This is a genomic window from Pseudogemmobacter hezensis (genome assembly GCF_013155295.1).
GTDB lineage: Bacteria > Pseudomonadota > Alphaproteobacteria > Rhodobacterales > Rhodobacteraceae > Pseudogemmobacter > Pseudogemmobacter hezensis.
Genome location: NZ_JABJXT010000016.1, coordinates 1 through 81,731, shown reverse-complemented (window position 1 = coordinate 81,731; position 81,731 = coordinate 1). Strand labels below are relative to the sequence as shown.

At 63.1% G+C, this 81,731-nt stretch carries 62 protein-coding genes; 18 read left to right on the top strand and 44 right to left on the bottom strand.

From position 1 onward, the window contains the following. The first annotated feature begins 317 nt into the window (after positions 1 to 317). Entirely contained in the window at positions 318 to 1,268 is a 951-nt protein-coding gene (locus tag HOY34_RS16440) for a sugar-binding transcriptional regulator (protein WP_172364793.1), read from the top strand. A gap of 97 nt (positions 1,269 to 1,365) precedes the next feature. Here HOY34_RS16440 and dhaL read toward each other — a convergent pair whose 3' ends face one another. The 4 genes from dhaL to HOY34_RS16420 all read right to left on the bottom strand — a co-directional run bounded on the left by dhaL (position 1,366) and on the right by HOY34_RS16420 (position 6,737). Continuing rightward, complete coding sequence (gene dhaL, locus HOY34_RS16435; protein ID WP_172364791.1) at positions 1,366 to 3,123, bottom strand: dihydroxyacetone kinase subunit DhaL; 1,758 nt, start codon at positions 3,121 to 3,123, stop codon at positions 1,366 to 1,368. A 31-nt stretch (positions 3,124 to 3,154) separates the two neighbouring features. Further along, positions 3,155 to 4,147 carry an ABC transporter permease gene (locus HOY34_RS16430; RefSeq protein WP_172364789.1) on the bottom strand — a complete coding sequence of 331 codons (993 nt, stop codon included), beginning with the start codon at positions 4,145 to 4,147 and terminating at the stop codon, positions 3,155 to 3,157. Beyond that, positions 4,137 to 5,681: a sugar ABC transporter ATP-binding protein gene (locus HOY34_RS16425; protein ID WP_172364787.1), complete on the bottom strand. Its 1,545-nt coding sequence runs from the start codon at positions 5,679 to 5,681 to the stop codon at positions 4,137 to 4,139. The genes HOY34_RS16430 and HOY34_RS16425 overlap by 11 nt, the downstream gene beginning before the upstream one ends. A gap of 111 nt (positions 5,682 to 5,792) precedes the next feature. Beyond that, a complete protein-coding gene (locus tag HOY34_RS16420) occupies positions 5,793 to 6,737 on the bottom strand; it encodes a substrate-binding domain-containing protein (protein ID WP_172364785.1) in 945 nt (314 codons plus the stop codon). 376 nt (positions 6,738 to 7,113) lie between these two features. On the opposite strand from HOY34_RS16420, the gene HOY34_RS16415 reads away from it, so the two are divergent. Further along, complete coding sequence (locus HOY34_RS16415) at positions 7,114 to 9,111, top strand: TonB-dependent receptor (RefSeq protein WP_172364783.1); 1,998 nt, start codon at positions 7,114 to 7,116, stop codon at positions 9,109 to 9,111. Between the two features lie 71 nt (positions 9,112 to 9,182). Here the strand turns inward: HOY34_RS16415 and HOY34_RS16410 are convergent, their stop codons facing one another. The 3 genes from HOY34_RS16410 to HOY34_RS16400 all read right to left on the bottom strand — a co-directional run bounded on the left by HOY34_RS16410 (position 9,183) and on the right by HOY34_RS16400 (position 18,617). Beyond that, complete coding sequence (locus tag HOY34_RS16410) at positions 9,183 to 10,607, bottom strand: YncE family protein (protein ID WP_172364781.1); 1,425 nt, start codon at positions 10,605 to 10,607, stop codon at positions 9,183 to 9,185. 310 nt (positions 10,608 to 10,917) lie between these two features. Continuing rightward, positions 10,918 to 17,202, bottom strand: a complete 6,285-nt coding sequence (locus HOY34_RS16405) for a putative Ig domain-containing protein (RefSeq protein WP_172364779.1) — start codon at positions 17,200 to 17,202, stop codon at positions 10,918 to 10,920. A 404-nt stretch (positions 17,203 to 17,606) separates the two neighbouring features. Continuing rightward, positions 17,607 to 18,617, bottom strand: coding sequence for a helix-turn-helix domain-containing protein (locus HOY34_RS16400; RefSeq protein WP_172364777.1), 1,011 nt, complete (start codon positions 18,615 to 18,617; stop codon positions 17,607 to 17,609). 500 nt (positions 18,618 to 19,117) lie between these two features. Between HOY34_RS16400 and HOY34_RS16395 the strand changes: the two genes are divergently transcribed. Continuing rightward, entirely contained in the window at positions 19,118 to 19,438 is a 321-nt protein-coding gene (locus tag HOY34_RS16395; protein WP_172364776.1) for a hypothetical protein, read from the top strand. A 579-nt stretch (positions 19,439 to 20,017) separates the two neighbouring features. Here the strand turns inward: HOY34_RS16395 and HOY34_RS16390 are convergent. Further along, positions 20,018 to 20,503, bottom strand: coding sequence for an Lrp/AsnC family transcriptional regulator (locus HOY34_RS16390; protein WP_216654806.1), 486 nt, complete (start codon positions 20,501 to 20,503; stop codon positions 20,018 to 20,020). A gap of 233 nt (positions 20,504 to 20,736) precedes the next feature. Between HOY34_RS16390 and HOY34_RS16385 the strand changes: the two genes are divergently transcribed. The 3 genes from HOY34_RS16385 to HOY34_RS16375 all read left to right on the top strand — a co-directional run bounded on the left by HOY34_RS16385 (position 20,737) and on the right by HOY34_RS16375 (position 24,509). Further along, complete coding sequence (locus HOY34_RS16385) at positions 20,737 to 22,176, top strand: NAD-dependent succinate-semialdehyde dehydrogenase (RefSeq protein WP_172364772.1); 1,440 nt, start codon at positions 20,737 to 20,739, stop codon at positions 22,174 to 22,176. A gap of 47 nt (positions 22,177 to 22,223) precedes the next feature. Then, a complete protein-coding gene (gene gabT, locus HOY34_RS16380; RefSeq protein WP_172364770.1) occupies positions 22,224 to 23,504 on the top strand; it encodes a 4-aminobutyrate--2-oxoglutarate transaminase in 1,281 nt (426 codons plus the stop codon). Between the two features lie 102 nt (positions 23,505 to 23,606). Further along, the gene (locus HOY34_RS16375) at positions 23,607 to 24,509 is read left to right on the top strand and encodes an NAD(P)-dependent oxidoreductase (RefSeq protein ID WP_172364768.1); all 903 of its coding nucleotides are present in this window, start codon (positions 23,607 to 23,609) and stop codon (positions 24,507 to 24,509) included. A gap of 87 nt (positions 24,510 to 24,596) precedes the next feature. Here the strand turns inward: HOY34_RS16375 and HOY34_RS16370 are convergent, their stop codons facing one another. The 11 genes from HOY34_RS16370 to HOY34_RS16320 form a co-directional block, all read right to left on the bottom strand. After that, on the bottom strand, positions 24,597 to 26,012 hold the full coding sequence (locus HOY34_RS16370) for an FAD-binding oxidoreductase (protein ID WP_172364766.1): 1,416 nt from the start codon (positions 26,010 to 26,012) through the stop codon (positions 24,597 to 24,599). A 69-nt stretch (positions 26,013 to 26,081) separates the two neighbouring features. Further along, entirely contained in the window at positions 26,082 to 27,113 is a 1,032-nt protein-coding gene (locus HOY34_RS16365) for a histone deacetylase family protein (protein WP_172364764.1), read from the bottom strand. A 20-nt stretch (positions 27,114 to 27,133) separates the two neighbouring features. Beyond that, entirely contained in the window at positions 27,134 to 28,756 is a 1,623-nt protein-coding gene (locus tag HOY34_RS16360; RefSeq protein WP_172364762.1) for an ABC transporter ATP-binding protein, read from the bottom strand. Then, on the bottom strand, positions 28,753 to 29,592 hold the full coding sequence (locus tag HOY34_RS16355) for an ABC transporter permease (RefSeq protein ID WP_172364760.1): 840 nt from the start codon (positions 29,590 to 29,592) through the stop codon (positions 28,753 to 28,755). The genes HOY34_RS16360 and HOY34_RS16355 overlap by 4 nt, the downstream gene beginning before the upstream one ends. Continuing rightward, on the bottom strand, positions 29,589 to 30,566 hold the full coding sequence (locus HOY34_RS16350; protein WP_172364758.1) for an ABC transporter permease: 978 nt from the start codon (positions 30,564 to 30,566) through the stop codon (positions 29,589 to 29,591). The genes HOY34_RS16355 and HOY34_RS16350 overlap by 4 nt, the downstream gene beginning before the upstream one ends. A gap of 29 nt (positions 30,567 to 30,595) precedes the next feature. Then, a complete protein-coding gene (locus tag HOY34_RS16345; RefSeq protein WP_172364756.1) occupies positions 30,596 to 32,143 on the bottom strand; it encodes an ABC transporter substrate-binding protein in 1,548 nt (515 codons plus the stop codon). 281 nt (positions 32,144 to 32,424) lie between these two features. Further along, entirely contained in the window at positions 32,425 to 33,678 is a 1,254-nt protein-coding gene (locus HOY34_RS16340) for an acyl-CoA dehydrogenase family protein (RefSeq protein WP_172364754.1), read from the bottom strand. A 27-nt stretch (positions 33,679 to 33,705) separates the two neighbouring features. Further along, complete coding sequence (locus HOY34_RS16335; RefSeq protein ID WP_172364752.1) at positions 33,706 to 34,689, bottom strand: ABC transporter permease; 984 nt, start codon at positions 34,687 to 34,689, stop codon at positions 33,706 to 33,708. After that, positions 34,686 to 35,699, bottom strand: a complete 1,014-nt coding sequence (locus tag HOY34_RS16330; protein ID WP_172364750.1) for an ABC transporter permease — start codon at positions 35,697 to 35,699, stop codon at positions 34,686 to 34,688. Before HOY34_RS16330 ends, HOY34_RS16335 begins: the two co-directional genes overlap by 4 nt. Next, positions 35,692 to 37,266 (bottom strand): sugar ABC transporter ATP-binding protein, encoded by a 1,575-nt coding sequence (locus HOY34_RS16325; protein WP_216654805.1) that lies wholly within the window; start codon positions 37,264 to 37,266, stop codon positions 35,692 to 35,694. The genes HOY34_RS16330 and HOY34_RS16325 overlap by 8 nt, the downstream gene beginning before the upstream one ends. Before the next feature lie 103 nt (positions 37,267 to 37,369). Next, complete coding sequence (locus tag HOY34_RS16320) at positions 37,370 to 38,392, bottom strand: sugar ABC transporter substrate-binding protein (protein WP_216654804.1); 1,023 nt, start codon at positions 38,390 to 38,392, stop codon at positions 37,370 to 37,372. A 181-nt stretch (positions 38,393 to 38,573) separates the two neighbouring features. On the opposite strand from HOY34_RS16320, the gene HOY34_RS16315 reads away from it, so the two are divergent. Continuing rightward, the gene (locus tag HOY34_RS16315; protein WP_216654803.1) at positions 38,574 to 39,956 is read left to right on the top strand and encodes an LLM class flavin-dependent oxidoreductase; all 1,383 of its coding nucleotides are present in this window, start codon (positions 38,574 to 38,576) and stop codon (positions 39,954 to 39,956) included. A gap of 122 nt (positions 39,957 to 40,078) precedes the next feature. Here the strand turns inward: HOY34_RS16315 and HOY34_RS16310 are convergent, their stop codons facing one another. The 4 genes from HOY34_RS16310 to HOY34_RS16295 form a co-directional block, all read right to left on the bottom strand. Beyond that, entirely contained in the window at positions 40,079 to 41,758 is a 1,680-nt protein-coding gene (locus HOY34_RS16310) for an ABC transporter permease subunit (RefSeq protein ID WP_172364744.1), read from the bottom strand. Continuing rightward, the gene (locus tag HOY34_RS16305; protein ID WP_172364742.1) at positions 41,755 to 42,765 is read right to left on the bottom strand and encodes an ABC transporter ATP-binding protein; all 1,011 of its coding nucleotides are present in this window, start codon (positions 42,763 to 42,765) and stop codon (positions 41,755 to 41,757) included. The genes HOY34_RS16310 and HOY34_RS16305 overlap by 4 nt, the downstream gene beginning before the upstream one ends. An 83-nt stretch (positions 42,766 to 42,848) precedes the next feature. Next, positions 42,849 to 43,877 carry an ABC transporter substrate-binding protein gene (locus tag HOY34_RS16300; protein ID WP_172364740.1) on the bottom strand — a complete coding sequence of 343 codons (1,029 nt, stop codon included), beginning with the start codon at positions 43,875 to 43,877 and terminating at the stop codon, positions 42,849 to 42,851. Continuing rightward, on the bottom strand, positions 43,874 to 44,011 hold the full coding sequence (locus HOY34_RS16295; RefSeq protein WP_172364738.1) for a hypothetical protein: 138 nt from the start codon (positions 44,009 to 44,011) through the stop codon (positions 43,874 to 43,876). The genes HOY34_RS16300 and HOY34_RS16295 overlap by 4 nt, the downstream gene beginning before the upstream one ends. Here HOY34_RS16295 and hisN point away from each other — a divergent pair. After that, positions 44,010 to 44,822, top strand: a complete 813-nt coding sequence (hisN, locus tag HOY34_RS16290) for a histidinol-phosphatase (RefSeq protein ID WP_172364736.1) — start codon at positions 44,010 to 44,012, stop codon at positions 44,820 to 44,822. The genes HOY34_RS16295 and hisN overlap by 2 nt on opposite strands. A gap of 15 nt (positions 44,823 to 44,837) precedes the next feature. Then, complete coding sequence (locus tag HOY34_RS16285) at positions 44,838 to 45,614, top strand: DeoR/GlpR family DNA-binding transcription regulator (RefSeq protein ID WP_172364734.1); 777 nt, start codon at positions 44,838 to 44,840, stop codon at positions 45,612 to 45,614. A gap of 122 nt (positions 45,615 to 45,736) precedes the next feature. Here the strand turns inward: HOY34_RS16285 and HOY34_RS16280 are convergent, their stop codons facing one another. The 8 genes from HOY34_RS16280 to HOY34_RS16245 all read right to left on the bottom strand — a co-directional run bounded on the left by HOY34_RS16280 (position 45,737) and on the right by HOY34_RS16245 (position 57,548). Beyond that, positions 45,737 to 46,915: a M20 metallopeptidase family protein gene (locus HOY34_RS16280; protein WP_172364732.1), complete on the bottom strand. Its 1,179-nt coding sequence runs from the start codon at positions 46,913 to 46,915 to the stop codon at positions 45,737 to 45,739. 42 nt (positions 46,916 to 46,957) lie between these two features. Then, positions 46,958 to 47,755 (bottom strand): ABC transporter permease, encoded by a 798-nt coding sequence (locus tag HOY34_RS16275; RefSeq protein WP_172364730.1) that lies wholly within the window; start codon positions 47,753 to 47,755, stop codon positions 46,958 to 46,960. Beyond that, a complete protein-coding gene (locus HOY34_RS16270; RefSeq protein WP_172364728.1) occupies positions 47,752 to 48,612 on the bottom strand; it encodes an ABC transporter permease in 861 nt (286 codons plus the stop codon). The genes HOY34_RS16275 and HOY34_RS16270 overlap by 4 nt, the downstream gene beginning before the upstream one ends. Positions 48,613 to 48,734: 122 nt before the next feature. Next, positions 48,735 to 49,898 carry an ABC transporter substrate-binding protein gene (locus HOY34_RS16265; RefSeq protein WP_172364726.1) on the bottom strand — a complete coding sequence of 388 codons (1,164 nt, stop codon included), beginning with the start codon at positions 49,896 to 49,898 and terminating at the stop codon, positions 48,735 to 48,737. A gap of 36 nt (positions 49,899 to 49,934) precedes the next feature. Continuing rightward, positions 49,935 to 51,014 (bottom strand): ABC transporter ATP-binding protein, encoded by a 1,080-nt coding sequence (locus HOY34_RS16260; RefSeq protein WP_172364724.1) that lies wholly within the window; start codon positions 51,012 to 51,014, stop codon positions 49,935 to 49,937. After that, on the bottom strand, positions 51,014 to 53,071 hold the full coding sequence (locus tag HOY34_RS16255) for a hydantoinase/oxoprolinase family protein (protein ID WP_172364722.1): 2,058 nt from the start codon (positions 53,069 to 53,071) through the stop codon (positions 51,014 to 51,016). Before HOY34_RS16255 ends, HOY34_RS16260 begins: the two co-directional genes overlap by 1 nt. Positions 53,072 to 53,073: 2 nt before the next feature. Further along, positions 53,074 to 54,762, bottom strand: coding sequence for a hydantoinase B/oxoprolinase family protein (locus tag HOY34_RS16250; protein ID WP_216654802.1), 1,689 nt, complete (start codon positions 54,760 to 54,762; stop codon positions 53,074 to 53,076). Positions 54,763 to 54,911: 149 nt separating this feature from the next. After that, entirely contained in the window at positions 54,912 to 57,548 is a 2,637-nt protein-coding gene (locus tag HOY34_RS16245; RefSeq protein WP_172364720.1) for a LuxR C-terminal-related transcriptional regulator, read from the bottom strand. A gap of 455 nt (positions 57,549 to 58,003) precedes the next feature. Between HOY34_RS16245 and HOY34_RS16240 the strand changes: the two genes are divergently transcribed. After that, positions 58,004 to 59,221, top strand: a complete 1,218-nt coding sequence (locus HOY34_RS16240) for a hypothetical protein (protein WP_172364718.1) — start codon at positions 58,004 to 58,006, stop codon at positions 59,219 to 59,221. A gap of 249 nt (positions 59,222 to 59,470) precedes the next feature. On the opposite strand, the gene HOY34_RS16235 is transcribed toward HOY34_RS16240, so the two are convergent. The 9 genes from HOY34_RS16235 to HOY34_RS16195 all read right to left on the bottom strand — a co-directional run bounded on the left by HOY34_RS16235 (position 59,471) and on the right by HOY34_RS16195 (position 68,557). Continuing rightward, positions 59,471 to 60,766: a DUF2254 domain-containing protein gene (locus HOY34_RS16235; RefSeq protein ID WP_172364716.1), complete on the bottom strand. Its 1,296-nt coding sequence runs from the start codon at positions 60,764 to 60,766 to the stop codon at positions 59,471 to 59,473. 95 nt (positions 60,767 to 60,861) lie between these two features. After that, entirely contained in the window at positions 60,862 to 61,932 is a 1,071-nt protein-coding gene (locus HOY34_RS16230; RefSeq protein WP_172364714.1) for a calcium:cation antiporter, read from the bottom strand. Positions 61,933 to 62,056: 124 nt separating this feature from the next. After that, entirely contained in the window at positions 62,057 to 62,623 is a 567-nt protein-coding gene (locus HOY34_RS16225; protein WP_172364712.1) for a HupE/UreJ family protein, read from the bottom strand. A 4-nt stretch (positions 62,624 to 62,627) separates the two neighbouring features. Beyond that, positions 62,628 to 63,047 (bottom strand): hypothetical protein, encoded by a 420-nt coding sequence (locus tag HOY34_RS16220; RefSeq protein WP_216654801.1) that lies wholly within the window; start codon positions 63,045 to 63,047, stop codon positions 62,628 to 62,630. A 110-nt stretch (positions 63,048 to 63,157) separates the two neighbouring features. Then, the gene (locus HOY34_RS16215; protein WP_172364708.1) at positions 63,158 to 64,363 is read right to left on the bottom strand and encodes an agmatinase family protein; all 1,206 of its coding nucleotides are present in this window, start codon (positions 64,361 to 64,363) and stop codon (positions 63,158 to 63,160) included. A 75-nt stretch (positions 64,364 to 64,438) separates the two neighbouring features. Beyond that, positions 64,439 to 65,560, bottom strand: coding sequence for a baeRF11 domain-containing protein (locus tag HOY34_RS16210; RefSeq protein ID WP_172364706.1), 1,122 nt, complete (start codon positions 65,558 to 65,560; stop codon positions 64,439 to 64,441). 280 nt (positions 65,561 to 65,840) lie between these two features. Then, positions 65,841 to 67,484: a COG3904 family protein gene (locus HOY34_RS16205; protein WP_172364704.1), complete on the bottom strand. Its 1,644-nt coding sequence runs from the start codon at positions 67,482 to 67,484 to the stop codon at positions 65,841 to 65,843. Positions 67,485 to 67,590: 106 nt separating this feature from the next. Beyond that, a complete protein-coding gene (locus HOY34_RS16200; RefSeq protein ID WP_172364702.1) occupies positions 67,591 to 68,187 on the bottom strand; it encodes a hypothetical protein in 597 nt (198 codons plus the stop codon). Further along, entirely contained in the window at positions 68,180 to 68,557 is a 378-nt protein-coding gene (locus HOY34_RS16195; protein ID WP_172364700.1) for a hypothetical protein, read from the bottom strand. Before HOY34_RS16195 ends, HOY34_RS16200 begins: the two co-directional genes overlap by 8 nt. A gap of 278 nt (positions 68,558 to 68,835) precedes the next feature. On the opposite strand from HOY34_RS16195, the gene HOY34_RS16190 reads away from it, so the two are divergent. Together HOY34_RS16190 and HOY34_RS16185 are read left to right on the top strand one after the other, a co-directional pair. Further along, entirely contained in the window at positions 68,836 to 70,071 is a 1,236-nt protein-coding gene (locus HOY34_RS16190; protein ID WP_172364698.1) for a flavin-containing monooxygenase, read from the top strand. A 198-nt stretch (positions 70,072 to 70,269) separates the two neighbouring features. After that, positions 70,270 to 71,226, top strand: coding sequence for a LysR family transcriptional regulator (locus HOY34_RS16185; protein WP_172364696.1), 957 nt, complete (start codon positions 70,270 to 70,272; stop codon positions 71,224 to 71,226). 32 nt (positions 71,227 to 71,258) lie between these two features. Here HOY34_RS16185 and HOY34_RS16180 read toward each other — a convergent pair whose 3' ends face one another. The 4 genes from HOY34_RS16180 to HOY34_RS16165 are packed head-to-tail and all read right to left on the bottom strand — an operon-like array spanning position 71,259 to position 74,839. After that, complete coding sequence (locus HOY34_RS16180; RefSeq protein ID WP_172364694.1) at positions 71,259 to 71,957, bottom strand: ABC transporter ATP-binding protein; 699 nt, start codon at positions 71,955 to 71,957, stop codon at positions 71,259 to 71,261. Further along, on the bottom strand, positions 71,950 to 72,744 hold the full coding sequence (locus HOY34_RS16175) for an ABC transporter ATP-binding protein (protein WP_172364692.1): 795 nt from the start codon (positions 72,742 to 72,744) through the stop codon (positions 71,950 to 71,952). The genes HOY34_RS16180 and HOY34_RS16175 overlap by 8 nt, the downstream gene beginning before the upstream one ends. Beyond that, entirely contained in the window at positions 72,744 to 73,919 is a 1,176-nt protein-coding gene (locus HOY34_RS16170) for a branched-chain amino acid ABC transporter permease (protein ID WP_172364690.1), read from the bottom strand. The genes HOY34_RS16175 and HOY34_RS16170 overlap by 1 nt, the downstream gene beginning before the upstream one ends. Positions 73,920 to 73,921: 2 nt before the next feature. Continuing rightward, positions 73,922 to 74,839, bottom strand: coding sequence for a branched-chain amino acid ABC transporter permease (locus HOY34_RS16165; RefSeq protein ID WP_172364688.1), 918 nt, complete (start codon positions 74,837 to 74,839; stop codon positions 73,922 to 73,924). 238 nt (positions 74,840 to 75,077) lie between these two features. Here HOY34_RS16165 and HOY34_RS16160 point away from each other — a divergent pair, with 238 nt between their 5' ends. The 6 genes from HOY34_RS16160 to HOY34_RS16135 all read left to right on the top strand — a co-directional run bounded on the left by HOY34_RS16160 (position 75,078) and on the right by HOY34_RS16135 (position 81,377). Continuing rightward, positions 75,078 to 76,223 carry a branched-chain amino acid ABC transporter substrate-binding protein gene (locus HOY34_RS16160; protein ID WP_172364686.1) on the top strand — a complete coding sequence of 382 codons (1,146 nt, stop codon included), beginning with the start codon at positions 75,078 to 75,080 and terminating at the stop codon, positions 76,221 to 76,223. Between the two features lie 63 nt (positions 76,224 to 76,286). Next, on the top strand, positions 76,287 to 76,709 hold the full coding sequence (locus tag HOY34_RS16155; RefSeq protein WP_172364684.1) for a RidA family protein: 423 nt from the start codon (positions 76,287 to 76,289) through the stop codon (positions 76,707 to 76,709). Positions 76,710 to 76,713: 4 nt separating this feature from the next. Continuing rightward, complete coding sequence (locus HOY34_RS16150; RefSeq protein WP_172364682.1) at positions 76,714 to 77,388, top strand: DUF1028 domain-containing protein; 675 nt, start codon at positions 76,714 to 76,716, stop codon at positions 77,386 to 77,388. Between the two features lie 19 nt (positions 77,389 to 77,407). Then, positions 77,408 to 78,583: an acetylornithine deacetylase gene (gene argE, locus HOY34_RS16145; protein WP_172364681.1), complete on the top strand. Its 1,176-nt coding sequence runs from the start codon at positions 77,408 to 77,410 to the stop codon at positions 78,581 to 78,583. Between the two features lie 55 nt (positions 78,584 to 78,638). Further along, on the top strand, positions 78,639 to 79,547 hold the full coding sequence (locus tag HOY34_RS16140) for a LysR family transcriptional regulator (RefSeq protein WP_172364795.1): 909 nt from the start codon (positions 78,639 to 78,641) through the stop codon (positions 79,545 to 79,547). Between the two features lie 138 nt (positions 79,548 to 79,685). Next, complete coding sequence (locus HOY34_RS16135; RefSeq protein ID WP_172364679.1) at positions 79,686 to 81,377, top strand: FMN-binding glutamate synthase family protein; 1,692 nt, start codon at positions 79,686 to 79,688, stop codon at positions 81,375 to 81,377. Positions 81,378 to 81,731: the final 354 nt, after the last annotated feature.

Genomic DNA, 81,731 nt, shown 5'->3' with positions numbered 1-81,731 from the left:
GTTCAGATCCGCATCGCACTCATGAACCGCTTCACATCACTCGGAACGCCCGAGACCGTCCGCATGCGCTGAAGATAACCGGGAAAGGGGTATCTGCGCCCCCAAGCCGAATAGCGCAACAAAGCCCAGGGGACATAGAAACGAGGCTGCGCGTCGCAGCGTCAACTGCCGGCGGCCAGTTTTCCAACCGCCGTGGCTCGGCAGGCCAATTCCCGAAAAACTCATCCCGTATTCAATGGTTCCGGTTGCACGAAGACTGAACGGTTGTTGCCCGGCCAGCCGCGTCGTATGTCTTTGCGGGGCAAGGGATCTGACACATGGATGCTGATGAGATCTGGGATGAACTGGAGCGCACCCGCGTCGCCTGGTTCTATTTTGTCGGCGGGTTGACCCAGCAGGATATCGCCTCGCGCATGGATATGACGCGGCTGCGGGTCAATAAAATCATCGGTCAGATCCGGGACCAGGGGGCGGTGCAGGTTGAACTGGATCTGCCGCTGACCGATTGCATCGCGCTTGGTGAGGATCTGGCGCGGCGCTATGGGCTGAAGGATGTGCAGGTGGTGCCCGATCTGCCTGACTACCTCGAGCAAAAGCGGGTAATCGGTGAGGCGGCGGGTATGATGGCCAGTGCGCTGATCGACGGGCGTGATCTGGGGATCGGCGTCTCAACCGGGCGCACGCTGAGTTTTGCAGTGCGTAAGCTTTCAACCCGGCCGCATCCTGACAGCTGGGTGGTGGGGCTGACGGGGGGCGTCACGCGCTCTTCCGGGACCAATTCCTTTGAGGTGGCGACCTCTTTCGCGCGGCGTCTGGGGGTCGAGTGTCACTACCTGACCGCGCCGTTGTTTTGTGCCTCGCGTGAGGGGCGCGAGATGCTTTTGCTGCTGGACGAGCTGACCGATGTTCTGGCCCGCACCGAGATTGCCGATATTGGCATCACCTCTTGCGGGGCGCTGAATGAGAACACCACGCTGATGCAGATCCGGCTGGTCAAGGATCAGCTGGAAGAGATCCAGAAGCTTGGCGCTGTGGGCGAGTTTCTGGGCTGTTTCCTGGATGCGCGGGGGCGGCCGATTGACCATTTTCTGAACGACTCGCTGATCGCGTTGTCGCCGGAAAAGCTGAAACTGAAGCCGGTTTCGATCCTGGCCTCGGGGGGGATCGACAAGGTGCCGGTGATCCGTGCCATTTTGCGGGCGGGCTATGTGAACCGGCTGGCAACCAATGAAGCGGTGGCCCGGGCATTGCTGGCCGGGCCACGCTAAGGCAGATCGTGGGGCATCGGGTGGTGCAGGGGTCTTTGGCCGGGGTTCCGGCCAAAGTCTCAGAGCAAAATCTCAGGCCAAAGCCCTGGGCCAGAACTCAGACCCCGGCGCGTTCCAGCGCCGCCGTCATTGCCCGCAGGATCACGAAGGTCGAGGCCGCGCCCGGGTCGATATGGCCAACCGACCGCGCCCCGAGTTTCGCCGAACGGCCCCGACGCGATTCCAGCGCGGCGGTGGCGTTCATGCCAGCTTCGGCCCCGTCACGGGCGGCCTGCATCACCGCAAGCTCTGACGCGTCTGCGGGCAGGCCCTGGGCTGCGGCAACGGCGGGAACCCAGGCGTCGATCATCGTCTTGTCGCCCGGCTCTGCCCGGCCACGATCACGGATGCCCTGCAGCGCGGCGGCAAGCCAGGTGGCAAGCGCTGCACCGTCAAGGTTCTGCCGCTGGCCCACTGCCGCGCCTGCACGCAGGAAGGCGGTGGCGTAAAGCGGCCCGGAAGAGGCCCCGACCGCGTCAAGGAAGGCCTTGGCCATGCGTTTGCAGCTGCCCTCAATCGTCTCATCGGCGGGGGCATTGGCAAGGGCCGCCTGCACGGCTTTCCAGCCGATCTCCATGGTGATGCCGTGATCGCCGTCGCCGATGACCCCGTCGAGTTCCGACAGCCAGTCGCGGGCGGCGATGATCTGGGTTCCGGCCTCGGCCATCATGTCGCGGAAGATCTGCGGCGTCAGCTTGCCTTCGGTGATCAGCGCGGCGGAAGGGGTGGCGGCACTCTCGCCGATCTCTTCCTGCGCGGTGTTACGCCGGGCAGAGCGGGCCGCCCGGGTCGAGCCGGTCACGGCAGCCCCGACCGTCAGCGCGACGCTGCGGCAGGGGTGATCAAGCAGGCCCGTCAGCTCATCATCCAGCTTCAGCAGCGTGACCGAGGCGCCCGCCATCTCCAGCGAGGTGGCATATTCGCCAACCCAGCTGCGATGGATCACGATGCCCTTTTCATCTAGGATCTGCTTCACCCGGTTGAAGATCAGGTAAAGCTCGACATAGGTCGTTGCGCCAAGGCCATTGACCAGCACGGCGACCCGGTCGCCCGCTTTGGGCTGCATTTCCGCAAGGATGGTTGCGACCAGCTCATCGGTGACTGCATCGGCGGTGCCCAGTTTGGCACGGCGCATGCCGGGCTCGCCATGCAGACCCATGCCGATTTCCATCTCGTCATCGCCGATCTCGAAATTCGGCTTGCCGGTCTGGGGCAGCGAGCAGGGTGAAAGCGCCACGCCCATCGAAAGCGTATGGGCATTGGCCTTTTGCGCCAGCGCCTCGACGCGGGCCAGCGGCTCGCCCTGATCGGCGGCGGCGCCTGCGATTTTGAAAACGAAGAAGTCGCCTGCGATGCCGCGACGCTCACCCTTGCGGGCCTCGGGGGCCGAGGCGACATCATCGGCCACCGCGACCTGACGGGTGGGGATGCCTGCGGCCTCAAGTTCCTCAAGCGCCATGGTGAAATTCAGCACGTCGCCCGTGTAATTGCCGTAAAGCAGCACGACGCCCGCGCCGCCATCGGCCTGACGCGCCGCATCGGTGATATGGTCGGGCGAGGGCGAGGCGAAGACATTGCCCACCGCCGCCGCATCGGCAAGGCCGCGCCCGACATAGCCCGCGAAGGCAGGCTCATGCCCGGAACCGCCGCCGATCACGATGCCGACTTTGCCGTCACGCGGGCCCTCGACTGCGACGACGGCGCGGCCGGTGCGGCCCTCGACGCAAAGGATATCGGGATGGGCGCCAACCATGCCCTGGATCATCTCGGGGATGATGTTTTCGGGCGCGTTGATCAGTTTTTTGCTTTTGGTCATGGCATTGGTCTTTCAGATCAGAGGGCGCAGATCAGTGGCTGTCGCGGCGGATGTAACGGCGGGAGAGGGCATCGAAAGAGATCGCCAGAACCACGATCACCCCCGAAACCACGCCCTGCCAATAGGGCGAGACGCCGAAAAGCACGATGATATTCTCGATGATGGCGATGATCGCGGCCCCGAAGATGCCGCCCAGCGGCGAGCCGACGCCCCCGGTGGTGGCGACGCCCCCGATGACAGCGGCGGCAATCGGGGCCAGCACCCAGGCCTGCCCGATCGAGGGCTGCGCGGTGCCAAGGCGGGCAACCATCAAAACGCCAGCCAGCGCCGAAAGCATCCCCGCCAGCGCGAAGATCATCAGGCGGATGCGGTTCACGCGGATCCCCAGCATGCGGGCCGCCGCGGCATTGTTGCCGATGGCATACATATAGCGGCCCATCGGCGTTTTCAGGGTCAGAAACAGCGCGATCAGCAGCACCACGACCATCACGATAAAGGGCACGGGCACGCCAAAGGCATCGCCGCGACCAAGGAAGTGGATGCTGGCCGGAATGCCGGTGATCGCCACGCCCTTGGTCAGAACCAGGATCGCACCGCCATAGACCCCGGCCATGCCGATGGTCAGAACCAGCGAATGCAGCCCCAGGGCGGTGACCAGAAAGCCGTTCAAGAGCCCCAGCAAAAGCCCCAGAACCAGCGCCAGCACGATGGAAATCCAGGGATCGACCCCCGCCTGCACCATCAGCATGCCAGAGATCACCCCGCTAAGCCCGCCAATGGTGCCAAGCGAAAGGTCCAGCTCGCCCAGGATCATCAGCGCCGATTGCGCGATGGTCATGATGCCGACAAAGGCCAGCCCCCGCGCGATGACCGACATATTGTAAGAGGTCAGGAAATAGGGCGAGATCAGGCAGGAAATTACGAAAATCGCCAGCAGCGCGATGAACACGCCCGCCAGCGGATTGCGCAGGATTGCGGAAAGGAAAGAGGGGCGCGCCGTTTGGGCGCTGGCTTCAGTGGACATGAGGGGTCTCCGCGTCAGAGCTGGTCCCGGCAGCGGCATTTACCGCCGCCGCAGGCATGTCAGAGCCGAAAATCGCCCCGACCAGGGTTTCGCTATTGGTGGTTGCGGCGTCATAATCGCCGGTGATGGTGCCGCTGTGCATGGTGATGATGCGGCTGGCGCAGCGGCGCAGCTCGGTCATCTCGGATGAGATCAGGATGATGCCCACGCCTTCCTCGGCCAGGGTTTTCATGATGCGGTAGATCTCGGCCTTGGTGCGGATGTCGATGCCCTTGGTCGGCTCGTCAAAGACCAGGATGCGCGGCGTGGTGGCCATGGCGCGGCCGATGATCGCCTTTTGCTGGTTGCCGCCTGAAAGGGTGGCGATTTTCTGGCCCTGGCCTGCGGCGCGGATGCCGTAATCCTCGATCACTTTGGCGACGATGCCGCGCTCGCGCCCGGCGTTGATGCCCGCCTTGCCAGAGGTCAGCGACAGGACCGAAAGGCCGATATTCTCGCGCAGCGACAAAAGCGGGAAGATGCCGTGATGCTTGCGCTCTTCCGAAAGGTAAAGCATCCCCGCCTGGACCGAGGCCGCAGGGTCGTTCAGTTTCCAGGCCTTGCCCTCAACCGTAACCTGGCCCGATTTCGCGCGGCGGAAACCGAAGATGGTCTGCATCAGTTCAGAGCGCCCCGCGCCCACCAGGCCCGCAAAGCCGAGGATCTCGCCCCGGCGCAGGGTGAAGCTGGCATCGGCAAAGCCCTGGCCTGTCAGCCCATCGACCTGCATGATCACGTCGCTCACCGCCGAGGCGGGGCGGAAATGCTCATCAATGCGCACATCGCGGCCTGACATGGCGCGGATCAGCGCGGGCTCGTCAATATCCGCGATCCGGCCCGCATCGACCTTTTCGCCATTGCGCAACACGGTGTAATCGTCGCCGATGCCGAAGACCTCTTCCATCTTATGCGAGATGAAGACGATGGCATGGCCGCTGGCCAGAAAGTCGCGGATCACCCGGAACACGCGGTCCACCTCGGAGGCGGTCAGGGCCGAGGTCGGCTCGTCCAGGATCAGCACCTTCATCTCTTTGTTGGTCGAGGCGCGGGCGATCTGCAAAAGCTGCTGGTCGGGCACCGGGATGTGGCGCACGAGGTCTGAGGGGCGGGCGCGGATGCCGAAACGGTCCAGATAGATCTGGGCCTCGGCCTCCATCTTCTTGCGGTTCACAAGGCCCGCGTGGCCGCTGCGGGCGAAGGGCATGAAGAGGTTTTCGGCCACCGTCACATCGGGAAAAAGCGACAGCTCCTGCGGCACATAGGCGATGGTGCGAAAGAGCGCGGGGTCTGTCAGCGGGTCTTTGCCGTCGATCAGCAGATCCCCCCGCGAGGCGCGGTCGGTTCCGGTCAGGATCCTGACCAGGGTGGATTTACCCGCGCCATTCTCGCCCGCCAGGATATGGGTGCGCCCCAGTTCAACGGACAGATCAACGCCGTTCAGCGCCGTCACGCCCGGAAAATCGCGGCCCAGACCGCGTGCCTCCAGATAGGCCATTTTGTAACTCCGAAGGAAGGGCATCCGTCCCGGCTGCGCCATCTGGCGGGCGGGACCGATGCGCGATTGCGGGCCGGGATCCCGCTGGAACCCCGACCCGCTGTCGCCGGCTTATTCGCCGACGTTTTCTTTGGTCAGGAAGGCATTGCCGGTGTCCAGGAATTGCGGCACCGGGGCGCCGGTGGCCTGTTGCCACAAGAGCATGACCGACCAGTAGCCCTGCAGTTCCGGCTGCGAGGCGGAAGAGCTGTCAGCGACGCCCGAGCGGATCATTTCCAGCATTTCCGGCAGGTTATCCAGGCCAACCAGCGTCACCTGATCCTGTTTGCCGGCCTCGATGATGGCCTGGCCGATACCGATGGGGCCTGCCGCATCGGATGCGACCCAGCCTTTCAGGTTCGGATTGGCCTGCATGATTGCGGCGGCCTGCTGCTGGGCGATCTCGATCGAGTCGTTGTCGATCCCCTCAGCCACAACCTTGATGCCGGGATGTTCGGCGAAAACCTCACGGTGGCATTCGGCGCGGATCGAGTGGTTCGGCGCGGTCGGCACCCCCATCATGATCGCAACTTCGCCTTCGCCGCCCAAAACCTCAACCAGACGACGCGAGGCGATTTTGGCCTGTTCGCAGAAATCCGAGCCGATGAAGGGGATCGCCATGCCTTCGGGTGGCACGGAATCGAACAGAACCAGCGGGATATCCTGCGACTGCGCGGCCTCCAGCGAGGCGCGGTTGCCCTCGGGATCAAGCAGGTCGATGGCGATACCGTCGGGACGGGTCGAAATGGCGCTTTCGACGATCTGCACCTGCTGGACCACATCGGCGGTTTGCGGGGCGGAATAGACGATCTCGATCTTTGCGCCGGTCTGGGCCTCAAGGGCGACGGCAGCCATCTGCGCGCCGTCATTCACCTTGTCGAACCAGGGATGCACGACTTTCGGCACGATCAGAAAGCGGTAGCTGTCTTTCTTTGCGGTGCCGGGCGCGTCCTGCGCGCCTGCGGCCAATGGCAGCGCGAGTGCCGCCCCTGCGAGCAGCATTGCAAGTCTCTTCATGAAATCCTCCCAAATTTCCCCGCATTTCCGGCGCGGCGTTCCGGTCGGATGGCGTGAAAGCGGGCCCGACGTGAATCGGATACATCTGTTAATTCATTTTTACAACTATATTCTCCAGCGGCACGGCCCGCCCTCTGGATTGCGGCTGGCGGGCCCGGTGCGGGCCAGGGTTGCGCGGTGCTTTCGGCGGGGGTTTTTGGGGGCATGCTTTCGCAGGGCGGGGGCAGGGTATGGCGGTTGCGCCACGGTTCCTGACCCTGGCCGGAAATCCTGTCTGCAAGATGTTGACAATAACTGTAGTCTTTCTGACTAAGCCCCAAAGCACGCCCGCCGTTGCCAGCCACGCTTCCAATCTGACAGTTTCCGGTAGGATGGCATGGCGAAAACAAAACTTCTGGTCGCTGCGACGCTTGCGTTCAGCACCTCACCTCTGGCGCTTTTGGCGCAGAACACCCTGAGTGACAACGACGCCCGGGCCGCAGACGGCACCCCGCTTGGTGTTATCGTGCTGGATGCCGATGCCCCCGCGCAAGTGGTTGGAACAGGGCCGAACTTCAGCCTTGATGCTGCGGGTATTGCGCGCTCGCAGGCCAGCACCCTGACCGATGTTCTGCGCGATGCGCCCTCGGTCACCACCACCCGCCGTGGCAATCTGCTGACTGCCGGGATCTCGATCCGCGGCTTTGGCGGCAACCACCATTATCAGGGCGATCCGGCGACCAAGATCGTGGTTGACGGTGTGGCCGACAATCCGGGCCGCCATTATCAGGGCGCGTCTGGCGCAATCTCTGACCCGGCTTTGCTGCGTTCGGTTGATGTGACCACCGGGCCGCTGGCCTCGCTGGAATATGGCTCGGGGATCACCGGCGGCGCGGTGACGGCGCGCACGATCAACGGCTCGGATCTGACCGGGGGCGAGGACGGGTTCCGGTTCCGCCAGATGCTGGGCGCCAATAGCAACGGCGATGGCTGGGTGACCTCTTCGACCTTGGCCTGGCAGGCGAACAGCACGGTTGATTTCCTGTTCAACTACACCCGTCGCGGCCAGGATGCCCAGGAAGACCCCGATGGCAATGAGACCGCGCGCGGCTTCAACGTGCCGTCGATGCTGTTCAAATCGCGCTTCCGGCTGGATGATGCCAATAGCCTGACCTTCAGCTATACCCGCTATGAAAGCTCGGAAAGCAACGTCAACCTGTCGAGCATGCTGAACGATTACGCGGGCCTTGGCCTTGCCAATATCGACCGCAAGGGCAATGTGGCGGCGCTGACCTGGAACCACAATCCGGCCGGAAATGACCTGGTTGACCTGGAGCTGAGCGTCTCGCGCTCGGATCAGGATCACAATATCGATGGGTTTGGCTCGGCCTTTGCGATCTCGCAATCGGGTCTGTTCAATACCAAAACCGACCGCGTGACCCTGACCAATACCGCGCGTTTTGACACCGGCGTCATCAATCACCGCCTGCGTGCGGGGCTGGCCTGGTCCAGCGAGGATCGCACCCGTCTGGATACCTCGCCGGCAAGCGGCAAGGATCGCCGGCTCAGCCTTTTCGCCATCGACACGATGGATTTCGGCAATGAGCTGCTGGCGACCATCGGCCTGCGTCTGGAAGACCAGAAAATCAGCGCCACGACCGCACCGCAGAGCTATGACAACCTGGCCCGCACCCTGGGCTTCGGGCTGGAAAAAGGCTTCGGCAATGGCGTGAAGGTCTTCGGCTCGTTCACCTATACCGAGGCGCTGCCGACCTATGACGTGCTGACCACCTATGACGACAAGCTGCAGCAGTCGCGCAACTGGGAAGGCGGCCTGCGCTATGAGGGCGGCGATCTGCTGGCGGCGGGCGACACGCTGCGCGGCTCGGTCACGCTGTATCACAGCGATATCTGGAACACGATGTTCGCGCTGTCGGTTCCTGGCCGCCAGCTGAAGCGTCAGGGCGTTGAGATCGCGGCCCATTACACCATGGCGGGCGGCACCTATCTGAACGGCACCGTGAACCTGACCGACAACGAGCGTCTGTTGGCGGGTGGCGTCTGGGATCTGGACACCTATAGCCCCAGCGACACGCTGACACTGACGGTTGGCCATAAATTCGCCAATGGCATCGATCTGTCCTGGCGGATGGAGGCGCAGAAAAGCATCACCGTCGGCACCACACGCCATGCAGGCTTTGCCGCGCATGACCTGAAAGTCAGCTACATCGTGCCGCAGGGCAGCTTTGAGGGCCTGGCGATCGACTTCGGCGTCGAGAACGTCTTTGACCGCAGCTATCACTACGCCATGACCCCGATCAGTGCTGCGACGGGCAAGCCCTGGGTTACCGAGACCGGGCGGAACTTCCGTCTGAACCTCTCGAAAACCTTCTGAGCCTGGCTCAGGTCAATAAAAAAGCCCCGGATGCAAGCGCATCCGGGGCTTTTTATCTGGCAGGGCAGGGGTCAGTCGGCGCGGGTGATCCGGCGCAGGAAGTCTGCCTTTTCATCCTCGGCCCCCAGCGATTTATTGACCGCAAAGACCGCGCCCTTGCCATCAATGGCGACGTGATTGGCATAGCTGCCGCCCTCAAGATGCGCGACGATCTCACCATCATTGTTCACCGCCGTCAGGCTGCCCGCCTCACGCGATGACACCCAGGCCAGACCGCTGGTTGCATCATAGACCACGTTCAGCGCGCCTGCGCCGACGGTGACATCATGCAGGATCTCTCCGCTGTCGCGGTCCAGGATCAGCAGGGTGTTGCTGTCCTGGGCGGCGACAAACAGGCGGCCGGTTGCCGGATCGACATCCAGCCCGGTTGCGTTTTTCGCCCCGGGAAGCGCGAGGATCTTCTTCACCTCCAGGCTGGCGGCGTCGATGATCGCCAGCTCATTGCTGATGCGGCTGACCACATAGACCTCGGCCCTGGCGGGATCGATGGCCAGGCTCATGACATAGAACTCGCCGCCCCGCTGGGCCGAGCGGATGTCGATCACGCCCAGAGGCTCATAGCTTTCGCTGTCAAAGACATAGACATTGCTGGTCGCCGAGGAAGAGACGAAGGCCCGCTTGCGCAGCGGATCAATCAGCACATCGCGCGAGTGATAGACCGCGCCGGGGGCGAATTGATGGATCAGCGACAGATCATCCTGGGCATAGACCGCAATCGTATTGTCAGGCGTATTGGTGACCCAGATCCGGCCCTCGGCCTCATCAAGGCCCAGCCCGAACACGCCCGCAGGGGCCAGCTTATAGGGGCCCTTTGGCGCGCCCTCTTTCGCCGGGGGCTTCTGGTCTTCGGGGAAATCGGCGGGGGTTATGCGGGCCTGAACCTCCAGCGTCTCAGGATCAAGGCGCAGCAGTTCAGAGGTGCCGCCGCTGAAATCGGCAGCGGTCACGAAAAGCGCATTGCTGCGGGCGCTATAGGCCGATTGATAAAGGCCCTTTGCCGGATGCACGGCGGCGACCGACCAGTCTTTTTCGTTCAGATAGTCCAGCGGCTTTGAGATTTTCAGGTCGATGGTAGTGGTCATCGAGGGCTCTTCCAGCAGCACCACCAGCGGGTGCAGCCCGGGTGCCGCGTCAGCGGGCAGCGTAAAGGTCAGGCTGGCGCTGCCCTTCTCATCGGCCTGCAGTGCGGCGTCTGACAAAACATCGGGGCCGCGCTGCAAAACCAGCTTTTGCCCCGGCGCCAGACCCGTGGCCGAGATGCGCACCTCGCCCCCTGCATGAACCGGAACGCCCGGAACGGCGCTTTCGGCCCTGATGCGGCCTTTGAATTCGACGGGCGCCGGGAAGGCGGCTTCTGCCAGGCTCAGCGAGGGAATGGAAAGAGCGGCGATGCAAAGTGTGGTGAGAAGGCTGCGTTTGAGGCCGGTGCTTTTCACGTCATAATCCTTTCAGCGAGACAGCCCCTTGGATGGTGTAAAAGTAAAAAAGTCAACTATTGATGCGTCTGCCATCCGCGCCTGGGCCGGGCCCATCTCTGCCGCACCAGAACGGCAAAGCGAAACGGGCGATCCCTGCCGCCTTTGCCCAGGCCCGCCGTTCCGGCCCCGGCCTTTGATGCCTGATGCCCTGGCTATGTCACCTGCGCTGCAATCGTCCGCCGCGACACTGGTGCCCGCAAATATGAAAGGGCGGCCCCATGTCTGAGGCCGCCTGCAGTTTACCGCATTGCTTTTCGCGGGGGCTGGCTCAGAACTCCAGCAGCCAGCGCAGTTTCACATCGCCGCCCGAGAAGCCGTCTTTGTCAAATCGCGCCCCAAGATCGGCACCGAGGCGCCAGCCATCGAAACGCTCCAGGTCAAAGGCGGCACCCAGACGCAGCCCGGTGCGGTTCTCTTCTGCGGCCTTGCGCTCAAAGCGGGCCCCCGAGGTCGCATAGCTGACCGCGATCATCCCCTCATCGGCGAACTCATGGTTCAGCTCGCCGCTGAAACGTGAGGTCAGGATACCGTCGGGCAGCTTTACCGAGGTGCTGGTCGAGGCGCCAATCGCCGCAACCAGGCTGCGCACGGTCTGCTCTTCGTAATGCAGCGCCCCGGCAGCCCCGGTTTCGGTAAAGGCATCCAGCCGCGAGCGCGAGCCGCTGACCCGCAGATAGCCGTCGGTCTCGCGGGTGCCACTGGTAAAGACACGCCCGGCCGCCAGCGAGAACATCGCCTGCTCGCCCTCTCGCTGGCCGTTGGCAAACAGCGCCTCATTCGCGATCCAGCGTTTCGTGTCAAAGTCCAGGCGCGCCAGCCCGATCAGCCCGTCGACATAGTAATCCTGGCCCAGATCCCAGGTCGCATAGACCGTCACCCCATAAGAGAGGTTGCGGCTTTTGCTGCCCAGATCGCCGATCTCGGTCACATCACGCCCATAGCTGAGCGCAAGGCCCCCGGTGGCATTCTCGCTGAGACGGAAATCCATGCCGATGGTCAGGTTGCGGGTCGTATGTGACAGCTCTTCGGCAAAGCTGGAATTGTCCCATTTGCCAAAAGAGATGCCACCGTCAAGCCAGAGGCCAACCGCCCGATCACCGCAGACTGCGCGCGACAGGCTGGCACTTTGAGCGGACTGATAGTCCGAGCCGGGCCCGGTCAGCGACAGGTTCAGCGCGTTTTCAAGGCAGCCGTTCTGGCGCATGCGACGCATATGACCGTGGATCTGGTCCATATTCCGGTTGGCCAGACGCCGGGCCGAGGCATTATGCGATGACGCCAGTGCATAGGCATCGCCGCTTTCCAGCGGATCGACCGCCCGTGCCACGCTGAAGGTGATCGTGGCGGGGGAAGACTCGCCGTCCGCCCCGGTCAGCACGAAAGTCACGTGCCCGGTGCCCTCAAAACTGTCGGCAATTGTCAGTCGCAGCAGAACAGGTGCCGGAGCTGCCGGGCCCGCAGTTGCGCTGCGGGCAAAGCCCATCTGGCGCGAGATCAGCTCTGCCTTCGCCGCCGAGGCAGGTTCGACTGCCAGAATACGCGCCCCGGTGACAGGGCCAAGCGCGCCCTGGCTCAGATCGATCAGAGTGCTGCCTCCGGCCTCGATGGTGACCTGCTGGTCCAGCGCGGAAACCGTCCCGCCAAGGATCTCAAGGCTCAGGCTCAGGCCGCCGGTTGCGCCATGGGCATCTGTTGCGATGATGCTGAAGGCAAAGGTGCCCGCCTCGGTCGGTGTGCCGCTGAGGCTGCCATCAGCGGCAAGGCTCAGCCCATCGGGCAGCTCCCCCGCGTCCTGCGCAAACCGGTAAGGGCCCGCGCCGCCATCAGCGGTGAACCGTGCCAGATAGGCATCGCCAACCACGCCCGATGCAAGGCTTGCCGGGGTAAGGCTCAGCAGGGGCTTTTCGACGGTGACCGAGACCAGGGCAGCTGACGAAGTGCCGCCGTCATTCGTTGCACTATAGGTGAAGCTGTCCGGGCCGGAATAGCCGGGGTTTGGCAGATAGGTGATGGTGGTTCCATTGACCGCCGCGGTGCCATTCGTCGCCTGGGCCGCAATGGCCAGCGTTGCAACCGCCCCGCCCGACAGGTTCAGCGTCACCGGGGTTGCGCCGCTGTTTGCGGGCAGGCTGAGCGTGCTGGCCGCGGCAATCGGTGCGTCGATCAGGATGTCGAGCACCAGCGGCTGGCTTCCTGTTGCGCCATGGGCATCGGTCGCCTCGATGGTAAAGCTGGCCTCGCCCGCAGCGGTGGGGGTGCCCCAAAGTCTGCCGTCGCTGTCAAGCTGTATCCCGTCTGGCAGGGTGCCTGCGGCAACCTGATAGGTGTAGGGTGCCGCACCAAGGCTGGCGCTGATTTGCACCGAATAGGCTGCCCCGACCTGGCCCTGGTTCAGCTGGGTCGGCGACAGGGTCAACTGCGGCGGATCGACGGTGACCGAGACCACCGCATTGGCCGAGGTGCCGCCGTCATTCGTTGCGTTATATGTAAAGCTGTCCGGGCCGGAATAGCCGGGGTTGGGCTGGTAGGTGATGGTGGTTCCATTGACCGTCGCGGTGCCATTCGTCGCCTGGGCCGCAATGGCCAGCGTCGCAGGCACCCCGCCCGACAGGTTCAGCGGCACAGCGGTTGCGCCGCTGTTTGCGGGCAGGCTGAACGTGCTGGCCGCGGCAATCGGCGCGTCGATCAGGATGTCGAGCACCAGCGGCTGGCTTCCTGTTGCGCCATGGGCGTCGGTCGCCTCGATGGTAAAGCTGGCCTCGCCCGCAGCGGTGGGGGTGCCCCAAAGTCTGCCGTCGCTGTCAAGCTGTATCCCGTCTGGCAGGGTGCCTGCGCTGACCTGATAGGTGTAGGGTGCCGCACCAAGGCTGGCGCTGATTTGCACCGAATAGGCTGCCCCGATCTGGCCCTGGTTCAGCTGGGTCGGTGACAGGGTCAACTGCGGCGGATCGACGGTGACCGAGACCACCGCATCGGCCGAGGTGCCGCCGTCATTCGTTGCGTTATAGGTAAAGCTGTCCGCGCCGGAATAGCCGGGGTTGGGCAGATAGGTGATGGTGGTTCCATTGACCGTCGCGGTGCCATTCGTCGCCTGGGCCGCAATGGCCAGCGTCGCAGGCACCCCGCCCGACAGGTTCAGCGTCACCGGGGTTGCGCCGCTGTTTGCGGGCAGCGTGAACGTGCTGGCCGCGGCAATCGGCGCGTCGATCAGGATGTCGAGCACCAGCGGCTGGCTTCCTGTTGCGCCATGGGCGTCGGTCGCCTCGATGGTAAAGCTGGCCTCGCCCGCAGCGGTGGGGGTGCCCCACAGCCTGCCGTCGCTGTCAAGCTGTATCCCGTCTGGCAAGGTGCCTGCGGTAACCAGATAGGTGTAGGGTGCCGCACCAAGGCTGGCGCTGATTTGCACCGAATAGGCTGCCCCGATCTGGCCCTGGTTCAGCTGGGCCGGTGACAGGGTCAACTGCGGCGGATCGACGGTGACCGAGACCACCGCATCGGCCGAGGTGCCGCCGTCATTCGTTGCGTTATAGGTAAAGCTGTCCGGGCCGGAATAGCCGGGGTTGGGCTGGTAGGTGATGGTGGTTCCATTGACCGTCGCGGTGCCATTCGTCGCCTGGGCCGCAATGGCCAGCGTCGCAGGCACCCCGCCCGACAGGTTCAGCGTCACCGGGGTTGCGCCGCTGTTTGCGGGCAGCCTGAGCGTGCTGTTGCTTGCAGCCGGTGCGAGAACCGTGACGCTCAGATCGTAATGTTTGATCCCGCTTGCGCCATATTTGTCGACTGCTGTGACGATGAAGCTGTACATGTCTGGAACCATGCCGGTACCCGAAAGCACGCCTGTGGAGCTCAGGCTCATCCCGGCCGGAAGCGCGCCTGCGGTGACAGCGTAGGTGTAGGGCGCGGTGCCGTGCCGGGAGCTAAGCTGCTGGGAGTAGGCTATGCCTACATGAGCTGTGGTCAGTGCAGGCGGTGATACCTCCAAAGTGGGGCGCTCAACCTCGATCGAGATACGCGCCACCCCTGATGGCCCCGCGTCGTTTGAGGCCTGGTAGGCAAAGCTGTCCGGTCCGGAATAGCCAGGTTCCGGCTGATAGGTGATCCGGGTGCCATCAATATTGGCGGTGCCATTCTCAGGCGGCGCAACCAGCGTCAGCGCTGTGGCTGTGCCACCCGTCAGAGCCAGTGGAACAGCGGTTGCGCCGCTGTTTGCCGGTATTGTCCATGTATCATCCGCCGCAATGGGTGCAGGTTCGGTGATATCAAGGTCGAGTGTCTGCTGTCCGGTTGCGTTATATTGATCCGTTGCCTGAACGGTGAATGTGAATTTTCCTGCCTGGGTCGCGGTGCCCGACAGAAGTCCCGAAGAGGAGAGTGTCACGCCAGCAGGCAGCTGACCGGAGGCAACCACAAAATCATAGGGCGCCGTGCCAAGATCTGCGCTGAATTGCGCGCTGACCGCTGCGCCCAGTGATACAGGTGCCAGCGTGTCAGGGCCGACCTTCAGAATGGGCTTTTCGACCGTTACCATAACCCTGAAGATGTCGCCCAGCCCGCCGTCGTTGATGGGGGTGAGAAGAAATTCATCCGTCCCTGAAAAGCCCGGTTCAGGGGTATAGAACGCTGCACCACCGGTGATAACGGCATGGCCATGCGCCGGAATCTGGTTGAATGAAAACCCTGTGATCAGGCCACCAGTATTGGTCACTGTCACGGGGTTATGCCGACTGTTTGCCGCTACGGTAAGCGGCGTATCACCGACGACCGGCTTCGGGGGGACGGCATTAATAGAGTAGTCATTAGTGGCAGTGGCATTTGCCGCATCCGTGACACGAAGCTTGAATCCAGTCAGCCCTGCGGCCGGCGGCGTTCCGCGAAGCTCGCCCGCCGGGGTAACCGTAAGCCATGCGGGCCCATCCACCAGGCTGAAGCTGTAAGGTTGCGTGCCTCCGCTTGCAGTTAGCACCATATCTAACACGAAATCCTGCCCCTGACGGGCGTAGAATGGCATGGCGGATTGCAGGGAAAGCGGGAGAGGCCCGATGGTGCCCGAATATAGTTTCGACGCTTTATAGCCATTATTGTCCTTGACTGAGATGTTGATCGCATAGGGGCCAGAGACTGTAGGTGTTCCTGAAAGTGTACCGTTCGGGTTCAGGCTCAGCCCTGATGGCAACGCGTTCCCATCAACACTGTAGGTATAGGGTGCAATGCCGCCGCGCGCTGCAAGCGCGTGGCTCGTTGCGGTGCCCACAGTCATAGCTGGAAGGGAAACAGGTGTTATCTCAATCATCGGAGGCAATATTACCCCCGCAAATCTGGCGATTGCCGTTTGGCTGGCACTGTCGGTTGCTGTAATCGTGAAATCGTAATTCCCGACGAAATTAACCTGTCCCTGCAGTTGCCCCGTCGCGGCATTCAGGGAAAGCCCATTGGGCATGCCGGTGGCTGAATAGGTATACGGGGCTATCCCGCCACTGGCCTGAAACGTGCTGGAATAACTTTGGCCATAGTCTGGCAGCGGGCCGCCGCCTGAGATGGTAAGCGGGTCAGTGATGTCAAACTGCAGCGGGCCGACAGGCCCACTGACGCGGCCATCTGACGACTGGGCATAGCCAGCTGGCAAATTAACGGTGATCCTCTTTTCCGTGCCATGTGCGAAGGTGACAGCGCTGCTGTTTGCATCATTGGTGGTCGAGGTGATCGTCAGCGGCCCGTTCGCATCGCTGATGTTGACCGAAGGGGAAAAAGTATATGTCGCACTGCCGGGGTTGGTGACCCGGACGGTTATAACCGAGCTGCCCGGGGTTGCGCCGCTTTTCATCGAAGCATCGAGCTGGATCGGGTCAAGGCGCGAGGTATAGCTTGTCGCACTGGTGTTTGCGGCACATCCCATTCCGCCCGCGTAGCTGGCGTTGATGTAGTGGGTGCCAGGAGCTTCGGCCATAACATTTACCGTAGCCGTGCCTTGCCCGGTTCTGACGTTCCCGATCATCACCGGTTGGATGACCGCATGAAAAGTCGTGCCTGCGTGCTCGATCCTTATCGTTCCGTCCGGGACCAAACCAGAATTGCACCCCATACTGCTGAGGGTCGCAGTAAGGGTGACCGTGTCGCCAGGCTTCGGCGTCGCAGGGCTTGCGCTCAGCGAAAGGACTGTCGGCCCGCCGCCGACCTTTGACATGCGGATCTGGGGGGACTGTGCGGTCAGATCCGAACCACCGAGACGTGGTGCCTGAAACGAGGCCATCTCTAACGCCGTGCCAGTCATCATGTCCATGCTGCTGATCGTATAGGTGCTGGTGCACTGAACGACGTTCATCCCGTTGTGCGGGCCGCAAGTGATCGGTTCCCCGCCGAACAGGGATGTCGCAGTCACCGGCCCGCTGAGGCTGTAATTGCCAGGATTAAAGCTATAGGTGATCGAAATCCGTTCACCTTCGGTGCTGAAGGTCGCAGGCGAGGCCGATGTGGTAACCGACTGCGCCACTGCCGCCGAAGCCGAAAGCAGCAGCCCCAGGGTCAGCGCAACCAGCATCACAAGAGCGCCGCTCATCATGCGCCGCGCGGCGCGGATCGCCCGATTGCCAGGGGCCCGATTGCCAGAGGCCCGACTGCAAGCGGGCCTCGCTGCGTCAGGGCAGGCCAGTGAGGGCAGAGTATCTTGAACAGGCATCATTGTCGGCATTCCTGGCTGGCCCCCAAATCAGGGACGGTCTTTGCACCCGCGCCTTCCCTTCTGGCGACAGCCCAGCAGCCTGCGACCTCTGCTGGCAGAGATCACGATATGCAAATGGCCGGACAATAAGGGAAAGATGAAAATGCAATTCTTTCGAGGATTGCATTTTTGCCATTTGGTCAAGATTGAACCTGCACGGCGCGCACAACTTTGCGGTGCATTCTCTGAAATAGGCTGAAACTTTACTCAGCGTCTCAGCCGGGGCGCGGCAGGGGGGTGTTTCAGCCTTGGCGGGCGGAAAGCGCCGAGAGCCATCTGCTCCAGTTCGCGGCGTCACCCGGCAGGATCTTTCCGCCATAAACAGCCTGGGAAAAGCTGCGCCATTCGCGGGGCGACATGCCAAAGGCGCGGCGGAACTGGCTGCTGAAGGAGGCGGCGCTCAGAAATCCCCATTTGCCGGCGATCTCACTGATCTGGGTGCCTGCATTGCTGGCGATCTCATCGCGGCACCGATGCAGGCGGCGCCGCCAGACATAGGTCTGAAAGCCCCCCACCGGCGCCATCACCCGGTAAAGCGTCGCGCGCGAGATGCCGAAAGACTGTGCCAGCGCCTCGGGTGAAAGGCGGGCATCGGCCAGCTGAGTCTCGATCTGATGTCGCAGGGCGAAAAGCGTCGCGCGGCGCAGGCCCTCGGTCACATCATCATCGATGCGCCCGTTCAGAACGGCGGCCACCAGCGCGACCGTGCCATCCTGCTGGCTGGCGCAATCCTCAGGCGTCATCTGCGGCGCGCCCCGATAAAGCGCCAGAACATGGCGGCGCAACAGCGCGACAAGCGGGCCCTGCGCGGCATAGGCCCTGCCGCCATGCGCCTCTGCATCGCGCAGCAAGGGGGCCAAAAGCCTGCGGGGTACCCCCAGATCAAGGCTGCGATAGCGGGTCGATGCGGTCTCCAGCGGCTGGGTCATGTCGACGCTGAGCAGGCCGCCATCGCAAATCACCGCCTCGCGCCCGCCCGAGCGGACCTGACGGCGCCCGCCCATATAGAATTGCAGCGCATAATAGTCCAAACCGTCGTCAAGGATCCGTCCCAGATCACGGCGTGTCGCCTGGGCAGAGCTTGCGACAGAGCCGAAAATCAGATCGCCCCCGTGCCACAGATCGACATTGGCATAGAACCCATCGGGCTCTGCCTCAGAGATTTCCCATACGGCAGTTGCAAGCTCCCGCCAGGTTCTCAGCCTGTCGGGTTCCGGCAAAGAGGTGGTGTCGAACAAAGAGCGCTGAAGCATTGAACTCAGAGGTCAGGCCGGGTCTGGCGGTGGTTCGATCTTTCAGCATTAACACCTGTCTGAGGAAAGCGGTATCCGCAATGTCTGGTTGTGTCAGGTGAAAATGAATATTTGGCAAATGCCGGTCGGCCGCCAGAGAACAGGGCCGCGGCTGAAGCGGAGCCGCCCGTCGCCAGCCCAGCAGCCCTTCGCGCAACAGGCGGGAAGGCGGGTTCATGCAATCCGCCTCATCTGATGAGTTCTTATTGTTTTGCCTTTGAGATGAATTTTCACCACAAAGCATGATCATATTAACAGGTTATACAGGGGTGCGCTGAATGATGGTGCCTCATACTTTAATGGTGGCGACCCTGACATGGCAGTCTGATGGGAATATTATTTAACAGGTTTTTGCACAGAATATACGCTTTCATCACTGAAAGCCGGGGCAATGTATCCGCTGAATTCGTCATCATCGCCCCCTTATCATACTGCTTATCGCTCTTGTGGCATTTGTCAGCATGTATATATCCATTGCCAGCGATGTTCAGCAGATTGCACATGATCTCGCCCGATATTCGGCAAGATATCCACCCTCAGCTTCGAATGCCGATATTTGTGCCAGCATGTCTTCTGGTATATTGCCGGTTCTTGTTGACGCAAGTTTTCTGCTTCACTCTGAAAATTTCACCATTCTGGAATGCTCTGCCGAACATGGTGCGGATGCCGTATTTTCGGTTACGGTGGAATATGATATGTCTCTGAGCTATGTTAAGGAAATAGCCAGACTGTTTGATCTGGATGTCGGAAGCATTCGCAGGGTTTCCCTGTATGTAATATGATGCTCGCTTTCCAAAGGCAGAGCTCTGGTTCATGCTGGAAAATGGCGGATAAAGACAGCGGGATAAAGACATCGGTGTGTTGGCCAAAGGGATTCCGTTGGCCCGCGCCATGTGATGCAGGCCCATCGTCATGTGGCTGACGAAAAGAGGGGCTGCTGACCAAAGACTTCCGGGTGTTCAGCGGTGGGGTCTCGACCTGGAGTCATCTTCCTTGGTCAAGGCTGCTGGTTTCCAGATATGAAGCGGGATCGCACCAGAGCAGGATTTCGATGATACTGGCTGTGATCTGGTGATGGCCAACCAGCTGTCTCGGCCCGCCACACTGATCGCGGACGGGGGCTTTGATAAATTCGGTAGGATATCGGGAGCCGAAACGCTTTGCCCATGCGCAAGACCCGCAGGCTTTGTAAGGCTGTCGACTGGACCATTTACATTCTGTGCAACATGGTCGGGCATTTTTTAAAAAGTTCAGGACCAGCCTTCGCCAGGCGGCCGGTTCCGAAAGAACGGAAGACAATGTCCCTGGTTTCTCAGACGTCGCCTGCAGCAGGTTCTGGCTCCGCCATTTGTTAACATGGTCTAGCCAAAAATACGCTCGATCGGCATATTGTGACGGATCAGAGGGGATTTGATGACGACATAGCTGAAATATTTATCAATGCCGACATCACGCTCGATCAGCGACTCCATAATGCGTTGATAATCCGCAATCCCGGCAGTGACAAATTTCAGCAAATAGTCATGCCCGCCAGAAATCAGGTGGCATTCGAGGCAGCATTCCTCTTTTGAAAGAGCCGTCTGAAAGCGGGCAAAATCAACCTGGCGGTGGTTTTTCAGTGTGACCTCGGTGAAAACAGTCAGAACCTCGCCCAGCTGCGCTAGGTTGATCACTGCCGTATAGCCCGAGATATAGCCCAGTGACTGCAGGCGCTTGACCCTGGCAAGGCAGGGGGACGGCGACAGATGCACCCGCCCGGCCAGCTCGACATTGCTGATGCGGCCATTCAGCTGCAGCTCGGCCAATATCCGCAGATCAATCCGGTCCAGTCTGAAGGATGCATTCAATCCGGTCGTCTCCCATGGGTTCTGGCCTCGCATCCGGGCCGGGATGCGGCGGGCGCTGGCGGCCTGGCGCGATGATCTGCCGTGGCTGCGAAAGCGACAGCATTTTATGCCGCCAGCAACCGGATATAGAACGGCTTCGCGTCGTGCAAGCCAGTTATGGTTGCGAAACCGGGCGGCATAAAATTTTGTCTGCCGGCTCCTGTCAGAACCAGTCGCAACCTTAAGAGGAAATCATGCACCTGAAGGACGCCCTATTGTTTCGAAATGCCGCTTTGATTGGCGGCGACTGGCTGGAGCGGGGCGATCTGGCAGTTCTGAACCCGGCAACCGGCCAGGCGATTGGCCATGTGCCCGATTGTACCGCCGCTGAGACCACGGCTGCGATTGCGGCGGCAGAGACGGCGATGATCTCCTGGCGCAAGCGCAGCCATGCCGAGCGGGCAGATCTGCTGCTGGCCTGGTATCACCTGATGCTGGCGCATGAAGAGGATCTGGCGCAGATCCTGACCGCCGAACAGGGCAAGCCGCTGGCCGAGGCCTTGGGCGAGATCCGTTATGGGGCATCCTTTATCCGCTGGTTTGCCGAAGAGGCCCGGCGGATCAACGGCAAGATCATCCCTTCGCCCACCGGCGACAAGCGCATCCTTGTCACCAAAGAACCCGTCGGCGTCTGCGCCATCATCACGCCCTGGAACTTTCCAACCGCGATGATCACCCGCAAATCGGCGCCGGCCCTGGCGGCTGGCTGCACGGTTGTCATCAAACCCTCGGATTTCACGCCCTATTCGGCGCTGGCCATGGCGGAACTGGCGGCACGGGCCGGGATTCCGGCGGGGGTGATCAATGTTGTCACCGGCCGCCCCGAGGTGATCGGTGCGACGCTGACGGGGTCCCCGACGGTGCGCAAACTGTCCTTTACCGGCTCGACCCGGGTGGGCGCGCTGCTGGCCGAACAATGTGCGCCCACCATCAAGAAGATGTCGCTGGAACTGGGCGGAAACGCGCCTTTCATCGTTTTTGACGATGCCGATGTCGACGCGGCGGTTGAGGGCGCGATGCTCTCGAAATTCCGCAATGGCGGCCAGACCTGTGTCTGCGCCAACCGGATCCTGGTGCAGTCGGGCATCCATGATGCCTTTGTGGCGCGGCTGGCGGCAAAGGTCGATGCGCTGAAGGTGGGCCCTGGCACCGCGCCCGGCGTCACCATCGGGCCTATGATCAATCAGGCGGCGATTGCCAAGATCGAACGCCATGTCGCTGACGCGCTGGCCCATGGCGCGAGCCGGGCGACTGCGGTGCGCGATCTGGCCCCCGGCTATGCCGATCCGGTGGTGCTGACCGGCGCAACAACCGCGATGCAACTGGCCCAGGAGGAAACCTTTGGCCCGGTGGCGCCGATCTTCCGCTTTGAGACCGAGGAAGAAGCCATCGCCATCGCCAATGGCACGCCCTTCGGCCTTGCCGCCTATTTTTTCACCCGCGATCTGGCCCGCGCTTTCCGCGTCGGCGAGGCGCTGGAATTTGGCCTGATCGGGCTGAACACCGGCGTTGTCAGCCATGACGTCGCCCCCTTCGGCGGCGTGAAAGCCTCGGGCCTTGGGCGCGAGGGCGGCCAGGAAGGGATCGAGGAATATCTCGAATCCAAGACCCTGCATCTCGGCGGGCTTAACTGAACCAGTCTTAACCAGGGGCCGCTGGCCCGCAGATGAAAGAACAGACCATGCTTGATAAAGCCTCTGTCACCGCTGACCGCCTTGCCGAACGCAGCAAAAATGTGCCGCAAGGGGTGCTGACCGCGCATCCTTTGGTGATCGACCGCGCCGAGGGGGCCCATGTCTGGGATATCGAGGGCCGCGATTACCTTGATTTCGTGGGCGGAATCGGTGTCCATAATATCGGCCACAACCATCCGCGTGTGGTCGCGGCGGTCACCGCCCAGCTGGGCAAGATCAGCCATGCCGCCTTCCAGGTGGCCGCCTATGAGCCCTATCTTGACCTCGCCGCCCGGCTGAACACCCTGGTCGGCAAGGGCGAGGACTACAAGAGCGTATTCTTCACCACCGGGGCAGAGGCCGTTGAAAACGCGGTAAAAATCGCCCGTGCCCATACCAACCGCCCCGGCATCGTGGCCTTCCGCGGGGCGTTTCATGGCCGCACGCTTCTGGCCTCGACCCTGACCGGATTCGCCGCCCCCTATAAGCAGAATTTCGGCCCCTTCGCGGGCGAGATCTATCACAGCGCCTATCCAAATGAGCTGCACGGGATCACCGTCGAAAAGGCGCTTGCGGCGCTGCAGACCCTTTTTGACACCGAGGTGACGCCAGACCGCGTTGCCGCCATCATCATCGAGCCGGTTCAGGGTGACGGCGGTTTCCTTCCCGCCCCGGCGGCCTTTATGCAGGCGCTGCGCGAGATCACCCAAAAGCATGGCATCGTGCTGATCTGTGATGAGATCCAGACCGGCTTTGGCCGCACCGGCAAGATGTTCGGCTTCGAGCATTCCGGCATCCAGCCCGATCTGATCACCACCGCGAAAAGCCTGGCCGGTGGCCTGCCGCTTTCGGGCGTGGTCGGGCGGGCGGCGATCATGGATGCGCCCAAACCGGGCGGTCTTGGCGGCACCTATGGCGGCAATGCGCTGGCCTGTGCGGCGGCGCTGGCGGTGCTGGATGCCTTTGAGCATGACGGGCTGCTGGAACGCGCGGTCGCTCTGGGCGAGCGGATGGCGGCGGGCCTTTCGGCGCTGGTTGCGAAATATGACTTTGTCGCCGAGGCACGCGGCCAGGGCTTTATGCAGGCGATTGAGATCACGGGCGCGAATAACAGCCCCGATCCTGACCGCGCGCAGCGTGTGATTGATGCGGCCCGTGCGGGGGGGCTTTTGATCATCAAATGTGGCATCCATCGCAATGTGGTGCGTTTCCTGGCGCCGATTGTGGTCTCGGACGCGGATCTCGACCGCGCCCTTTCGATCCTGGATGCGGCGCTGGCTGCGGCCTGAGGTATCGGCTGACTGGCGGCCTGACACAGGCGTCAGACCAATCGCCCGGGCCATAACAGGCCCGGGCATTCCATATGCGGGACGCAAACAGAAGGTGACGAAATGAGCGATGCGGTTTTTGTCGATTGCACGCCAGAGCTGCGCGCGGTCATGGCAGCAAGGGGGCTTTCGGTGCCCGCAGGCGTAACCATCCATGAGGCCAGCCCGGGCCCAGCCGAGATGATCGCCATGTGCCGCAACGCCAGGGTGATGTTTGTCGAGCACAGCCCGGTTCCCGCCGAGGTGCTGGACGGCTGCCCGAACCTGCGGGCGATTGTCTTTATGGGCACCGGGGCGGGCAGCTATATCGACCTTGAGGATGCGCAAAGGCGCGGTATCGAGGTGCGCACCACCCCCGGCTATGGCGATCGGGCGGTTGCGGAACATGCGCTGGCGCTGCTTTTTGCAGCAGCCCGCAATATAGCAGCCGGTGATCGTGAGATCCGCCAGGGCCTTTGGCAACCGCGTGGCGGTTTGCAGCTGCAGGGGCTGAAGCTGACGGTGATCGGCATGGGCGGGATCGGCACCTGCCTGGCCGATATGGCGGGTGCGCTTGGCATGCGGGTGGCCGGATGGAACCGCAGCCCGCGTCAGCATCCGGCCTATGTCGCGGATCTTTCACAGGCGCTGTCAGGGGCCGATGCGGTCTCATTGCATCTGGGGCTGAACGCGCAGACGCAGGGGATTTTGGGCGAAACGCAGCTTTCGCTGCCGCGCCGGGGCTTTGTGCTGATCAATACCGCCCGCGCGGGCCTGGTCGATGAAGGCGCGTTTTTCGCCGCGCTGGATGCGGGCCAGATCGGCCATGCAGCCCTGGATGTCTTCCCGCAAGAGCCGCTGCCACCCGGCAACCCCTATACCACGCGCGAGAATGTCACCCTGACGCCGCATGCCGCCTATATGACCGATGCTGCCTATGAAGAGCTGTGGCAGCGCACCCTGCTGGCCTATCAGGCGCTGAGCTGAACGCCGATCTTTGTAAGGCGCGTCTGTGCAACATGGGCCTTGCAGAAAAGACGCGGGCCAGATCCGGCCCGCGTCTTTCCGTTCATCTCAGCGCAGCGGCACGACCTTTCCGGGGTTCATCAGCCCGGCGGGGTCAATGGCGGTTTTGATGCGCCGCATCAGCTCTATCCGGGCGGGGTTGCCGAACTGATGCATCAGATCCAGCTTGATCCGCCCGATGCCATATTCGGCGCTGAAGGTGCCGCCCATCATCGCGGCCAGCTCATGGATCAGTGGCGAGACCTCGGCGGTGATGCGGGCTTTCCAGGGGGAAATTTCTTCGCCCGACGGGCACACCAGGTTGAAATGCACATTGCCGTCGCCGACATGGCCATAGACCGACAAAAGCGCCTGCGGTGCCTTGCGCTGCACGATATCTGAGGCGGCCGCGATGAACTCGGCGATCTGTGAGCAGCGCACCGCCACATCATGCTTGACCGAGCCGCCATGACGCACCTCGCCCTCGGGGATATGTTCGCGCAGGTGCCAAAGCGCTGCACGCTGCGCCTCGCTGGTGGCGATGATGCCATCCAGCACCGCACCTTCGCCGATCATCTCTGCCAGAAGCGCGGTCATCGCATCATCCAGCGCCAGCGCGGGCGAGGCCGTCGCCGCCTCAAGCAGCACATAATGACGGGCGTCGCCGGGCAGGGGGTGGCGCAGCTCGCTGTGCGAGGCCAGCAAGAGATCAAGCGACTGGCGCGAGATATATTCGAAAGAGCTGATCTGCTCGCCGCTTTGCATCTGGGCGCGTGACAGCAGATCGGGCAGCGTCTGGGTGCCTTTGATCGCCAAAAGCGCCGTGACACGCTGGCGCGGGCGGCGCATCAGCGACAGCGTCACCCCGGTGACAAGGCCCAGGGTGCCCTCGGCGCCGATGAAAAGCTGTTTCACATCATAGCCGGAATTGTCTTTTCGCAGGGGCGACAGGTCGCTTAGCAGGCTGGCATCGGGCAGCACCACCTCAAGCCCCAGCACGATCTGCCGCGCCATCCCATAGCGCAGCACCGCGATCCCGCCGGCATTGGTCGAGATATTGCCCCCGATCTGGCATGAGGCCTGCGAACCAAGCGCCAGCGGCAGCAAGAGATCGGCCTCTTCCGCTGCGGCCTGCAGATTGGCAAGGATCGCGCCCGCATCGGCGGTCAGCGACAGGTTGGCGGGATCGACCTCACGCACCGCAGACATCCGCTCGAGGCTGATCAGCAATTCGCCGCCCGCCGCATCGGGCGTGGCTGAGGCGCAATAGCCGGTATTGCCGCCCTGGGGCACCAGCGGCACCCCCTCTTCATGGCAGATGCTGACGATCTGCCGGGTTTCTGCCACCGAGGCGGGGCGCAAAAGGGCCCGCGTCTGCCCGGTGTAAAGCCCGCGAAAATCGCGCAGGCGGGGGGCGATGATATCGGCATCCGTCACCACCGAGCCAGCCGGCATCCGCGCCAGGGCGGCGTCAATAGCATCCATATCAGGGCCTTTCAGATCTGTGCAGGCGGCCGCGTCAGGGCACGGCCGCCGATTGCGCTATGGGGCGGTTCAGCGCCGGGCTTCGTCGAAACCGGCAAGGAAGGCCACAAGATTTTCGCCGAGGATCTCGCTCAGATAGCCACCTTCCTGGATGATCGCGGTCGGAAGGCCCGCGCCCGCCAGCATCTGCCCGGCCTTGCGGAACCCCTGGGTGGTGACGCCAAGCGCCCCGTTCGGATCATGTTCCGAGGCATCCAGCCCAAGCGCAACCACCAGCGAGCTGACACCGTGATCGGCGCAAAAGCGCATCGTGCGCTCGATTGCCTTATGCCAGACGGCATCATCCGACCCATGCGTCAGCGGCAGGTTGAGATTGCAGCCCTCTGCCGCCTGGCCCCCGGTTTCATCGCCGTAGCCCAGGTAATAGGGCATGAAGGTGGCGGGATCTGCATGGACAGAGGCCGTAATCACCTCGGGGTTGTCATAGAAGATGATCTGGGTGCCATTGCCGTGATGCACGTCGATATCAATGATGGCGACCTTGCCGCCCAGCTTTGCCTGCAGATGCGCCGCAGCCACCGCCGCGTTGTTCACAAAGCAAAAGCCGCCGGTGCTTTCGGTTGAGGCATGGTGCCCGGGCGGGCGGCACAGCCCATAGGCATGGCCGCGATCTGCGGCGACCGCCTCAGCCGTGCTGAGCGCGACATTGGCGCTGGCCCGCACCGCATCAAAGCTGTGCTGGTAAAGCGGCGTCGACAGATCGGCCATGTGGAACCCGACGCGCCCGATCATCCCATCGGGATAGCGGTGCATCTCGGCGCGGGCGAAATGCGAGGGCAGGACATAGTCCAGCCCCGGCTCGATCTCATCGCGGCGTGCCCAGGCGGTGGCGAGAAACTCGATATGGCGCTTGCTGTGAACGCGCTGCAGCGGCGCGGTGCCAAAATCTGCGGGGGCCAGCATCTCATGCCCGGCGGTCTTTGCGGCGCGGTGCAGCACCTCATAACGCTCGGCGCGTTCGAGGTGCTCGATGCGGCGGCCACGGCGGAAGTAGAAATCCGGCGCATGCAGCAGGCTGTCTTCTGAGTGGAATACTTTCATCTTCGTCCCTGTGTGACGGCTTAAGCGCGCGGGCTGGCCGTTTCAAATGCAGCGCCGCCGGGCACCGCGCCCAGCAGCTGTCTGGTGTAATCATGGCGCGGATTGGCGAATACGGCGGCGGTCTCGCCCTCTTCGACAATGCGTCCGCGGCTCATCACCACGATGCGGTCGCAGATCTGGGCTGCCACCCGCAGGTCATGGGTGACGAACAGGATCGCCAGCCCCAGCCTTTGCTGGATGTCCTGGATCAGCCGCAGGATCTGGGCCTGAACCGAAACATCCAGCGCCGAGACTGCCTCATCGGCGACCAGGACATCGGGTTCCAGCGCCAGCGCCCGCGCGATGCCGACCCGCTGGCGCTGCCCGCCCGAAAACTCATGCGGATAGCGGTCGATGGCATTGGCGGAGAGGCCGACCAGCTCCAGCAATTCCCGGGCGCGGACCATGGCCTCCGACCGGGGCACGCCGTAAGCGACCGGCCCGTCGGTGATGATGCGGCCAATGGTCTGGCGTGGGTTCAGGCAGGCAAAGGGGTCCTGGAACACCATCTGGATGCGCTTGCGATGCGGGCGCAGCGCCGCCTTGCCGAGGCCGCTGATCTCGGTTTCACCGAGGATGATGCTGCCGGCCTCTGGCTCGATCAGGCGCATGCAGCAGCGGCCCACGGTGGATTTGCCGGACCCGGATTCGCCAACAATACCAATGGTTTCGCCACGGCGCAGCGAGAAGGTGATGCCATCTGCCGCCACCACCTCACGCGTGGGGCCAAAGAGGCTGCGCTTGCGGTAGGTCTTGTTCAGGTCAGAGACCGAGAACACCACCGGCGCCGCGGCCAGATTCTTTGGCGCAGGCGGCGTCAGCGAGGGCACCGCCGCCAGCAGCTTTTGCGTATAGGGGTGCTTTGGCGCGCCAAGCACCTCGGATGCGAGGCCTTCCTCGACCAGCACCCCCTTTTCCAGCACCGCGATCCGGTCAGCGATCTCGGCCACCACGCCCATATCATGGGTGATGAACAGAACGGCGGTGCCGTGACGGCGGCGCAGATTTTCAATCAGCCGCAGGATCTGCGCCTGGGTCGTCACATCCAGCGCGGTGGTCGGCTCATCTGCGATCAGCAGTTTCGGCTCCAGCGCCAGGGCCATGGCGATCATCACCCGCTGCCGCTGCCCGCCCGACAATTCATGCGGATAGGCGCGGGCCAGGCGTTCGGGATCGGGCAGGCCGGCCTCGGTCAGCAGCGCAAGGGCGCGGCGTTTGCGCTCTTCGCGGCTGTGCAGGTTATGGGCGGCGAAGGTCTCGACGATCTGGTCTGAAACCCGCATCACCGGGTTCAGCGAGGTCATCGGCTCCTGGAAGATCATGCCCGCCTCGCGGCCACGCAGATCCTGCAGGCCTGCCTGGTCAAGGCGCAGCACATCGCGCCCGTTCAGCATGATCTGCCCGGCTGCAGGCGTCACCGCCTGGGGCAAAAGCCCCATGACCGAATGCGCGATCATCGACTTGCCAGAGCCCGATTCCCCGACCACGCAGAGCGTTTCGCCCGGCGCGATCTTCAGGGTGATGTTCTCAACCGCATGCGGGCGGTCCGACAGCGGCGGCAGTGCAAGGGTCAGCCCCTCGATTGAAAGGACAGGTCCGGTCATTTGCGCCCCCTGGAAAGCCGCGGATTAAGCGCATCATTCAGCCCCTCACCGGCAAGGTTCAGCGCCAGCACGGTCAGGAAAATCGCAATCCCGGGGAAAAAGCTGATCCACCAGCTGTCCAGCAGCCGCGTGCGCCCGGCCCCCACCATATAGCCCCAGCTCATCAGGTTGGGATCGCCCAGCCCCAGAAAGGACAGCGAGGATTCCAGGAGGATCGCCGTCCCCACCATCAGCGAGCCGATGACGATGATTGGCGCAATCGTATTGGGCAGGATCTGGCTGAAGATGATCCTTGGCGTCGACTGGCCGATGGTGATCGCCGCCTGGACATATTCACGCGAGCGCAGCGAAAGCACCTCGCCGCGCACCAGCCTTGCCACAGGCGGCCAGCTGACCACCCCGATCGCAAGGATGATAGAGCCCAGCTGCGGCTGCAGGATCGCCACCATCACAATCGCCAGCGCGAAGGAGGGGATGGTCTGGAAGAACTCGGTGAAGCGCATCAGCAGATCATCCACCCAGCCCCCGGAATAACCGGCAATCGCCCCCAGGGGCACGCCGATCAGCAGGGCGACAATGGTCGAGACCACGCCGATCTGCAGCGAAACCCTGGCGCCATGTACCAGCCCCGCCGCCACATCGCGGCCCAGCGTGTCGGTGCCCATCGGGAAACCGGCCTGGGCAAAGGGCGCAAGGAAGGGCCGCTGAACGGGCTTCCAGGGTGAATTGGGGTAAAGCAGGGGGGCAAGAATGGCGAAGGCCACCACCAGCACCAGGATCACCAGCCCGACCACTGCCGCCGGATTGCGCGAGAAACGTTTGAGAAAAGCGATCATCCTTGCGCTCCTATCCGTGGGTCAACGATGCGATAGACAAGCTCGGTCAGGATGTTGAAGCCGATCACCAGCGCCGAAGAGATAAAGAAAACGCCCAGCAAAATGGGGTAATCGCGCTGTGTCAGGGCATCAAACATCAGCCGGCCGATGCCGGGCCAGGCGAAGACGGTCTCGGTCAGAACCGCGCCGCCCACCAGCTGCCCGGCCTGCAGCCCGGCCAGCGTCACCACCGGCAGGATCGCATTGCGCGCGATGTGATGGCGCAGGATCACGCCCTCGCTAAGGCCCTTGGCGCGGGCGGTTTTGACGAAATCCGACCCCGCGACCTGCAGCATCGAGGCCCGCATCATCCGCACATAGACGGCGGTGAAAAACAGCCCCAGCGTCATCGCGGGCAGGATCAGGTGGCGGCCGATATCCAGCATGCGGGCAAAGCCGCTGAGGTTGGCACCGATGGTTTCATAGCCGACATTGGGCAGCCAGCCCAGCTTCAGCGAGAAGATGATCTGGCTCATCAGTGCGATCCAGAACAGGGGTGTGGCATAGAACATCAGCGAGACCGTGGTGATCGCGCCATCGCTCCAGTGGCCCTGGCGGCGTGCGGCCAGCATGCCCATCAGCGTGCCGACCAGCAGCGAAATCACAAAGGCGCTGCCCGTCAGCAAAAGCGTGGCGGGCAGGCGGTCCATGATCAGGGAAAGCACCGATTGTTGCTGGCGATAGCTGAAGCCCAGGTCGAACTGCAGATAGCTGCCGGCATAGATCCCCAGCTGGGTCAGGAAGGGTTTGTCGAGGCCATATTGCACGCGCAGCTGCTGCAGCAGCTCTTCATCGGCTGCGCCGCCCTGGCCTGCCATGACCTGCGCCGGATCCCCCGGCGCAGCATGGATCAGCAGGAAGTTCAGGATCGCAATCGCCATAAGGACGACCACACCCTTCGCCACCCTGCCAAGCAGGAACATAATAAGGTTCATCGGGATTTCCCTGATTGTCAGCGGTCAGATCATTCGCGCCATGCGTCGCGGAACCCGTCGTTCACACCGATGGCGGTGGTCACGAGGTCTTTGATATCGCAGCGATAAATCGTCGGCTGTTCCATCTCCAGCAGCCACAGGACCGGCAGCTCATCGGTCAGGATCTTCTGCACTTCGCTGTATTTGGCCTGACGCACGGCCTCATCCGCCTCGGCCGAGGCTGCGGCGAAAAGCGCGTCAACCGCCGGGTTGGAATAGCCGCCGACATTGCCGAAGGGGTTTCCTTTGGCGATATTGCTGGAGACATAAGAGCGCGACACCCCGATCGCCGGATCCCCCAGCTGATAGAGGAAGTTGAAGGTCATGTCGAAATCCCAGTCCGAGGTTTTCTGGGTCCAGCCTGCGGTGTCAGAGCTGACCAGCTCGACATTGACGCCGACATCCAGCAGGTTCTGGCGCACGGCCTCGGCCCAGCGGTCCCAGATCTCGCCATAGGGCAGTTTCAGCAGGCGGATCGTCTCGCCTTTATAGCCCGATTGCGCGATCAGCTCGCGGGCCTTATCGGGATCGAAGTCATAGATATTGACCGCCGGATCGTAAAAGCGCGTGGTCGAGGCAATCGGCCCGGTCGGCACGCGGCCCAGCCCGTTCCAGACCACTTCCTGGCCGAAATTGCGGTCAATCGCATGCATCAGCCCCTGGCGGAAGGTTTTGTCGGACAGCGGCCCCTCGCGCAGGTTCACCGCGATCCAGGCGATGGGCGAGGCCATCTCCCAGCCGCCGGTCGTCATACAGGCGCCCTCCAGCGCTGAAAGCCGCGCCACGTCATAAACATCGACCGAGCCTGCAGGCAGCACGTCAATCGTTCCGGTCTCAAAGGCAACCGCGCGGGCTGCGGCATCGGGGATCACCTGCCAATAGATCTCATCGATCTTCGGATGGCCTGCCAGCCAGTAATCGGTATTGCGGACCAGATGGATGTAAGAGCCTTTTTTCCATTCCTGCAGCTTATAGGGGCCGGTGCCGATTGGCGTGTTATTGGCCGGATTGGTGCGGAAATCGGTGCCTTCATAGATATGTTTGGGGATCATCGGGGCCGAGGCCACCTCAAGCGCGGTCATCAGCGGGCCGAAGGGCTGTTTCAGCACGATGCGCACCGTCAGCGGGTCAACCGCCTCGACCGAGGCGATCTGGTTGTCGGTAATCGGACGCCAGCGCGGATGCACCTCACGCAGGAAGACATCCAGCGAGAAAACCACGTCATCTGCGGTGAAGGGCTGGCCGTCGTGCCATTTCACGCCCTCTTGCAGGTGGAACACATAGGTCAGACCGTCGTCCGAGATTTCCCAGCTTTTGGCCAGCGAGGGCTGCGGTTCCAGCTTTTGGTTATAGCGCAGCAGGCCCTCATAGATGTTTCCGGCAATGGTATTGGTGGGCGCGTTCTGGGCCAGGCCCTGCATCAGCAGCGGTGGCTCTGGCTCGATCACGACATGAACCACCGATTCTGCCTTTGCGGCAGTAAACCCCATAGCGGCTGCGCAAAGCGCTGCGGCAAAGGCATAGCGACTGAGTTTCATGGCTTTCTCCCTGATTTATGCTGGGTTCATCCGGGGACGGTCCCAGCATCATTATGATTGGAAGCCGCGCCCCCGGGGGCGGACCCGGGGGCGCGGTTCTGAAAGCCTAGTAAAGAATGCGCAGCAGATTATGCGGAGAACGGGCGTTCACGCGGCACCATGCACCAATTGCGCGGCCAAAATGGCAGGGACTGATCCGCGTGCCTGCTGTATCTGTCTGCCGCGCGCCGGTTTGCGGATCGGCCTGCGGATCGGTCTTTTGCCCGTGGCGAACTGTCGTTTCAGGCAGGCGTGCCGATACGCCACTGATCAGGCGGCGGCGTGCCGTTCACAGCATAATCGCCCACGATCCGGTCTTTGTAGATACGTGGATTATGCGAGGCCAGCGTGCGGGCATTGCGCCAGTGGCGGTCAAGCTGCAGCGATTTTCGCGTCGATGACGCGCCAAGCGCATCGAAAAGCACCGTCGCCGCGTCAAGGATCAGCGATGAGACCACCGGCAGGGCCTGGCTGGTCTCAAGCTCGGCGATTTCAACCGCGCTGAGTGTGGCAGATCCGGGGGCCGGGGCAGCGGGCTGCCCCGAAAGCCGGGCGGCGAAGGCCCGGTCCAGTGCGCGCGCCACCTGCAGCACAATCGCCGAAGCCGCATAGGCTGCGCCGCGCACCTTGCCCACCACCTGCAGCACCTGCGGATCCAGCCGCGATTGCGGCCCCGCGCCATTGCTGTAGATGCGGGTGCGGGCATGAACCAGGGCTGCCAGCTCCTGGCTGATCGCGCGGCCAATCCCCGCAAGCGTCGCCAGATGCACCAGCTGATAAAAGGCAGGCGCATAGCCGAAGCGGCCCTCTTCGATCACGAAATCATCTGCCGCAAGCGCGACCCCGGTAAAGATCGCGGTGCCGCTGGCGGTGCCGGTCTGGCCAAAGCCGTCCCAGTCATCAATCACCTCGACGCCCGGTGCCTCACGCCGGACGGATACGGCGACGGCTGTCGGCCCGTCCGCGGTCTCAAACGTGGCACCGACATCGATCCAGTCGGCGAAAAGCGAGCCTGTGGTGTAGAACTTGCGCCCGTCAAGCCGGTAGCCCTGACCAGAGGCGGTAAGGCGGGTGGCAAAGCCTTCTATCGGGGCGGTGCCGGTCTCGCTCCAGGCGCTGCCGATGGTTTCACCCGCAGCGATCCGCGCAGCCCAGGTCTGGCGGCGCGGGCCGTCGGGCAGGCCGACAATATCCTCGACCAATCCCAGATGCGCCCGCAGCGCCTGGGTGACATTGGAATCGGCCGCCGACAATTCGATCAGCAGCGCGAAAAGATCTGAGGTGCTGGCGCCAAAGCCGCCCTCTGCAACGGGCAGGCGGGCACGGGTAAAGCCCGCCTCTTTCAGCCAGCGGATCGGCTCGGCGGGCAAAAGGCGGCCTGCCTCGCGCCCGATGGCCCCTTCGCGGATCCGTTCAAAAACCGGGCGAAACCGGGCGGCCAGCGCCGGATAGCCGGGGCCTGGGCCCTCGCCCCAGGCGATTTCAGGCTGTGTCATGGGCAGATTCCTTTATGCAGGCGGCTTTTATTGCGGATGGCGGGCCTTGCCGCTGCTGATCAGAAGGCAAAGGATGATGGCGATGCCAGCCCCCAGCTTTTGCCAGTAGAAATCCCAGCCGATCAGCAAAAGCCCGTTCGAGATAATCGCCAGGAACAGCACACCGACCAGGGTGCCCGTCACATTCGGGGCGCGCGACGCGCTCATGGTGGTGCCGATGAAGGTGGCGCCGATGGCATTCATCAGGAAGACATTGCCCGAAAACGGCATATAGGCGCTGACATTGGCGGACAGGAAAATCCCGGTGATCCCGGCGATCAGCGCGACCAGGATATAGACCAGCGCCAGCACCCGGCCAGTTGCGATGCCGGAATAAAGCGCCAGCAGCGGCTGCAGCCCAAGGGTCAGGCTTTGGCGGCCAAAGCGGCTTTTGCTCAGCAAAACCGCGATCAGCGCCGCCAGGACCAGCACCGCCAGCACCGGAACCGGCAGGCCCAGCAGATCACCCCGTGCAAGGAAAGGCAGCGCGGGCGGCACCTGCTGAAAGGGCACGAACAGCGGGTTGCCGCCGCCCGTGGTCAGCTGTTGCACCGAATGGCCGATGAAAAGCGTGCCAAGCGTGGCCAGAAACGGCGTGATCCCCAGCACAGCAATCAGGAAGGCATTGACAATCCCCGCAGCCCCGGCTGCCGCGAGCCCGGCGATGATTGCGGGTGCAACCCCATACCCGGCGGCCAGCGCCGCGACAAAGGCAAGGCTGGCAAGATCGATGGCGGTGGCCACCGACAGATCGATGCCGCCGCTGTGAACCGCCAGCGTCATTGCCAGCGCGACAATCGCCAGCAGGGCGAAATTGTTCACCAGCAGGGCGCGAAGATTGTTCCATTGCGCGAAACCATCGGCAAAGACCGCAAAGAAGGCGAAGGCCAGCGCGACGGCCAGCGGCAATGCGGCCCTGGTCAGCGGGATGCGGCTTTGACGCGGGGGGCGGGCGAAAGAGATGTCAGTCATAATGGGCGCCTCAGCGAGGTTGTGGCAACGACGGCCAGCATCAGCACCCCCTGGATCCCCGCGACCCAATAGCTGGAAATGTTCAGCAGCTGGAAGCCATTGGCCAGGACGCCCAGGAAAAGCGCTGCCAGAAGCGTGCCGCCAATCGTCGGGCTGAGGCGGCGCGAGAAAACCGTGCCGAGGAAGGTCGCGGCGATTACCGGCAGCAGGTATTCAGCCGATCCGGTTGAGCTTGCCCCCAGAAAGCCGACCGAGAAAAGCGCTCCCAGCCCGCCACAAAACCCCGACACGAGATAGGATCCCGCCGTCCAGGCGCGGGTGTTCAGCCCGGCGGCGCGTGCCGCTGCGGGATTGCCGCCGACCGCCTGCAGGTTCAGCCCAAAGCGGCTGTAATGCACGATCAGCGCAAAGATCAGGCTGGTCAGCAAAAGCGCCCAGGCCAGTATCGGCAGGCCAAAAAGCGGATCATGGCCGCCAAGAAAACGGCGCAGCGGTGTCGCCACCAGGATCGTCGTATTGCGCGAGACCACCTGCTCGATCCCGACCGCCAGCGTCATCGAGCCCAGCGTGGCCAAAAGCGGCAGCATCCCCAGCACCACAATTGCAAAAGCGTTGAAGGCTCCAAGCGCCAGGCCAGCCAGGATTGCGGCTGGGATTGCCAGCAGGTCGGGCTGTCCGGCCTGGGCCAGCACCGCATAGATCGCAGCGCCCATCCCCAGATTGGCCGCCAGAGACAGGTCGATCCCGCCCGAAAGCGTGTTCTCGCCCCCCCCGATCACCACCACGGTCAGCCCAAGCGCCAGCACCGCCAGGATCGAGCTTTGCGCGATCACCTGGAACAGATTGCCGGGCCGCAGAAACTGCGCCGAACTCAGCGCGAACACCAGAAGGATCAGCCCAAAGGCCAAAAGCGCCGCCAGCGGCAGCAAAGCCGCAAACCCGCTTTGCCCGGCGTGGCGGGTTGGTTTTGCAGCGATGTGATCCGCCCCCTCTGCCGTAAGATCAGCCATTTGCGGCCTGCCTTTCCGATTGTCCTTTGTCAGGGGCCTGATGGGGTGAACCGGCGATGGCCGCGGCCAGCAGCTGCCCGGAGCTGGTGTCAGCGGTGCTGGCATCCAGCGCGATCCGGCCGCGGTGGAAAACCAGAACCCGGTCTGCAAGCCCCTGAATCTCATCCAGATCGGAGGAGAAGACGATCACCGCATTGCCCTCGGCCGCAAGGCTGCGCAGCAGGCGGTAGATCTCTGCCTTGCCCGCCACGTCGATGCCGATGCTGGGCTCATCCAGCAGATAAAGCCCGGCCCCCCGGCACAGCCATTTCGCTATGGCGACCTTTTGCTGATTGCCACCGCTAAGGCCCGAGACATGGATTTCCTCATGCGGGGCTTTGATTGCCAGGCGCTCGATAAAGGCCCGCGCGCTTTGGCGCTCGGCCCCCCGGCGCATCAGGCCGCGCGGGCTGAAGCGGCGAAGGCTGGCCAGCGTCACATTCTCGCGCAGGGAAAGCGCAAGGCCGACGCCTGCGCTGCGGCGATCTTCCGGGACAAGGGCCACCCGTGCCGCCAGCGCCTCGCGCGGCGAGCGGGGGGAATAGCCGCGCCCCGCCAGCGCCATCGTGCCGGATGTGGCGCGGTCCAGGCCGAAAATCACCCGGGCCAGCTCTTTGAAGCCAGAGCCGATCAGCCCGGTCACGCCAAGGATCTCGCCCTCGCGCAAGTCAAAACTGACATCCGCGAAGGCGGCGCGATGGCCCAGCCCCTGAGCGGCAAAGCGGATCGGGCGGTCGCCAGAAAGGGTGTCGGCGGAATTATGGGGCGGAAACAGGCTGCCGATTTCAGCCCCGGTCATCAGGCTGGTCAGCCTGGTGGTGGTGGTCTGATCTGCCTGAACCGTCGCCACATGGCGGCCATTGCGCAAGACGGTGACGCGGTCGCAGATCTCTGTAATCTCGCGCAGGTAATGCGAAATATAGACGACTGTAATGCCATCGGCCCGCATCTCGCGGATGGCGCGGAACAGGTTCTCAACCTCGCGGCTGGCCAGCGCCACGGTCGGCTCGTCCAGCACGATGACCGAGGGGCCGGTCAGCAGGGTGCGGGTGATATGGACGATTTGCTGCTCGGCGGTGCTGAGGTCGCGGATCAGGGCTTTGGGGGGCAGGCTGGTGTCGAAGTAGCGCCGGATCACCCTTTCGGCCTCTTGCCGCAGTTTTGCGCGGCGCAGCAGCGGGCCGTGACGCCGGATCGCAGGGGTCGCGTAGAACAGTGCCTCTTCGACGGTGAAATTGCCGACCAGCATCCGGTCCTGGAAGATCACCCCAAGGCCGCGCTGGATCATCGCCGCCGGGCTTTCCGCGCGGATCGGCTGGCCGTCCAGCAGGATCTCGCCCTGGTCCGCCTGCTCGATCCCCGCGAGGATCTTCATCAGCGTCGATTTCCCGGCCCCGTTCTGGCCGATCAGCCCATGCACCTCGCCACGCCGGACCGAAAGCGCGGCATGATCCAGCGCCCTGACCGGGCCATAGGTGCGGACGATCCCCCGCAGATCCAGCGCGGGCGTGTCGGTAGAGGCGGGCATCAACAGATCCATTGGTCGGAAAATGGCGGTGGCGGCAAAGAGGGCGCCGCCACTGCGTTCGCAGATGAGGCCAGAGGTTCAGTCGCCTGACGTCAGGGGCGGATCAGATCTGGCCGACCTGCTTTTGCACCTCGGTTGCGTTTTGCCGGTTGGCCAGGATCGCGGGCACAAAGCTGGTCGAGGGCAGGGTCTCGCCTGCAAAGTAACGCGCCAGATTGCGCACCGCCGTGCGGCCGATCAGATCGGGCTGCTGCACCGCGACCGCACCGGCCGGCGCGTTCGGGTCGGCGACCAGCGCCACATATTCCGGGGTGCCGTCGACGCCGTAAGTCAGCACATCCTTGCGCCCCGCCGCCAGCAGCGCCTGGGTCGCGCCCAGCACCGGAATATCCCAGGAGGCCCAGATCGCATCCAGCTTGCCCTCTGGATACTGGCTCAGAAGTGCGGTCACCTTCTGGAAGCTGTCCTGGATCGTATTGGGGATGATCTCACGCAGATCGGGTTGGATGATGTTGATTTCAGGGTAATATTTCAGAACCGCGCGCAGCTGCTCCAGCCGGATTTCGCAAGGCACCACGCCCTCGATCGCGGTAAACAGCGCGATATTTCCCTTACCACCCAGATCCGAGACCAACTGCAGCGCCAGCTGCGCCCCCAGCGAGAAATTGTCCGAGGTCGAATTGTTGATAGCATTCTCGCTGACCACATCGACGGTGAAAACCGGGATATCGGCCTCGCGCAGCGCTTTCAGGCCTGGATCGACGATCGGCAGCGCCCCCAGCGTCTGGATCACCGCGTCGGGCTTTTGCCCGACCAGGGTCTGCAGCTGCGAGACCAGTTTCTGATCATTGCGCTGCGCATCCAGCCCGATGGCCGTGCCGCCCAGGCGCTCGACCTCGTCAATCTGCGCCTGATAGGCCTTGATGTCGAAGAAATGCTCGGTGCCGACGGCACTGATCGCGATGGTCTTGCCTGCCAGCGACAGGCCTGCGCGGGCCGCCTCTGCCGCCGCCTCTGCATCCGCTGCGCCCTGGGCACGCGCAAGGCCAGGCAAGACTGCCGGGGCAGCGAGGCCAAGGCCTGCGCCAGCCAAAAGCGAGCTGCGGAAGAAGGTTCTGCGATCCATCGCGGTGATCTCCTGGACGGGGGGTTGCGGTCTGCCCTCTGGCATCCGTTTCAGCTTAGAGGTAAGTCTTGAAATCACTAAATGTCGATAGAATAACTGTAGTATAATCGCGCGAGACGAGAGAAGATTCCCCCTCATTCCAACGGCTTCGCGTCAGAAAACCGCAAAAGTGAGTCGCCCCATGACCGAGATGACCGCGCTTGTCTTCAATGCCTTCCTGATGAACAGCCCCGGCCACCTTTCGCCAGGCCTCTGGCGTCATCCCCGTGATATCTCAGCCGGGTTCAATCGGCTGGGCCATTGGGTCGATTTGGCCCGGCTGCTGGAGGATGGGCTGTTTGACGCGATGTTCATCGCCGATGCTTACGGCCATTATGACACCTATGGCGGCACCCCCGATCAGGCACTGCGCCTTGGCGTTCAGGTGCCGCGCAATGATCCGGCGCTGCTGGTTTCAGCCATGGCGCATGCGACGCGGCATCTGGGTTTCGGCATCACCATGTCAACGACCTATGAGCCTCCCTTCGCGCTGGCGCGGCGCTTCTCGACGCTGGATCATCTGACAGAGGGGCGTATCGGCTGGAATATCGTCACCTCGGCCCAGGACAGCGCGGCGCGGAATTTCGGGCGCACCGCCCAGGCGGGCCATGCCGAGCGTTACGCCATGGCCGAAGAGTATCTCGAAGTCTGCTACCGCCTGTGGGAGGACAGCTGGCAAGAGGGCGCCGTTCTTGCCGACCGCCAGCGCGGCATCTATGCCGATCCGGCAAAGGTGCATGCAATCCATCATCGCGGAAAATACTTCCAGGTCGAGGGGCCGCATCTGTCAGAGCCCTCACCACAGCGCACGCCCTTTCTGTTCCAGGCCGGGGCCTCTTCTTTTGGTCAGGCCTTCTCGGCCCGCCATGCCGAGGCGGTCTTTGTGGGTGCGCCCTCAAAACAGGTGCTGGCCCGCAGCGTGCGCAATCTGCGTGAGGCCTTTGCCCGCGCGGGCCGCGACCCGGCCGAGGTGAGGATCATCGCCGAACACACCGTTATCACCGCGCCAACCAGCGCCGAGGCGCATGAGAAACATGCTGAGTATCAGCGCTACAGCTCTGAGATCGGGGGGCTGGTGCTGATGTCGGGCTGGACGGGCGTCGATTTCGCCCGCTTTGCCGCCGATGAGGTATTCGAACATGTCGAGAGCAATGCGATCCGCACCGCGGTCGAGGCCATGAGCTCTGCCGATCCCGACCGCCGCTGGAGTGCCGGCGAGATCGCCCGCTGGTGTGGTATCGGCGGGCTAAGCCCGGTCTCGGTCGGCGATCCGGTCGAGGTGGCCGACAGCCTGGCAGCATGGGCCCGCGACACCGGGATTGATGGCTTCAACCTGTCTTATGCCGTGCTGGACGAAGGGTTTCGTGATTTCATCACCCTCGTGGTGCCCGAATTGCAAAGCCGGGGCCTTTACAAGACCAGCTATGCCCAGGGCACGCTGCGCGAGAAACTGCGTGGGCCTGGGGCCAGATCACGCTGGGCCTCGGGTGCGATTTCACGGGCGGATGTCAGCGCAGACGCCTGATGCCCGGCAAACGCCGCAGGGCGCGGGTCCGGGGTGCCAGGAGGGCCTGACCTGGGGCCGGGCCTGGGGCTGGGGGTGGGCCGGGCGGGGGCGGCTGAGCAGGGGGGGCGGGCCCAACCCGCCTAACCCGCCGCGCGCGCCCGTGACCGGCGCGATTGCCAGATCAGCAACAGGCGCATCAGCCCCATCGCCGCCAGCACCGTGATCATGATCAGCACCGCAAACGCTGCCGCCTGGGTCGAGGATCCGGCCTGATCCAGCCGCATGACGGAAACCGCGCCCACGCTCAGCTTTGGGGTGATCAGGAAGATCACCGCCGACAGCGTGACCATCCCGCGCATGAACAGGAAGAAGAACACCGAGATCAGCGTCGGCACCATGATCGGGATCACCGCATCGCGCAGATTGGCCCACAGGCCGCCGCCAATGGTGGTGACGGTCTCTTCCAGCGGCTGGGGCACATTGCGGATGCCCGTCACCATCGTCAGGAACCCCTGCGAGTGATAGTGGTAAAAATTGCAAAACGCGATCAGCAGCGCCGAGCCGTAAAGGATGCCCGGAAAGACCGGCCGCACATTGAACGAAAGCACATAAGACAGGCCCAGCACCAGCCCCGGCACGCCCACGGGCACAATCGCCAGCAGATAGACCAGCCGCGCCGACCACCCTGGCATTTTCCGCTGCGCCAGAACCAGGGCAAACAGCATCGCCGTTCCGAACACCGCCGTGATCAGCGAGGCATAAAGCGAGGTCCAAAGCGGATCATAGCCGCCCTGGGTGGTGATATTGTAGTTTTTCAGCGTCAGGCTCATCCGATAGGGCCAGAGCTGCACGAAGCTTGCAAAGATCACCACCGCCACAATTGCAATCACGAAAAGCGCCGTCAGATGGGTCAGGATCCACAGCGGAATATCGCGCGGGGCCCAGCGGTCAGGCTCGACCGGGATCGCGCCTTCAGAACTGCCGCCGCGCAGGCCCGCCACTTTTTCCAGATAGAAGGCCAGCAGCGTTGGGATCAAAAGCAGGATCCCCACCACGGCACCCATGTTGAAATTCATCTGGCCCACCACCTGGGCATAGATCTCTGAGGCCAGCACCCGATAATTGCCGCCAATCACCGCCGCATTGCCGAAATCGGTGATCGTCACCGTGAAGCAGACAAAGCCCGCGCTTAAAAGGCCAAAGCGCAGGCCCGGCAGCGTGATGTCAACAAAGCGCCGCCAGGGTGAGGCCCCCAGCACCAGCGCCGCATCATATTGCCGCCGGTCGGCATGGCGCAAGGCCACCGCCAGGATCATCACCGCCTGGGGCAGGGCATAGAGCGAATTGGCGATCACCAGGCCCGGTAGCCCGTAGATCTGCACCTGCACCCCCAGCAAAGAAGTCAGCAAGCCATTGCGGCCAAACATGAAAATCAGTCCAAGCGCCTGCACAAGCGAGGGGGCCAGCAAAGGCAGGATCAGCGCCAGCGTGACCAGCCAGCGCAGGGGTATCCGCGTGCGGCTGAGGGCATAGGCGATCACAAGGCCCAGCCCGACGCAGATCACCGCCGTCAGTCCGCTCATCACCAGCGAGTTGCTGACCACCCGCCAGAGATGGTCAAGACCCAGGATCTCGCGGTAATTCCCCAGCCCGGTTGTGCCGTCACCTTGCTGAAAGCTGCGCCAGACCACGATGGAAAGCGGGTAGAGGAAAAACAGCGCCAGCCCCGCCAGCGGCACCAGCAAAAGCACGCGCTGAAACAGACGTTCTTCGAAAGGGGTATCCAGCCCGCGCGAGACGCGCTTTTCGCCCGCGCTCATGCGCGGACCCAGGCGCCGGCACCCGGCTGCAACGACAGGGACACCGTTGCACCTTCGGCAAATTCGGGCAGGCGGTGGGTCTCGGCAAGGATGATCTCGCCCTGCCAGTCGACCTCGATCCGGCTGACATTGCCGAGAAAGGTGATCGAGCGCACAAGGCCCGGGGCGCTGGCATCCGGGCGGATCAGCACATCCTCGGGGCGCAGGGCAAACAGCCTGTCGTCGCCCTGGCTGCCTGCGGGGGCATCGGCCGGGGGTGCAGCCCCGAAAGCCCTGGCGCGGGCGGGGCTGAGCAGGGTTGAGCTGCCGACGAAATCGGCCACGAAACGGGTCGCGGGCCTGGTATATATCTCAGACGGAGAGCCGATCTGCTCGATCCGCCCGGCGCTCATGCAGACGACTTTATCGGCCATGGTCAGCGCCTCTTCCTGGTCATGGGTGACCATGATCGTCGGAATGCCCAGACGTTTTTGCATCTGGCGGATCTCGCTGCGCAGGCCCGCCCGCACCCGCGCGTCCAGCGCCGAAAGCGGCTCGTCAAGCAGCAAAAGCGCGGGCTCTGCGGCAAGGGCGCGGGCAATCGCCACCCGCTGCTGCTGACCGCCCGAAAGCTGCCAGGGCAGGCGGTCGGCGAAATCCTCCAGCCTGACCAGGGCCAGCATTTCCGCCACGCGCGCCGAGATCTGGGTCGGGGATTTCCGGCGCAGCTTCAGCCCATAACCGATATTCTGCGCCACCGTCATATGCGGGAAAAGCGAGTAGGACTGGAACACGATGCCAAAGCCGCGATCCCTGGCCCCGATCGTGGCCAGGTCGCGCCCGCCCAGCATCATCTGGCCGCCCTCGAAGCTTTCAAGTCCGGCAATCGCCCGCAAAAGCGTGGTCTTGCCACAGCCCGAGGGGCCCAGCAGGCAGACAAACTCATTTTCGCCAACGGAGAGATCAATGTCCTTCAGCGCCTGATAGGTGCCGTAGAATTTGGAAAGACCGCGGATGTCCAGGGTCATTTTGCCTCGCTTTGATCGGGGGGACAGGGGCGGGATGGCAGACCGGGATACGGGGGGCCATGCCCCCGCATTCCATTTTCAGATCAGCGCCCGACCGCCTCGCGCCATTTGGTGATGATTGCATCGCGGGTCTCGCCCGAGGCTGCGAAATTCATCGGGAACAGCACCGCCGTCAGATCCTCGGGCAGCCCGGCCTTCTCTGCCTGAGGCGAGCGCGGCACGCCGGGAATCGTGACCAGATCCTTGCGGGCGGCATAGGCCTCGGCCGCGCCTGCACCCAGCGTCCAGTCAAGGAAGCGTTTCGCATCATCGGGATTTTTCGCCGCAGCCATCAGGCCATTGGCCTCCAGCTCGAACCCGGCATAATCGGCGGGGATCACCATTTGGATCGGATACCCCTCTTCGATGCCCTGCATCGCCACATAGGAAAGTGAGGCCCCGATAGCAAATTCGCCCGCCTGCGCCATACGGCAGGGCCGCGAGCCAGAGGTGGTATATTGCGCCATATTCGGGTCGATGTCTTTGATCAGCTGCCAGCCCGCCTCTTCGCCCGCGCCTTGCAGGATCGCGGCGATCTGCAGATAGCCGGTGCCCGAAGAGCCCGGATCAGGCATTACCACCTCGCCCTTATAGGCGGGGTTTTTCAGATCCGCCCAGGAGGTCGGCACCGGGGCGCCAATTTGCGCAAGCCGCTCTGTATTGACGCAAAACGCGCCGACATAGCCGGTTGGCGCGAACCAGCGGCCCTCTTTGTCACGAAACTGCTCTCCAAGCGCATCCTCGCCCGCGGCCTTATAGGCGGCCAGCTGATCATAGATCGCCGGGTTCAGCATATTGGTAACGGCAAAGCCCCAGATCACATCGGCCTGCGGATTGCCCGCCTCGGCGATGATACGCGCCCCCAGATCCCCGGTCGACAGGCGCAAGAGATTGACGGTGACATCGGGCATATCGGCGGCGGCGCGTTCCAGATAGGCGGCGATCTCATCCTCTTCCAGGGCGGAATAGACCGTGATTTCGCCAGCAAAAGCTGGGGCAAAAGCGGGGGAAAGAGCGGGAAGGCAGGCCATGCCAAGCGCCAGCCAGGCCACGCGGGAAAGCGTATTCCTCATTTCACATCTCCTGTTGGTTGTTTTCTTTTTGGGAAACGGTAGCGCAGGCTTGACGATGTGGCAATCTGTGGATTTGTGTTGTATTGAGGTTTTTCACCAAAGCCGCCTTTCGCAGCAGGAGTTGCCCTGAACATGCCTATATCCGATGCAAAAATCGGCCAATCGCTTGCTGAAATGGCAGAATTTGCCCGGGGCATCGCCCAAGAGGCCGGAGAGAAAGGCCTTGAATGGTTCCGCAAGCCGGTCGCCATTGATCTGAAAGAGGATCAAAGCCCGGTGACCGAGGCCGATCGCGCCGTCGAGGCATTGCTGCGCAAGCGGCTTGGCGCGGCCTTCCCCGATCATGCGATTCTGGGCGAGGAATTTGGCCGCGAAGGGGGGGCAGATGCGCCGACCTGGGTGGTCGATCCAATTGACGGCACCCGCAGCTTTATTACCGGCTGGCCGATCTGGGGCACGCTGCTGGCCCTGACCAGCGGCGGGCAGGCGCAACTGGGCGTTTTGCATATGCCGGCGCTTGGCGAAAGCTGGGTGGCCAGCCATGGGGGCGGATGTCGCTTTTTCAGCGCCACAGGGGGGGTGACAAAGGCGCAGACCAGCGGCTGTCAGCGGCTGTCAGAGGCGCGTTTCTACACCACCTCGCCCGATTATTTCGACGCCGCAGAGCAGGTAGCCTATCAGGCGATCCGCGATGCAAGCCTTGTGCAGCGCTTTGGCGGTGATTGCTATTCTTACGGGCTGCTGGCTTCGGGCCATATCGATCTGGTGGTCGAAAGCCGTTTGCAACCCTATGATTTCATGACACTTGCGCCGATCATCGAAGAGGCAGGCGGCGTGATCACCGACTGGCAGGGCCGCCCGCTGACCCTTGCCTCGGGCGAGCAGGTCATCGCAGCTGCCACCCACGAGCTGCACCGCGAGGCGCTGGCCTTGCTGCAGGGCTGACCAGGAGGCCGGGCGATGTGGCAGGCAGAGCGTCATCAGCGGATCCGTGCCCTTCTGGGCACCTTCGGCCAGGTCGGAATCGAGCGTATCGTAACCGAGCTGGGCGTCTCGCGTGAGACGGTGCGCCGCGATCTGAAAGAGCTGGAAGAGGCCGGGCTGCTGCGCCGTATCCATGGCGGTATCGTTCCGGTCCCGGGCGAGGGCGAAGCCCCTTACCCCGAGCGCAGCCTGACCAATCTGCGCGAAAAACGCGCCATTGCCGAGGCGACTTTGCGTTTTGTCAGCCCGGGCCAGACGCTTTTGATCGACGCGGGCAGCACCACCGCCTGTCTTGCAGAGCAGCTGGCCGGGCTGAGTGGGCTGCTGGTTTTCACCAACTCGGTCGAGGTGGCAACACATCTGAGCACCGCTTCATCGCGGGCGCGGCAGAACCGGGCGATCCTGCTTGGCGGTGATTTTATCGCCGAACCTGCCTCGACCCATGGCATGGTGACCCTGGCCGCGATTGCCGAAATCAGCGCCGATCTGGCGCTGTCCTCGCCCTTTGGGCTGAGCGCGGCAGAGGGGGCCACCAGCTTCGTGCCCGAAGAGGCCGGGATTGCCCGCGCGATTTTTGGCCGCGCGAAACGGCGGATCCTGCTGGCGGATGGCTCAAAACTGGGGCGGGTCGGGCGCGTCTCTTATGCGGGCGCCGATGAGCCCGATCACATCGTGATGGACGTCGCCGCTGCCGACAGCGCGCATTTCAACGCCCTTCGCACCGTCAGCGGCGAGCGGATCTGCTTTGCCTGACCCCTGGCCTGGCAGGCGCAAACCCGACACAAGCCAGCCCGACACTGGCCAGCCTGACACAAGCCAGCCTGACACAGAGATCCGTTCTTCCTGGGATGGCTGGCCGGATTGCAGGCCCAGCCTTAAGCGGCCGGGTGCAGGCTGTCAGTGTCCTGCATGCTGGCAGTGCGGATCAGCGCCGCCATCAGTCTGATGCCAGGCTCCAGGATCGCATCGTTGAAATCGTAGAGATTGGCATGCAGCGCGGGAATGTCCCCGGCGCCAAGGAAGATATAGGCCCCCGGTTTCTCGCGCAGCATATAGGCGAAATCCTCGGTGCCCATTTTCGGGCTGACACTGTCACTGACGTTGTCACCCGCCACAGCCCGCGCCGCCCGCATCACATCCGCCAGAACCGACGGGTGGTTGACGGTGACCGGATAGCCGGGCGTGACGCGGAAATCCAGGCGGCAATCAGCCGAGAGCGCCAGCCCCGCTGCGAGCGCCCGCATCCGGGCGATGATCGCATCGCTGACCCCGTCATCCAGCGCGCGCAGCGTGCCGCCGATATGCACCTCTTCGGGCAGGGTGTTATAGGTATTGCCGCCGCTGATCCTTGTAGGAGAGAGCGTCGCGCCCGCGACCGGGTCGGTCCTGCGGGCCACTATCGCCTGACAGCCCTGCACGAAATCCGCCGCAATACTGATCGCGTCAATCCCCAGATGCGGCCATCCCGCATGGCTGCCCTTGCCCCGGATCGTCAGATCCCAGACCGTTGCCGCCGCCATGATCGGTCCGCTGCGGGTCAGGATCGCGCCTGCGGGCTCGCCCGGCAGGTTGTGGATCGAGAAGACACGGTCAAAGGGATGGGCCTGCAAAAGCCCCTCATCTATCATCCGCAGGGCACCGCCGCCGGTTTCTTCGGCGGGCTGGAAGATCAGCACCACCTTGCCGGGGAAGGTCCGGTCCTCAGCCAGGCTTTGCGCCAGGCCCAGCAACATTGCCATATGCCCGTCATGGCCGCAGGCATGCATGAAACCCCCGTTGCGAGAGGCATGGGGCAGATCGGCCACCTCCTGGATCGGCAGCGCATCCATTTCGCAGCGCAGGGCCGTCACCGGGCCTGCGTGGCTTCCGGAAATCTCGGCCACGACCCCGGTGCCCGCCAGCCCCCGGCTGGGGGTCAGCCCAAAAGAGATCAGGGTCTGCGCGATGAAATCTGCGGTCTCATGCTCGGCATAGCCCGGCTCGGGGCAGCGGTGCAGGTGGTGACGCCAGCCCACAGCAGTCTGTGCGATTTGTGAAATCCGGTCGTTGGTCATGGGGGCTCCGATGGGGATTGGGCTGAGCGCGCGGCGCGCGCCTCAGCTGCGGCTGCGCCTGGCGCTGATCAGCATTACGATCCCCACCAGCAGGATCGAGACGATCAGTGTCAGACCCGAAAGCGCATAGATTGTCGGTGTCGCGCCCGAGTTCATCTTGCCAAACATCTCAAGCGGCAGCGTGTTCTGACGCCCGACCAGATAGGACGAGCGGGAAAACTCGTTGAAAGACAGCAGGAAAGAGAACACCACGCTGCCCACCAGCCCCGGCAGGATCAGCGGCAGCACGATCTGGCGCGTTCTCTGTCCCCATCCGGCCCCCAGATCGGCGGCCGCCAGCAGATAGCTGCGCCGGACCGAAACCATAGAGGTCAGGATGACGGTAAAGGAAAACGGCATCGCCCAAAGCACATGGCCAAGCGCAACCGTGCCCCAGAAGGGCACCACCTCCCAGCGGTTCAGCAGCACCGAAAGCGCAAGGCCCTGGATGATGCCCGGCACGAACATCGGCAGGATCATCAGCAAAAACCAGCTGTTGCGCAGCTTGCCCAGTTCCAGATAGGCCAGCGCCGCGATCAGCGCGGTCACGGTTGAGACCAGGGTGACAACGCTGGCGATCAGCAGGCTTTCGCGCAGGGCCGCGAACAGGCGCCCCTCGCCCAGAAGGGCGCCATACCATTTCAGGCTGATCTCGCCGGGCGCGGGCAGGGCAGGCTGCAGCGCGGGATTGAACGAGACCCCGACCAGATAGATCGGCGGCAGATAGACCACGATCAGCGCAATCGCCGTCAGCGCCCAGATCACCAGCCGGATGCTGCGTTTTTCAAAGCCGACACTCATTTGAAATCCTCGAAGAGCTTTGTCAGGCCAAAGATGCGGTTGCCGATCAGCACCGCCGCAAACAGCAAAACCAGCACCACCGCCGAGATCGCAAAGGCCAGCGGGAAATTCACCACCCGCATCACGTCATTGATGATGATGGAGATCATCGAGGCTCCGGCCCCGCCAAGCATCTGCACCTCGGTCGAGGATCCCGCCGCCATCACGAAGACAAAGAGAAAGCCGGCAAAGATCCCCGGTTTGGTCAGCGGAATGATCACGGTGAACAGTGTGCGCAGAAAGCCCGCGCCAAGGTCCTGGCTGGCGGCGATGAAATTCGGCTCGACCCGGCGCATCGACAACAGGAGCGGAAAGATCACGAATGGCAGGTACGAGGCCACCAGCCCGACCATGACCGCGAAATTGCTGAACAAAAGCCAGTCGAGCGGTTCAGAGATCAGGCCAAGATCCAGCAGCCAGGAGTTGATCAGCCCGTTGCGCCCCAGCACCAGCCGCCAGGAAAACGCCCGGATCAGATAAGAGGTGAAGAAAGGCACCGTAAAGGCCCCCATCAGCACGAAAGCCAGCGGGCGCGAGGCCACGAAATGGATCGCAAGCGCCGCCGGATAGCCCACCAGCAGGCACAAAACCCCCGCCAGCGCCGCTTTGCCCAGGCTGGACAGGATCACATGCCAGCGCCCGGCCTCGCCGATCTGCGCATAGGCATCAAATGAGAAATCCGGCCGAATCCAGTAGGTTGCCGGATCCCATGTCCAGAAGCTCCAGACAAGGATGATGGCCAGCGGCAGAAAGCCAAGGGTCAGCACCAGCAGAAAGCCAGGGCTTGCCAGGGCCAGTCCACGTCTGATCAGGAACATAGAGGTGCCTCACTGAAGGATGGGCCAAAGCTGAGGAAAAGCCAGAGCTGCGGAAGGGCCAGAGCTGAGGAAAGGCCAGACCTGCGCGACCGCCCCAGACAGCCGCGCAGGGAGCGGGTGGATCAGCTGTTGCGCAGTTTTTGCCACCACTCTTCGTAAAGCTGGAAATTGTCGGGGCGGGTGTTTTGCCAATAGACCTTGCCCGAGAATTTCTTCGCAACGTGATCGACGACCGATTTCACCTGATCGGCCCCGGCGGTTTCAAGATTGCCCGCCGCCCATTCGGTGTTTTTGTCGCTGGGCACCACATAGCCGCGCGACAGCGCCAGTTGCGCGCCATAAAAGCCGTCATAGATCCAGTTTGCCAGCTGATGGGCCGCATCACCCAGGCCACGATCAACCGCGCCCTTGTGCAGCAGCAGGTTGTTGCCCCAGCCCTCATAGCCCTCGACCGGTTCGGCATAGGCCACATCAAGGCCGCGCCGCTGCCCTTCCAGGACGATCGGCTCCCAGCCGGTCATGGCGTCGACCTCTTCATCTGCGACCAGCTGCACGCCCTGTTCCCAGCCGTTCCAGAAGGTGCGGAACTGGCCGTCGCGCTTGTGTTTGATCAGGAACTCCATCACGAGGCCCAGCTCGTCCTCGGTCAGGTTGCCCGGATCATTGATCGGCGCATTTTCCGCGCCTTTAAGGTAGATGGCGGCGAAGATCGCGGAATTGATCCAGGCGTCCTCCATCGCGACCCGGCCCTTCAGTTTGGGGTCAAAGATCACGCCATAGCTGTCGACAAGGCCCAGCTTGTCCTTGCGGTAGATGATGGAATCGGCATTGACCACGCAGGGGATGCCGATTTGCTGGCCGTTGTCGGTCAGATAGGGGATGTCTTTCGCCCATTGCCAGACCTTGTCCCAATTGGCGATCTTGCTGGTGTCCCACGGCACAATAGCGCCTTGTTTCGCCAGTTCTTTTTCGGCGCCCCCCTGCAACCCGCTGAGGTCATAGACCGCATTCGCATTGCCCGCGACAAGGCGGGCGACGATGGGGCCGGGGTCATTGCCATTGTCGGTGAAATTGACGCTTAGCCCGATGTCGCTTTGCGTCTGTGCCCAGGCGTCGCCGATATCAAGCGTGCCGGTGCCCCAGAAGGCGATCTCGGTCCCGGCGGCATGGGCGGCGCGCATCATCAGTGGCGAGGCTGCAAAAGCCGCAAGCCCGCCCAGCGACATCGCCGAGAACTGCCTGCGGCTAAAAGCGCCGGGGGGGGTAAGCCGTCCTGATCTTTTCATCCGTTTTCTCCTTGCTGGGTGCAGCTTTTCTTGTTGTCAGGCTGTTTCTTTCGCCTGTTCCATAACCGGAACCAGAGCGCCATCGGCGAGTATGACGCCCACCTCGGACCCGGGGCTGATCGTCCTTGGCATCTCGACCGAGGGGATGATCGCCGTCACATGCCCCGCGCCGCGCAGATCGAGACTGCATTCGTAATGCAGGCCGCGGAACTGCAGGGCGGTGACCAGGCCCGAAAGGCCGCCGCCCCCCGGGTCTGCGACAATCCGGATCCGGTCTGACCGCAGGGCGATTTTGCCCGGAAGCGCTGCCTCGCGGTAATCGGCCAGATCAAAGCGCTGTCCGGCGATCATCACCGCCAGGCGCTCGCCGTCGCGCATGACGCGCTCGGGTGTCAGGATCGATTCCAGGCCGACAAACCGCGCCACGAATTCATTGGCGGGGCGGTGCAGGATCTCAAAGGGCGTGCCGACCTGTTCAAGGCGGCCGTGGTGCATGATGCCCATGCGGTCGGAAAGGCTCATCGCCTCATCCTGGTTATGGGTCACCAGCACAAAGGTTGCCCCGGTCTTGCGGTGCAGACGCCCGAATTCATCGCGCATCTGCTGGCGCAGACGTTCATCAAGGCCGGTCAGCGGCTCATCCAGCAAGAGGATCCCCGGCTCCATTACCAGCGAACGGGCCAGCGCAACCCTTTGCCGTTGCCCGCCGGAAAGTGCGGTGATGGCGCGGCGCTGATAGCCCTCAAGCGCCACCAGCTTCAGCGCTTCAGCCACCTTCTGCGCGCAATCCGCCCGGCTTTCACGGCGCACCCGCAGCCCATAGGCCACATTCTGTTCGACCGACATATGCGGGAACAGCGCCAGATCCTGAAAGACCGTATTGCATTGCCGCCGGTTCGCCGGCAGCCGCGTTACATCGGTGCCGTCAAAGCTGACGGTGCCGGCGCTCGGCTGGTCAAAGCCGCCGATCAGCTTGAGCAGCGTGCTTTTGCCAGAGCCTGATGATCCAAGCAGCGTGAAGAACTCGCCCGCCCGGATGTCCAGATCCAGCGGGGCCAGCGCGGTCTGATCCCCAAACCGGCGACAAAGGCCGCGCAGGCCGATCGATATCGCCATCAGTTTGCGTCCTTCTGTCTGATGACCAGCAATCCACGTTCATTGCGGATGGCGGTTTGCCCCTGCAGGATCAATGTGGTGGTGGTGGGTTCCTCGATCAGCGCCGGGCCGTTGATCGCCAGATCGGGCGGCAGCAGGTCGCGGTCAAAGACCTCGCAATCCGCCCAGCCCTCGCCCGAGGCGTGAAAGACCTGGCGATTGCCGCGCAGCGCATCCGCGCGGCTAAGGCCCGTCGGATCGACTTTCGCGGCAGAGATGACCGCGCTTTCCATCTCGGCCACCATATGGATGCCGGTGATCTCAACCGCGGTACCGGGCAGGTCGAAGGAATAGGCCAGCTTATGCGCGGCATGGAAGGCATGGGCGATCTTTGCGGCCTCCAGCGGCAGCGCGATGGTGGTCGAGACCGAATGTTCCTGGCCGCGATAGCGCAGCTGCAGCGCAAGACTGTAGCTGAGGTTTTCGGGCCGCTCTTTGCCAAAGTAATCAACCGCCGCCAACCGCATGGCGGCAAGCTCAGACTCCAGCTCCTGGATGGCGGCGGGGGAAAGCTCGCGGAACCAGGTCTTGCGCAGATCGGCGCGGGGCCGGGCCGCCAGCATCCCCCAGGCGGAAAAGATCCCGGCATGGGGCGGGATCACCACGCGTTTTGCATTCAGCTCTCGCCCCAGGCTGGCCGCGAAAAGCGGACCCATGCCCCCGGTCACCACCAGGGTGAAATCGCGCGGGTCATAGCCGCGCTGGATGGTGACCAGCTTCAGCGCGTTGATCATATTGGCCTCGGCCACATCGATGATCGCCTGGGCGGTTTCCTCGACCCCAAGCCCCAGCTTTGCGCCAAGCGCGGCCATGGCCCGGCGCGCGGCCTCAACATCCAGCGCGATCTTGCCCCCGGCAAAACCTGCAGGATCAATCACCCCGGTCAAAAGCCGTGCATCGGTGACGGTCGGTTCCTGCCCGCCAAGGCCATAACAGACCGGGCCGGGTTTTGAGCCCGCGCTTTCCGGCCCGACACGCAGGCCGCCAAACTCATCCACCCGCGCGATTGAGCCGCCCCCGGCCCCGATCTCGACGATATCGACCACCGGAACCTGCACCGGATAGCCCGGCGAGGTGCGGCTCCATTCCATTTTGTAATCCGAGAACACCCGCGCCTTGCCATCGGTGATGACCGAGCATTTCGCGGTGGTGCCGCCCACGTCAAAGGCCAGGATATTTGGCTCGTCCAGCATCTCGCCGATGCGCACGGCCCCGGCAATGCCGCCCGAGGGGCCGGATTCCACCAGGTTCAGCGGCGAGTCTGAGGCCTGGCGGAAGGAAGAGACCCCGCCATTCGACAGCATCGCATAATGGGCGCAGCAAATGCTGCCCTCGATCAGCTCTTTTTCCAGCCGCTGGAAATAGCGCGCGATGATCGGCTTTACATAGGCGTTCAGAACGACGGTATTGCAGCGCTCGAACTCGCGCCAGAGGCCGGAGATCTCATGGCTGCTGCAGATCGTCAGGCCGGGCAGTTCCTGGGCCAGCAGCCGGGCGCATTCCGCCTCATGTGCGGGGTTGGCGTAGGAATTTAGGAAGAGGATGGCGACCGCCTCGGCCCCCTCGGCGCGGATTTGTTCGGCGACCTGCAGCACATCGGCGCGCTCAAGCGGCTGATGCACCGTGCCGTCGGGGTCCATCCGCTCGGTGACCTCAAAGCGCAGCACGCGCCCGACATAGGGTTCGGGGCTGTGGAAACGCAGGTTGTAAAGATCGGGCCGGTTGCCGCGCCCGATTTCCAGCACATCCCGAAAGCCGCGCGTGGTCACCAGCGCAGTTTTCACGCCTTTGCGTTCGGTGATCGCATTGATCACCGTGGTGCCGCCATGGACGAAAAAGCTGACCCGGTCGGGATCAAGTCCATCCTTTTGCGCCGCGAGGCGAATGGTATCCATCACCCCGCGCGACTGGTCATCGGTGGTGGTCAGGCTTTTGGCGGTATAGACTTGGCCATTGGCCTCGTCATAGCCAAGCAGGTCGGTGAAGGTGCCGCCCACATCACTTGCCAGACGGATCATGTTCAGGCCTCCTCATATCCATAGATGCGGCGGGCCTCTGCGCTGGTGATCAGCCCGGCCCGCAGATCGGCTTTGATCGCCGCCGGGTCGCGTTCCGCGGGCAGACCCCAGCCGCCGCCGCCGCCGGTGATGACGCGCACCAGATCGCCCCTGTTCAGCCTGCGCGCGCTGAGGCGACCGTAAGAGGTGACCTGGCCGCTGCCTGCCTCGACCACCTCAAAGCGGTTGACCGAACCATCAAGGCCGCCCTCGGCCCCCCAGGGGGCGGTTGCATTGCGCCCGAAGCTGCCGGTCAGCACCGTCCCGTCCGAGAGCACCTCATATTCGCGCACGACGCCAAAGCCGCCGCGATATTTGCCGCCGCCCGCGCCGCCCTCGGTGTTGAAATCATAACGGCGGACCCGCAGCGGGAATTTCGCCTCCAGCAGCTCGACCGAGTAGTTATAGGTGTCACCATCGGTCAGCGAGATCACCGCATTCGCCCCGTCCTGATCGGCGCAGGCCCCCCAGCCGCCATGGGTCGGTTCGATATGGATGAATTCCTCGCCATCCGGGCCATGACCCGAGAGATAGATCACGCAAAGCGAGGAATAGGATCCGGCGGAAAAGCGTTCGGGCATGAAACGCGCCAGCGCCTTCCAGACCAGCTCGGAGGCCTGGACCGAGCCCTCATAATACCAGCCCGTCGGCGAGGGTTTCTGCGCCGTGAATACTGTGCCGGGCGCGGCATGGATGGTCAGCGGCCGGAACCAGCCCTCGTTTGAGGGTTCTTGCGGGGCAACCAGCGCCTTGAACACCGATTTTACCGCCGATTGCAGCGCACCGGGGCCGCAGTTGATTGGCCCCCTTGCGGCAGGCGGGCAGCCGGTGAAATCGACCTCGACGCTTTCGCCGGCGATGGTGATTTTCACCTGAACCGCGATCGGATCATCGCTGACCCCGTCACCGTCGATCACATCCTTTGCCTCATAGACGCCGTCGGGCAGCTGGCCGATGATCGCCCGGGCGCGAAGCGCCGCGCTGTCGATGATTGCCGCGAAACAGCGGCGCAAAAGCGGGGCACCATAGCGGGAGAGCACCTCATGCAGGCGCTTTTCGGCGATGCGGACCGTGGCGATCTGCGCATTCAGATCGCCCATCGCAATCTCTGGCAGCCGGGTGTTTTCGCGGATGATGCGCACGATCTCTTCATTCAGCACATCGCCCCGCGCCAGCCTGATGCGCGACAGCCGCAGCCCCTCCTGAAAGCTTGAGGTGGCATCGGGGGGCAGGCTGCCGGGCACCGCGCCGCCAACGTCAACCCAATGCGCAACATTCAGCGCCCAGGCCACCAGATCACCCTGCCAGAAAACCGGACGGATGATCGCGAAATCGCAGGCATGGGTGCCGCCGTGATAGGGGTCATTGGTGACGAAGATATCGCCGGGCTGAATATCGCCCGCGTAGACATCGATCACCGATTGCAGCTGGGTGCCAAAGGTGCCGGTGAAAAGTGTAATGCCATTCGTCTGCGCCACCAGCCCGGCATCGGCGGTGCAGATGCCGCAGGCGAAATCAAGAACCTCATAGATGACCGGGCTCATGCTGGTGCGCTGCATGACAATACCCATCTCGTCGACCACGGACAAAAGCTTGCCGTGAACGATCTCCAGGGTGACCGGATCGATCCTGTCTTTTGTTTCAGCCGCCACCGGGAATCCTCCATGGGCTGATGCGGTCTTGCGGGCCGCATCCTCTTACTGCCCGCATCCTGGAGGTGAAAATCCGCCCTGGCTCCTACCCTGACGGGTGGGGCGGCGCGATTTGTGGGTGGGGCAGGGGGGCCTTGCTGTGGCGCAGATCAGACGGTCAGATCGCGCTTTCGGCTGATAGTCTCGCAGGTGGCCAGCAGGCCCGAGGTTCTGGCACGGGTGATCGCGGCGGTTCTGGTGGTCACCCCCAGTTTGCGGAAGATATTCGCCAGGTGGTATTTTACTGTATTATCAGTGACCTGCAGCGCCCTTGCGATTTCTTTATTCGTCAGGCCCTGTTCCAGCCGGATCAGGGTTTCGATCTCGCTGGGCGTCAGCCGCGCGACCACCGCGGGCAGAGGCTGAGTGCCCCCGAGCGCCGAGTGCGGGCTGTTGGTGATCAGGGCCATTCCAGGCGCAAGCCGCTGCGCAATGATCGAGTTCTGATCACGCTCGGCGGTGATCCGGGTCAGAAGATCGACAAGCGCCGGCCCCTCTTCGGCCAGGGCCAGGCAGTAGCGGTCAAGATGCTGGCCCAAAGCCAGGCGTTCAAGCGCATTGCGGGCCTCTGGGTCTTTGCCTGCCGCCAGCAGAGCCCGGATCCGCAACAGGGACAGCCGGATCATCCTTGGGCTGTTGCAGGTTATGTCAGGGTTTTGCAGCAGATCTGACAGCCTGGTCAGCGCCCCCTCGGGATTGCCCCGGTTCAGAAGAAGCCGCGCCTCCAGGGCCTGCAGCGGGGCGCCGCGCAGATTGGTCGGATCCGGCTCGGCGCTGCTCCAGGGGGTGCTGCGCAGGATGTCCAGCAGTCGCCCGGCCTCGTGGTTCTGCCCGAGGCGCAAGAGCATCCCGATGCGCAGATGGCCCGTCAGCCGCGCAAGACGATGATAGCTGCGGCGGCTGGCAACGGTCTCGGCGGCGCTGAGAACGGCTTCTGCGGCGGCCCCGTCAGGCAGGGCCACACGCATGCGGGAAATCACCAGCGAGGCCAGCGGATCAAACCAGCTGTCGCGCCGGCCCAGCTGCTCAAACACCGCTGCCAGCTGCTCGCCGTCAGAGGTGTTTTCGCCCCGCTCCAGATCAACCTCGGCCAGCAGCGCCCAGGCCATCAGCGTCAGATCCGAGCGGGCCCCCAGATCGCGGCGGCATTCGTCAAGATGGGCGGATAGGGTCTGGCGGGCATTGTCAGAGCGCCCCGACAGAAACTCGGCCTGGCCGATATGCAGCGGCAGGTGGGCGGCCCCGAAGTCAGACATCGCGGTGCGAAAGCTGGTGATGGAAAGCCGCCCGAAGCGGATCGCGCTGTCGAAACGGGCATCCTGCAGGGCGCTGAAACAAAGGATGTTTTGCGTCAGCGCCAGGCGCACCGGATCGACCTGGGCAATATCGGCGATATCGTCTTCCAGCCGGGCGATGACCGTGGCCGGGATGCGGTGATCGCTGTAAAGATCCATCAGCGCCGCCACGAGGCGGCACTCGGCTTGCAGCGCCGGATCTCCTTCGGCGATCACGGGGGCGGTCTGTGCCAGAAGATGCAGCGCCAGATCAATCTCGCCGCGTTTTGCCGCCGAAACCGCCAGCCCAAGCACCGTGCGCGGGTAAGCGCGGTAATGCTGTGGCGACAGCTGCATCAGGGCGGCAAACTGACGCGCGGTGCCATCCTCGCCCCGGTAGATCAGCCGCCAGCCGCCACCCGCCTCGACCACGCCGGCGGTGAAACAGAGATCGCCGGATTTCAGGGCATAGCGGATGGCCCGGCGCCATTGTTTGCGGCCCTGGTAATAAAGCGCGGCCTGACGGCGCAGCTCTGCCAGATCAACACCGCTGTTTGCGGCCTGCGACACCAGATAATCCGCGACCACGCTGTGAAGCCGCCGCCCGCCCTCATTGCCCCGGGTTCCCTCAAGCGGCAGCGCCAGCGTGGTGATCAGCGCCTGCAGGCGCTGCGCCTGCCCGGGCCCAAGGACAGCGGCCAGCATATCGGGCCGAAGTGTCTCAAAGGCGGCGGCCGCCAGCAAAAGCGGGCGATCCGCATCGTCTGCGCCTTCGATGATCAGCTGCGACAGATAGGCCGCCATATCGCGCTGATGCCCTGAGAAGGCCATCAGCCCCGCCATATCCAGCCGCTGATCGCGCAAAAGCACCAGCGCCAGCCGCAGCGCCACCGCCCAGCCATTCACCTTTGTATTGAAGGCCTGCCAGATCGCCGGATCCAGATCCTGGGCCTCGAGGGCGCGAAGCGCCTCGGCCTCGGTCCCGGAAAAACGCAGGGAATCAAGGCCCAGCTCGACCAGATCCTCTGTCAGGCGCAGGGTGGCCACCGGAATGTCGGTCGGCACCCGCGAGGCGATGATCAGCCTTAGCGGCAGAACAGGGGTGTGGTAAACCAGACGCGACAAAAGCCGGATGGTTTGCGGCGATTTCACCCGCTGGAAATCATCAATCAGGATTGTGACCGGCGTGGTCCTTGCGCGCAGGGCCTGGGTCAGCCGGTTCATCATCTCTTCAAGCGGCTCGCCCGGGGTGGGCGTATCCGGCGGAAGTGCGGCCAGCCCCAGATTGTCCAGCATCTGCGCGGCAAGCGCGAGCGCGTCGGTATCCGCATTCGGCTGCAGCAGCACGGCCGCACGTTTGCGCGAAAAAAGCTCTGCCTGCAGCTGACGCAGAAGGGTGGATTTGCCGCTGCCGGAGGGGCTTTCGATCGTCACAAGCCGCGCGGGATCGCGTGCCAGGAAGAGATCGAGCATGGCGCTTCTGAGGATCTGATGCATTGCACGCTTCCACGGAAAACCTGGTCCATGAAGAACCTGGCAGCTGGCGCATCAGGCTATGCCTGCGGTGGCCGGGATGACAATCCCATGCGCCGCACGCCCTGGGCGTATCTTTCGAAAATATCAGCGGCCAGGCGGAAATGAGGCCGGTTTCGCCCGTTTTTTGATCGCTTTGCAAACCGCGTCGCACCCGGAAACACGACGCTCGCCTTTCTGGCGCGGGCCGGGGCGGTATTTCACGCAGCCCGCGCCTGCGCCCTTTTTCCCCTCAGCCAAACGGCTTTGTGCGGCGGATGCAGGCCTTGCCGCGCCGCAGCATCTGTTTTGCGGAGGGGCCGCCTGGCAAGATATGATGCACAAGGGGGCGACTTGCCGTTGACCAGCCTGCAGCAATCTGCGATTTCCAGCCCCCGATCTCCAGTGAGGGCCGCATGCAAGAGAAGCCGGGCGATAGCGCCGCGCAGGAATTATTGACTCTGATCCGGCAGCTGTATGCCGAATCCGGCCCTGTCCTGCGCACCCGACTGTCGGTTGTCGGGCGTGGACGTGGTCTTGACGTGGCGCGGCTGCTGATCGGGCTGAAAGCCGCAGGCCAGATCGAGGAATATGAGAAAAAGCCGGGCTGGATCGGCTGGCTTTTGGGCAAGCGAAACCAGATGGTGCTGCGCCCGCTGGGGGCCGCAGAGGAACATGTCGCACCAGAGCCCGAACTGGCACCCGGAAATCTGGCACCCGGAAATCTGGCCGCCGGGAATGCTGTGCAAGAGCGCGGCGAAGTGCCGGTTGGGCAATTTGAGCCGGCACCGCCGGAAACGGCGCCAGAAGCCAGGGATGCGGCAGAGACTGTTGCTGAGGTTGACGCAGAGTCTGTCGCAGCGCCTGTCGTCTCAGCACCCGAACCAGAGCTGAGTGCTGAACCAGAGCCAGAACTTACGCAGATGGCACCAGCGGTGCCCGTGCCTGAACTGCCTGTGCATGAAGTGCCCGTACCTGAGCTGGCTGTGCCTGAAGTGCCTGCTCCGGTGGCCGCGCCCCAGGCCTCTGTTATGGCCGCGCCTGCGGTGGCGGCAGAGCCCATCAGGGCCCCTGATCCCGTTTCTGTGGCCGTCCCGACCCGGCCCCGCCCGGTGCCTGTCGGCTATGCCGATGACATCGGCGGTGTGCCGATAGCGCTGCAGCCCGCGCAGCTGCACGCATCGCTTGATCCTGATTTGCTGGAAGGGGTGCGGGACTTCCTTGTGACCCTGGGCATCGAGCTGACCCATGCCGGAGAGATGCTGCTGGCTGATCGCATGGGCCGCGGCGCGGCTGCGGGCGATGCGCTGATGCAGGTGGTGCTTTTCGGCTTTGCGCATATGGCGCGGTTCGACGTGATCTCAGACAGCCCCGCAGACCCGGCAGAGCTGCGCGATTACACCCATTCGGTTCTGACCGAGCTGGAACGGCTGCGCGATGCGGGTGAGATCAGCGACGACCGCTTTGCGCAGGATCGCGACGAAATCCTGACCCTCTCTGACAGCACGGCCGACCGCGCTGCGCTGATCGACAGGCTGTTCATGGATCCTGTCGGTGGCATGGCCCCCCCCGCGCTGCTGCCCGCCGAACTGCGCGGCGTCGAGGAATTCGAAGAAGACGATATCCTCATCTGAGCAGCCTCATCTGAACCGGTCCCCTTGCCAGGGGGCCGCCTTCTCAGGGGGCGGCGCAGCCGCTTGCCGTTGCGGATCGCGGTGCCCCGACCGCTGTCCCCGATCGCTGCATTCCCCTGGGGCCTGGGGCCAAAAGCTGTCCCTGGGCCGGGTTTGGGGGGGCTGCCTGGGCGGCTGCGCGTGGCGCATACCGGCACGGGCCGGGCGCCGTGGGGCCGGTTTTTGCCGCAGAAACCGGGCGCCGCGCGGCTAAGCCTGATTGGCCTGCCCGCGGGCTTCGGCCACGCCAAACCTCTGGCCGGCATCGACCTGTTCGATTGTGCCGCGCAAAAGCGCGAGGTCGGCCGGCAGCATTGTGGAGGCCTCGGCCCTGATCATCAGCAGGCGCGCATGGTCTGCTGCCGCCTGCCGGAAATGCCGCGATCCCATGCGGCCCAGAGCCGCCAGCGACTTTTGCAGTCTGAGCTGGACCTCAAGCAGATGCGCCCCGTCGCGCCCCATGATCAGGAAAGCATCATCAAAAAGATCCGCATCGGACAAAGGCCGCAGATGCAGGCGCGGATAGGTCACCGGCTCGTCCTCGCGGCCTTTTGACCAGATCGCCAGCAGCCGGGTCAGCCGGGTGATGATCTCGATGGCTGTGCCCGCATCATTGGTCGCGCTGGACAACGCGCGCGAGCCGATCTCGGCCATCACAATCAGGCCAAACCGCGGATCCTGCTCAAAACTGCGGATGGGCGCGAGGATGAAATTCTCGTGTATCTGCGCGCTCAGCTCACTGGTCAGATTGCCGGTAAACCATGCAAGGGCCGTGTCTTCATAAAGCAGCGTTCCGGTGTTGCAGGGCATGTAGATCTCCAGCCCCACCTCTTCGCAGATCGTGGACAGCCCGGCGATATCCATGAATTTCAGATAGCCGATCTTTCCGGCCAGAACGGGCCTTGCACCCTCGGGGGGCGGCATCTGCGCGGGCCAGGGATGCGCGCCGAGGTAGGGAATGCTGAGACGCGCTTCCAGTTCGGCGGCTGCGGCGGCCTCGACCCTCTGGATGGTCGAGCTGCTGCGGCCAAAGTTCATCAGATGGTTCACCCAGCGTAGCAACTGCACGACGATCATCCCGAGGACGACAATCGTGATGGCAAACAACACGACCCTGCCACGTTCACCATAGCTGCCGGTGGTCAGAACGATGGTGCCGATCACCGAAAAGACAAAGGCACCGATGAAGCTGGACAGGGCATTATGGGTGACACTGTCTTCCTGCAACAACATGGTGGCGCGTGGCGTCACGCCCGATGAGGCGGCACCGAATGCCGTTGTCATTGCCCCGATAGAGAAGGTGGTAACCGCAAGCATACTGGAGGAGATGATGCCCAGAAGATTGGAGACCGCATCCCGGCTGATGTCGAAGGGAATGTTAAAGGGAAGAAACCTCTCTGCCCCGATGGCCATCAGGGCGGCGAACAGCCCCAACAGCCCATAGGTCACGGTTTTCCACCACAATTGGCGCCTTATACCGTTCCAGATCATCCGCCAGTAGCTCATCTGACTCTCCCGATGGGCATCGCTCGTGAAACATCCGTGCCGCAATCCCCTGCGGCCGTCCCGCAGGGGGCGGGCAGGGGGGCGGGCCGGGGATTTTAAGGCACCAGGGTAAAGAAGATGAAGGCCACAAAAAGCACCACATGCAGGACACCGGGCTGGCGGGTGGTATTGCCCGTCCGCAGCGAAAGGGCCACCAGAAACAGGGTCAGCGCCAGCAGGACCATCGCCGTCCCATCAAGCCCCCATTGCAACGGCCAGCCCATCCAAAGCGCCAGTATCACCACAACCGGCACCGTCAGCCCGATGCTGGCAATCGCAGAGCCAAGCGCCAGGTTGAGGCTGGTCTGCAGCCGGTTCGCCCGTGCGGCCCGTATCGAGGCGCTGAACTCCGGCAGCAAAACGATTGCCGCGATCAGCACACCCAGCATTGCGGCAGGCGCGCCCATATGGCCCAGAATGGCCTCAAGCGAGGGGGACAGGCCCTTGGCGCTTGCCACCACCGCCACCAGCGAAACGATCAGGAGGCCAAGGCTGAAAAGCGCCTCGCGGGTTTCAGGCACCCCATGGCCCGCGTCACCCTCTGTATCGCCGACATCCAGAAAGTAATTGCGGTGCAGCACCGTCTGAAACCGGATAAAGCCGATAAAAACCAGCAGGATCGCGACCGCCAGAAAGCCCATCTGAACCGGAGAAAGCACGCCCGCCTCGCCGCTGGTGAAATTGGGCAGCACCATCGTCAGCACCGTGATCAGGCTGATGGTGCAAAGAGCGTCGGTCGTGCCCTCAAGATTGAACCTTTGTTCCGAGTTCTTGCGCCCGCCCATCAGCAGGCTGAGGCCAATGATCCCATTGAGGATGATCATGATGGCCGCAAACAGCGTGTCGCGTGGCAGCGCCATTGTCCCCGCCCCGCCATTCAGCATCATCGAGACGATCAGCGCCACCTCGATCACCGTGACCGACAGCGCCAGAACAAGGGTGCCAAAGGGCTCGCCGACCCTGAGTGAAATGACCTCGGCGTGATGAACCGCCGACAGCACGCTGCCCAAAAGCCCGATTGCCAGCAGGATCGGCAACAGGGCAAAGCCAGGCGTCAGCAGCCAGCAAAGCACAAGCACCCAGCTGACAGCAGGCACAGCCCAGGTCCAGGCGGGATTGAATTTCATGACAGGTTTCCCTTTTGGCTCTGTTATGCCCGCTGTCTGCGGTTGGTTTCTCGTGTTTCACTCTTTGTCCCGGCGGCCGCGATCAGAGATCAGAGATCGGGGACCAGGGATTGGGGATCGGGTGTCAGCCGATCAGTGCAAGGCCCGCACCGGCCAGGGCGATGGCTGCACCGGCGCTGCGCGCGATTTTAGCAGAGACCCGCTGGCCAAGCATGATGCCGATGCCGTGCAGGGCGGCGGTGGCAAGCGTGAAGCCAATCAGATAGCCGGTCAGCGAACCAGTGGTCGGCGCCTCGGCACCATGGGCATAGCCATGGAACAGCCCGAACAGCGCCGTTCCGGCCAGCAACAGGCTGTGCGGCAAAGCCGTCGAGGGGATTGCAGCCAGCAGACCCAGCACAATGACCGACCCAAGGATCCAGATCTCGACCCCCGGCAGCGCAAGGCCGGCAAGACCAGGGCCCGCACCCGCCAGCATCGCGCCGACAAAAGTCACCGGCAATGCCCAAAGCATCCGCCCACCGCAAAGCGCCGCGATCAGGCCGACCGCCAGCATCGCAAGCAGATGGTCGGGGCCGGTCACCGGATGCAGAAATCCGCTGGCAAGGCCCGAGGTCTCTGTATGGCCGGGATGCGCGAAGGCAGCACCCGGCAGGGTCATTGCAGCAGCAGCCAAAGCAAGTCTTTTCATGGCATTACCCTTTCCCGCTCGCATCGGCGGTGAATTCTATTTTCGAGGGTGCGCTGTCGTCAGACAATGCACGTGCCTCGGCGAAGGACAGGCGCATCGCGGTGCGCCCGTCATGATAGACAAAAGCCAGATCCTTGCGCTGCTGCACCATCCGGGCGGGCAGCGGGTCGTATAGCACAGCGCCCCCCCCAAAAGAGGGCGTCACCGCGCCGACATCGGCACTGATCGCGGTTTCGACGCGCAAAAGATGCAGGCGCTGGCCCCCGGGGGTCAGGCCGACAAAGGGGATATTGGCCAGCCGCAGGAAGCTGGTCGGATCCTTTGCCTCCTGAAAGCCCTGGACAAAGCTGGCTTCGACCAGATCAAGATCGCGCTCGCGGTCGGGCAGGGGCGGCTGCGCCGCACCCTCGGGCAGATGTGGCAATTGCCACTGACCTGGTGCCCTGGTGTGATTGTGCCCGTGCAGGGGCGGATGATGGTGGTCGTGGCCATGTGAATGCGGGTGGGGATGAAATCCATCATGCATGGCGGGCCTCAGAAGTTTACGGGCTTGTCGATGATGGACTTATGCGCCCCCATCCTGCCGTTTGCGACCATCGCGCCAAGCGCCTCGACCACCACGCGCGTGGCCAGCAGCGAGGTGATGTCCGAGGTGTCATATGCGGGCGCAACCTCGACCACCTCCATGCCGCAAAGCCCCTCGGCTGCCACAAGACCCACCAGTTTCAGAACCTCACGCGGCAGGAAGCCACCCGGCTCTGGCCAGCCGGTTCCGGGCACGAAACCGCAATCGACACAGTCGATATCGAAAGACAGATAGACCGCATCGGTGCCGTCCCAGGCCCGCTCGAGCGCCATTTCGGCGGTCTTGTCGAGGCCGATCTTTTCAATGTCATTGACCGTCAGGATATTGCTGCCGCGTTTCCTGACCTCCTGCACCGCCACGCGGGGCACCTGCCAGCCGCCGATCCCCAGCTGAACAAGGTTCTTCGCCGAGACATTGGGCAGGTTCGTCGCCCAGAAATAGGGCGTATTGTGCATCTTTTCGTCCATGTCGGATTCCTGCATGTCGATATGCCGGTCGAAATGGATGATGCCGATCTTCTTCGAGGTGCATTCGGCGATGCCGCGGATTGTCGGGTAACCGATCGAATGGTCGCCCCCCAGGATCACCGGCATCGCGCCTGCTGAGAAAACATGGCTGATGCCGCGTGAGATCTGGTCAAAGCACTTTTCGATATTGCCGGGGATGGCAAAGATGTCACCGGCATCGCAAAGGGTCATCTGCTCGCGCAGATCGACGCCGGATTCGAAATTATAGGGCGAATACAGCCCCGAAATCCGCCGGATCCCCTGCGGCCCAAAACGAGCGCCGGGCCGATAGGTCGCGCCGCCATCGAAAGGCACGCCGACAATCGCTGCATCATATTTTCCGACATCGCGGATATTCTCGACATAGGGCGCCTTCAGGAAGGTATTGATCCCGGCGAAATGCGGGTTCTCGCCGCGCGAGAAGGTGGGGATGGTGCGATCCTTCAGGCTTTCGGCGCCAGGCAGGCCCATCTCCAGCGCCCATTCCTGCTCGCGCAGGGCTGCCGTATTGGGCAGCTTTTCTTCAAGCCCGATGGCGCGCCAGGCCTGTTTGCCCAGCTTTTCGAAATCGGGGTGGTGAAAACGCCGCATCTCTCTTTGGGGGAAGTGACCCGCCCGCAGGTGTCCGTGAACTCTGGAAGTGCGCATTACAGGCCTCGCCTTTGTGCTGTTTTCCGGGAAGCGGGCGCAGGGGTGCCGCCCGCCCTTTCGACCAAAGCAGGGTCACAGTGGGTAGCGCAGGATTGCGGCCAGATCTTTGCCGCCTGGCAGATCCTGACGTCGCACGCCAAGAATGCGCGCACCGCTGGCAAGCGCCCGGGCGGTAATCTCATCGACCACGCCATAGGCGGTAACATCACTGATGTCCGAGAAGGTGACCGCCCCGGTGTCAGCGTCGATCTGGCCGGGCACCACGGCGTCAATATCGACCAGCAGCACCTGGATCGCACCGAAAGTGGCGGCGCGGGCTGCATCAGAGATATCGGTGGTGGTGCGCTGCTCGCTGCTGCGGCGCTCATACAGATCACGCAGGTCGGCCAGTTCCGCCTCATAAGAGGCGTCAAGCACGGGACGTGAAGCCGCAGCCAGCTGCGCCTCTGACATCTGTTCGGGATTGTCGGAAATCCCGCCTTCCAGCAGATGCGGATAGGTGTTCAGCCGGCGAAAGACCGAGGCCAGCCGCCCCGTTGCAGCCAGGATCAGCGGCGTCTCGCGCCCGGTCAGAACCGTGCGCAAAGCGGTGTCGATCTTGCGGGCATATTGCTCCAGCCGGACATTTTGCCCCTCGGTGCCGCCCATGCGGCGATAATGGCCGCGCCCTTTGATAGAGGCCAGCCCCGCCGCCGAGGCCACATCCTTTGGCATATCCCCGACTTTGATCTCCCGCGGGGGCAGATCGGCGTCGATTTCGACCAGACGGACCGAGTTTTCAGCCAGGGCCAGCACGAAGGCCGAATGCGGGAAAGTGATCGTGCGGAACAGCGGCTTCAGATGCAGCCGGTCTGAAACCATCACCAGCGGCGCAAGCCGGTTGGGCAGGCGATAGGTCAGGATCCGGTCCGGGGTCACGAAGATGGCAAGGCTATGGGCCTGATGCGCCCAGAACCCGTCATCATCGGCCAGATCATCCAGCGCTTCGGAAATGGCATCCAGGTCGCGCTTGTGAAGGCCCCGTTTCTGCAGCTGTTCCAGCGCGTCGCGGGCGAAATTCCCCAGCTCGATGCGCGCGGTTTCGATCTCTTGCGTGACGGGTGTTGTCGGCAGATAGATCGAGGCACAGCCTTCGGCCCGGATTTCTGTCAGCCTGGTAATCTCGTCTCGGGTAGGAATGTCGACATAAAGCACTGAATGCTCCTCTTACTCATTACCGGAACCCGCCAGATCAGAGGGCTTGCACCAACCTGAGCGGTTGATGCGATCTGGCTCACCCCAATCGATAACTGCCTTTGCCCTCATCGATATGGCTAAAAAAGACGGCCACACAGGCGAAGCAACCTGTCGGGGCCGGGCATGTCTCCATACTGCTGATAAGCGCATAGGAAGCAATAAAAATCTGGATGGGGTGGTTGGCCGGCCCGCCCGCTCTGATCCGGCATCCCCGGACCGCACCCGGAATTGCCGCCGCCTATTGAAAGATGTCGATCATATCGACCGGGGGCCAGGAGGCCTGATCTGCCAAAGGCGGCACGGATCCGATAAAGCAAAACCGCAGGCCGGCTGCGGCCAGATTCCGGCCTGTGACCAGATTCTGGCCTGCGACGGGGGTGGTTGATGCGGCCCTCCAGCACTGGGTGAAGGTGGCGGCGCTGCCCAGGCTTTGGGCCAGTTCGGCCAGCCGCATATCCTGTCTTGCGGTGTCGAAATCCTGGGCTGCGGGCATATCGTTCACGCGCCAGTCACCACTGGGGCCGCCGATTTTCCCGATCACGGTTTCGGCCCCCGAAGCATGGCGCAGGATGTGCTGCTCCTGGGCGGAGCCTGTGCTGATATCAGGCCCGATCGAGGCGGTCGAATTCAGGACGCAAGCCTCGCTTTGCACCGCATCGTCGCCGGTCAGCGTCACGCAAAGGCCGTTGGCCTCTTGCTGCCACCGGGCGCTGTGGGCGCTGAGCCCGGCCGTCTCGGGGATCAGGTCATCCTCGCGGGCAAGGGCCGCGATCAGGGTTGAATGGCTGTAATAGAGGAAGGGGTAAAGGTCATGGGCATCGGTCCCTATCCCGCCCTCGTCAATTGAGACATATCCGATAGGGCCAGTGACCGCATCGCCCCAGCCGTCGGCGGTTATGCGGCAATCTGAGGCGCGTTCCTGGCCGAAACCCGCAAGCTGGGCCAGGGTATGTTCGTCGGGGGCCATGATGACCGGCTCAAAGAGGTCGATGGCGGGGGTCTTCTGCGGCTTATACACGACCGAGCCGCGATAATCGGTCAGATAGGCATAGTGGTTCTGACAGGCGTTCAGCACCGCCTCGGGGGTCAGGTTGCGTGGTGCGATTGTGGGGGCGACAGCGATACGCCAGCGGGCGGCCTCGCCCACGCGGGTGATGTAATACATGTCGCTGCTGGGGGTCGAAAGCATCTTTGCCAGCAGGGTTTCCGGCAGGTTGATCTGGCCCGAGATGCCCAGCAACTGCCCGACCGAGCCGATGGCCAGGTCGAAGGCGCGGTTCACCTCGGCCTCGCTATAGCGGCGGCCTGGCACCGAAAGGGCGGGGGCGTGAAAGCCCAGCCTGCCGCGCGGATGCAGCACCCGGTCAGAGACCGCGCCGCGCGGGTCTGAATCGACATGCACCGCCCCGGACATGAAGATAACCGAACAGGCGGATTCGCATGAGGCGCCGTCAGGGATGGCGGTGCCATATTTTCCATGCACGATGGTTGCGATTTTAACCGCCTCGGCCAGGGCCCCGCCTGGGCTGTCGAGGCAGATGCGGCTGCCATGCTGGCCCATGAACTCCGGGATATACGGCCTGAATTCCCAGGTCAGCATCTCTTCGAAAAGCTTCGCATCACCCGGCTCGACGGGGCCGGAAAAGATCAGGCTGCAGCCCATGGCCTTATCTTCATAGGGCCGCAATTTTGGCACAGCAGCGCGATCTGCCTGGCTGTCCTGAGGCGCGGTCTGCGCCAGGGCGGGCGCTGAGAGGACAGTTGCGAGGGCCAGAGCCAGAGACAGGGCGGCCAGAGACAGGGCCAGAGTATGGGCCAGAGTGTGGGCGCAGCGGCGCGGTATCCGGGGAGAGATTTGGGGCGGCACTTGGGACTGGGTCATGATCTCTCCGGCAAGGGAGTTTTCCGGCAGGGGAATTATCCGGTAGGGAATTATTCGGCGGGGCATTTCTCCGGCGGGGCGGAAAATACGCGGGGGCGCGAATGGCTCAGTTCAGCTGGCACAAAGACGCATAGCTTTGCAGCTCTGCCCCGATGCTGGTATCGCCCGTGACCGCCGCAAGGCGGGTGTAAAAGGGCGCATAGGCCACCGCGTTGCGCTTTGAGACGCGGCAGAAATAGGCATCAGTGATCGCGGCGTCGCAAAGGCCACTGGCGCGGCAAAAGCTGATCTGGCTATAGAAGCTGTCCAGCAGCAAAAGCGGCTCGCGGATGGCGATATCGCCATCGCTGCGAAAGACGCTGGCGGTCAGCATCGCGGCATACTGGCGCTCGGAAAGGGAATGTTCGGCCAGCACATTTACCAGATCGGGCTGCGTGCTCCAGAAGGTGTAAAGCTGCTGGCGGGCCCCCAGCAGAGGCTCTTTCGCATAGGATTCGACATAGCCGATGGCGCGGGCCTGGGCGGCATTTTCGCGGGCGGCGGCATGATCGTAGAAATATTTCCAGATGCCGATCACCGCAACCAGCAGCCCGACCATCTTGGTCAGCTGATCCAGCGTGGGCCAGGCCCGCAGGGTCCTGGCGGGCGCGTTTGCGGGCTGGGGGGGCTGGCCCTGGCCCTGATTGCTTTGAACGTCAGTCACGCGCTTCTACCGCGCAGCGCTCTGGGTAATAGGCGACGAGGGTGTCATCCTCGGGCAGGGGCAGGCTGGCGAGACATTCGAAATCGCTGGCCAGGAAAGCCACGACGGCATCGGGGCTGTCCGCTTCGGCGACCTCGATATCGGGGGCGCTGTTGACGACCATATCGGCGAAATCCTGGCCCTTCATATTGGCGGTGCCGCAATCGCTGACCCTGATGAAAAGCGTCTCGCCCGGCTTTGGCGCATAATCGCCGGCGTGATCGCGCAGGCAGGTCAGCGACTGACCGCTGAGCAGGAAGAACCATTCTTCCTCGGTCAGGGCGGGGGTGCTGCTCAGCCCCAGCAGCATGGCAGTCATCAATGACAGCATTTTCATCTTATGGGTCCCGTGGAAAACAGCCGGATAATATCCCTGCAGATAAGCGCAGGCGGTGGCCAAACTCAAGCATTGCCGCGCCGATTGCGGTGATCCGGGCGGGGACAGGCCCTGGGCAATGGCCCCCCGGTCTGCCCAAAGCTGAGGCATTAGCGAATGGCTAATCACGGATGCAAGATTCGCTTATGTTCAAACGGCTCGCATCGGTTTCATGTCTGAACCAGCGGCCCCGTGACCGGGGTCTGGCATGAAAACGAATGAGGGCAGCCGCAATGGCCATCGAAAAAGTCGATACGCTTGTCGTCGGGGCCGGGCAGGCCGGCGTCGCAGCAAGTGAGCATCTCGGGCGGCGCGGGCTGTCGCATCTGGTGCTGGAGCGCAACCGCATCGCCGAGGCCTGGCGGACCGGCCGCTGGGACTCGCTGGTCGCCAATGGCCCCGCCTGGCATGACCGCTTTCCGAACCTGGAGTTTGAGGGCCTGGACCCCGACGCCTTTGCCCATCACGACCGGGTGGCCGAGTATTTTGAGGCCTATGTGGCGATGAACAAATCGCCGGTGCGCTGCGGGGTGAATGTGACCTCGGTGGCGCGTCAGGCCGATGGCACCTTCCGCGTTGAAACCGCAGATGGCGTGATCGAGGCGAAAAACGTGATCGCTGCGACCGGGCCGTTCCAAAAGCCGGTCATCCCGCCGGTGGTGCCCGCAGATACCAACGTGATCCAGATCCATTCGCAAAGCTACAAGAATCCCGATCAGCTGGCCGCAGGCGGCGTGCTGGTGGTGGGTGCCGGCTCGTCGGGTGTGCAGATCGCCGATGAGCTGCGCCGCGCAGGCCGCAAGGTCTGGCTGTCGGTCGGGGCCCATGATCGCCCGCCGCGGCGTTATCGCGGCAAGGATTTCGTCTGGTGGCTGGGTGCGCTTGGCATCTGGGACACGACGACGCCTGCGCCGGGCACTGAACACGTCACCATCGCCGTCAGCGGTGCGCATGGCGGCAATACCGTCGATTTCCGCAAGCTGGCCGCCGAGGGCATGGGCCTTGTCGGCATGACCCAGAGCTTTGCCGATGGCGTGATGCATTTCGCGCCGGATCTGGCGAAGAATGTGGCGATGGGCGATGCGAATTATCTGGGCCTTTTGCAGCAGGCCGATGCCTATATCGAGAAAGAGGGCCTTGATTTCCCGGCCGAGCCAGAGGCGCATCTGATCGGGCCAGACCCCGAGTGTCTGACCGCGCCGACGCTTTCGCTGGATCTGGCCGCCGAGGGGATCACCACGATCATCTGGGCCACCGGCTACGCGCTGGATTTCAGCTGGATCAAAGAGGACATCTTCGATGAGCGTGGCCGCCCGCGTCACAAAGGCGGCGTGACCGAGGTTCCGGGCCTTTACTTCCTGGGGCTGCCCTGGCTGTCGCGGCGTGGCTCGTCCTTTATCTGGGGCGTCTGGCATGATGCGGATGCGGTCGCGGGCCATATCGCAGAGCGGGCAGCGCAGGCGAAGTAATTCAATCCGGGGCCAAATCCAGGGCCATTGGCCCCGGATCTGATCAATGCTTTTGGCCGGATGCCTTTGCGCCCGGCCAAAGGCTGTTCGTTCTGGCCTGCGACAAAGAACCCGGGGCCGAGTCCGAACCTGGAAACTGGTAAAAACCCCTGCACTCGCCCTATAATGGTGTGAATGCTGGCTGGTCGGGGGTGAATCATGGCGCTGCGTTTCACGCTTCGGCAACTGGAATATCTGGTTGCGGTTGGCGATTACGGCTCTGTCACCGAGGCGGCAGAGCGCGTCAATGTCTCGGCCCCTTCGGTCTCGGCGGCGATCTCGCAGCTGGAGCGCGAGTTCCGCATCACGCTTTTCATTCGTCGCCACGCGCATGGTCTGTCGCTGACCGAGGCCGGGCGCAGTTTCGTTGAACATGCCCGCCGGATCCTGGTTGAGGCGTCGCGTCTGAACACGCTCTCGAATGAGGTGACGGGACAGGTGCGCGGGCCGCTGAATGTCGCCTGCCTGATGACCTGTGCGCAGGTGGTGATCCCGTCTTTACGGCGGACCTTCTGCAACGCCTATCCTGAGGTGGATTTCGTCCAGTATGAGCTGGATCACGCCGCGATCATCGAGGGGCTGCGCCTTGCCCGTTTCGATCTGGCGCTGACCTATGATCTGGATGTGCCCCCGGATATGGAGTTCCATGAGCTGGGCGCCCTGCCGCCGCATGCGGTCTTGCATGAGGGGCATCCGCTGGCCGGGCGCGACAGCGTCTCGATCGAAGAGCTGGCGGAATTTCCGATGATCCTGCTGGATCTGCCCTATAGCGCGGCTTATTTCCTGTCGCTTTTCCAGGCCGCCGGATGCAGCCCGAAAATCGCCGAGCGCACCCGCGATATCTGGGTGATGCGGGCGCTGGTGGCCAATCGCTTTGGCTATTCCATCGCCAATATCCGCCCGGCGATTGATCTGGCGCTGGATGGCGGCCGCCTGATCGACATCCCGCTGCGTGGTGATCTGCGGCCGATGCGGCTGGGGATCGTCACCATGCGTGGCACCGCGCAATCCCTGAGCGTGCGCCGCTTTATCGAGTTCTGCAGCGAAAAGCTGCGTGACGGCGTGCATGAGGGGATCAGGAAACTCTCGGTCGGCCCTGATCTGCCGCAGGCCTGATTGCCGCCCCTTTGGCCGGGGCGGCGATCCTGTCACAGATAGAGATGGCGGATGGTGTCATCTGCCAGCATATCCTCACGGCTGCCTTCAACCTCGATCCGGCCGCGCACCACCAGATAGCCGCGATTGGCGATGGTCAGGGCTTTTTCGGCGTTCTGCTCGATCAAAAGCACGGTTTTGCCCTCAGAATGGATCCGCGCCACGGTGTCGAAATACTCGTCGATCAGCTTGGGCGAGAGGCCAAGCGAGGGCTCGTCCATGATCAGAAGCTCCGGGTCCCCAATCAGGGCGCGGGCCAGCGCAACCATCGCCTGCTCGCCGCCAGACATGGTGCGGGCGGGCTGGTTCAGCCGTTCCTGCACACGCGGGAACAGCTCTGACATGGCGGCAAGCCGGGTTTCAAAGGGGATCTTGCAGCCAGAGGCGTCATAGCCCAGCTTCAGATTTTCGCGCACCGTCAGCGAGGGGAACAGCCTGCGCCCCTCGGGCACGAAACCAACCCCAAGTGCCGCCAGCTTATCGGTTCCGGTGCGGGTCACATCCTGGCCCATCATCCGAACCGAGCCGCCTGCAAGCGGCAAAAGCCCGGTCAGCGCCTTGAAGGTGGTGGATTTCCCGGCGCCATTCGGACCCAGAAGGCAGACCAGCTCGCCCTTGCGCACCGACAAAGACAGGCCGCGCAGCATCTGGACCTGGCCGTAAAAGGTGCTGACATCAGAGAGTTCAAGCATTTTCCACCGCCTTCTGGCCCAGATAGGCCTGCTGAACACGCGGCAAAAGCCGCACTTCGGCAAAATCGCCCTCGGCAATCTTCTTGCCATAGTCGATCACGATCACATCATCGGGCAGTTCGGCCACCAGCCGCATGTCATGCTCGATAATCAGGAACGACAGGCCGGGCGTGTCAGCCATCACCCGGCGGATATCGGCCATAAGCCCCGCAGTGTCGCGGTCGTCCATGCCCGATGAGGGTTCATCCAGCAGGATCAGTTTCGGATGCGAGGCCAGCGCCCGCGCAATCTCCAGCCGGCGGCGATCGGCCTGGGGCAGGATGCCTGCCGGCTCATAGCGGCGGGCGTAAAGCTCGGGCGAGATGCGGTTCAGGATGTCGCCTGCCTCGGTCGCGCAGGCCTCCAGCTCGCGGCGCGAGATCCAGGGCAGCAACAGCGCCGTCAGCACCCCGGTTTTGGTGCGGGCATGCATGCCGATGATGACATTGTCGAGGATCGAAAGATCCTCAAACAGCCGCGAGGACTGGAAGGTCCGCGCGATGCCTTTCGCGGCGATTTTATGCGGGGCCAGCGCGGTGATTGTTTCACCGTTCAGCACCACCTGCCCCGAGGTCGGTTTGTAGATCCCGGTGATCAGGTTGAAGAGGGTGGATTTCCCCGCCCCATTCGGCCCGATGATACAGGTGATATGGCCATGCGGCAGGTCGAGATTGACCTCATCCACCGCGACCAGCCCGCCGAAACGGATGCCAAGGCCGCGCAAAGACAGAAGGGGAGCTTTGGTCATCAATGGCCTCCATAGCTGCGCTGGCGTTGCGGGAAGAGGCCTCTTGGCCTGAGGATCAGGAACAGGATCACCACGACCGAGACGAAAAGCAGGCGGTAGTCAGAGAAGATCCGCAGCTTTTCCGGCAAAAGCGTCAGAAGGAACGCGCCGACGATCACGCCGAAGGTATTGTCCATGCCGCCGACGATCACCATGGTCATGATGGTGACAGAGACAAGGAAGGTGAAGTTGTCGGGCGAGATATAAGAGACATAGAAGGCGTAGACCGTGCCCGCGAAGGCCGCCAGGAAGGCGTCGACCGCGAAGGCCAGGATCTTATACCAGGCGACATTGATGCCCTGGCTTTTCGCCGCCAGCTCATCTGCGCGGATCGCGTTCCAGGCCAGACCGATCCGGCTTTCATGCAGGCGCTTGGCCGAGAGGATCGCCAGCCCCAGCAGTACCACCGACAGGTAGTAGAAATTGGCCTGTGCGGGCAGGCGATAGCCAAAGACGTTGATCGGGCTCATGAAGCTATGCCCGAAAAGCGAGGGCGCGGGGATGCCGACCAGCCCGTTCGGGCCGCCCGTCCAGCTAAGGTTGTTCAGCATCTGATGGATCACGATCCCGAAGGCGATGGTCACCAGCGCCAGATAGCTGTCTTTGGTGCGCATCGAGGGGATGCCCAGCAAAAAGCCAAAAGCCGTGGCCACAATCGCCGCCGCAGGCAGCGTCGCCCAAAGCGAAAAGCCGTAATTGATCGCCAGCAGCGCCGAGGTATAGGCGCCGATGCCATAGGTCGCCCCGGTTGCGAAATTCGGGATATTGGCCGAGCCAAGCTGGAAGTTCAGCGCAAGCGCCAGCACCGAATACAACAGCGCGACGATCACCAGATGCATGCCATAGGTGTTTTTGATCAGGAAAAACGGCCAGATCAGCACCAGCACCAGCCCCACCATCAGCGCAAGGCGGCGCGAGCGGCGGAATGCCGCGACGATGTTTTCCTCAATCTGCGGGCGGATCTGCATCGCGGCGAAGGCGGCGGCCATCACGGCCAGCAGCAAAAGGATCACCAGGGTCGATTCTGCGGTCAGAAGACCCCAAAGCAGCGCCGCACCGATCACCTGGGCTGCAATCACCACCAGCGGCGCGGGCAGGGCCAGGTTATCCGGGACAGAAGGATTTTGTGCGCTCATGATCAGACTTTCTCCTGAACGGTCTTGCCGAGAATGCCGCTTGGACGCAGGCAAAGCATGAGGATCACCAGAAGGAACGCGAAGACGAGACGGTAAGAGGCCCCGTCAGGCACTGTGGCCTGGACGACCGATTCCACCGCCGCAATCGCCAGGGCCCCAAGAACGGCCCCCGACATCGAGCCAAGCCCGCCGATCACCGCCGCCGAAAAGCCGATCAGCCCCAGCTGCACGCCGAAGTCAAAGCGCACGACGCCCGCATGGCTGGCAAAGAACAGCGCACCAAGCGCGCCGACCGCCGAGGCCAGGAAGAAGGTAAAGGCGAAGATGCGATCCGGGCGGATGCTCATCAAAAGGGCGGTATCGGGATCCTCGGCCACGGCGCGGATGCGGGTGCCGGTGGGGGTTTTGTGCAAAAGGAACCAGACCAGTGCCACCACCGCGATGGTGGTCAGGATGATCACAACCGGCTGCAGCGGCAGGCGGCCGCCGCCAAAGCTCAGGAAGCCGTCGGCGATGGTCGGGAAGGCTTTGGGATTCGACCCCTGCGGGTAGAAGCCGCGAATCAGCTCGCGTATGGCGGTACCAAGTGCCACGGTCGCCACCAGCGCCATCATGGCGGGTGATTTGCGAAAACGCCGGATCACCAGGCGGTCTGCGCCGACCCCCACAAGACCCGTGGCGACAATCGCCAGCGCCAGCGCGATCAGGATCGCAAAGAGGCCCGCATCACCGCCGATTGCACCGAAAATCAGCTGCAAACTGCCAAGGGCCACGAATGGCGCGATCATCGACACGTCACCATGAGAGAAATGAATGACGTTCAGCAGGCCGAAAAGCAGGCTGAAGCCGATAGCGATCAGGGTATATATGCTACCCATAACTGCCCAGTTGATGATGTGCTGGACAAGAAGGCTGTCCATGGCGGGCCCCTCCGTTGGTTGGTTTTTTGCTTTAGGTGCGATTGATCGGGGCAAGGTAAATGGAAAAGTCACTTCTGGGGCGTAGCTTTTTCTGAAGCGCGGTATCAGGAAAAACGACTTAACAAGGCCAGGGGCGCGCCGGATATTCTCACTATCAGAAAAAACTCCCGGCGGCAGCGGTCTGGTGGCGATCAGCCGAGCGGCATATCTGCACGGGTCCGACACACAGGAGAGGCCAATGTTTTCCAATATGTTCAGCCGTCGCGTGGCGATGGGTGCGGTCCTTAGCGGTCTTATGCTTTCGGTTGCAGGGATCAGCACGCCCGCATTTGCAGAAAAAGCTAAGGTGAAGCTGGGCTTCATCGGCCCGATCTCGGGCGGCAATGCGCAGCAGGGTCTGGGCGCGAAGAATGGCTTCCTGCTGGCGATCGAGCAGGCCAATGCCAACCCCGATGGCGCCTATGAGTTTGAGGGCGTGGTGCTTGACGATGCCTCGGATCCGCAAACCGGCGTTTCGGCTGCGATGAAGCTGGTCAATGATCCCGATGTGGCGGCAGCGACCGGGCACTGGAACTCGCCCGTGGCGCTGGCGACCATGCCGGTCTTTGCCCGCTTCCAGACGTCGCTGGTGGTCTGGGGGGCGATCTCGCCCGCGATCACCGCGCAGAACCTGCCCGAAGTGACCCGCGTGACGCCCACCCTTCTGACCGAGAACAAGCCGCTGGCGGAATGGGCGGTTGCCAATCTGGGCAAGAAAATCGCCATCATCGCCGATACCTCGGATTACGGCACCTCGAATGCGACTTCGGTGCAGGAGTTCGTGACCGCCGCCGGGGGTGAGATCGTCTCGACCGACCTGCTGCCCGTCGGATCGACCGATTTCCGCACCATCCTGACCACGCTGAAAGGCAAAGAGGTTGATGCGATCTATTTCGGTGGCGTGATCACCGAGGCCGGGATCGCCGCGCGTCAGATGCGTGAGGTTGGGCTGGATAAGCCGATGCTGGGGATCTCGGGCATGTATGACCCGGAATTCATCTCGGTCGCAGGCGATGCGGCAGAGCTGGCCATCGTCTCTTACCCGGCAGCGCAATCGACGCCGAAGCTGGAAAAGATGGATGCCGATTATGCAGCCCGCGCCTTCGCAGAACCGGCCAGCCCCTATACCAAATACGCCTTTGACGCGACCAATGTGATCATCCAGGCGATTGGTGAGGTTGGCGTCGAGGACAAGCCCGCGCTTTCCGCTGCGATCCGCGCGATCAGCCATGAGGGCGCGACCGGCCTCATCACCTTTGATGAAAATGGCCAGACCCAGACCCCTATGGAAATCGAGCTGAAAACCGTTCGCGGTGGCGAATGGGTCGCCTATGAGGGCAAATAAGCCCGGCTGAGACCGTTTCGCCTCCTGGCATCGTGCCGGGGGGCTTTTCCTGGAGTAAGAGACATGCCCGTCCACAAGCGGATCCGCCCGTTCAATACCAAAGAAACCTACCCCGAGCAGAAGCTGAACAATGACCTCTGCCAGGCGGTCGTTGCCCGTGGCGCAACGGTTTTCGTGCGCGGCCAGATTTCCCAGGACCTCGACACCCGTGAAAGCCTGCATATCGGCGATGCCGAGGCCCAGGCCCGCAAGGCGATGGAAAACATCAAGATGCTGCTTGAGGAATCCGGCTCGGATCTCTCGCATATCTGCCGCGTCGTGGTCTATCTGATCGACATCCGCTACCGCGAGGCGGTCTATAATGTGATGGGTGAATACCTGCGCGGCGTCTTCCCGGTCTCAACCGGGCTGGTCGTCTCGGCGCTGGCCCGCCCTGAATGGCTGGTCGAGATCGAAGCGACCGCCGTCATCCCCGACGAGGCCTGATCCTATGACATTCTCCATCTCGGCCCGCTGCGCAGATACCGGCATGTTCGGCATTGCGGTTTGTTCCTCTTCGCCTTCGGTCGCGGCACGCTGCGCCCATGTGCGGGCCGGGGTGGGGGCAGTCTCTACCCAAAACGTCACCGACCCGCGGCTGGGGCCGCAGGGTCTGGATCTGATGGCATCGGGACTTTCGGCCGAGGCGGCGCTGGCCGAACTGGTCAAAAGCGCACCGCATATCGAGTTTCGTCAGCTGGCGCTGGTCGATGCCAAAGGCGGCTCGGCCACCTGGTCGGGCGCGAAAACGCTGGGCTGCCATGGCTCGGCCCGGGCGGAAAATGTGGTGGCGGCGGGCAATATGCTCAGCGCGGACACCATTCCGCAGACGATGGTCGATGCCTTCGGCGCGGCCAAAGGCCATCTGGCCGACCGTTTGCTGGCTGCGATGCGGGCGGCGATGGATGCGGGCGGCGAAGAGGGCCCGGTTCATTCCATGGGTCTGGTGATGGTCGACAAGGTCTCCTGGAATGTCGCCGATCTGCGCGTTGACTGGACCGAGGGCGACCCGATTGCCGAATGCGCGGCCCTTTGGGCGCGCTGGCAGGGCGAGATGGAGGCCTATGTCACCCGGGCGCTGAACCCGGGCGGGGCCCCCAGCTACGGCGTGCCGGGCGATCTGTAACCTGATCGGGGGCGCTGCCATGACCGGCTTTCCAACGACGCGCGAGATCCTTGCCCGGCTGATTGCCGAGCCGACCGTCTCGCGCCGCCCCAATCTGGCGCTGCTGGAGTATATTGAGGGGCTTTTTGCCGGCACGGACGCGCGGTTTGAGCGTTTCGCCTCGGATGATGGCAGCCGCGCCAGTCTTTGGCTGACGATTGGTCCTGATGCGCCGGGCGGTGTGATCCTGTCGGGCCATACCGATGTGGTGCCCGTTGAGGGCCAGGCCTGGAGCAGCGATCCCTTCACCCTGACCGAACGCGACGGTCACCTCTACGGCCGTGGCACCGCCGATATGAAGGGCTTTGTCGCCGCAGCGATCCGCGCCGGGCTTCTGGCCACGCAGGCCGATCTGCAGCGGCCTTTGCATCTGGCGTTTTCCTATGATGAGGAAATCGGCTGTATCGGCGTGCGCCCGATGCTGGCGGAACTGGCACGTCGTCCCGGCCCGCGCCCTGCGCTTTGCATCGTGGGCGAGCCGACGGGCATGGGCATCGCCACCGGCCATAAGGGCAAGATGGCGCTGAAAGCCTGCTGCCACGGCCAGGAGGGGCATTCGGCGCTGGCGCCAAAGGCCCTGAACGCGCTGCATCTGGGCGCGGAATTCATCCTGGCGCTTGATCGCCGCCAGGAGGCACTGGCCCGCGACGGTGCCCGCGATGATGATTACGACATCCCCTATTCGACCATCCACGCAGGCGTGATGCAGGGCGGCACCGCGCTGAATATCGTGCCGAACCTGTGCCAGATCGACTTTGAGATCCGCAATGTCGCCGCCGATGATCCGCAGGCCATCCTCGCCGGGATCCGCCAGGACGCAGAGGCGATTGCCGCGCGGCACCAGAACGCCTTTCCGATGGCGCGGATCGGAATTGAAGAGGTCAATGCCTATCCCGGCCTCGACACGCCCGCCGGGTCTGAGGCCGTGCGCTTTGTGCAGGGCCTGCTGGGCGGGGATGCCCGGCTGCTGAAGGTGGCCTTCGGCACCGAAGGCGGGCTGTTCGATGCCGAACTGGGCCTGCCGGTGCTGGTCTGCGGCCCGGGGCATATGGATCAGGGCCATAAGCCCGATGAATTTGTCAGCCTTGCGCAGCTGGCCGAATGCGACGCGATGCTGGCGGCGCTGATCCGGGCGCTGGCGGCCCCTCTTGCCTGAGGGCCCGGTCTGACGGCATTGTGCCCGCAGATGCCACCAGACCCATGAGGATATGATGGAGCTGAAATGGCTTGAGGATTTCCTCAGCCTTGCCGAGAACCGCAGCTTCTCGCGCGCGGCAGAGATGCGCAATGTCACGCAGCCCGCCTTCAGCCGCCGCATCCGCTCGCTTGAGATCTGGCTGGGATGCGAGCTGTTCAACCGCACCAGCTATCCGGTTTCCCTGACGCAAGAGGGCCGCGCCTTCCTGGAAACCGCCGAGGAAACCGTGCGTCAGCTTTACCAAAGCAAGGCCAATTTGCAGGGCCGCGGCTTTGGCCAGCTGCCGCAGGCGAGTTTCGCGCTGACGGCGCTGCACACGCTGACCACCACCTTCCTGCCGCGCTGGCTGACGGTCTTGCGCGAGCGGATCGGCCCCGTGGGCAGCCGCGTTCTGCCCGAGAATTTCCTCTTGTGCCTGCAGGCCCTGGCCGAGGGCGGCTATGATTTCTTCCTGACCTTCCATCATCCCAGCGTGCCGCTGCCGCTGGATCCGCAGCGCTTTCCGCATGCAACCATCGGCCAGGACCGCCTGGTGGCAGTGGCGCAGACGGGGCGGCTGGCCGAATGGCAGGCGGCAAACCCGACGCTGCCGATGCTGCAATATTCGCGCGGCTCGTTTCTGGGGCTTTTAACCACGGTCGCGCAAAGCCAGCCAGGGGCACCCGCAACCCATGTTGTGCACGTCAATGAAAACTCAATCGCCGAGGCGATGCGCTCAATGGTGCTGGAAGGGCATGGCGTCGCCTGGCTGCCGCAGGCGCTGATCGCGGGGGATATTGCGGCGGGGCGGCTTGAGGTGGTCGCGCCCGGCCTGCCGATGGAGATCCGGCTTTACCGCAATGCCGAACGCGCCCGCCCGATTGTCGAAAAGGTCTGGACAGCGGCCCAGGGCATGGCTGATCCTTATGCCGATCCGGCATAACCTTTGCCGCAACGGCATTGGCCGCCGCCTGTCACGCAGAATAATAACGCAGGTAACCGGCCTGAAACAAAGTCATGTAATGATCAGAGTGCGGTCCGGACTTGTGCCTGGCCGGTGTTGTGAAAAGGACTTAGCCAAATGTTAGCCACCCTGCGCCACCAATCCCGCTATTCTGTTCTGGTTCTTGTCGGGCTTGCGACTCTTTTCTTCCTGGCGCTGGTGCCGTTCTCACTATGGTGGCTGCTGCCTGCGGGGGTGATGGCGGCGCTGACCGCGCTTGGCCTTCATGACGTGACCCAGACCCGGCATGCGATCCTGCGCAACTATCCGGTGATCGGCCATCTGCGCTTTCTGATCGAAAGTTTCCGCCCCGAGATCCGGCAATATCTGCTGGAAGGTGACCGCGACGAAGAGCCGTTTTCACGAGAGGCCCGCGCCCTTGTCTATCAGCGCGCCAAAGGGGCCGAGGACAAGCGCCCCTTCGGCACCACCCATAATGTCTATGGCTCTGGCTATGGCTGGATCACCCATTCGGCCGAGCCTATCCATCTGGCAGATAAGGATTTTCGCGTGACAATCGGCGGGCCGGATTGCACGCAGCCCTATGATGCCAGCCTTTACAATATTTCAGCCATGAGCTTCGGGGCCCTGTCGGGCAATGCGATCCTGGCGCTGAACCGGGGCGCAAAGGCGGGCGGTTTCGCCCACGATACCGGCGAAGGCTCGATCTCGCGCTATCACCGTGAAGGTGGCGGCGATCTGATTTACCAGGTGGCCTCGGGTTATTTTGGCTGCCGCAATGATGATGGCAGTTTCTCACCTGAGAAATTCGCAGCCCAGGCCGCCGATCCCCAGGTGAAAATGATCGAACTGAAGTTGAGCCAGGGCGCAAAGCCCGGCCATGGCGGCATGCTGCCCGCCCCGAAAATCACCCGTGAGATTTCTGAGGCCCGCGGCATCCCGATGGGGATCGACTGTATCTCGCCGCCCGCGCATAGTGCCTTTTCATCGCCTTTGGGGCTGGTGAATTTTATCGCCGAATTGCGCCGTCTGGCGGGCGGAAAGCCTGTCGGCTTCAAGCTGTGCATCGGGCATCGGCGTGAATTTATGTGCATGGTCAAGGCGATGCTGGAAACCGGGATCACCCCCGATTTCATCGTGGTCGATGGCAAAGAGGGGGGGACAGGTGCGGCCCCGCTGGAATTTGCCAATCGCGTCGGCATGCCGATGCTTGAAGGGCTGACTTTTGTCCATAACACGCTGCGCGGCGCGGGCCTGCGGGACCGGATCCAGATTGGCGCGGCGGGCAAGATCATCTCGGCCTTTGATATTGCGCGGGCGCTGGCTCTGGGCGCTGACTGGTGCAATTCGGCGCGGGGTTTCATGTTTGCCATCGGCTGCATCCAGGCGCAAAGCTGTCACACGAACAAATGCCCGGTCGGTATCGCAACCCAGGATCCTTTGCGCCAGAAAGCGCTGGATGTGGGCGATAAAAGCGACCGCGTGGCGCGGTTCCACCGCAATACGATGCATGCGCTTGGCGAACTGGCCGGGGCGGCAGGGCTGAACGACCCGCGCGATTTCATGCCCTATCACTTCATGTTCCGCCAAAAGGACAATGAATTCAGCGACGGCAACGAAATCTACAGCTATCTGCCCGAGGGCTTTTTGCTGCAGGGCCCCGAGATCAAAGGCCTCGAAAGCTGGTATAGCCGCTGGGAGCGGGCGCGCTCGGAAAGCTATGCCACCTCTGAGATCCCGCTGGGCCCCTTTGAGCGCAGCCAGAAAGCCGAGCCGCCCCGGCAGCATGTCGCAATTTCAAAGGGGTAGCAGAGACCGCGGAAGATGGGGCACAGGTTAGGGCAGGTCCCGGATCATCCTCTGATACCGCGCGACTGTCCTGGAAACCGCATCGGCAAGGCCGGGCAAATCCATCAGGCGGCGCATTTCTTCGCCCAGCCTGTCTTTGTGCCGCAGGATGGAAAGGTCAGGCGTTGCTGCCCGGGACCGCAGCTCAAAATAGCGGGCGTCATGGCGTGATTTTTTAATATCCAGCGCGGCTTTGTTGCACTATCCGGCCGGCTCATGGATTCATGTTTGTGAGTCAGCGGGTTAGGTTGGCTCTATGAGCAAGCCGATCCCTCTTTTTCGCACAACGAACTGGTCGAGCTACAGCCGGGCCCT

Coding starts and splice junctions, on each gene's coding strand:
- HOY34_RS16440 (WP_172364793.1), top strand. CDS start 318: ATGGATGCTGATGAGATCTGGGATGAACTGGAGCGCACCCGCGTCGCC.
- dhaL (WP_172364791.1), bottom strand. CDS start 3,123: ATGACCAAAAGCAAAAAACTGATCAACGCGCCCGAAAACATCATCCCC.
- HOY34_RS16430 (WP_172364789.1), bottom strand. CDS start 4,147: ATGTCCACTGAAGCCAGCGCCCAAACGGCGCGCCCCTCTTTCCTTTCC.
- HOY34_RS16425 (WP_172364787.1), bottom strand. CDS start 5,681: ATGGCCTATCTGGAGGCACGCGGTCTGGGCCGCGATTTTCCGGGCGTG.
- HOY34_RS16420 (WP_172364785.1), bottom strand. CDS start 6,737: ATGAAGAGACTTGCAATGCTGCTCGCAGGGGCGGCACTCGCGCTGCCA.
- HOY34_RS16415 (WP_172364783.1), top strand. CDS start 7,114: ATGGCGAAAACAAAACTTCTGGTCGCTGCGACGCTTGCGTTCAGCACC.
- HOY34_RS16405 (WP_172364779.1), bottom strand. CDS start 17,202: ATGAGCGGCGCTCTTGTGATGCTGGTTGCGCTGACCCTGGGGCTGCTG.
- HOY34_RS16400 (WP_172364777.1), bottom strand. CDS start 18,617: ATGCTTCAGCGCTCTTTGTTCGACACCACCTCTTTGCCGGAACCCGAC.
- HOY34_RS16395 (WP_172364776.1), top strand. CDS start 19,118: ATGTATATATCCATTGCCAGCGATGTTCAGCAGATTGCACATGATCTC.
- HOY34_RS16385 (WP_172364772.1), top strand. CDS start 20,737: ATGCACCTGAAGGACGCCCTATTGTTTCGAAATGCCGCTTTGATTGGC.
- gabT (WP_172364770.1), top strand. CDS start 22,224: ATGCTTGATAAAGCCTCTGTCACCGCTGACCGCCTTGCCGAACGCAGC.
- HOY34_RS16375 (WP_172364768.1), top strand. CDS start 23,607: ATGAGCGATGCGGTTTTTGTCGATTGCACGCCAGAGCTGCGCGCGGTC.
- HOY34_RS16370 (WP_172364766.1), bottom strand. CDS start 26,012: ATGGATGCTATTGACGCCGCCCTGGCGCGGATGCCGGCTGGCTCGGTG.
- HOY34_RS16365 (WP_172364764.1), bottom strand. CDS start 27,113: ATGAAAGTATTCCACTCAGAAGACAGCCTGCTGCATGCGCCGGATTTC.
- HOY34_RS16360 (WP_172364762.1), bottom strand. CDS start 28,756: ATGACCGGACCTGTCCTTTCAATCGAGGGGCTGACCCTTGCACTGCCG.
- HOY34_RS16355 (WP_172364760.1), bottom strand. CDS start 29,592: ATGATCGCTTTTCTCAAACGTTTCTCGCGCAATCCGGCGGCAGTGGTC.
- HOY34_RS16350 (WP_172364758.1), bottom strand. CDS start 30,566: ATGAACCTTATTATGTTCCTGCTTGGCAGGGTGGCGAAGGGTGTGGTC.
- HOY34_RS16345 (WP_172364756.1), bottom strand. CDS start 32,143: ATGAAACTCAGTCGCTATGCCTTTGCCGCAGCGCTTTGCGCAGCCGCT.
- HOY34_RS16340 (WP_172364754.1), bottom strand. CDS start 33,678: ATGACACAGCCTGAAATCGCCTGGGGCGAGGGCCCAGGCCCCGGCTAT.
- HOY34_RS16335 (WP_172364752.1), bottom strand. CDS start 34,689: ATGACTGACATCTCTTTCGCCCGCCCCCCGCGTCAAAGCCGCATCCCG.
- HOY34_RS16330 (WP_172364750.1), bottom strand. CDS start 35,699: ATGGCTGATCTTACGGCAGAGGGGGCGGATCACATCGCTGCAAAACCA.
- HOY34_RS16325 (WP_216654805.1), bottom strand. CDS start 37,266: ATGCCCGCCTCTACCGACACGCCCGCGCTGGATCTGCGGGGGATCGTC.
- HOY34_RS16320 (WP_216654804.1), bottom strand. CDS start 38,392: ATGGATCGCAGAACCTTCTTCCGCAGCTCGCTTTTGGCTGGCGCAGGC.
- HOY34_RS16315 (WP_216654803.1), top strand. CDS start 38,574: ATGACCGAGATGACCGCGCTTGTCTTCAATGCCTTCCTGATGAACAGC.
- HOY34_RS16310 (WP_172364744.1), bottom strand. CDS start 41,758: ATGAGCGCGGGCGAAAAGCGCGTCTCGCGCGGGCTGGATACCCCTTTC.
- HOY34_RS16305 (WP_172364742.1), bottom strand. CDS start 42,765: ATGACCCTGGACATCCGCGGTCTTTCCAAATTCTACGGCACCTATCAG.
- HOY34_RS16300 (WP_172364740.1), bottom strand. CDS start 43,877: ATGAGGAATACGCTTTCCCGCGTGGCCTGGCTGGCGCTTGGCATGGCC.
- hisN (WP_172364736.1), top strand. CDS start 44,010: ATGCCTATATCCGATGCAAAAATCGGCCAATCGCTTGCTGAAATGGCA.
- HOY34_RS16295 (WP_172364738.1), bottom strand. CDS start 44,011: ATGTTCAGGGCAACTCCTGCTGCGAAAGGCGGCTTTGGTGAAAAACCT.
- HOY34_RS16285 (WP_172364734.1), top strand. CDS start 44,838: ATGTGGCAGGCAGAGCGTCATCAGCGGATCCGTGCCCTTCTGGGCACC.
- HOY34_RS16280 (WP_172364732.1), bottom strand. CDS start 46,915: ATGACCAACGACCGGATTTCACAAATCGCACAGACTGCTGTGGGCTGG.
- HOY34_RS16275 (WP_172364730.1), bottom strand. CDS start 47,755: ATGAGTGTCGGCTTTGAAAAACGCAGCATCCGGCTGGTGATCTGGGCG.
- HOY34_RS16270 (WP_172364728.1), bottom strand. CDS start 48,612: ATGTTCCTGATCAGACGTGGACTGGCCCTGGCAAGCCCTGGCTTTCTG.
- HOY34_RS16265 (WP_172364726.1), bottom strand. CDS start 49,898: ATGAAAAGATCAGGACGGCTTACCCCCCCCGGCGCTTTTAGCCGCAGG.
- HOY34_RS16260 (WP_172364724.1), bottom strand. CDS start 51,014: ATGGCGATATCGATCGGCCTGCGCGGCCTTTGTCGCCGGTTTGGGGAT.
- HOY34_RS16255 (WP_172364722.1), bottom strand. CDS start 53,071: ATGATCCGTCTGGCAAGTGATGTGGGCGGCACCTTCACCGACCTGCTT.
- HOY34_RS16245 (WP_172364720.1), bottom strand. CDS start 57,548: ATGCTCGATCTCTTCCTGGCACGCGATCCCGCGCGGCTTGTGACGATC.
- HOY34_RS16240 (WP_172364718.1), top strand. CDS start 58,004: ATGCAAGAGAAGCCGGGCGATAGCGCCGCGCAGGAATTATTGACTCTG.
- HOY34_RS16235 (WP_172364716.1), bottom strand. CDS start 60,766: ATGAGCTACTGGCGGATGATCTGGAACGGTATAAGGCGCCAATTGTGG.
- HOY34_RS16230 (WP_172364714.1), bottom strand. CDS start 61,932: ATGAAATTCAATCCCGCCTGGACCTGGGCTGTGCCTGCTGTCAGCTGG.
- HOY34_RS16225 (WP_172364712.1), bottom strand. CDS start 62,623: ATGAAAAGACTTGCTTTGGCTGCTGCTGCAATGACCCTGCCGGGTGCT.
- HOY34_RS16215 (WP_172364708.1), bottom strand. CDS start 64,363: ATGCGCACTTCCAGAGTTCACGGACACCTGCGGGCGGGTCACTTCCCC.
- HOY34_RS16205 (WP_172364704.1), bottom strand. CDS start 67,484: ATGACCCAGTCCCAAGTGCCGCCCCAAATCTCTCCCCGGATACCGCGC.
- HOY34_RS16195 (WP_172364700.1), bottom strand. CDS start 68,557: ATGCTGTCATTGATGACTGCCATGCTGCTGGGGCTGAGCAGCACCCCC.
- HOY34_RS16190 (WP_172364698.1), top strand. CDS start 68,836: ATGGCCATCGAAAAAGTCGATACGCTTGTCGTCGGGGCCGGGCAGGCC.
- HOY34_RS16185 (WP_172364696.1), top strand. CDS start 70,270: ATGGCGCTGCGTTTCACGCTTCGGCAACTGGAATATCTGGTTGCGGTT.
- HOY34_RS16180 (WP_172364694.1), bottom strand. CDS start 71,957: ATGCTTGAACTCTCTGATGTCAGCACCTTTTACGGCCAGGTCCAGATG.
- HOY34_RS16175 (WP_172364692.1), bottom strand. CDS start 72,744: ATGACCAAAGCTCCCCTTCTGTCTTTGCGCGGCCTTGGCATCCGTTTC.
- HOY34_RS16170 (WP_172364690.1), bottom strand. CDS start 73,919: ATGAGCGCACAAAATCCTTCTGTCCCGGATAACCTGGCCCTGCCCGCG.
- HOY34_RS16165 (WP_172364688.1), bottom strand. CDS start 74,839: ATGGACAGCCTTCTTGTCCAGCACATCATCAACTGGGCAGTTATGGGT.
- HOY34_RS16160 (WP_172364686.1), top strand. CDS start 75,078: ATGTTTTCCAATATGTTCAGCCGTCGCGTGGCGATGGGTGCGGTCCTT.
- HOY34_RS16155 (WP_172364684.1), top strand. CDS start 76,287: ATGCCCGTCCACAAGCGGATCCGCCCGTTCAATACCAAAGAAACCTAC.
- HOY34_RS16150 (WP_172364682.1), top strand. CDS start 76,714: ATGACATTCTCCATCTCGGCCCGCTGCGCAGATACCGGCATGTTCGGC.
- argE (WP_172364681.1), top strand. CDS start 77,408: ATGACCGGCTTTCCAACGACGCGCGAGATCCTTGCCCGGCTGATTGCC.
- HOY34_RS16140 (WP_172364795.1), top strand. CDS start 78,639: ATGGAGCTGAAATGGCTTGAGGATTTCCTCAGCCTTGCCGAGAACCGC.
- HOY34_RS16135 (WP_172364679.1), top strand. CDS start 79,686: ATGTTAGCCACCCTGCGCCACCAATCCCGCTATTCTGTTCTGGTTCTT.